The sequence below is a fragment of the Paraburkholderia sp. 22098 genome (assembly GCF_052045935.1).
Classification (GTDB): Bacteria; Pseudomonadota; Gammaproteobacteria; order Burkholderiales; family Burkholderiaceae; genus Paraburkholderia; species Paraburkholderia caledonica.
In genome coordinates this window covers 1-112,042 of sequence record NZ_JBQEPV010000009.1, presented here as the reverse complement: position 1 = coordinate 112,042, position 112,042 = coordinate 1, and the positions used below count along the sequence as shown (strand labels likewise).

General features: G+C 61.9%; 110 protein-coding genes and 3 tRNA genes (1 of these 113 cut by a window edge). 74 read left to right on the top strand and 39 right to left on the bottom strand.

The window, feature by feature from the left end:
- On the top strand, positions 1–278 hold the 3' portion of the coding sequence (locus ACTJLB_RS20100) for an acyl-CoA thioesterase (RefSeq protein ID WP_020069519.1). 166 nt of this gene lie to the left of the window's left edge; only the last 278 of its 444 coding nucleotides appear in the window; the start codon falls outside the window, past its left edge; its stop codon occupies positions 276–278.
- A 122-nt stretch (positions 279–400) separates the two neighbouring features.
- Here the strand turns inward: ACTJLB_RS20100 and ACTJLB_RS20095 are convergent, their stop codons facing one another.
- The gene (locus tag ACTJLB_RS20095) at positions 401–946 is read right to left on the bottom strand and encodes a LuxR C-terminal-related transcriptional regulator (protein ID WP_020069520.1); all 546 of its coding nucleotides are present in this window, start codon (positions 944–946) and stop codon (positions 401–403) included.
- Positions 947–1,186: 240 nt separating this feature from the next.
- Between ACTJLB_RS20095 and ACTJLB_RS20090 the strand changes: the two genes are divergently transcribed.
- From ACTJLB_RS20090 to ACTJLB_RS20020, 15 genes are all read left to right on the top strand, one after another.
- Entirely contained in the window at positions 1,187–1,891 is a 705-nt protein-coding gene (locus ACTJLB_RS20090; protein ID WP_128591947.1) for a CoA transferase subunit A, read from the top strand.
- A 2-nt stretch (positions 1,892–1,893) separates the two neighbouring features.
- Positions 1,894–2,535, top strand: coding sequence for a CoA transferase subunit B (locus ACTJLB_RS20085; protein ID WP_020069522.1), 642 nt, complete (start codon positions 1,894–1,896; stop codon positions 2,533–2,535).
- A gap of 277 nt (positions 2,536–2,812) precedes the next feature.
- Complete coding sequence (locus ACTJLB_RS20080; RefSeq protein ID WP_087754170.1) at positions 2,813–3,724, top strand: alpha/beta fold hydrolase; 912 nt, start codon at positions 2,813–2,815, stop codon at positions 3,722–3,724.
- 80 nt (positions 3,725–3,804) lie between these two features.
- Positions 3,805–4,158: a RidA family protein gene (locus ACTJLB_RS20075; RefSeq protein ID WP_020069524.1), complete on the top strand. Its 354-nt coding sequence runs from the start codon at positions 3,805–3,807 to the stop codon at positions 4,156–4,158.
- A gap of 69 nt (positions 4,159–4,227) precedes the next feature.
- Entirely contained in the window at positions 4,228–6,471 is a 2,244-nt protein-coding gene (locus ACTJLB_RS20070) for a RelA/SpoT family protein (RefSeq protein WP_087754169.1), read from the top strand.
- Positions 6,472–6,609: 138 nt separating this feature from the next.
- Positions 6,610–6,686: transfer RNA gene (locus tag ACTJLB_RS20065), tRNA-Val, on the top strand.
- Between the two features lie 251 nt (positions 6,687–6,937).
- A complete protein-coding gene (gene thrS, locus ACTJLB_RS20060) occupies positions 6,938–8,845 on the top strand; it encodes a threonine--tRNA ligase (protein ID WP_408162506.1) in 1,908 nt (635 codons plus the stop codon).
- 49 nt (positions 8,846–8,894) lie between these two features.
- Positions 8,895–9,419: a translation initiation factor IF-3 gene (gene infC, locus ACTJLB_RS20055; protein WP_074263967.1), complete on the top strand. Its 525-nt coding sequence runs from the start codon at positions 8,895–8,897 to the stop codon at positions 9,417–9,419.
- 246 nt (positions 9,420–9,665) lie between these two features.
- Entirely contained in the window at positions 9,666–9,863 is a 198-nt protein-coding gene (gene rpmI, locus ACTJLB_RS20050; protein WP_006052501.1) for a 50S ribosomal protein L35, read from the top strand.
- 29 nt (positions 9,864–9,892) lie between these two features.
- Positions 9,893–10,252 carry a 50S ribosomal protein L20 gene (gene rplT, locus ACTJLB_RS20045; RefSeq protein ID WP_006052502.1) on the top strand — a complete coding sequence of 120 codons (360 nt, stop codon included), beginning with the start codon at positions 9,893–9,895 and terminating at the stop codon, positions 10,250–10,252.
- A 158-nt stretch (positions 10,253–10,410) separates the two neighbouring features.
- A complete protein-coding gene (pheS, locus tag ACTJLB_RS20040) occupies positions 10,411–11,424 on the top strand; it encodes a phenylalanine--tRNA ligase subunit alpha (RefSeq protein WP_020069527.1) in 1,014 nt (337 codons plus the stop codon).
- 184 nt (positions 11,425–11,608) lie between these two features.
- Positions 11,609–14,044 (top strand): phenylalanine--tRNA ligase subunit beta, encoded by a 2,436-nt coding sequence (pheT, locus tag ACTJLB_RS20035; protein WP_440784273.1) that lies wholly within the window; start codon positions 11,609–11,611, stop codon positions 14,042–14,044.
- 69 nt (positions 14,045–14,113) lie between these two features.
- The gene (locus tag ACTJLB_RS20030; RefSeq protein ID WP_012433735.1) at positions 14,114–14,524 is read left to right on the top strand and encodes an integration host factor subunit alpha; all 411 of its coding nucleotides are present in this window, start codon (positions 14,114–14,116) and stop codon (positions 14,522–14,524) included.
- A 46-nt stretch (positions 14,525–14,570) separates the two neighbouring features.
- On the top strand, positions 14,571–14,984 hold the full coding sequence (locus ACTJLB_RS20025; RefSeq protein WP_027804876.1) for a MerR family transcriptional regulator: 414 nt from the start codon (positions 14,571–14,573) through the stop codon (positions 14,982–14,984).
- Positions 14,985–15,045: 61 nt separating this feature from the next.
- Positions 15,046–15,122, top strand: a tRNA-Pro gene (locus tag ACTJLB_RS20020).
- A 189-nt stretch (positions 15,123–15,311) separates the two neighbouring features.
- Here ACTJLB_RS20020 and ACTJLB_RS20015 read toward each other — a convergent pair.
- On the bottom strand, positions 15,312–16,220 hold the full coding sequence (locus tag ACTJLB_RS20015) for a LysR family transcriptional regulator (protein WP_440784272.1): 909 nt from the start codon (positions 16,218–16,220) through the stop codon (positions 15,312–15,314).
- A 111-nt stretch (positions 16,221–16,331) separates the two neighbouring features.
- On the opposite strand from ACTJLB_RS20015, the gene ACTJLB_RS20010 reads away from it, so the two are divergent.
- From ACTJLB_RS20010 to ACTJLB_RS20000, 3 genes are read left to right on the top strand one after another with little or no spacing between them, the layout of a single operon-like run.
- The gene (locus ACTJLB_RS20010; protein ID WP_440784271.1) at positions 16,332–17,681 is read left to right on the top strand and encodes an MFS transporter; all 1,350 of its coding nucleotides are present in this window, start codon (positions 16,332–16,334) and stop codon (positions 17,679–17,681) included.
- Positions 17,678–18,721, top strand: coding sequence for a hypothetical protein (locus ACTJLB_RS20005; RefSeq protein WP_440784270.1), 1,044 nt, complete (start codon positions 17,678–17,680; stop codon positions 18,719–18,721). The genes ACTJLB_RS20010 and ACTJLB_RS20005 overlap by 4 nt, the downstream gene beginning before the upstream one ends.
- A 59-nt stretch (positions 18,722–18,780) precedes the next feature.
- Entirely contained in the window at positions 18,781–20,436 is a 1,656-nt protein-coding gene (locus ACTJLB_RS20000; RefSeq protein ID WP_440784269.1) for a tannase/feruloyl esterase family alpha/beta hydrolase, read from the top strand.
- A gap of 99 nt (positions 20,437–20,535) precedes the next feature.
- Here ACTJLB_RS20000 and rng read toward each other — a convergent pair whose 3' ends face one another.
- The 9 genes from rng to upp form a co-directional block, all read right to left on the bottom strand.
- Positions 20,536–22,005 (bottom strand): ribonuclease G, encoded by a 1,470-nt coding sequence (rng, locus tag ACTJLB_RS19995; protein WP_020069534.1) that lies wholly within the window; start codon positions 22,003–22,005, stop codon positions 20,536–20,538.
- Between the two features lie 9 nt (positions 22,006–22,014).
- Positions 22,015–22,644 carry a Maf family protein gene (locus tag ACTJLB_RS19990; protein ID WP_440784268.1) on the bottom strand — a complete coding sequence of 210 codons (630 nt, stop codon included), beginning with the start codon at positions 22,642–22,644 and terminating at the stop codon, positions 22,015–22,017.
- A 189-nt stretch (positions 22,645–22,833) separates the two neighbouring features.
- Positions 22,834–23,304: a 23S rRNA (pseudouridine(1915)-N(3))-methyltransferase RlmH gene (gene rlmH, locus ACTJLB_RS19985; RefSeq protein ID WP_020069536.1), complete on the bottom strand. Its 471-nt coding sequence runs from the start codon at positions 23,302–23,304 to the stop codon at positions 22,834–22,836.
- A gap of 66 nt (positions 23,305–23,370) precedes the next feature.
- Complete coding sequence (gene rsfS / locus ACTJLB_RS19980; RefSeq protein WP_020069537.1) at positions 23,371–23,826, bottom strand: ribosome silencing factor; 456 nt, start codon at positions 23,824–23,826, stop codon at positions 23,371–23,373.
- A gap of 4 nt (positions 23,827–23,830) precedes the next feature.
- A complete protein-coding gene (locus tag ACTJLB_RS19975; protein WP_204522480.1) occupies positions 23,831–24,547 on the bottom strand; it encodes a nicotinate-nucleotide adenylyltransferase in 717 nt (238 codons plus the stop codon).
- A gap of 61 nt (positions 24,548–24,608) precedes the next feature.
- Complete coding sequence (hemF, locus tag ACTJLB_RS19970) at positions 24,609–25,532, bottom strand: oxygen-dependent coproporphyrinogen oxidase (RefSeq protein ID WP_440784267.1); 924 nt, start codon at positions 25,530–25,532, stop codon at positions 24,609–24,611.
- Positions 25,533–25,692: 160 nt separating this feature from the next.
- A complete protein-coding gene (purD, locus tag ACTJLB_RS19965) occupies positions 25,693–26,991 on the bottom strand; it encodes a phosphoribosylamine--glycine ligase (RefSeq protein ID WP_310352176.1) in 1,299 nt (432 codons plus the stop codon).
- Between the two features lie 336 nt (positions 26,992–27,327).
- On the bottom strand, positions 27,328–28,056 hold the full coding sequence (locus ACTJLB_RS19960; RefSeq protein ID WP_013339911.1) for a YebC/PmpR family DNA-binding transcriptional regulator: 729 nt from the start codon (positions 28,054–28,056) through the stop codon (positions 27,328–27,330).
- A gap of 466 nt (positions 28,057–28,522) precedes the next feature.
- Positions 28,523–29,173 (bottom strand): uracil phosphoribosyltransferase, encoded by a 651-nt coding sequence (gene upp, locus ACTJLB_RS19955; protein WP_027776630.1) that lies wholly within the window; start codon positions 29,171–29,173, stop codon positions 28,523–28,525.
- A 249-nt stretch (positions 29,174–29,422) separates the two neighbouring features.
- On the opposite strand from upp, the gene ACTJLB_RS19950 reads away from it, so the two are divergent.
- The 15 genes from ACTJLB_RS19950 to ACTJLB_RS19880 all read left to right on the top strand — a co-directional run bounded on the left by ACTJLB_RS19950 (position 29,423) and on the right by ACTJLB_RS19880 (position 45,612).
- Positions 29,423–30,202, top strand: coding sequence for an SDR family oxidoreductase (locus tag ACTJLB_RS19950; RefSeq protein WP_020069543.1), 780 nt, complete (start codon positions 29,423–29,425; stop codon positions 30,200–30,202).
- A 98-nt stretch (positions 30,203–30,300) separates the two neighbouring features.
- Positions 30,301–30,690 carry a methylglyoxal synthase gene (locus ACTJLB_RS19945; RefSeq protein ID WP_020069544.1) on the top strand — a complete coding sequence of 130 codons (390 nt, stop codon included), beginning with the start codon at positions 30,301–30,303 and terminating at the stop codon, positions 30,688–30,690.
- 63 nt (positions 30,691–30,753) lie between these two features.
- The gene (locus ACTJLB_RS19940; RefSeq protein WP_408486665.1) at positions 30,754–31,728 is read left to right on the top strand and encodes a quinone oxidoreductase family protein; all 975 of its coding nucleotides are present in this window, start codon (positions 30,754–30,756) and stop codon (positions 31,726–31,728) included.
- A gap of 213 nt (positions 31,729–31,941) precedes the next feature.
- The gene (locus ACTJLB_RS19935; RefSeq protein ID WP_020069546.1) at positions 31,942–32,055 is read left to right on the top strand and encodes a hypothetical protein; all 114 of its coding nucleotides are present in this window, start codon (positions 31,942–31,944) and stop codon (positions 32,053–32,055) included.
- On the top strand, positions 32,052–32,144 hold the full coding sequence (kdpF, locus tag ACTJLB_RS19930) for a K(+)-transporting ATPase subunit F (RefSeq protein ID WP_020069547.1): 93 nt from the start codon (positions 32,052–32,054) through the stop codon (positions 32,142–32,144). Before ACTJLB_RS19935 ends, kdpF begins: the two co-directional genes overlap by 4 nt.
- Positions 32,141–33,946, top strand: coding sequence for a potassium-transporting ATPase subunit KdpA (gene kdpA, locus ACTJLB_RS19925; protein ID WP_440784266.1), 1,806 nt, complete (start codon positions 32,141–32,143; stop codon positions 33,944–33,946). The genes kdpF and kdpA overlap by 4 nt, the downstream gene beginning before the upstream one ends.
- Before the next feature lie 82 nt (positions 33,947–34,028).
- Positions 34,029–36,125, top strand: a complete 2,097-nt coding sequence (kdpB, locus tag ACTJLB_RS19920) for a potassium-transporting ATPase subunit KdpB (RefSeq protein WP_027776635.1) — start codon at positions 34,029–34,031, stop codon at positions 36,123–36,125.
- A 43-nt stretch (positions 36,126–36,168) separates the two neighbouring features.
- Positions 36,169–36,747, top strand: a complete 579-nt coding sequence (gene kdpC / locus ACTJLB_RS19915; RefSeq protein ID WP_087754093.1) for a potassium-transporting ATPase subunit KdpC — start codon at positions 36,169–36,171, stop codon at positions 36,745–36,747.
- A 194-nt stretch (positions 36,748–36,941) separates the two neighbouring features.
- Complete coding sequence (locus ACTJLB_RS19910) at positions 36,942–39,860, top strand: DUF4118 domain-containing protein (RefSeq protein ID WP_440784265.1); 2,919 nt, start codon at positions 36,942–36,944, stop codon at positions 39,858–39,860.
- Entirely contained in the window at positions 39,853–40,551 is a 699-nt protein-coding gene (gene kdpE / locus ACTJLB_RS19905; protein ID WP_020069552.1) for a two-component system response regulator KdpE, read from the top strand. The genes ACTJLB_RS19910 and kdpE overlap by 8 nt, the downstream gene beginning before the upstream one ends.
- A 120-nt stretch (positions 40,552–40,671) precedes the next feature.
- On the top strand, positions 40,672–40,992 hold the full coding sequence (sugE, locus tag ACTJLB_RS19900; protein ID WP_440784264.1) for a quaternary ammonium compound efflux SMR transporter SugE: 321 nt from the start codon (positions 40,672–40,674) through the stop codon (positions 40,990–40,992).
- Positions 40,993–41,195: 203 nt separating this feature from the next.
- Positions 41,196–41,807, top strand: a complete 612-nt coding sequence (locus ACTJLB_RS19895) for a DUF4126 domain-containing protein (protein ID WP_440784263.1) — start codon at positions 41,196–41,198, stop codon at positions 41,805–41,807.
- A 143-nt stretch (positions 41,808–41,950) separates the two neighbouring features.
- On the top strand, positions 41,951–44,440 hold the full coding sequence (locus ACTJLB_RS19890) for an ABC transporter permease (protein ID WP_408130898.1): 2,490 nt from the start codon (positions 41,951–41,953) through the stop codon (positions 44,438–44,440).
- Between the two features lie 31 nt (positions 44,441–44,471).
- Positions 44,472–44,885, top strand: coding sequence for a group II truncated hemoglobin (locus ACTJLB_RS19885; RefSeq protein WP_020069556.1), 414 nt, complete (start codon positions 44,472–44,474; stop codon positions 44,883–44,885).
- Positions 44,878–45,612: a DUF924 family protein gene (locus tag ACTJLB_RS19880; protein WP_440784262.1), complete on the top strand. Its 735-nt coding sequence runs from the start codon at positions 44,878–44,880 to the stop codon at positions 45,610–45,612. The genes ACTJLB_RS19885 and ACTJLB_RS19880 overlap by 8 nt, the downstream gene beginning before the upstream one ends.
- 127 nt (positions 45,613–45,739) lie before the next feature.
- On the opposite strand, the gene ACTJLB_RS19875 is transcribed toward ACTJLB_RS19880, so the two are convergent.
- The 11 genes from ACTJLB_RS19875 to ACTJLB_RS19825 all read right to left on the bottom strand — a co-directional run bounded on the left by ACTJLB_RS19875 (position 45,740) and on the right by ACTJLB_RS19825 (position 55,364).
- Positions 45,740–47,563, bottom strand: a complete 1,824-nt coding sequence (locus ACTJLB_RS19875) for an ArnT family glycosyltransferase (protein WP_440784261.1) — start codon at positions 47,561–47,563, stop codon at positions 45,740–45,742.
- A gap of 256 nt (positions 47,564–47,819) precedes the next feature.
- Entirely contained in the window at positions 47,820–48,566 is a 747-nt protein-coding gene (locus ACTJLB_RS19870) for an SDR family oxidoreductase (protein ID WP_310068465.1), read from the bottom strand.
- Between the two features lie 67 nt (positions 48,567–48,633).
- On the bottom strand, positions 48,634–49,218 hold the full coding sequence (locus tag ACTJLB_RS19865; protein ID WP_440784260.1) for a TIGR00730 family Rossman fold protein: 585 nt from the start codon (positions 49,216–49,218) through the stop codon (positions 48,634–48,636).
- Between the two features lie 11 nt (positions 49,219–49,229).
- Complete coding sequence (locus ACTJLB_RS19860; protein WP_020069561.1) at positions 49,230–49,943, bottom strand: TetR/AcrR family transcriptional regulator; 714 nt, start codon at positions 49,941–49,943, stop codon at positions 49,230–49,232.
- Between the two features lie 235 nt (positions 49,944–50,178).
- Positions 50,179–50,826, bottom strand: coding sequence for a diacylglycerol kinase (locus tag ACTJLB_RS19855; protein ID WP_440784259.1), 648 nt, complete (start codon positions 50,824–50,826; stop codon positions 50,179–50,181).
- 20 nt (positions 50,827–50,846) lie between these two features.
- Positions 50,847–51,878 (bottom strand): glycosyltransferase family 4 protein, encoded by a 1,032-nt coding sequence (locus ACTJLB_RS19850; RefSeq protein WP_020069563.1) that lies wholly within the window; start codon positions 51,876–51,878, stop codon positions 50,847–50,849.
- Positions 51,879–51,921: 43 nt separating this feature from the next.
- The gene (locus tag ACTJLB_RS19845) at positions 51,922–52,863 is read right to left on the bottom strand and encodes a UDP-2,3-diacylglucosamine diphosphatase (RefSeq protein WP_020069564.1); all 942 of its coding nucleotides are present in this window, start codon (positions 52,861–52,863) and stop codon (positions 51,922–51,924) included.
- Between the two features lie 166 nt (positions 52,864–53,029).
- A complete protein-coding gene (locus ACTJLB_RS19840) occupies positions 53,030–53,530 on the bottom strand; it encodes an RDD family protein (RefSeq protein ID WP_440784343.1) in 501 nt (166 codons plus the stop codon).
- Positions 53,531–53,600: 70 nt separating this feature from the next.
- Positions 53,601–54,359 (bottom strand): DUF3106 domain-containing protein, encoded by a 759-nt coding sequence (locus ACTJLB_RS19835; protein ID WP_088173582.1) that lies wholly within the window; start codon positions 54,357–54,359, stop codon positions 53,601–53,603.
- A 16-nt stretch (positions 54,360–54,375) separates the two neighbouring features.
- The gene (locus ACTJLB_RS19830; RefSeq protein ID WP_020069567.1) at positions 54,376–54,804 is read right to left on the bottom strand and encodes a DUF3619 family protein; all 429 of its coding nucleotides are present in this window, start codon (positions 54,802–54,804) and stop codon (positions 54,376–54,378) included.
- Positions 54,801–55,364 (bottom strand): RNA polymerase sigma factor, encoded by a 564-nt coding sequence (locus ACTJLB_RS19825; protein WP_020069568.1) that lies wholly within the window; start codon positions 55,362–55,364, stop codon positions 54,801–54,803. The genes ACTJLB_RS19830 and ACTJLB_RS19825 overlap by 4 nt, the downstream gene beginning before the upstream one ends.
- 355 nt (positions 55,365–55,719) lie before the next feature.
- On the opposite strand from ACTJLB_RS19825, the gene ACTJLB_RS19820 reads away from it, so the two are divergent.
- The 6 genes from ACTJLB_RS19820 to ACTJLB_RS19795 all read left to right on the top strand — a co-directional run bounded on the left by ACTJLB_RS19820 (position 55,720) and on the right by ACTJLB_RS19795 (position 62,898).
- Positions 55,720–57,483: an acetolactate synthase 3 catalytic subunit gene (locus ACTJLB_RS19820; protein WP_020069569.1), complete on the top strand. Its 1,764-nt coding sequence runs from the start codon at positions 55,720–55,722 to the stop codon at positions 57,481–57,483.
- A gap of 111 nt (positions 57,484–57,594) precedes the next feature.
- A complete protein-coding gene (ilvN, locus tag ACTJLB_RS19815) occupies positions 57,595–58,086 on the top strand; it encodes an acetolactate synthase small subunit (RefSeq protein WP_020069570.1) in 492 nt (163 codons plus the stop codon).
- Positions 58,087–58,198: 112 nt separating this feature from the next.
- Complete coding sequence (ilvC, locus tag ACTJLB_RS19810; protein ID WP_020069571.1) at positions 58,199–59,215, top strand: ketol-acid reductoisomerase; 1,017 nt, start codon at positions 58,199–58,201, stop codon at positions 59,213–59,215.
- 134 nt (positions 59,216–59,349) lie between these two features.
- Entirely contained in the window at positions 59,350–59,988 is a 639-nt protein-coding gene (locus tag ACTJLB_RS19805) for a phosphatidylserine decarboxylase (RefSeq protein WP_020069572.1), read from the top strand.
- Positions 59,989–60,012: 24 nt separating this feature from the next.
- Positions 60,013–60,882, top strand: a complete 870-nt coding sequence (pssA, locus tag ACTJLB_RS19800; protein ID WP_204522156.1) for a CDP-diacylglycerol--serine O-phosphatidyltransferase — start codon at positions 60,013–60,015, stop codon at positions 60,880–60,882.
- Between the two features lie 468 nt (positions 60,883–61,350).
- Positions 61,351–62,898, top strand: coding sequence for a 2-isopropylmalate synthase (locus tag ACTJLB_RS19795; protein ID WP_087754085.1), 1,548 nt, complete (start codon positions 61,351–61,353; stop codon positions 62,896–62,898).
- A gap of 121 nt (positions 62,899–63,019) precedes the next feature.
- On the opposite strand, the gene ACTJLB_RS19790 is transcribed toward ACTJLB_RS19795, so the two are convergent.
- From ACTJLB_RS19790 to ACTJLB_RS19780, 3 genes are all read right to left on the bottom strand, one after another.
- Positions 63,020–64,600: a SulP family inorganic anion transporter gene (locus ACTJLB_RS19790; RefSeq protein ID WP_110404686.1), complete on the bottom strand. Its 1,581-nt coding sequence runs from the start codon at positions 64,598–64,600 to the stop codon at positions 63,020–63,022.
- 76 nt (positions 64,601–64,676) lie between these two features.
- The gene (locus ACTJLB_RS19785; protein WP_131320516.1) at positions 64,677–65,312 is read right to left on the bottom strand and encodes a carbonic anhydrase; all 636 of its coding nucleotides are present in this window, start codon (positions 65,310–65,312) and stop codon (positions 64,677–64,679) included.
- Between the two features lie 234 nt (positions 65,313–65,546).
- Complete coding sequence (locus ACTJLB_RS19780; protein ID WP_440784258.1) at positions 65,547–66,098, bottom strand: hypothetical protein; 552 nt, start codon at positions 66,096–66,098, stop codon at positions 65,547–65,549.
- A gap of 185 nt (positions 66,099–66,283) precedes the next feature.
- On the opposite strand from ACTJLB_RS19780, the gene ACTJLB_RS19775 reads away from it, so the two are divergent.
- The 16 genes from ACTJLB_RS19775 (at position 66,284) to nuoI (ending at position 82,424) form a co-directional block, all read left to right on the top strand.
- Positions 66,284–67,600, top strand: coding sequence for a branched-chain amino acid ABC transporter substrate-binding protein (locus ACTJLB_RS19775; protein ID WP_440784257.1), 1,317 nt, complete (start codon positions 66,284–66,286; stop codon positions 67,598–67,600).
- Between the two features lie 206 nt (positions 67,601–67,806).
- Entirely contained in the window at positions 67,807–68,079 is a 273-nt protein-coding gene (gene rpsO / locus ACTJLB_RS19770) for a 30S ribosomal protein S15 (RefSeq protein WP_006048211.1), read from the top strand.
- Between the two features lie 356 nt (positions 68,080–68,435).
- The gene (gene pnp, locus ACTJLB_RS19765; RefSeq protein ID WP_020069579.1) at positions 68,436–70,583 is read left to right on the top strand and encodes a polyribonucleotide nucleotidyltransferase; all 2,148 of its coding nucleotides are present in this window, start codon (positions 68,436–68,438) and stop codon (positions 70,581–70,583) included.
- Between the two features lie 235 nt (positions 70,584–70,818).
- Positions 70,819–71,835 carry an NAD(P)H-quinone oxidoreductase gene (locus ACTJLB_RS19760; protein WP_410803959.1) on the top strand — a complete coding sequence of 339 codons (1,017 nt, stop codon included), beginning with the start codon at positions 70,819–70,821 and terminating at the stop codon, positions 71,833–71,835.
- Positions 71,836–72,033: 198 nt separating this feature from the next.
- The gene (gene tpiA / locus ACTJLB_RS19755) at positions 72,034–72,813 is read left to right on the top strand and encodes a triose-phosphate isomerase (protein ID WP_440784256.1); all 780 of its coding nucleotides are present in this window, start codon (positions 72,034–72,036) and stop codon (positions 72,811–72,813) included.
- Between the two features lie 82 nt (positions 72,814–72,895).
- Complete coding sequence (gene secG / locus ACTJLB_RS19750; RefSeq protein WP_020069582.1) at positions 72,896–73,273, top strand: preprotein translocase subunit SecG; 378 nt, start codon at positions 72,896–72,898, stop codon at positions 73,271–73,273.
- A gap of 112 nt (positions 73,274–73,385) precedes the next feature.
- A tRNA-Leu gene (locus ACTJLB_RS19745) sits at positions 73,386–73,470 on the top strand.
- A gap of 160 nt (positions 73,471–73,630) precedes the next feature.
- On the top strand, positions 73,631–73,990 hold the full coding sequence (locus ACTJLB_RS19740; RefSeq protein WP_013339872.1) for an NADH-quinone oxidoreductase subunit A: 360 nt from the start codon (positions 73,631–73,633) through the stop codon (positions 73,988–73,990).
- 63 nt (positions 73,991–74,053) lie between these two features.
- The gene (locus ACTJLB_RS19735) at positions 74,054–74,533 is read left to right on the top strand and encodes a NuoB/complex I 20 kDa subunit family protein (protein ID WP_006052903.1); all 480 of its coding nucleotides are present in this window, start codon (positions 74,054–74,056) and stop codon (positions 74,531–74,533) included.
- 20 nt (positions 74,534–74,553) lie between these two features.
- Positions 74,554–75,156 (top strand): NADH-quinone oxidoreductase subunit C, encoded by a 603-nt coding sequence (locus ACTJLB_RS19730; protein WP_020069583.1) that lies wholly within the window; start codon positions 74,554–74,556, stop codon positions 75,154–75,156.
- Between the two features lie 9 nt (positions 75,157–75,165).
- Positions 75,166–76,419, top strand: coding sequence for an NADH-quinone oxidoreductase subunit D (locus ACTJLB_RS19725; protein ID WP_020069584.1), 1,254 nt, complete (start codon positions 75,166–75,168; stop codon positions 76,417–76,419).
- Between the two features lie 131 nt (positions 76,420–76,550).
- Entirely contained in the window at positions 76,551–77,036 is a 486-nt protein-coding gene (nuoE, locus tag ACTJLB_RS19720) for an NADH-quinone oxidoreductase subunit NuoE (protein ID WP_006052900.1), read from the top strand.
- A complete protein-coding gene (gene nuoF, locus ACTJLB_RS19715) occupies positions 77,033–78,361 on the top strand; it encodes an NADH-quinone oxidoreductase subunit NuoF (protein WP_020069585.1) in 1,329 nt (442 codons plus the stop codon). The genes nuoE and nuoF overlap by 4 nt, the downstream gene beginning before the upstream one ends.
- 160 nt (positions 78,362–78,521) lie before the next feature.
- Positions 78,522–80,855, top strand: coding sequence for an NADH-quinone oxidoreductase subunit NuoG (nuoG, locus tag ACTJLB_RS19710; RefSeq protein WP_440784255.1), 2,334 nt, complete (start codon positions 78,522–78,524; stop codon positions 80,853–80,855).
- On the top strand, positions 80,856–81,920 hold the full coding sequence (gene nuoH / locus ACTJLB_RS19705) for an NADH-quinone oxidoreductase subunit NuoH (protein ID WP_020069587.1): 1,065 nt from the start codon (positions 80,856–80,858) through the stop codon (positions 81,918–81,920).
- 15 nt (positions 81,921–81,935) lie between these two features.
- Entirely contained in the window at positions 81,936–82,424 is a 489-nt protein-coding gene (gene nuoI / locus ACTJLB_RS19700; RefSeq protein ID WP_020069588.1) for an NADH-quinone oxidoreductase subunit NuoI, read from the top strand.
- Here the strand turns inward: nuoI and ACTJLB_RS19695 are convergent.
- On the bottom strand, positions 82,421–82,645 hold the full coding sequence (locus tag ACTJLB_RS19695) for a hypothetical protein (protein WP_131320520.1): 225 nt from the start codon (positions 82,643–82,645) through the stop codon (positions 82,421–82,423). The genes nuoI and ACTJLB_RS19695 overlap by 4 nt on opposite strands.
- On the opposite strand from ACTJLB_RS19695, the gene ACTJLB_RS19690 reads away from it, so the two are divergent.
- The 14 genes from ACTJLB_RS19690 (at position 82,635) to ACTJLB_RS19625 (ending at position 94,852) form a co-directional block, all read left to right on the top strand.
- Positions 82,635–83,321 carry an NADH-quinone oxidoreductase subunit J gene (locus ACTJLB_RS19690; protein ID WP_020069589.1) on the top strand — a complete coding sequence of 229 codons (687 nt, stop codon included), beginning with the start codon at positions 82,635–82,637 and terminating at the stop codon, positions 83,319–83,321. The two genes, ACTJLB_RS19695 and ACTJLB_RS19690, sit on opposite strands and share 11 nt — an antisense overlap.
- 20 nt (positions 83,322–83,341) lie before the next feature.
- Positions 83,342–83,647: an NADH-quinone oxidoreductase subunit NuoK gene (gene nuoK, locus ACTJLB_RS19685; RefSeq protein ID WP_013339863.1), complete on the top strand. Its 306-nt coding sequence runs from the start codon at positions 83,342–83,344 to the stop codon at positions 83,645–83,647.
- Positions 83,648–83,664: 17 nt separating this feature from the next.
- Positions 83,665–85,740, top strand: a complete 2,076-nt coding sequence (nuoL, locus tag ACTJLB_RS19680; protein WP_440784254.1) for an NADH-quinone oxidoreductase subunit L — start codon at positions 83,665–83,667, stop codon at positions 85,738–85,740.
- 14 nt (positions 85,741–85,754) lie between these two features.
- Positions 85,755–87,245, top strand: coding sequence for an NADH-quinone oxidoreductase subunit M (locus ACTJLB_RS19675; RefSeq protein WP_440784253.1), 1,491 nt, complete (start codon positions 85,755–85,757; stop codon positions 87,243–87,245).
- A gap of 24 nt (positions 87,246–87,269) precedes the next feature.
- Complete coding sequence (gene nuoN, locus ACTJLB_RS19670) at positions 87,270–88,742, top strand: NADH-quinone oxidoreductase subunit NuoN (RefSeq protein ID WP_088173592.1); 1,473 nt, start codon at positions 87,270–87,272, stop codon at positions 88,740–88,742.
- On the top strand, positions 88,742–89,038 hold the full coding sequence (locus ACTJLB_RS19665; RefSeq protein ID WP_027776670.1) for a DUF2818 family protein: 297 nt from the start codon (positions 88,742–88,744) through the stop codon (positions 89,036–89,038). The genes nuoN and ACTJLB_RS19665 overlap by 1 nt, the downstream gene beginning before the upstream one ends.
- A 43-nt stretch (positions 89,039–89,081) precedes the next feature.
- A complete protein-coding gene (locus ACTJLB_RS19660; RefSeq protein WP_020069594.1) occupies positions 89,082–89,672 on the top strand; it encodes an NUDIX domain-containing protein in 591 nt (196 codons plus the stop codon).
- Positions 89,673–89,989: 317 nt separating this feature from the next.
- Positions 89,990–90,235, top strand: coding sequence for a hypothetical protein (locus tag ACTJLB_RS19655; RefSeq protein ID WP_251031432.1), 246 nt, complete (start codon positions 89,990–89,992; stop codon positions 90,233–90,235).
- A gap of 45 nt (positions 90,236–90,280) precedes the next feature.
- Positions 90,281–90,805 carry a helix-turn-helix transcriptional regulator gene (locus ACTJLB_RS19650; RefSeq protein WP_020069595.1) on the top strand — a complete coding sequence of 175 codons (525 nt, stop codon included), beginning with the start codon at positions 90,281–90,283 and terminating at the stop codon, positions 90,803–90,805.
- 261 nt (positions 90,806–91,066) lie between these two features.
- Positions 91,067–91,492 (top strand): DUF1178 family protein, encoded by a 426-nt coding sequence (locus tag ACTJLB_RS19645; protein WP_440784252.1) that lies wholly within the window; start codon positions 91,067–91,069, stop codon positions 91,490–91,492.
- Between the two features lie 48 nt (positions 91,493–91,540).
- The gene (locus tag ACTJLB_RS19640; protein WP_214877686.1) at positions 91,541–92,737 is read left to right on the top strand and encodes an acyl-CoA dehydrogenase family protein; all 1,197 of its coding nucleotides are present in this window, start codon (positions 91,541–91,543) and stop codon (positions 92,735–92,737) included.
- 10 nt (positions 92,738–92,747) lie between these two features.
- Complete coding sequence (locus tag ACTJLB_RS19635) at positions 92,748–93,875, top strand: acyl-CoA dehydrogenase family protein (protein ID WP_440784250.1); 1,128 nt, start codon at positions 92,748–92,750, stop codon at positions 93,873–93,875.
- Positions 93,876–93,911: 36 nt separating this feature from the next.
- The gene (locus ACTJLB_RS19630; protein ID WP_027776676.1) at positions 93,912–94,370 is read left to right on the top strand and encodes a MaoC family dehydratase; all 459 of its coding nucleotides are present in this window, start codon (positions 93,912–93,914) and stop codon (positions 94,368–94,370) included.
- 2 nt (positions 94,371–94,372) lie between these two features.
- Entirely contained in the window at positions 94,373–94,852 is a 480-nt protein-coding gene (locus tag ACTJLB_RS19625) for a MaoC family dehydratase (RefSeq protein WP_440784248.1), read from the top strand.
- An 88-nt stretch (positions 94,853–94,940) separates the two neighbouring features.
- Here ACTJLB_RS19625 and ACTJLB_RS19620 read toward each other — a convergent pair whose 3' ends face one another.
- The 6 genes from ACTJLB_RS19620 to ACTJLB_RS19595 form a co-directional block, all read right to left on the bottom strand.
- The gene (locus tag ACTJLB_RS19620) at positions 94,941–95,642 is read right to left on the bottom strand and encodes a glutathione binding-like protein (protein ID WP_087754072.1); all 702 of its coding nucleotides are present in this window, start codon (positions 95,640–95,642) and stop codon (positions 94,941–94,943) included.
- A gap of 144 nt (positions 95,643–95,786) precedes the next feature.
- The gene (locus ACTJLB_RS19615; RefSeq protein ID WP_204522143.1) at positions 95,787–97,043 is read right to left on the bottom strand and encodes an acyl-CoA dehydrogenase family protein; all 1,257 of its coding nucleotides are present in this window, start codon (positions 97,041–97,043) and stop codon (positions 95,787–95,789) included.
- 120 nt (positions 97,044–97,163) lie between these two features.
- Positions 97,164–98,270 (bottom strand): phosphotransferase, encoded by a 1,107-nt coding sequence (locus tag ACTJLB_RS19610; protein ID WP_440784247.1) that lies wholly within the window; start codon positions 98,268–98,270, stop codon positions 97,164–97,166.
- Positions 98,271–98,290: 20 nt separating this feature from the next.
- Positions 98,291–99,007 (bottom strand): histidine phosphatase family protein, encoded by a 717-nt coding sequence (locus tag ACTJLB_RS19605; protein WP_440784342.1) that lies wholly within the window; start codon positions 99,005–99,007, stop codon positions 98,291–98,293.
- 22 nt (positions 99,008–99,029) lie between these two features.
- On the bottom strand, positions 99,030–99,818 hold the full coding sequence (locus ACTJLB_RS19600; RefSeq protein WP_087754069.1) for an oxepin-CoA hydrolase, alternative type: 789 nt from the start codon (positions 99,816–99,818) through the stop codon (positions 99,030–99,032).
- On the bottom strand, positions 99,815–101,380 hold the full coding sequence (locus tag ACTJLB_RS19595) for a 3-hydroxyacyl-CoA dehydrogenase (protein ID WP_440784246.1): 1,566 nt from the start codon (positions 101,378–101,380) through the stop codon (positions 99,815–99,817). Before ACTJLB_RS19595 ends, ACTJLB_RS19600 begins: the two co-directional genes overlap by 4 nt.
- A gap of 122 nt (positions 101,381–101,502) precedes the next feature.
- Between ACTJLB_RS19595 and ACTJLB_RS19590 the strand changes: the two genes are divergently transcribed.
- Positions 101,503–102,150 (top strand): glutathione S-transferase family protein, encoded by a 648-nt coding sequence (locus ACTJLB_RS19590; RefSeq protein WP_310068538.1) that lies wholly within the window; start codon positions 101,503–101,505, stop codon positions 102,148–102,150.
- A 121-nt stretch (positions 102,151–102,271) separates the two neighbouring features.
- Here the strand turns inward: ACTJLB_RS19590 and ACTJLB_RS19585 are convergent, their stop codons facing one another.
- Positions 102,272–103,444 (bottom strand): pyridoxal phosphate-dependent aminotransferase, encoded by a 1,173-nt coding sequence (locus tag ACTJLB_RS19585; protein WP_020069608.1) that lies wholly within the window; start codon positions 103,442–103,444, stop codon positions 102,272–102,274.
- Between the two features lie 124 nt (positions 103,445–103,568).
- On the bottom strand, positions 103,569–104,084 hold the full coding sequence (locus ACTJLB_RS19580; RefSeq protein ID WP_440784245.1) for a putative toxin-antitoxin system toxin component, PIN family: 516 nt from the start codon (positions 104,082–104,084) through the stop codon (positions 103,569–103,571).
- Positions 104,085–104,141: 57 nt separating this feature from the next.
- Between ACTJLB_RS19580 and yaaA the strand changes: the two genes are divergently transcribed.
- Both yaaA and ACTJLB_RS19570 read left to right on the top strand, forming a co-directional pair.
- Positions 104,142–104,924, top strand: a complete 783-nt coding sequence (gene yaaA / locus ACTJLB_RS19575) for a peroxide stress protein YaaA (protein ID WP_020069610.1) — start codon at positions 104,142–104,144, stop codon at positions 104,922–104,924.
- A 50-nt stretch (positions 104,925–104,974) separates the two neighbouring features.
- Entirely contained in the window at positions 104,975–106,129 is a 1,155-nt protein-coding gene (locus ACTJLB_RS19570; RefSeq protein ID WP_310068548.1) for a M14 family metallopeptidase, read from the top strand.
- 190 nt (positions 106,130–106,319) lie between these two features.
- Here the strand turns inward: ACTJLB_RS19570 and ACTJLB_RS19565 are convergent, their stop codons facing one another.
- The 4 genes from ACTJLB_RS19565 to ACTJLB_RS19550 all read right to left on the bottom strand — a co-directional run bounded on the left by ACTJLB_RS19565 (position 106,320) and on the right by ACTJLB_RS19550 (position 110,226).
- Complete coding sequence (locus ACTJLB_RS19565) at positions 106,320–106,949, bottom strand: BspC domain-containing protein (protein WP_440784244.1); 630 nt, start codon at positions 106,947–106,949, stop codon at positions 106,320–106,322.
- A gap of 189 nt (positions 106,950–107,138) precedes the next feature.
- Positions 107,139–107,813 (bottom strand): energy-coupling factor ABC transporter permease, encoded by a 675-nt coding sequence (locus ACTJLB_RS19560; RefSeq protein WP_020069613.1) that lies wholly within the window; start codon positions 107,811–107,813, stop codon positions 107,139–107,141.
- Positions 107,814–107,922: 109 nt separating this feature from the next.
- Positions 107,923–108,801: a LuxR C-terminal-related transcriptional regulator gene (locus ACTJLB_RS19555; protein WP_440784243.1), complete on the bottom strand. Its 879-nt coding sequence runs from the start codon at positions 108,799–108,801 to the stop codon at positions 107,923–107,925.
- Between the two features lie 210 nt (positions 108,802–109,011).
- Positions 109,012–110,226 (bottom strand): DUF2863 family protein, encoded by a 1,215-nt coding sequence (locus tag ACTJLB_RS19550; RefSeq protein ID WP_440784242.1) that lies wholly within the window; start codon positions 110,224–110,226, stop codon positions 109,012–109,014.
- A gap of 269 nt (positions 110,227–110,495) precedes the next feature.
- Between ACTJLB_RS19550 and ACTJLB_RS19545 the strand changes: the two genes are divergently transcribed.
- Entirely contained in the window at positions 110,496–111,611 is a 1,116-nt protein-coding gene (locus ACTJLB_RS19545; RefSeq protein WP_020069616.1) for an AI-2E family transporter, read from the top strand.
- A 128-nt stretch (positions 111,612–111,739) separates the two neighbouring features.
- Here ACTJLB_RS19545 and ACTJLB_RS19540 read toward each other — a convergent pair.
- Positions 111,740–112,042: hypothetical protein (locus tag ACTJLB_RS19540; protein WP_440784241.1), on the bottom strand; the 303-nt coding region annotated here is incomplete at its 5' end.

The window sequence follows — 112,042 nt, the reverse complement described above, 5'->3', positions numbered from 1 at the left end:
GGCCGGTGATCGTGAACGCGTCGATGGAGTTTCTCAAGCAACTGCATTATCCCGGCGACGTGATCGGCCGCATGACCGTCGCGACGCCCGGCCGCAGCAGTTTCGACACGGGCTTCGAACTCGTGCGTGCAGACGATCCCAGCACCGTCTATGCACGCGGCGCCGCCCGCTGCGTATGGATCGACTACGCGGCCGGCAAGTCGGTGCCGGTTCCTGATTTGTTGCGCGAGACCATCGAGCGCGCCGCGCTCGTGAAAGCGGCTGAGCCGGCCGCATAAGTTCGCCGTTTATTTCTGCATGACCGCGCAGCGCGGGGCCTCAACTCTAAGGCCTCGCTTCATCGTTCCACTTCTTGCCTCGACTTCGCACAAAGCGGTGTCGCGCCCCCCGGCTGCGGCCGTCAATGCCCGAGCAGACGCTGCAACAGTTCGGTAGCGTTGCCCGTATCGTATTTGCGCATCAAGCGGGCGCGATAAACGTCGACGGTGCGCGGGCTGATTTCCAACGCCCGTCCAATCTGTTTGCTGGTTTTGCCGGTCACCAGTTGGGCGGCGATTTCCCGCTCGCGCGGCGTCAATTCGACCGCCACGCGCCGCGTCGCACTTAGATCCTCGAAAGTCCAGACGCCCGCCGCGTGCGGGTCGGTGCGCCGCTGCGCGCGGCCCGTCACATGGCACCAGAACAGTTCGCCGTTGGCGCGCTTCATGATGCGGTCGTCGGCATAGCTGCCTTGAGCGGTCATGATGGGCGGGATCCGTGCGCCGATCCGCTCGAATTCGTCCGCCGACGGATACAGAATCTGGAACGACTGCCCGAGCAGCGCCTCGCGCGGACAGCCGAAGATGGACGCCAGTTCGTCATTGCAGTCTTCGATAATGCGCTCACGCGACAGCACGAGCCCGATCGGCGCGAGATGAAAAGCGGTTTGGTAATCCAGTGCGGGCATGGGCTGGCGGCAAGTACTTATGTATTTTTGCGTATTGTGCCGTATGGCGCACGCAGCGTACTCTTTCGGGCACATGAGAACGCGGTGAGGCGTCCGTGGCGGCGTTTGCGCGAAGCGTGACACAGGCTTCGCGCACGGCACCCGCCGGATGACTAGAATGACGTGTCGGGCCGCGCCTGAGCGCGTCACACGAGCCGCAAGAAAACGGTTTCAGGTTTCCATAAAGGAAGGGACATACTGATGAACAAAGTCTATCCAGGCGCCGCTGAGGCGCTGAAAGACATCGTCAAGGACGGTCAGACGTTCGCCGTCGGCGGCTTCGGGTTGTGCGGCATTCCCGAAGCGCTGATCGCTGCGCTGCGCGACACCAAGGTGCAAAACATTACCTGCATCAGCAACAACGCGGGTGTCGACGGATTTGGCCTCGGTCTGCTGCTCGAAACGCGCCAGATCAAGAAGATGATCTCGTCGTATGTCGGGGAAAACAAGGAGTTCGAGCGCCAGTATCTGGCCGGCGAACTCGAACTCGAATTCACGCCGCAGGGCACGCTTGCCGAGAAACTGCGCGCGGGCGGCTCGGGCATCCCGGCGTTCTTCACGAATACCGGCTACGGCACGCTGATCGCCGAGGGCAAGGAAACCCGCCAGTTCGGCGAGAACCACTACGTGCTCGAACATTCGCTGACGGCGGATATCGCGCTCGTGAAGGCATGGAAAGCCGACAAGTCGGGCAACCTGATCTATCGCCGCACGGCCCGCAACTTCAATCCGATGTGCGCGATGGCCGGCAAGATCACCGTCGCGGAAGTCGAGGAAATCGTCGAGGTGGGCGAGCTCGATCCGGACGCGATTCATACGCCTGGCATCTTCGTTCAGCGCATCGTGCTCAATGCGCATCCGGAAAAACGCATCGAACAACGCGTCGTCCGCGCGAAAGGAGACTGATCATGGCATGGACTCGTGACGAAATGGCCGCGCGCGCGGCGAAGGAATTGCAGGACGGTTTTTATGTGAACCTCGGCATCGGCTTGCCGACGCTGGTGGCGAACCACGTGCCGCCGGGTGTCGAAGTGTGGCTGCAGTCGGAAAACGGCCTGCTCGGCATTGGCCCGTCGCCGACCGAAGACGAAGTGGACGCCGACCTCATCAACGCGGGCAAGCAAACGGTGACCACGTTGCCGGGCTCGTCGATTTTTTCGTCGGCGGATTCGTTCGCGATGATTCGCGGCGGCCACATCAACTTGGCCATTCTGGGCGCCATGCAGATCAGCAAGAAGGGCGACCTCGCGAACTGGATGATCCCCGGCAAGATGATCAAGGGCATGGGCGGCGCAATGGATCTGGTGGCCGGCGTCAAGCGCGTGGTCGTGCTGATGGAGCACGTCGCGAAGGGCGATCAGCACAAGATTCTCGAAGAATGCACGCTGCCGTTGACGGGCGTGGGCGTGGTGGATCAGATCATCACCGACCTCGGCGTGATCGAAGTCACCGACGACGGCCTGAAGGTGACAGAACTGGCGCCCGGCGTGAGCGTCGACGAGATCAAGGCGAAGACGGGCGCGCCGCTCGATGTGAGCGCGGTGAGCTGATCACGGTTGTCGGGTTTGATGCCGGGCTGACGCATGTGCGTTGGCCCAGGCGGCGGGAATGGTGGGCGGGGCGGGCGAGGCGGAAGTCTCGCCCGCTTTTCTTTTTGCGGCTCGCGGTTTTGCCGCTCCCGTCCTATGCCTTCTGGCCGATCCTTGTCACGCGGCAAAGCGGTTTACAATCGTTCGAAGCAATCACTTGACGATTCGTCGCCTGTTTCTTCGCGCCGCGTTACGGTGCACACGGGCCACATGCACAGCGCTTTTGCAAGGACCACAGATGACCGCAACGACAGCTTTCGCCGGCGAGCGGCTCGCGCCGCGCCAACGTTATGTGCAGTGCGCGAGCGCCGCGGGCTTGCATCGCATTGCCTACACCGAGTGGGGCCATCCGGACAATCCGCGGGTGCTGCTGTGCGTGCATGGCCTGACGCGCTCGGGGCGCGACTTCGACCGGTTAGCGGCGCAGTTCGCCGATACCTACCGTGTGGTCTGTCCTGATGTGGCGGGCCGGGGCTTGTCTTCGTGGCTCGCCAACCCAAACTTATACAGCGTGCCGCAATATGTCGCCGACATGGTGACGCTCATTGCGCGGCTGAATGTGGAAACGGTCGACTGGTTCGGCACGTCAATGGGCGGCCTGATCGGGCTCGGCCTCGCGGGACTCGCGGACACGCCTATCCGTAAGCTGTTGCTAAACGACGTCGGTCCGCATCTGGAGCCGGAGGCCGTCAAGCGTATCGGCGATTATCTCGGCAAGCCCGTGCGCTTCGACTCGCTGCGGCAAGGCATCGATCACGCGGCGTTCCTCGCGCGCAGCTTCGGTCCGCTCACGGCGGAAGAATGGCGCGAGATCAATACGCCGCTGATTCGCGAAGAGAACGGCACATGGCTGTTCCGCTACGATCCGCGCATTGCGCAGCCCTTTGCCGCGACGACGGAAGAAACCGCGAAACTAGGCGAGGCCGCGCTATGGCATTCGCTTGCGTCGTTCCAAGGGCCGGTGCTGGTGGTGAGAGGCGAGCTTTCCGATCTGCTGTCGCGTGAAACAGTCGCCAGGATGGTCGAGACGGGGCATGCGGTGTCGAGCGTCGAGATCAGCGGTGTGGGGCACGCGCCGGCGTTTCTTTCGGCGGATCAGATCGACATTGCGAAGCGGTTCTTTATCGGCAATGGCGGCGACGCGTCATAATATGCAGTTGCGCGTGGCGCTCTAACGCGTCATGCATAGCGCATCCAGTCAATCTTCTTCTATCTACTTCAGGATTCTTCATGGCAGTCATTCGTCACCATGTCGGCAAGCGTCTTTCTGAAATTGCCGTGCACAACGGCACGATCTACCTTGCCGGCCAGATCGCCGAAGACGCGGACCAGGACATCACGGGGCAAACGCGCGAAGTGCTCGGCCATATCGACCGCCTGCTAGCCGAGGCAAACAGCGATAAATCGCATTTGCTGTCCGTGCAGATCTATATCTCGGACATGGAGCATTTCGCCGGCATGAACGCGGTGTGGGACGAGTGGGTGGCGCAAGGCGCGACGCCGCCGCGCGCGACCGTCGAGGCGAAGCTCGCCAACCCGAAGTGCCTGGTTGAGATCGTCGTGGTCGCGGCGCAGCGGAGCTGAGCGAAGCAAAACCAGGCAGTTGCAGTTGAAATTCCGTTGATTTGCCAGGGCCCGGTGGGCCGCCGCACCATGAATACCGAAACCGCTACGAGCACGCCGAATCCTCTTCCGTCTTTCGACGAAGCAATGGCGTTCGTGCGTCGTCATGCGGGCGAGGTGCGGCTGTCGTCGGGCGAGTCTCTCGCGGATCATGCGGCGGGCACCGCGTCGATCATGCGCACGCTCAACGTCGATCCGCCGGCCGTGCTGGCGGCGGCGTTGTTTGCATTGACGCCGCATTTGCAAGACCCCGAGCGCGTGATCGCCGACAACTTCGGCGAGGAAGTCGCGCAACTCGTCGGCGACGTGCGCAAGTTGCTGCGCCTCGGCACAGTGAGCTTGCGCGCTGCACAGAACGCCATGCCCGAAGCGGGGCGTGATGCGCAGGCCGCGCGGCGCGCGCAGGTCGAGGCGCTGCGCAAGATGCTGCTCGCGTTCGCGCAAGATATTCGCGTGGTGCTGATACGGCTCGCGTCGCGGCTGCAGTCGCTGCGTTATTACGCGGCGGCGAAGCTCACGCCGTCGCCGGATGTGGCGCGCGAAACGCTCGATATTTATGCGCCACTCGCGAACCGCCTCGGCATCTGGCAATTGAAGTGGGAACTCGAAGACCTTGCGTTCCGCTTCGAAGAGCCGGTGACTTATAAGCGCATCGCGAAGTTGCTGGACGAGAAACGCGTTGAACGCGAAAGCTATGTTGCGCAGGCCATTGAACGGCTGCAGCAGGAACTTGCCGCCGCGAACATTCGCGCGGAAGTAAGCGGCAGGCCAAAGCATATCTATAGCATCTGGCGCAAGATGCGCGGCAAGGAACTCGACTTCGCCGAACTGTACGACGTGCGCGCGTTTCGCGTAATCGTGCCGGACATCAAGGATTGCTACACGGTGCTCGGCATCGTGCACAACCTGTGGCAACCGGTGCCGAGAGAGTTCGACGATTACATCTCGCGGCCGAAGCCGAATGGCTATAAGTCGCTGCATACGGTCGTGATCGGCGACGACGGCCGCGCGTTCGAAGTGCAGATCCGCACGCACGACATGCATCAGTTCGCCGAATACGGCGTGGCCGCGCATTGGCGCTACAAGGAAGCCGGCACGCGTGGGTACGGCGGCCAGTTTGCCGCCAATGAGAAGTACGACGAGAAGATCGCATGGTTGCGTCAATTGCTCGCGTGGAAAGACGACGTGTCCGAAGGCGAGCACGGCGAGAAGCGCGCGGCGCAGCCGTGGGAGCAATTGCGCCAGGCCACGCTCGACGACGACCACATCTACGTGCTCACGCCGCAGGCGCGCGTGATCGCGTTGCCGCATGGTGCGACGCCGGTGGATTTCGCGTATCACCTGCATAGCGAGTTGGGGCATCGGTGTCGCGGGGCGCGCGTCGACGGGGCGATGGTGCCGCTGAACACCCAGTTGCAGAACGGCCAGACGGTGGAAATTGTCGCGGTAAAAGAAGGTGGGCCGTCGCGCGACTGGCTCAATCCACAGCTCGGTTATCTGCATAGTCCGCGTGCGCGCCAGAAAGTGCGCGCCTGGTTTAATGCCGTCGAGTTACAGGAGCACATTGCGAGCGGCCGCGCAATGGTCGAAAAGACCCTGCAGCGCGAGGGCAAGACCTCGGTGAACCTGGATCAGCTCGCGGCCAAGCTCGGCTTCAAGACTACCGACGATCTGTTCTCGGTCGTCGGCAAGGAAGAGTTCAGTCTGCGGCTCGTCGAGCAGGCGCTGCACGATGCGCCGCCGCCGGAACCGGTGGTCGAAGTACCCGAGCAATTCGAAAAGCGCAGTAGTGGCGCGAGCGTGGCGCGCGGCGCGTCGACGGGCGTGCTGGTGGTCGGCGTCGACGCATTGCTCACGCAACTTGCTCGATGCTGCCGTCCGGCGCCGCCTGACGACATCTGCGGATTCGTGACGCGCGGCAAGGGCATGTCGATTCACCGCAGCGACTGCCCGACGTTTTTGCGCATGGCCGAACGCGCGCCGGAGCGTGTGTTGCAAACGGCGTGGTCAGCGGACGTAATGAGCGGTCGCGGGCAATCGGTGTATCCGGTCGACCTCTCGATCGAGGCGACGGACCGCCAGGGTTTGCTGCGCGATATCTCCGAAGTGTTCGCGCGAGAAAAAATGAATGTGATCGGTGTGAAGACGCAAACCCGCCGCAATGCGGCGTTCATGCAATTCACCGTCGAGGTGTCGAGTGCCGCGCAAATTCAACGCGCTTGCACGCTGCTCGGCGAAGTGACAGGTGTCGTGCGGGCGTCGCGCAAAGGCTGACGCAGTGACGCGATGTTGAGTCGAGGTGCTCACTTGCTCATGCGCAAGCGAGTGAATGATGTGGGTAAGCGCAATTTAAAGTCGATGCATAAAAGTACTTGCCAAGCAGTGTGGGGCTCCATATAATCTCGTTTCTTCAGGCTCGTAGCTCAGCTGGTTAGAGCACCACCTTGACATGGTGGGGGTCGTTGGTTCGAGTCCAATCGAGCCTACCAACGAAAGAGAAATTCCGGTTCTGCCGGGGTTTCGCAAACTGCAGTAAGCGCCTGTGGCGCAAAAGGCGAATACGGTTATGACACCGCGAACGTTGACCGAAACCACTTCGGAGCGACGCTAGTCGAGGACCACTTTCGCCAGTGTAGTTTGCAGGAAATGTGAATGCGGCCCCTCGAAAGCGGGGCCGCATTTTTTTTGGCTTGTTTGATTGATGTATATGCCGCCGCCGGTCGGCACCACGGAGAACGCAATGGTTTCGATACGTCTGCCTGACGGTTCTGTTCGACAGTACGAGCATCCGGTGACCGTCGCCGAAGTGGCCGCGTCGATCGGCCCTGGCCTCGCCAAGGCCGCGCTCGGCGGCAAGATCGACGGTGAACTGGTCGATACGTCCGCGCTGATCGACCACGACGCGGCGCTTGCCATCGTCACCGAAAAAGACGCAGACGGTCTGGATATCATTCGTCACTCTGCGGCGCACCTGCTTGCGTACGCAGTGAAGGATCTCTATCCGGAGGCGCAAGTCACGATCGGTCCGGTCATCGACAACGGCTTCTATTACGACTTCGCGTATAGCCGCCCCTTCACGCCGGAAGATCTCGAGAAGATCGAAAAGCGCATGCAGGAACTCGCGAAGAAAGACGAGCCTGTTTCGCGCCGCGTCGTGTCGCGCGACGAAGCGGTGGACTACTTCAAGAGCATCGGCGAAAAGTACAAGGCTGAGATCATCGAATCGATCCCGGCTACGGACGAAATCAAGCTGTACTCGCACGGCGGCTTCACCGACTTGTGCCGCGGTCCGCACGTGCCGTCCACCGGCAAGCTGAAGGTCTTCAAGCTGATGAAGGTGGCCGGCGCCTACTGGCGTGGCGATTCGAAGAACGAGCAATTGCAGCGTATCTACGGCACGGCCTGGACGAAGAAGGAAGATCAGGACGCGTATCTGCACATGCTCGAAGAGGCGGAGAAGCGCGATCACCGTAAGCTCGGCAAGCAACTCGACCTGTTTCACATGCAGGACGAGTCGCCGGGCATGGTGTTCTGGCATCCGCGCGGCTGGACGCTGTGGCAGCAGGTCGAGCAGTACATGCGCCGCCGTGTGAACGACGCGGGCTACCTCGAGATCAAGACGCCGATGATCATGGACCGGTCGTTGTGGGAAGCGTCGGGTCACTGGCAGAACTATCGTGAAAACATGTTCACGACCGAATCGGAAAAGCGCGATTACGCGATCAAGCCGATGAACTGCCCGGGTCACGTGCAGGTGTTCAATCACGGTCTGCGCTCGTACCGCGATCTGCCGCTGCGTTACGCGGAATTCGGCTCGTGCCACCGCAATGAATCGTCGGGCGCGCTGCATGGATTGATGCGCGTGCGTGGTTTTGTGCAGGACGACGCGCACATTTTCTGTACTGAAGGCCAGTTCATCAGCGAGTCGATTGCCTTCAACACGCTGGCCATGAGCGTGTACAAGGACTTCGGCTTTGATAACGTCGAAATCAAGCTTTCGTTGCGCCCCGACGCCCGTGCCGGCACCGACGAGACCTGGGACCGCGCGGAGCAGGGCTTGCGCGAAGCATTGACGGCTTGCGGCGTGACGTGGGAAGAACTGCCGGGCGAAGGGGCGTTCTACGGTCCCAAAGTGGAATATCACATCAAGGACGCTCTCGGCCGCTCGTGGCAGTGCGGCACCTTGCAGCTCGATATGGTGTTGCCGGAGCGGCTGGGCGCGGAGTACGTCGCGGAAGACAACAGCCGTCGCCGTCCGATCATGCTGCACCGGGCAATCGTCGGATCAATGGAGCGTTTTCTCGGTATTCTGATCGAGCACCATGCTGGTGCAATGCCCGCGTGGCTCGCCCCGATGCAGGTAGTGGTGATGAATATCGCCGAAAGTCAGGCGGAATACGCCCAGTCTCTGGCCCAATCGTTGCAAAAACAAGGGGTTAGAGTAGAGGCCGATTTGCGCAACGAGAAGATTAGCTATAAAATACGTGAGCACACGCTTGAGAAGGTGCCGTACCTGCTTGTGGTCGGCGACAAGGAGCGTGAAGCCCAAACGGTAGCCGTGCGTGCCCGTGGTGGTGTCGACCTAGGCGTGATGCCTGTCGATTCTTTCATTGAACGTCTGCGCCAGAACGTGCAGTCGTTCAACTGAGCCACTTGGCAGCGCGGCTCGTTTTTTTAATTTTTAGAGGAAACGTAACATCGCTACTGATAAGTCTGCGCACCGCATCAACGGTGAAATTACGGCACCCGAGGTGCGTCTGGTCGGAGTCGAGAACGAACCGCTCGGCATCGTGAAACTTGCTGATGCGTTCCGCATGTCGGAACAGCAAGACGTAGATCTGGTGGAAATCGCGCCGCAAGCGGTTCCGCCGGTCTGCCGATTGATGGACTACGGCAAGTTCAAGTACTCGGAAGCGAAGAAGCAGCACGAGGCCAAGCTCAAGCAGAAGATCGTTCAGGTCAAGGAAGTCAAATTCCGTCCGGGCACTGACGACGGTGACTACAACGTCAAACTGCGCAACCTCATTCGCTTTCTCGACGACGGCGACAAGACGAAAATCACGTTGCGTTTCCGTGGCCGCGAAATGGCTCACCAGGAAATCGGTATGCGCATGCTGGAACGCCTGCGCACGGACCTCGACGAAGTCGGTCAGGTCGAGCAAATGCCGAAAATGGAAGGGCGCCAGATGATCATGGTGCTCGCTCCGAAGAAAAAGAAGTAAGCGGTCAGAGCGGCGACGCGCCATGTGGCGCGTGTTCTGGTTGTGAAAAGTCGAACGATGCCGCACCGGGTGTCCGGTGCGGCATCAGCAAGTTTCGAGACGGCGCTTATGCAAATGCGCGCTGTCTCCGAAAAGCGGCTGCCGGCAGTATTGGCGGTCTGCATACCAAGTGGAATGGGTTTCGAAGGGCGGGTAATGGCCATCTGGCCGACCGCACACCCATATCCATCTAATAATGGAGTTGTCATGCCGAAGATGAAGACCAAGAAGAGTGCTGCGAAGCGCTTCGTGGTGCGTCCGGGCGGTACCGTCAAGCGCGGTCAAGCCTTCAAGCGCCACATTCTTACCAAGAAGACCACCAAGAACAAACGCCATCTGCGCGGTTCGACGGCAGTTCATGATTCCGATCTGAACTCCGTGCGCGCAATGCTGCCGTTCGCTTAACCCTTAACCGAAACTCATAGGAGCGAAACATGCCTCGAGTAAAACGTGGGGTTACCGCACGGGCCCGTCACAAGAAGATCATCAAGCTGGCCAAGGGTTACCGCGGCCGTCGCAATAACGTCTATCGCATCGCCAAGCAGGCGGTCATGCGCGCAGGCCAGTACGCCTATCGCGATCGCCGCAACAAGAAGCGTGTGTTCCGTGCATTGTGGATCACGCGTATCAACGCGGCGGTGCGTCAGCACGACATGACGTACAGCGTGTTCATCAACGGCCTGAAGAAGGCTTCGATCGAACTCGACCGCAAGGTGCTGGCCGACATGGCTGTGTTCGACAAGGCTGCTTTTGCTGCGATCGTTCAGCAGGTGAAAGCCGCCGTTGCAGCCTGATTGCGCTTCTGGCAATTAACACTGCGTGGTTCGTTGCAGCGAATATCCGGTAGTCTCGGTGACGCTGCAACAAAAACGGGGCTCCTCACCGAGCCCCGTTTTTGTTGGTAGAACCAGTTTTGCATCGATTGAACACTGACGTTGAAATGATGGGATCAATGGACCTGGACCAGATTGTCGCGGACGCGCAAAAAGCCTTCGCAGAAGCCTCCGACGTCACCACCCTCGAAAACGAGAAAGCACGCTTTCTCGGCAAGTCGGGCGTGCTGACTGAACTGTTGAAGGGCCTTGGCAAACTCGATCCCGAAACGCGCAAGACCGAAGGCGCACGGATCAACCTCGTCAAGCAACAGGTTGAAGCCGCGCTGACGGCTCGGCGCCAGGCGCTGGCCGACGCGTTGCTGAATCAGCGCCTCGCCGCCGAAGCCATCGATGTCACCCTGCCTGGCCGCGGCGCCAATACGGGCAGCCTTCACCCGGTCATGCGGACCTGGGAGCGCGTCGAACAGATTTTCGGCAGCATCGGATTCGACGTGGCCGATGGCCCCGAAATCGAAACCGATTGGTACAACTTCACCTCGTTGAACAGCCCGGAAAATCATCCGGCGCGCTCAATGCAGGACACTTTTTACGTCGACGGCAAAGATGCCGACGGCCGCCAACTGCTGCTGCGCACGCATACGAGCCCGATGCAGGTGCGTTACGCGCGTACCAACAAGCCGCCCATCAAGGTGATCGTGCCCGGTCGCACCTACCGTGTGGACAGCGACGCGACTCACTCGCCGATGTTCAATCAGGTCGAAGGCCTGTGGATCGACGAGAACATCAGCTTTGCCGATTTGAAGGGCGTCTATACGGACTTCCTCAAGAAATTCTTCGAACGCGACGATATTCTGGTGCGTTTCCGTCCGTCGTATTTCCCGTTCACCGAACCGTCGGCCGAGATCGACATGCTGTTCGAAACGGGCAAGAACGCGGGCAAGTGGCTCGAGATTTCAGGCTCAGGCCAGGTGCATCCCACCGTGATCCGCAACATGGGCCTCGACCCGGAGCGCTACATCGGCTTCGCGTTCGGCAGCGGCCTCGAACGGCTCACCATGTTGCGCTACGGCGTGCAAGACCTGCGTCTGTTCTTCGAAAACGACCTGCGTTTCCTGCGTCAATTCGCTTGAACGAACGCATTGCACGACAAGCATAGAGCGCGGTACTGCACCGAGTGCATGCCGCCACAGCGTCCCGGCAGTGACAGGCAGTGACTAGCTGTAACTCATGGCAACTGGCGATTGCGCCGCACGCCGAGTTGCGCGATGTATCTGCCTCACGCGGACCTAACCTGATCAGAACGTACAGAGAACCATGCAATTCCCGGAATCCTGGCTGAGAACCTTTGTCGATCCGCAACTGACGACGGACGAGCTGTCGCACGCATTGACGATGGCGGGTCTCGAAGTTGAAGACCTGCGACCGGCTGCGCCGCCGACCTCGAAGATCGTGGTCGGTCAGGTGCTGGAAGTCGTCAAGCACCCGGATGCGGACAAGCTGAACGTCTGCCAGGTTAACGCCGGCACAGGCGCCACGCTCAATATCGTCTGCGGTGCGCCAAACGTAGCGCCAGGCATCAAGGTGCCGGTTGCGCTGGTTGGCGCGCAACTGCCGCCGGCCGAAGAGGGCGGCGCGCCGTTCGAGATCAAACTCTCGAAGCTGCGTGGCGTGCAAAGTCAGGGCATGCTGTGCTCGGCGCGCGAACTGAAGCTCTCGGAAGATCATAGCGGCCTCCTGATCCTGCCGGAAGATACGCCGATTGGCCAGGACATCCGCGAAACGCTCAATCTCGACGACACCATTTTCGAGATCAAGCTGACGCCGAACAAGGCAGATTGCTTGTCGGTGTTCGGCGTGGCGCGCGAGACCTCCGCGATCACCGGTGCACCGTTGCGTCCGCTCGAGATCAAGCCGGTCCAGGTCAAGCTCGACGAGACGCTGCCCGTCAAGATCTCGGCGCCCGATCTTTGCGGCCGTTTCTCGGGCCGTGTCATCCGCGGTGTGAATGCGCGTGCGAAGTCGCCGCAATGGATGGTCGAACGTCTTGAGCGTTCAGGTCAGCGCAGCATCTCCGCGCTCGTGGATATTTCCAATTACGTGATGCTCGAGCTGGGCCGTCCGTCGCACGTGTTCGATCTGGACAAGATCCACGGCGGTATGGACGTGCGTTGGGGCCGCAAGGGCGAAACGCTCAAGCTGCTGAACGGCAACACCGTCGAAGTTGACGAAACGGTTGGCGTGATCGCCGACGAGCAACACATTGAAAGTCTCGCGGGCATCATGGGCGGCGACAGCACGGCCGTCACGCTCGACACGACCAACATCTACCTTGAAGCCGCATTCTGGTGGCCCGATAGCATCCGTGGCCGCTCGCGCAGGTACAACTTCTCGACCGATGCGGGCCATCGCTTCGAGCGTGGCGTCGATTACGCGACCACGGTCGAGCACATCGAGCGGATCACGCAACTGATCCTCGACATTTGCGGCGGCGAAGCGGGTCCCGTGGACGACCAGGTCGTCAATGTGCCGCAGCGCGAGCCCGTGAAGATGCGCGTGTCCGGCGCGAACCGCATCATCGGCATCGCGATTGGCGCCGAGGAAATCGCGCAGATCTTCACGCGTCTTGGCCTTACGTTCGAACACGACGGCGACACGTTCTCGGTCATGCCTCCGTCGTACCGTTTCGATATCGAGATCGAAGAAGACCTGATCGAAGAAGTCGCGCGTATCTACGGCTTCGAGAAGATAGTGGCGCGACCGCCGGTCGCTAAGAGCGAAATGCGCGCGACCAACGAAACGCGCCGCTCGATCCACACAATCCGGCACGCGCTTGCCGCTCGCGATTACGCTGAAACGGTCAACTTCAGTTTCGTGGATGCCGAATGGGAGCAGGACTTCGCCGGCAATGACAAGCCCGTGCGTCTGCTGAATCCGATTGCGAGCCAGTTGTCGGTCATGCGGACCACGCTGTTTGGCAGCCTGATTCACGTGCTGCGCACGAACCTGAACCGCCGTGCTGCCGACCGCGTACGCGTGTTCGAAGCTGGCCGCGTGTTCCTGCACGATCCGTCGATCAAGGCCGGAGAGCTCACGGTCGAAGGTTTCGCCCAGCCGAAGATGATCGGCGGGCTCGCGTACGGTCCCGCGCTGGAGGAGCAGTGGGGCGCGCCGTCGCGTACCGTCGACTACTTCGACGTGAAGGCCGACGTCGAGGCGTTGCTCTCGCCGGCAGTCGCGCGTTTCGTGAAAGCGGAGCATCCCGCGCTGCATCCGGGGCGCAGCGCGTGCATTGAACTGAATGGCCGCGCGATTGGCTGGATCGGCGAACTGCATCCGCGCTGGATGCAAAAATATGATTTACCGAATGCGCCGATTCTGTTTGAAGTCGAAGCGGACGCATTAATGCAACGCGTATTGCCCACACCGTCGGAAGTGTCTAAATTCCCGCCGGTGCGTCGCGATATCGCGGTAGTTGTCGATCAGAAAATCGAGGCGCAGGCGCTGCTGGACGAGCTCCAGAAGGCTCAGTCCGAGCCCGCCTGCAAGACCGTCCAGAAGGTTGTGCTTTTTGATGAATTCCGTCCAAAATCAAACACTTCCGGTGGCTTGGGGGCTCACGAGAAAAGCCTTGCGTTCCGTGTTACCTTGCAAGATACTGGCGGGACCCTTCAGGACGAAACGGTCGATCTGGCCATTCAGACTCTGGTGGAACGTCTGGCTCGAGTATATGGCGCACGGTTGCGCGGATAACCCGCATTTAACAATTGCGCGGCTGTTTCCGCATCCTTTGTTTTCTGCATGGCGCGCCATTTGATAGATATGAATGAAATGAACTCGAGTGATTTCGAAGCCCTTCTTACGGCGCAACGCAGCGCCATGATTCGAGAAATTCCGACATCACCCGCCGTCGTTTCAACTGAAACGCCGACGCTCACCAAAGCGGAACTTGCCGAGTTGCTGTTCGACAATGTCGGGCTCAACAAGCGGGAAGCGAAAGACATGGTTGAGGCGTTTTTCGAGGTGATCCGGGATGCGCTGGAGAGCGGCGACAGCGTGAAGCTGTCGGGCTTCGGCAACTTCCAGTTGCGCGACAAACCGCAGCGTCCCGGCAGAAACCCCAAAACCGGCGAGGCAATTCCCATTGCCGCGCGCCGCGTTGTGACGTTCCATGCAAGTCAAAAGCTGAAGGCTCTGGTCGAGAACGGCGCCGAAGCGAGCTTCACGCGCTGATCGACTGGCGCGTTCCTGCGCAACCCACCACGACGGCTAACTGACGATGACAGCGACGATGGAAAAAGTCGTCTTGCCTCCGATTCCGGCGAAACGCTACTTCACGATTGGTGAGGTCAGCGAACTATGCGGCGTCAAACCGCATGTGTTGCGCTATTGGGAGCAGGAGTTTACGCAGTTGCGGCCTGTCAAGCGACGCGGCAATCGCCGGTACTATCAGCATCACGAGGTGCTGTTGATCCGGCGGATTCGTGAGTTGCTGTACGAGCAGGGCTTCACGATCAACGGTGCACGCAACCGGCTGGATTCACATGGCGGCGGTGCGCACAATGCGCCGGCTGAAATGGGCGAGCAGGTCGAGGGCTTCGTTCCGCCGGAGGCACCAGCAACCGCGAACGCCGTCGACGTCGAGCAGTTGCGCAAAGAACTGCTGAACGTGATCGATCTGCTGAATCGCTAGTCGCTTTATTGGTGCGAACGGTTCTATTCGAATGAAGTGTCTGTTATAATTTTGTGCTGTTCGGGGCGTAGCGCAGCCTGGTAGCGTACCTGCATGGGGTGCAGGTGGTCGGAGGTTCAAATCCTCTCGCCCCGACCAAGAAATCAAGGCCTTATGGATATATGTCCATAAGGCCTTTTTCGTTTTGGGCCCATCTTAACCACACGTTTGCTCCACAGTACGGACTGCTCTAGCGGCAACAGAACAGGTTCTTATACATCACAGAACACGCCGCAAGAAACAGCGGCACTGCCCACACCTCCGCCCAAAACCACGCCGACCCAACACTCACTCGCGGCTCGGATGCTGATGCACGAAAGCGAGCAGCGTCTTGCGAAAGTGGGAAGCCGCCGGGCTGTGCGAATCATCTCGCGTAACGAGATGCAATGGTGCGCGAAAAGCATGGTCGCCCGCCACGCGGCAGTAGCGCACGCTTTCCTGGTGGTAGCGATGCATCGACGCAGGAACGAGCGAGATGCCGCCGCCTGCTGCCACGAGGTTGATGGCCGTTACCATGCGCGGCACTTCCTCGACCACGTGCGGCTCGAAACCCTTTGACTGACAGGCGCTAATAAAATCCGCGTACATACCGGGGGCGCCAGGCCGACGCACGAAAATAAACGACTCGTTGGCAAGCTTCTGAAGCGCTATGGCGCGGCTGCTTATAAGCCGATGTCCGACGGGCAGCACCAGCAACATCCGTTCTTCGGCCAGCAGTTCGAACCGCAGACCTGCGGGCGTGTGAACCGGCTTGCGCAGAATCGCCGCATCCGCACGGTCCTCTACCATCATTTCGATGATGTCCGCCGCGTTGACCTCCGTCATTTCGATGGCGACCTCAGGGTACAGCTCACGGAAATTGCGGATGGCCGTGGGCGTCAGAGGATGAAACGCAGCCGAACTCGTAAGCGCAACGCGCACGGTGCCGATGTGCCCTTGCGCAACGCGGCGCGCCTGAACGACCGCGTTGTCCAGTTCGAGCAGCACGGAGCGGGCGCGTGCTGCGAACGTTTCACCTGCCGCCGTCAACGAAACGCCGCGCGGCTGTCGCACGAAAAGCGCGAAGCTCAGTTCCTGTTCGAGTTCCTGAATCTGCTGCGATAACGGAGGCTGCTGAATGTGCAGCCGGGCGGCGGCGCGGGTGAACTGGCCTTCTTCGGCGACCGCGAGGAAGTAGCGCAAATGTCTCAGTTCCATGGTTGGCCTGCTATACGTGTTGGATATGGCAACCGCGCCTCATATGTATTTTACATTGGTGACTTCCGCACGTACTCTCTATTTGCAGGCAGCCGAATACAAAGGAGACACATGCAAACCGTTATGCAAGCGGTCACGCCCGCTGTGGCCGCGCCACCTCTGAGCCGTTCACAGATGCGCCGCGCGGTGCTTGCTTCAGTCATCGGCAATGGTCTTGAGTGGTTCGACTTTCTGATCTACGGGTATTTCGCTAAGGTCATTGCACAGGTGTTCTTTCCCGCGAACAACAGCTTTGTGTCGATCACATTGACGCTGGCCACGTTTGCAATTGGCTTCCTGGTGCGGCCGCTCGGCGGCATCGTTATCGGCGCGTGCGCCGATCGTTACGGGCGCCGCAAGACGCTGTCGCTGCTGATTCTTCTGATGGCGCTGAGTACGCTGATGATGGGCCTGACACCCGGCTACGCGACTATCGGCATTGCGGCGCCGCTCATTGTGATCGTCGCGCGCATTCTGCAGGGGCTGTCGGTGGGCGGAGAGTTCGCAACCGCAGCTGCAATGCTGACGGAATATGCGCCGCCTCGGCGCAAGATGTTCTTCGGCAGTTTTCAAATGACGTCGCAGGCTGTCGCGCTCCTGCTCTCGTCGTTCTGTGCGTTGCTCCTCACCACGCGGCTCTCGCACGAATCGCTCGTGTCGTGGGGCTGGCGCGTCCCGTTCCTGCTCGGCGCGCTCGTCGGTCCGGTGGGCTTTTATATCCGGCACAAAGTGGGCGAGTCGCCGGAGTTTCTTCAGCTGCGCGAGCGGCTCGGACACGCACCGCGTCAGTCGCTTCGCACGTTCATTCGTGAGCGCGGCGACGCGGCGCTGTGCGCGATGGGCGTCATCATCGTTGGGGCCGCAACGAATTACATGTGGCATTCGTACATGCCGCTATATGTCGAGCACCAGCTGCATTTGCCGCTGAAAAATGCGCTATTCGGCACGGCCATTTCTGGCCTGATCGGCATTGCCGGCTATCCGCTGGCGGGGCGTCTTGCCGACCGTTTCGGCGCATATCGTCTGTTTTTCCCGGTCACGATAGCGTGGGTGTGCGTTGCCTATCCGCTCTTTGCATGGGTGCTCGCAGCGCCGTCCGCTGAACGTGTGTTCACCGCGCAAATGATTGCGACTGTCGTGCTTAGCCTCATGTCCGGTGCGCACCCCGGCATGCTCACGCAGCTCTTTCCGACCTCGACGCGCTCCACAGGCGTTGCGCTCTCGTACAACGTGGCGGTTACGCTGTTCGGCGGTCTTGCACCCCTCACGGTTTCGACGTTAATCGACTTCACCGGCTCGCGGTTGGTCCCGGCGTGGTATCTGATCTGCGCAGGCGTCATTTCGCTGCTGCTTGTTGGACTGACGGCTTCCGGGCGGCGCCTGGTTCGCAAGCCCGATCTCTGGCTGGCCGACGGTCAATGAGCGGCGCGATGAATCTTGTGACGGACAGCGATGCAAGGCCACGCAACGAAGTGCCTGTGCAGGTGATAGCCAGCGAACGGTTGATCGTATCGAACGCGCGCGGTGAGGCAGCCGTGCCGCTTTTCAAGGGCGGCAGTACGCGGCCCACTCAAGCGACTCGCGTGGTCGTGATGCTGCACGGAAGACTTCGCGATGCGGATGCGTATCTGCAATCTACGCAGTGTGCGCTAGCGTCGTCGACTGTTGAGCCCGACAGCGCGATCCTCGCCGTACCCCAGTTTCTGGCGACGGCCGATGTCCAGCATCATTCGTTGCCGGCCGACTGTCTGCACTGGGAGTGGACCTCGTGGATGGGCGGTCTCGATGCGATCGGGCCGGCGCCGCTAAGCTCTTTCGACGTACTCGACGTGCTGATCGAACACTACGTGCGTGACGACGCTTACCCGAACGTGCGGGAGATCGTCGTTGCCGGGCACTCCGGCGGGGCGCAGGTCGCGCATCGTCACGCGATACTCAGCGACGCCGCCGCACGTTGCAGGGCGGCGGGAGTGAGCGTGCGTTATGTCATTGCGAATCCGTCGTCGTATGTGTACTTCGACGCGTGGCGTCCGCACCGTGCAGACGGATCGAGCGCAGACGCACGCGCCGCTTGCACCGGGTTCAACGCATGGAAGTACGGCACAGAAGGGTTGCCGCGCTATGCGAAGGAACTGGATGTCCAACAGCTTGAATACCGTTATGTCGATCGCGACGTCACTTATCTGCTCGGCACGCACGACAACGATCCGGCGCATCCGGCTCTCGACCGCTCATGCGAAGCCATGCTGCAGGGCCCGCATCGACTCGCAAGGGGCCGCGCCTATTTCGCGTATCTGCGCAGACGGCATCCGCAGTTGCGTCATCAACTGTTCGAGGTGGCGGACGCGGCGCACAGCGGTGACGCGATGTTCGTGTCGCAGGCAGGTGTGCAGGCGCTCTTCGGCACAACTGCACGGCTTATCGACACCGGCGTCGTGCACGAGGGCCGCGCGCTCGAATAGCGACAGCGGCGCGGACGCATAGCAACAACATAACCAGCCAATCGTTTCAGGAGACGAAGATGATCAGAAGATCGCTCGGGTGGGCGCTCGCCTTCACCTTTTGCATCAGCGGATGCGGCGGCAATGGACCGACCAGCGAGAATCCGGGCGGTTCGACGCCTGCGCCCACGGCGGCCACGCAATGCAGCGTGTTGAGCGGGCTGTCGATTCCGGCGTCCTCGATTGCTGTACCGACCAGCGGCGCGACGATTACCAGCGCGACGCTAGTGGAAACGAGCGGCGAATACTGCCAGGTGAACGGTGCAATCGCACCGGTCGACCCGGCTGCGCCTTCCATCAAATTCCAGGTCAATCTGCCGACCAGGTGGAATCACAAGGCGCTGCATTATGGCGGCGGCGGTTTCGACGGCACGCTGATCACCGGTGTCGATCCGCTCGACATGGCCCCGACCGGCACATCCACGCCGCTCGCAAACGGCTACGCGACCTTCGGCGACGACTCGGGGCATCAGAGTTCGAGCATTACGGACGGCAAGTTCGCCGCCAACGACGAGTCGCTTGCGAACTACGGCGGTTTGAGCCTCAAGAAGACACACGACGTCGCCATGGCGCTGATCAAAAAGCGCTACGCGAGCGCGCCCGACAAGGTCTATTTCTTCGGCAGTTCGACAGGCGGACGCGATGGTCTGAGCGAAGCGCAGCGCTGGCCGCAAGACTACGACGGCATCGTGGTGAACCGTCCCGCGCTCAACTATACGGGGCTTCGTCTGAGCAATGTCGTGCTCGGCAGGGCGCTGTATCTGAATAGCGGTGCGGGTTGGCTCGATGTGGCGAAAACGGTGTTGCTGCAGAACGCGGTCATGACCGCATGCGATGCGCTCGACGGCGTCGCCGACGGCGTCATCGCGAACGTGGCGGCGTGCAAGGCGCAGTCGGCCACGGTGCTGGCATCGCTGCGCTGCCCGAGCGGCGCGGACTCGGGCGATACCTGTCTGTCGGACGCGCAGATCGCGACCGTGCAGACCATTGCCGCACCGCTGCAGTTGCCTTATCCGCTCGCTAATGGCGTGACGCGTTACGCCGGCTACAACATTCTCGCCGGTTCAGTGTTCGCCGGGCCGAACACCACGCGCGATCTTGGCGAGTCCAGAGTCCCTGCGAATCCCGCCGGCAAGAAGGACGCTAACCAATGGGTAACGGGCGACCAGTGGGTCAAGTACTTCGTCACACGCGTGCCGACTTTCGATTCATTGACATTCGACCCGCTGAATCCCGGTACGTACCAGTCGCGAGTGCAAACCGTGTCGGCGCTCACGGACGCGACGAGCACCGACCTGAGCGCCTATGTCGCGAAAGGCGGCAAGCTCATCATGACGCACGGTCTTGCGGACGAGATAGTCAGCACTGATTCGAGCACGGATTACTACAACGGCCTTGTGCAGCGCTTCGGACAGAGCACGGTGGATGGGTTCGTACGCTTCTACCTGATGCCGGGCGTAGGCCACGGCACGGGACCGTTTCATCCGGCTGTCGATTCCCTTTCCGCACTCGATCAATGGGTAGAGACCGGCAAGGCGCCCGAAACGCTCTCGATGAGCGATCTGAACGCCGCAACGCTCGGTAGAACGCGGCCGCTTTGCCGTTATCCGCTATGGCCAAAGTACATTGGCGGAGATATCAATGTGGCCGCGAGCTTCCAGTGCGCTAGCTCCTAACGCGCAATCGCCTGACGCCGCCCGCAGGGCGGCGCCATGATCGGCGTGAGTCGAGTCTCTGAACGATGGGGAGCGCGGTTCCCGGTCCAACTGGTGGACCTACATCAGAACGATGTCGTACTGCTCCTGGCTCAGATTCGACTCCACCTGCAACGACACCGGCTTGCCGATGAAATCAATCAACATTGCCAGATGTTGGGACTCTTCTTCGAGAAACAGATCGATTACCTGTTGGGACGCAACCACGCGAAACTCACGCGGATTGAACTGTCGCGACTCGCGCAATATCTCGCGCAGCACGTCGTAGCAAACGGTACGCGGCGTTTTCACCTGACCCTTGCCCTGGCAAACCGGGCAGGGCTCGCACAGCACGTGCGCGAGCGATTCGCGCGTGCGCTTGCGCGTCATTTCAACCAGCCCCAGTTGCGAGAAACCGTTCACGGTCACGCGTGTGCGGTCGCGTGACAACGCCTTCTTCAACTCGCCCAGCACCTGATCGCGATGCTCGACGTTTTCCATATCGATGAAATCGATAATGATCACGCCGCCCAGGTTGCGCAACCGCAATTGACGCGCAATGGTATGCGCCGCTTCCAGGTTCGTCTTGAAGATGGTGTCGTCGAAATTACGCGCGCCGACGTAGCCGCCCGTATTCACGTCGATGGTGGTCATCGCTTCGGTCTGGTCGATCACCAGGTAGCCGCCCGACTTCAGATCCACGCGGCGCGACAACGCGCGCTGGATTTCGGCCTCGATGTTGTACAGATCGAAAAGCGGCCGCTCGCCTGTGTAGTGATGCAGTTTCGCGGACACCGCCGGCGTAAACTCCGCCGCGAAATCGGCAAGCATCTGATACGTCTCGCGCGAGTCGACCTGAATGCGCGATGTTTCATCGTTGACGAAATCGCGTAGCACGCGTTGCGCGAGATTCAGATCCTGATAAAGCAGACTCGTGGGCGGCATGCGCTGGCCTTGCGACAGGATCGTTGCCCATGTCTTGCGCAGATAGGCGACGTCGGCGGCCAGTTCTTCGCTCGTCGCATCTTCGGCGATGGTGCGCACGATGTAGCCGCCTTTCTCGTCGGCAGGCAATACGGCGGTCAAACGCGCGCGCACGGCTTCGCGCTCGGCTTCGCTTTCGATCTTCTGCGAGATGCCGATATGCGGCTCCTGCGGCAGATAGACGAGCGTGCGCCCGGCAATGCTCACTTGCGTGGAAAGCCGCGCGCCCTTGGTGCCGATCGGGTCCTTCACCACCTGGACCATCAGCGTCTGACCTTCGAACACGATCTTTTCAATCGGCTGATGCGGCGTCTGATGTTGCGGCTCGCCGGCAATGCGCGGGTGCCAGATATCGGCTACATGGAGAAACGCGGCGCGTTCCAGACCGATGTCGATAAAAGCGGATTGCATGCCCGGCAACACGCGCACGACCTTGCCGAGATAGACGTTGCCGACGCGGCCCCGCGACAGCGTTCGTTCGACGTGAAGTTCCTGGACGGCGCCTTGCTGGACGAGCGCGACGCGCGTTTCCTGCGGCGTGACATTGATCAGGATTTCTTCATTCATGGTGTTGTTCTAGAAGTCGATGCGCGCCGCACGCAGGAGGGCAGCGGTTTCAAAAAGCGGCAAACCCATGATACCTGAATAGGACCCGTCGATATGCTCGATAAACTCCGCGGCGCGCCCTTGCACGCCGTACGCTCCCGCCTTGCCGAACGGCTCGCCGCTCGCTACGTAGCGGCGAATCGCGTCTCGATGCAACGCAGCAAAGCGCACTGTGGATGTGGACAGCGCGGCGGGCAGCAGCTCGCCGTAAGCATCGACTACCGCCACGGCCGTCAGCACTTCGTGAGCGTGGCCAGACAGGCGCGCGAGCATCGCTTCGGCATCGTCGGCGTCGAGCGGCTTGCCGAGAATCGCGTCGTCGATCGTGACGGTTGTATCCGCAACCAGAACAGGTCGCGCGGCGTGGTTGCCGGCTACGAGCCGGGCATGCGCGGCCCGGGCTTTGGCCACGCACACGCGCTGCACGTAGTCGTGCGCACGCTCGCCGGGTAATTCCACTTCGAGCGCTTCGGCGTCTTCATCGGGGCGCGGCAGCAGCAGTTCGAAGCGCACGCCGATCTGTTGCAACAACTCCTGACGGCGCGGACTTTGCGACGCGAGATACACGAATGGATGCAGCGAAGCGGTGGACGTTGGCATGAAGTTGTCTCGAACAAACGGTTTATGTGGGCGTGCGATAACGGGCGCGCCCGGGCGTGGCTACGGGAGCGCGTCAGCAGCGTAACGAGGAACTAAGGCAATTGCCGGCGATTGCTGGCAACTGTGGTCGCAACGTCCCGCGTCAAAACCAGCGGGACTCGAAACGCCAGGCGTCCCGATCGATCTCACTCACGCGCGATGATAGGGATGATTCTGCGTGATGGTCCACGCGCGGTAAAGCTGTTCGGCGAGCAGCACACGTACCATTGCGTGCGGCAGCGTGAGGCTCGACACGCGCAGCATCATGTCGGCTCGTGCCTTGAGTTCGGGATCGAGCCCGTCTGCACCGCCGATCAGAAACGCGACGTCGCGACCGTCCTGCTGCCAGCCGGGCAGGGCGCCGGCAAGTTGCATGGTGGTCCAGTCTTTGCCGCGTTCGTCGAGCGCGACGATGCGCGCGTTTTTGGGCAACGCTGCTTCGATCTTCAGTCGCTCGGCGGCCATTACGCTCTCGGCCGGACGGCCCGACGACCGCTGCTCGGGCTTGATTTCGCGCAGCTCGATACGCAGCTCCGGCGGCATGCGCTTCGCGTATTCATCGAAGCCGACAGCGATCCAGTCGGGCATCTTGTGGCCGACAGCGAGGATGTGCAGTTTCATGATGCGTAGGAGCGCCGCTCGCGCAGCTCCGCTGGGACGCGGTTGCAGCGAGCGGTCAAAGCCCGCTCACTTGCGGCGCGCGGCCGTCTTGCGCGCGGGCTTCTTCACAGCCGGCGCCTCTTCGTCTTCTTCGTCCTCGTCGGGCTCGCTCGAACGCGCGCCGCCGAACGGATCAGGCGTAGACAGCTTGATGCGGACCGGCTTGTCGCCCCAGATTTCCTCGAGGTTGTAGTACTGGCGCAGCGCCGGTTGCAGGATGTGGACGATCGCGTCGCCGCAATCGACCAGCACCCATTCGCCGATGTCCTCGCCTTCGGTGCTGACGATGTCGCCGCCGGCTTCCTTCACGCCCTCGCGCACGCTCGAAGCCAGCGCCTTGGTCTGCCGGTTGGAGGTGCCGCTCGCGACGATCACGCGATCGAACAGCGCCGTCAGGTGGCTGGTGTTGAACACCTTGATGTCTTGCGCTTTGACGTCTTCGAGAGCGTCGACGATCACGCGTTGCAGTTTGCGAATATCCATGGATTTACCGGTGGTACAAATGATGTTGAAGAATGTAGTCCCACACCGCAGTGGGGACGTGGCTTGCGGCCTCACCCTGTTGTTCGCCGCCCACATGGGCAAGCCGCTGGCTCACCTGTTCACGCAGATGCGCGCGAATGTCGGTGGCCGAGACGTTGAACGCAAGCGTGGTGTCGATCAGCAAGTGGCCGCAAGGCGTGGCTCGCAGAACGTCGGCGCCGGCGCGGCGTGCGTCGATTTCACTCGCGACCGCGGGCGGGATCGACGCGAGATCGAAACCGGGCCGCGTGGCCGCGCAGATGTGCGCGAAGTCGAACAGGCGCCGCCAGTCGCGCCATGTATCGAGATGCACCAGTTGATCCGCGCCGATCAGCAATGCAATGGATACCTCGTCGCCTTCCCGTTCGCGCCAGCGTTGCAGCGTGTCGACAGTGTAGGTCGGGCCTTCGTGTTCGATTTCGTCGGTTGCGACTCGCACCGTCGCGCCCGGCAGCGCGAGTTGACCGGCCGCCGCGCGTGTCATGGCGAGGCGATGCACGGCCGGCGACACGTCCGCTTTCTGCCACGGCTGGCCGGCCGGCATCAGCACCAGTTCGGTCAGTTGCAGCACGTCGGCGAAACGCCGCGCGAGCGCAAGGTGGCCGTCGTGGATCGGATCGAAAGTGCCGCCTAACAAACCGATCCGGCGAGGCAGTGCAACAGGATGAGCGTTCGGCTTCAGGTGAAAGTCCTTTGTCGTAGCCAGGAGCGGGGCAGTGCGCGTCCGCGGGATTCCGGAGCGCTCACACCCAGTCGCGCGGCACGAGAAAATCGGTGTAAAGGCGCGCTTCCGGCGTGCCCGGTTCAGGATGCCAGTTGTAGCGCCAGTTCACCACAGGCGGCATCGACATCAGAATCGATTCGGTGCGTCCACCGCTCTGCAGCCCAAACAGTGTGCCACGGTCGAAGACCAGATTGAACTCGACGTAGCGCCCGCGCCGGTAAGCCTGGAAATCGCGCTCGGCCTCGCCGTACGGAATGCTGCGGCGCTTTTCGATAATCGGCAGGTACGCTTTGAGGAATCCTTCGCCCACGCTTCTCAGCATCGCGAACGATTGGTCGAAGCCCGGCGCCGAGTAATCGTCGAAAAAAATCCCGCCGATGCCGCGCGGCTCGTTCCTGTGCTTCAGGAAGAAATAGTCGTCGCACCAGCGCTTGAAGCTCGGGTAGAGGTCCGCGCCATAAGGCTCCAGCGCATCGCGGCACACGCGGTGAAAATGCCGCGCGTCTTCTTCGTAGCCGTAGTACGGCGTCAGATCCATGCCGCCGCCGAACCAGAACACGGGCTCTTCACCAGGCTTGGTGGCGACCAGCAGGCGCACGTTCATATGCACCGTCGGGCAATGCGGATTGTGCGGGTGCAGCACGAGAGAAACACCCATCGCCTCGAAGCCGCGCCCGGCCAGTTGTGGACGCGCCGCGCTCGCGGAGCCCGGCAACGCGTCGCCCGCGACGTCGGAAAAGCCAATGCCGGCACGTTCGAAGAAGTTGCCGCCTTCCAGAATGCGCGTGAAGCCGCCGCCGCGCAGCTTTTCGCCGGGCGTGCGCTGCCATGCGTCGGTGGCGAAGGGCTTGCCGTCGAACGCGCCCAGCGTGTCCGCGATTTGCGTTTGCAGGCTTTGCAGCCAGATGCGCACGGCTTGTGCGTCGTAGCTCGAATCGGTCATCAATGCAGGTGCTGAAGGCGGCACGTCGGTGCCGCGGGTTGCTCGTGAGGCGCCGCGCTGTGTTTCGAAGACGCCGTCGCGAAGGCGCGGCCGAACGTGCGCGCCCGCATACCCGCAGTGTAGCGCCGCTGGCGCCGCGAACCGGCGAGCGCCTCGCGCGTCAGTGCTTGCCTTCCGTCTTCGCGTCGTGCTTGCGGTTCAGCGCGCGATAACCGATGTCGCGGCGGTACTGCATGCCGTCGAACGAGATCTGGTTGATCGTTTCATACGCGACCGACTGCGCACTGCGCACCGAGTCGGCCAGGCCGACCACACACAGCACGCGGCCGCCCGACGTGAGGAGCTTGCCGTCGGTTAGCGTGGTGCCCGCATGGAAGGTGACCGAGTCCGCCGTCTCCGCAGGGATGTCGTTGATGCGGTCGCCCTTGCGCGGGGTATCCGGATAGTTGTGCGCGGCGAGCACCACGCCCAGCGCGGTGCGGCGGTCCCACTCCAGTTCGACTGTATCCAGCGTGCCCGCGATTGCCTGCTCGACCACCTTCGAATAGTCGCCCTTCAAACGCGCCATGATCGGCTGCGTTTCGGGGTCGCCCATGCGGCAGTTGAACTCGAGCGTTTTGGGATTGCCTTGCGCGTCGATCATCAGACCCGCGTACAGAAAGCCGGTGTAGCGGATGCCTTCTTTTTCCATGCCGCGCACGGTCGGCAGGATGATTTCGCGCATCACGCGTGCATGCAGTTGCGGCGTGACAATCGGCGCGGGCGAGTAGGCGCCCATGCCGCCGGTGTTCGGGCCCTGATCGCCGTCGAGCAGACGCTTGTGGTCCTGGCTCGACGCGAGCGGCAGCACATGCTTGCCGTCGACCATCACGATGAAGCTTGCCTCTTCGCCCGCGAGGAACTCCTCGATCACGACGCGCGCGCCGGCGTCGCCGAGCTTGTTGTCCGACAGCATCATGTCGACCGCGGCGTGCGCTTCTTCCAGCGTCTGCGCGACGACCACGCCCTTGCCGGCGGCGAGGCCGTCAGCCTTGATGACGATCGGTGCGCCCTTGGCGTCGAGGTACGCGTGCGCAGCGGCGACGTCGGCGAAGGTTTCGTATTCGGCCGTGGGGATCGCATGGCGTTTCATGAACGCCTTCGCGAAGTCTTTCGAGCTTTCGAGCTGCGCCGCTTCCTTCGTCGGTCCGAAAATCTTCAGGCCGCGGGAGCGGAACAGATTGACAATGCCTGCCGCGAGCGGCGCTTCCGGCCCGACCAGCGTGAAGGCGATCTGTTCCTGCTCGACGAAATCGGCGAGCGCGGCCGGCTCCGTAATGTCGACGTTGCGCAGACGCTCGTCCTGCGCGGTGCCGCCGTTGCCAGGAGCCACGTAGACGAGCTGGACCCGCGGCGATTGCGCGAGCTTCCATGCGAGCGCATGTTCGCGACCGCCGGAACCGACGACGAGTAACTTCATGTGAATCCCCGAGACTTTAAAAACGATAAACGGCTGAAGCAGCGAGCGCAGCCGTGCAATAAATAGCGAGATTCGCGCCGGGTCGGCCCGCGCCGGCGACTAAGCCTGCGCACCAAGCCCGGGACGAGCCCGAGCGGCGATGACGTGGCGGGCGCACAATCCTGCACCTCTGTCCAGAACGCCCGTTCAGCGCAACGATCTGCATAAAGCGGCGGTAAAGCAGCAAGCCGTAGCAAACCAGCAATCAAGCAGCAACGCGAAGGCGCGCCGGCAGCCCGTCGCGGGTTCGGGTTCGTCGATCAACGCGAGCCCAACCCGAACGGTGCCTGAGCCCACTCACTCGTCGGCGATCGCGGCGTTTGTATAGACTTCCTGCACGTCGTCCAGATTTTCCAGCGCGTCGAGCAGCTTCTGCATTTTCACCGCGTCGTCGCCGGTGAACTCGACTTCCGTCTGAGGTTTCATCGTCACCTCGGCCACTTCGGCCTTGAAGCCCGCGGCTTCGAGCGCGGCCTTCACCTTCGGGAAGTCGTTCGGCGGGCACAAAACTTCAATGCTGCCGTCTTCGTTCGTGACGACGTCGTCGGCGCCGGCTTCGAGCGCGGCTTCCATCAGCTTGTCTTCGGGCGTGCCCGGCGCAAACAGGAACTGGCCGACGTGATCGAACATGAACGAGACGGAGCCGTCGGTGCCCATGTTGCCGCCGTTCTTCGAGAACGCGTGACGCACTTCCGCCACCGTGCGGGTACGGTTGTCGGTCATGGTGTCGACGATCACCGCCGCACCGCCGATGCCGTAGCCTTCGTAGCGGATTTCTTCGTAGTTCGCGCCGTCCACACCGCCCACGCCGCGCTGAATTGCGCGGTTGACGTTGTCTTTCGGCATGTTGGCGTCGTACGCCTTTTCGACGGCGAGCCGCAGACGCGGATTCGAGTCGATGTCGCCGCCGCCCATGCGCGCCGCGACCTGAATTTCCTTGATGAGCCGCGTCCAGACCTTGCCGCGCTTGGCGTCGGCCGCTGCTTTCTTATGCTTGATGTTGGCCCATTTCGAATGACCCGCCATACCTTTCTCCGTCGCGCGCGCCAGCGGGGCGCACGCATTGTGCAATTGTCGTTGCGATTCCGGGCGCTCGTGCGTGTGCTTGCCGCTTTGCGCCTCGATGCTGAATTCGCGCCCTTGTCCGTTTAGCCGCCGTTACTCAAGTCCAAGTCGTGTCGCGTCGCGCCGTGTCTCGTCTCATCGCGCCTGGCGCGGCTGGCGGGTGCGAAGCACTGTGGCGCGGCCGGCAGGCGCCGTGCGGCTAACGCCGCGAATAACGGCTGGCTCGCCCGGTCAGCGTGCATTGCCCGCCAGGACACGCTGCGAGCCTCGAGGTGCCGGAAGCGGGGCTGCCCTTTAAGTGGACTCGAATTTTATCACGGCGGGACGGGCCGGCAGAGGCAGACGTCGACGTGAATTGCACAGAAAGTGCGCGTGCGCGGCGTTCAGCGGCGGCAATGAGATGCCGCCGGCCCCATTTTTCTATTCGTCAGTTCTTCGTTCCGAACAAGCGGTCGCCCGCATCGCCCAGGCCCGGCACGATGTACGCGTGCTCATTCAGATGCGAATCGAGCGATGCAACGAAAAGCTTCACGTCCGGATGCGCGTCCTGGAACACCTGCACGCCTTCGGGCGCGGCGACCAGCGCGAGGAACAGGATGTTCTCGCCAGCCACGTTGCGGCGCTTGAGCACGTCGACTGCATGCACCGCCGAATAGCCGGTCGCGACCATCGGATCGCACAGAATGAACACGCGGTCTTCGAGATCGGGCAGGCGCACCAGATATTCGACCGGCCGGTGATCTTCCGCGCGATACACGCCGATGTGACCCACGCGTGCCGACGGCACCAGTTCCAGCAGACCGTCCGACATGCCGATGCCCGCGCGCAGCACCGGAACGATCGCGAGCTTCTTGCCGGCGATCACCGGCGCGTCGATCTCGACGAGCGGCGTGCTGAGCCGGCGGGTGGTCATCGGCAGATTGCGGGTGATTTCGTAGCCCATCAGCAGCGTGATCTCGCGCAGCAGTTCGCGGAACGTGCGCGTCGAGGTGTCCCGGTCACGCATGTGCGACAGCTTGTGCTGGATCAGCGGGTGATCGAGGATGAAAAGGTTGGGAAAACGGCTGTCCTGAGTCATGGGCGGGGGCACGAGCGGCGGCAAAAAGGTCGATTCGGGGCCGATTCGGGGATCGGTTCGGCGCATTGCGCGGCGAGCGCAATCAACTTGCGACGGCCGGCGCACGCGCCACGGCGCAAGTTTACCGAAAGAGTGGCCCCGGAAGATACCGGAGATTGCAACAGCCCGGCGCAGTCCGGCACCGATTCTTCTAGAATCGGGGGAAACTTTGCAACCATTCAGCAAGACGCCAGCGAGGAGAACGCACACATGGACATGGGCATTGCAGGACGCACAGCGCTGGTTTGCGCGGCGAGCAAGGGTTTGGGGCGTGGTTGTGCCGAAGCGCTCGCGGCCGAAGGCGTCAACCTGACGATCGTCGCCCGCACTGCCGGCCCGCTCGAAGCGACAGCCGACGACATTCGCCGTCGAACTGGCGTCGAGGTGAAGACGGTCGCATGCGACATCACCACGCCCGAAGGCCGGGCAGCGGCGCTCGCGGCTTGTCCGCAGCCGGACATTCTGGTGAACAACGCGGGCGGGCCGCCGCCCGGCGACTTCCGCGAATTCACGCACGACGACTGGATCCGCGCGCTGGAAAGCAACATGCTCACGCCGATCGAGCTGATCCGGGCGACTATCGACTCGATGAGCGCGCGCGGCTACGGGCGCATCGTCAACATCACGAGTTCGTCCGTGAAGGCGCCGATCGACGTGCTGGGCCTGTCGAACGGCGCGCGCTCGGGCCTGACCGGTTTTGTCGCGGGTCTCGCGCGCAAGATGGCGCCCACAGGCGTGACGATCAACAACCTGCTGCCGGGCATGTTCGATACGGACCGGATCGCCGTCACCATGCAGGCGGCAGCGAAATCGAACAACATTTCCCTCGAAGAAGCCCGCGCGCAGCGCATGAAGGCGATTCCCGCCGGACGCTTCGGCAATCCCGACGAATTCGGCCGTGCCTGTGCCTTTCTGTGCAGCGTCCACGCGGGTTACATCACCGGACAGAACTGGCTGATCGACGGCGGCGCCTATCCCGGCACGTTCTAGACGCATACGTTCACGTAGGTGCGTGCCGTGGGTCCACGGCAGCACTTCGAGCAACATCACAACAACGACAATCACAACGGTTCCAGGAGTCTTACGTCATGACCACCCGCATTGCGCTGATCGCGCACGATCACAAGAAAGACGACATCGTCAAACTGGCCGGCGAATACGTCGACACGCTCAAGCGCTGCGATGTCGTCGCGACCGGCACGACCGGCGGGCGCATTAGCGAAGCGCACGGGCTGACCGTCGAGCGCATGCTGTCCGGCCCGCACGGCGGCGACCTGCAGATCGGCGCGCAACTCGCGGAAGGGCGCGTGGACATGGTGATTTTCCTGCGCGATCCGATGACGCCGCAACCGCACGAACCGGATATCAACGCGCTGGTACGCGCATGCGACGTACACAACATTCCGTGCGCGACCAACATCTCGACGGCACGCATGGTTCTCGACGTCCTCACGCTGCGTCTCACGCAACAAGTTTGACGCTGCATACGCGAGGCTCATCGGCCAGACAATCAGCCCGCATTCCAAATCAAGGAGACACGAATGGTCAAAGCAATCCGATTCGATAAAACCGGCGGCCCCGAGGTGATGAAATGGGTCGACGTCGAGGTGGGCGACCCCGGAGCCGGCGAAATTCGCATCCGTCAGACGGCGGTCGGGCTCAACTATATCGACGTGTACTTTCGTACCGGTCTGTATCCGCTGCCGCTGCCGGGCGGCCTCGGCATGGAAGCAGCCGGCGAGGTGATCGCGGTCGGCGCGGGCGTGAACGATCTGAAAGCGGGCGATCGCGTCGCCTACGTGGCAAGGCCGCCTGGCGCTTATGCGCAGGAGCGCGTGTTGCCGGCCGCACAGGTCATCAAGTTGCCGGACGCGGTAAGCGATGAACAGGCCGCCTCGGTGATGCTGCAAGGCCTGACCGCTCAGTACCTGCTGCGCCGCACGTATCGTGTCAAGGCCGGCGACACAATCCTGATTCAGGCGGCCGCGGGCGGGGTCGGCTTGCTCGTGTGCCAGTGGGCGAAGGCACTGGGCGCGACGGTGATCGGCACCGTCGGCTCGGACGAGAAAGCGGAGATCGCGAAGGCGCATGGCTGCGATCACGCGATCGTCTATACGCGCGAAAACTTCACGAAGCGCGTGCGCGAAATCACCAACGGCGCGGGCGTGCCGGTGGTGTACGACTCCATTGGTAAAGATACGTTTACGGGCTCGCTCGATTGCCTCGCACCACTCGGCATGTTCGTGAGCTTCGGCAATGCGTCGGGACCGTTGCCGCCTATCGACTCGTCCGAATTCGCCGGCCGCGGCTCGCTGTTCTTCACGCGCCCCACGCTGTTCACGTATATCGGCAAACGCAGCGACTACGAGGCGATGTCGGCCGAACTATTCGATGTGCTGATTTCAGGCAAGGTCAAGACGAGCATCAACCAGCGCTACGCGCTCGCCGATGTAGCTCAGGCGCATACGGATCTCGAATCACGCAAGACCACGGGGTCGACCATCCTGTTGCCGTAGTCCTCATGCGCGTTCGCGCGTCTTCCTGACAGCCCGGACCTGAGCATCTAACCAGGTCGAGCCATTGACCGCCACCAGGGCCGTTGCATCTCGCGATGCAACGGCCTTGTGCGTTTACGCGATTTTTATATCGCGAACCCCAGCTTTGATCAGCCCTTTACGCGCATGCGCATACCGTTGCGGCTATCCGAATTCCGTCAATGGAGAATAAAAATGGATGCGCTGTACGTCGTAGCCGTCGCGCTTTTCACCGCGCTGACGTTTGCACTGATTGCCGGCTGCGAGAAGCTGATGCTGTCCCGTCGCGGCCAGGGAGCACGCTCATGAACTGGATGTTGTGGCTCTCCGGCGCGGCAACCGCGCTGCTGTTTGCGTACCTCGTCTATGCGCTGTTGCGCGCGGAGGACATTGAATGAACGCGAATAATGTCTTGCAGGCGGCGCTCTTTATCGTCGTTCTGCTGGCCGCCGCGGTGCCTGTGTCGCGCTATCTGCACGGCGTGATGGAGGGCAGTTCGCGCGTGCTGCGCATTGGCGGACCGATCGAGCGGCTGTTGTACCGCGTCGCCGGCGTCGATCCGTCGACGGAAATGAGCTGGAAGCACTACGCGATCGCAACGATCGCGTTCAATGCGCTGGGCGTCGTGTTTCTTTATCTGCTGTTGCGCGTGCAGGGCTGGTTGCCCGGCAATCCGCAGCAGTTCGGCGCCATGACCGTCGACGGTGCGTTTAATACCGCGATCAGCTTCGTGAGCAATACGAACTGGCAGGACTACACGCCGGAACAAACGGTGGGCTATCTCACGCAGATGCTCGGCCTCACGGTGCAGAACTTTTTCTCCGCGGCGACCGGCATCGTCGTCGTGATCGCGCTGGTTCGCGGCTTCGCCCGCCATACGGCGCAAACCATCGGCAATTTCTGGGTCGATCTCACACGCGTGACGCTGTATGTGTTGCTGCCGATGTCGGTCATCGTCGCGACGCTGATGATGAGCCAGGGCGTGATCCAGAACTTCAACGCGTATAAAGACGTGCCGACATTGCAAACCACGACCTATGCCACGCCGAAGCTCGACGCGCAAGGCAATCCGGTCAAGGACGCGAAGGGTAATGCGGTGACAGTCGATACGCCGCTCAAAACGCAGACCATCGCGATGGGTCCGGTTGCGTCGCAGGAAGCGATCAAGATGATCGGCACCAACGGCGGCGGTTTCTTCAACGGTAACTCCGCGCATCCGTATGAGAACCCGACGCCGTTCTCCAACTTCCTGCAGCTCTTCTCGATACTGATCATCCCGGCCGCGCTCGCGCTCGTGTTCGGCCGCATGATCGCGGACCGCAAACAAGGTGTGGCCGTGCTCGCGGCAATGACGATTGCGTTCGGCGTGTGCGTGTTCGGCGAGATCGGAGCGGAGCAGGGCGGCAATCCGGCTTTCACCGCGCTGCATGTCGATCAGTCGGCGAGCGCGATGCAGTCTGGCGGCAACGCGGAAGGCAAGGAAACGCGCTTCGGCATCGCGCAATCCGGCATCTTCACTGTCGCGACGACGGCGGCTTCGTGCGGCGCGGTCGCCAACACGCATGATTCGCTGACGCCTATCGGCGGCCTCTATCCGCTGCTGCTGATGCAGCTTGGCGAAGTGATCTTCGGCGGTGTCGGTTCGGGCCTGTACGGCATGCTGGTGTTCGCGCTGCTCGCCGTGTTCGTGGCGGGTCTGATGATCGGCCGCACGCCGGAATATGTCGGCAAGAAGATCGAAGCGTACGAGATGAAGATGGTGTCCATCGTCGTTCTGCTCACGCCGTTGCTCGTGCTGGTCGGCACGTCGATCGCGGTGCTGAGCGACGCAGGCAAGGCGGGCATCGCCAATCCGGGCGCACACGGCTTCTCGGAGATCCTCTACGCGTTCAGCTCGGCCGCGAATAACAACGGCAGCGCGTTCGCGGGCCTGACCGTGGGCACGCCGTTCTATAACTGGCTCACTGCAATTGCGATGTGGTTCGGCCGCTTCGGCACCATCGTCCCCGTGCTCGCGATTGCCGGCTCGCTTGCTGCCAAGAAGCGCATCGGCGTGACCGGCGGCACGCTGCCGACGCACGGGCCGCTCTTCGTCGTTCTGCTACTCGGCACGGTGCTGCTGGTCGGTGCGCTCACTTACGTGCCGGCGCTCGCGCTCGGTCCGGGCGTCGAACATCTGATGATGATGGGCGCGAACTGATGCCAGCACTGATACGCAACGACGTGGCAAGACGCGTATCCGTACGCGTCGGCAAAAAAGCAACGCGAAATTCGAGGATGCAATGACTGAACACAATGCAACGAGGTCCATGTTCGATCCGGCGCTGCTGCGCCCGGCGATCGCGGACTCTTTCAGGAAGCTCACGCCGCGCACGCAGTTCCGTAACCCGGTGATGTTCTGCGTGTACGTCGGCAGTATTCTCACGACGATCCTGTGGATCGCCGCGCTCGCCGGTCAGGCGGAGGCGCCTGCGGGATTCATCCTCGCGGTCACGCTGTGGTTGTGGTTCACGGTGCTGTTCGCGAACTTCGCCGAAGCGCTCGCCGAGGGCCGCTCGAAAGCGCAGGCCGCATCGCTGCGCAGCGCGAAGAAAGACGTGATGGCGAAGAAGTTGAACGAGCCGCATCCGAAGTCGCCAATCCGGATCGTCACCGCGTCGGATCTGCGTCGTGGCGACGTGGTGCTGATCGAAACCGGCGACGTGATTCCGGCCGACGGCGAGGTAGTGGAGGGCGTCGCGTCCGTCGATGAATCCGCGATAACCGGCGAATCCGCGCCGGTGATTCGCGAGTCGGGCGGCGACTTTTCTTCGGTGACGGGCGGCACGCGCGTGCTGTCCGACTGGATCGTCGTGCGCGTCACCGCAAATCCCGGCGAAGCGTTCCTCGATCGCATGATCGCGATGGTCGAAGGCGCGAAGCGTCACAAGACGCCGAACGAGATCGCGCTGACCATTCTGCTGGTTGCACTGACCATCGTGATGCTGCTCGCGACGGCCACGCTGCTGCCTTTCTCGATGTTCTCCGTGGAAGCGGCGCATCTGGCCAATGCGGCGGGCCACGTCGTGACGATCACCGCTCTAGTCGCGCTACTGGTTTGCCTGATCCCGACCACGATCGGCGGCCTGTTGTCGGCCATCGGCGTGGCCGGCATGAGCCGCATGATGCAGGCGAACGTCATTGCAACGTCGGGTCGCGCGGTCGAGGCGGCCGGCGACGTCGACGTGCTGTTGCTCGACAAGACCGGCACGATCACGCTCGGCAATCGCCAGGCGTCGCTCTTCGTTCCGGCGCCGGGTCTCACCGAAGAAGCGCTTGCCGACGCAGCGCAGCTATCGTCGCTTGCCGACGAAACGCCAGAAGGACGCAGCATCGTCGTGCTCGCGAAGCAGCGTTTCAACATCCGTCAGCGCGATATGGCGTCGCTGCACGCGGTGTTCCTCGCGTTTACCGCGCAAACGCGGATGAGCGGCGTCGATCTGCCGAACCGAGAAATTCGCAAGGGCGCTGCGGATGCGGTGAAGCATTACGTCGAAGCGAACGGTGGCCGTTTTCCGCACGAAGTCAGCGACGCAGTCGCCGAAGTCGCGCGGCGCGGCAGCACGCCGCTCGTCGTCGCGGAGAAAGGCGAACACGGTGCGCGCGTGCTGGGCGTGATCGAGTTGAAGGATGTGGTGAAAGGCGGCATCAAGGAACGCTTTGCCGAGTTGCGCAAAATGGGCATCAAGACGGTGATGGTGACGGGCGACAACCGGCTGACGGCCGCGGCGATTGCGGCAGAAGCGGGTGTCGACGATTTTCTTGCAGAAGCGACGCCGGAAGCCAAGCTCGCGACGATCCGCGCGCACCAGGCCGAAGGACGCCTCGTGGCCATGACGGGCGACGGTACGAACGATGCCCCTGCGCTCGCACAGGCCGACGTCGCGGTTGCGATGAACACCGGCACGCAGGCCGCGAAAGAAGCCGGCAACATGGTCGACCTCGATTCGAATCCGACGAAGCTGATCGAGATCGTAGAAATCGGCAAGCAGATGCTGATGACGCGCGGCTCGCTCACCACATTCTCGATTGCCAACGACCTGGCCAAGTACTTCGCGATCATTCCGGCTGCGTTCGCAACCACCTATCCGGCACTGAATGCGCTGAACGTGATGCATCTGGCAACGCCGGCATCCGCGATCATGTCGGCGGTGATTTTCAACGCGCTGATCATCGTGCTGCTGATTCCGCTCGCGTTGAAAGGCGTGCGTTATCGGGCGCTCGGCGCTGCGGTTCTGCTGCGACGCAATCTGCTCGTGTACGGGCTGGGTGGAATCGTGGTGCCGTTCATCGGCATCAAGTTGATAGATATGGTGCTCGCCGCGTTTGGCTGGGTTTGAGTCCGGCTGTTGAAAATCGGCAGCCTACGAGGAAACAATCGTCATGAAAAATCTTTTGCGTCCGTTGATCGTTCTTTTCGCGGTGCTCAGCGCCGTTACCGGGCTCGCTTATCCGGCGTTGGTCACCGCCGTGGGCCAAACGCTGTTTCACGATGAGGCCAATGGCAGCCTCATCGAGCGGGACGGCAAGGTGGTCGGCTCGAAGCTGATCGGCCAGCAATTCGATGCGCCGCAGTACTTCTGGGGACGCTTATCGGCCACGAGCCCGATGCCCTATAACGCGCAGGCTTCGGGCGGCTCCAATCTCGGGCCGACCAATCCGGCGCTTCTGGACGAAGTGAAAGGCCGCATCGACGCGTTGAAGGCTGCCGGAACGGATATGTCGAAGCCCGTGCCGGTCGATCTGGTGACGTCGTCCGGAAGCGGACTGGACCCTGAGATCAGCCCCGCGGCGGCCGCTTATCAGATCGATCGAGTCGCGAAAGCGCGAGGGCTCGGAGAGAACGATGTGCGAGCGCTAGTGGACCGTTATACGAGTGGCCGTCAATTCGGCATTCTCGGTGAGCCGCGCGTGAACGTGCTGCAACTGAACCTCGCGCTCGACGAGATGAAGCGCGGGTGAGGGCGCCTGACCGGAGCCCGGCGCAACGCTAACCGGGGAGCGGCCGGACAACCGGCGGAACAGGCGGCGCGCGAGAGTGCGGTTTTTATCTTTTCACAGGTCATGGCCGCACATCGTTATGAACGATTTGCGGCCTGGCCGCCGCCGTGCCACCATGCACGCACCGCCAGGTGCCTACCATCGAACATGCAAGCATGAACCGCCCCGATCCCGATCAACTGCTCGACAAGCTGCAGCGCGACGAACAACAGCGTCAACGCGGCAGGCTGAAGATTTTTTTCGGCGCGTCGGCGGGCGTCGGCAAGACATACGCGATGTTGCAGGCGGCGCGCCGCCGCCGTGACGAAGGCGCGGACGTGGTGGTAGGCATCGCCGAAACGCATGGACGTGGCGAAACCGCTGCGCTGCTCGAAGGGCTCGACGTGCTGCCGCTCGCACAGTTCGACTACCGTGGGCGCAAGCTCGGCGAATTCGATCTCGACGCGGCGCTCGCGCGCAAGCCGCAACTCATTCTCGTCGATGAACTCGCGCATTCGAATGTGCAGGGCGCGCGGCATCTCAAGCGCTGGCAGGACGTGTATGAACTGCTCGACGCCGGCATCGACGTCTATACGACCGTCAACGTTCAACACCTGGAAAGCCTGAACGACGTGGTTGGACAGATCACGGGCATCCGCGTGTGGGAGACAGTCCCCGACCGCGTGTTCGATCGCGCCGACGAAGTCACGCTGGTCGATCTTCCAGCCGAGGAACTGCTCGACCGCATGCGCGACGGCAAGGTGTATTTGCCGCAACAGGCCGAGCGCGCCGTGCGCAATTTCTTTCGCAAGGGCAACCTGATCGCGTTGCGCGAGCTGGCATTGCGCCGTACCGCCGATCGGGTCGACGCGCAAATGCGGGAGTATCGTGCCGATCGTTCGATCGAACGGATCTGGCAGGCGCGGGAACGCTTGCTGGTATGCGTCGGTCCCGGCCCCGAAGCGCCGATGCTGGTGCGCGCGGCGGCGCGTCTCGCCACGAGTCTGAAGGCGGACTGGATCGCGGTGTATGTGGAGACGCCCGCGCTGCAGCGCTTACCCGATGCGCGGCGCGAACGCACGTTGAATGCATTGAAGCTCGCAGCTGAACTCGGCGCGGAAACGGCGACGCTAGCGGGCGTCGACGCGGCTTCGGCGCTGGCCGGTTACGCACAGGCTCGCAACGTGTCGAAACTGGTGGCGGGCGCGTCGACCCGCTCCGGTCTAACGCGCTGGCTGCGCCGCCCGCTTGGCGAACGCATCGCAGAAAAGGCGGGTCATGTCGATCTCACGCTGATTCGCCCGTCGTCGTCGGAAAGCGGCAGCGGCGAGCAGCACCGCCTGCTCAGCACGACTGCGAACGCGTGGCGCGATGCGTTGAGCGCCGCGCGCGAACGGCGCTCGCCGCCGCGCGCGTACGGCTTCGCACTGGCGATCTGCGCGGGCATCACCGCGTTGTCGAGCCAGTTGAGCGATCACATCGATCTGACGAACCTGGTCATGCTGTATCTGCTCGGCGTGGTCTTCACAGCAGCGAAACTCGGGCGCGGGCCCGGCGTGCTGCTGTCGTTCCTGAGCGTCGCCGCATTCGACTTTTTCTTCGTGCCGCCGCGCTTGTCGCTGTCGGTGTCGGATACGCAATATCTGTTGACGTTCTTCGGCATGTTGCTGACCTCGCTCGTGATCAGTCATCTAACGTCGAGCTTGCGACGCGAGGCGCGGGTCGCGCGGCGTCGCGAGCAGCGCACCGGCGCGATGTACTCGATGGCGCGCGAACTGGCCGCCGCGCTGACGACCGAACAGATCGTCGGCATTGGGAGCCGTCACGTGAGCGAAGTGTTCGGCGCGCGCGTTGCGGTTCTGTTGCCGGACAGCGCCGATCGGGTGAAGCAGAAAATCGAGGACCCGGACGCCGCAATCACGCTCGAAGGCGAACTGCTCGATACCGATGTCGGCCAATGGGTCTACGATCACCAGAAGCCGGCCGGACACGGTACCGACACGCTGCCCGCCGCGGCTGCCCTGTATCTGCCGCTAAAGGCGCCGATGCGTACGCGCGGCGTGCTTGCGGTGGTGATGCGCGACGAACGCGAACTGGACGTGCCTGAGCAGGAGCGCATGCTCGACGCGTTCGCCGCGCAGATCGCGCTCGCGCTTGAGCGCGTGCATTATGTGGACATCGCGCGCGACGCGCTGGTCAGTATGGAATCCGAACGTTTGCGCAACTCGCTGTTGTCGGCGATTTCGCACGATTTGCGCACTCCGCTTACAACGATCGTCGGCTTCTCGTCGATGCTCGCACAATCGCGGGGAACTCATGTCGACGTGGAGCGCGACGGTGAACTCGTCGAGGCGATCCATGAAGAAGCGCTGCGCATGACCGGGATCGTGACGAATCTGCTCGACATGGCGCGCTTGCAGGAGGGCAGCCTGCAGCTAAACCGGCAGTGGACGCCGCTCGAAGAAACCGTGGGCGCGGCGTTGCGCGCCTGCAAGCGTGCGCTGAACGGACACCCGGTGCAGGTCAATCTCGCGGCCGACCTGCCGTTGCTGCATCTGGACGCTGTACTGATGGAGCGGCTTTTTTCGAACCTGTTCGAGAATGCGGCGAAATACACGTCGCCCGGTACGCCGCTGACCATCGGCGCGCAACGCTTCGAGCTGGACGGCAAGCCGTTCGTGCGCGTCACGGTCGACGATAATGGGCCGGGCCTGCCAGCCGGCATGGAAACGCGAGTGTTCGAGAAGTTCACGCGCGGCGAGAAGGAATCGACCAAGCCCGGCGTGGGCCTGGGTCTCGCGATTTGCCGAGCGATCGTGGAAGCGCACGGCGGAAGCATCGGCGCGCTCAATCGCGTGGCCGCTGGGTCTGTAGGTTCGGCAGGTTCGGCAGAGGCGGTTGATGGCCGCATCGACGGTGCGCGCTTCTGGTTCACGCTGCCCGTCGACACGCCGCCGGACGCGCCGGATCCGATGGACGAAGAAGCCGACGACGATCTGGGACACAATCCGGGACAAGCAGACTCAACACCCGCGGATTTGGACTCGCATTCAAACCCGCACCTGGACCAGCTAGCGAAACCAACTCATGAGTGAGCCGAGCATCACCGTCGTTCTGATCGAAGACGAAAAGCAGATTCGCCGCTTTGTGCGCACGGCGCTGGAAGGCGAGGGCATCGCCGTGTATGACGCCGAGACCGGCAAGCAGGGCCTGGTAGAAGCCGCGACGCGCAAGCCCGATCTCGTGATCGTCGATCTCGGCCTGCCCGACACCGACGGTCTCGACGTGATCCGTGAATTGCGCGGCTGGAGCGAATTGCCGGTGATCGTGCTGTCCGCGCGCACGCAGGAGAGCGAGAAAGTCGCGGCGCTCGATGCCGGTGCGGACGATTACCTGACGAAGCCCTTCGGCGTGTCCGAACTGCTCGCGCGAATCCGCGCGCATCTGCGGCGTCGCAATCAGGGCGGCGCGAACGAGTCGCCGCAGGTGCGCTTTGGCGCGGTAAGCGTCGATCTGGCGTTGCGCCAGGTGACGCGAGAAGGCGCCGCGGTTCATCTGACGCCGATCGAGTATCGGCTGCTCGCAACGCTCGTGCGCCATGCAGGCCGCGTACTGACGCACCGGCAATTGCTACGCGACGTGTGGGGGCCGTCGCATGTCGAGAGCTATCACTATCTGCGAATCTATATGGCGCACTTGCGGGGCAAACTGGAGCGCGATCCGGCGCAACCCGAGCACATCGTCACGGAAACAGGTGTCGGATACCGGCTGGTCGGCGTGGCTTGAGCTTGGCGGCGTGCACCTCGCAGCGCGATGGCGAGCGGATCGTTATAATTACGAACCGTAAGGACGGCCTTACGCTTTTTACAAACGGGGACGGCCCCATCTGATCAATGGAGCTGTTCCATGTCCTGGATTCTTCTATGCGTCGCCGGTTTGCTCGAAGTCGCTTGGGCGGCCGGTCTCAAAAGCTCGGACGGTTTCACACGGCTGTGGCCTTCGGTGTTCACCATCGTGACGGCGGTCGGCAGCTTCGTGCTGCTGGCAATGGCTATGAGGCAGTTGCCGCTCGGCACCGCTTACGCGGTGTGGACCGGCATCGGCGCGGTCGGCGCGTTCATCTTCGGCATCGTGATGATGGGCGAGGCGCTGACGGTTGCGCGGATTGCGAGCGCGGCGCTGATTGTCGTCGGCCTGGTCGGGCTCAAGCTGTCGTCGGGACATTGAGTCCCTGCACATGCCGCCATTTTGCAAGCCACTCTGCGTTCTGCGAATTAACGTGGCTATAATGAGATTGAAACCAACCTGAAGTTGCCCGCGGCCTGCCCGGCGCGGCCGGCTTGGCGCGGGTCTGACGACTTCGGTGTGGCGACTCCTTCGTGATTGGCCTGCCGAAGCGCCCGGCACGCACCGCGCGCCTGGAGGCGGCCATGCTTGAATCACTTTCGCTTGCTGCGGGGCTCTCATGGGGCAGCGGCCTGCGCCTCTATCTGACGGTCCTGCTGGCCGGCGTGTTCGAGCGCCTCGGCCTCGTTCATCTTCCCGATACCTTGTCCGCGCTGTCCTCGCCTTGGGTGATCGGCGTGGCGGGCGCGCTGACCATCACTGAATTTCTTGCAGACAAGATTCCCGCGTTCGATTCCTTGTGGGACGCAATTCACACCTTTATCCGCATTCCGGCCGGCGCCGTGCTCGCAGCCGGTGCACTCGGCCATGCCGATCCCGCGCTGCTGACGGTAGCCGCGCTCGCGGGCGGCACGCTCGCAGGCACCGCGCATCTCACGAAAGCGGGTACGCGCGCGCTGATTAATCTGTCGCCGGAACCGGTGTCGAATATCGTCACGTCGACCGCCGAAGACGGCCTCGTATTCGGCGGCATCCTGCTCGCGCTCTTCCTGCCGCTGCTGTTTCTCGTGCTGATCGTCGGCTTCCTGGTGCTGGCCGGCTGGGTGTTGCCGCGGTTGTGGCGCGGCGTGCAGGGCGGCTTTCGCGGCATGGCCACGCATATGGTGTCGCGCCTCGCGAGGAGCCGGCACGATTGAGCGAAACCCGCGATACCAGCGAAACCCGCGAGACCAGCGGTACCGACGAAGCCAGCAACAAGGCCACACATTCCACGGCACGCGTCGGCGTGTCCGCGACGCGCCGCTTTAGCGGCGGCGATCTGCTGCGCCAGGCGATTCGCATGACCGCGCGCGACTGGCGCGCGGGCGAACTCACCATGCTGCTGCTCGCGCTGGTGCTGGCCGTCGCGGCGCTATCGAGCGTCGGCTTTCTCGCCGACCGTTTGCATCAAGGGCTCGAGCGCGACGCACGTCGCATGATCGCCGCCGACTTCATCGTGCGCGCGGATCATCCGGTCGATCCGCAGTTTGCGCAGCAGGCGTCGGCGCTCGGGCTGAGCACGGCGACCACGGCAATCTTTCCGAGCATGATCAACTCGACCGGCTCCCAGCCGGTGTCGCGACTCGCCGCAATCAAGGCGGTGTCGCCGGGCTATCCGCTGCGCGGCGCGTTGCGGATTGCGTCAACGCCCACGGCGGCGGATCATCCCGCGCAAACCATTCCCGCGCCTGGCACCGTCTGGGTCGATCAGCAACTGCTCGACGCGTTGAAGGTGCGCATAGGCGACACGGTGAAGGTCGGCAACCGCAGCTTCACCATCGGCGCGATGATCACGCGCGAACTCGACCGCGGCTTCTCGTTCGTCAACTTTTCGCCCCGATTGATGATGCGCGCGGACGAGGTTCAGTCCACCGGACTCATCACGTTCGGCAGCCGCGTGACGTACCGGCTTCTCGTCGCGGGAGCCGATGCGTCGGTCGCGCGCTTTGCCGAGTTCGCGCATGGCAAGGTGGACGGCGGCAAGATGCGCGGGGTCGCGCTCGAATCCTTGCAGGACGGCCAGCCGCAAGTGCGCCAGACACTCGACCGCGCAAGTCATTTCCTCACGCTCGTCTCGCTGCTGACCGCGCTGCTCGCGGCCGTGGCGATCGCGATGGCCGCGCATCGGTATATGCGCAGGCATCTCGACGGGTGCGCCGCAATGCGTTGTCTCGGCGTGAGTCAGCGCACGCTGCGGGCACTGTTCACGCTCGAATTCGTCGGCGTGGGCGTGCTGGGCGGCGCGCTCGGCGTCGCGCTGGGGTATCTCGGCCATCTGGCGTTGCTGACGTGGCTTGGCAGTCTCATCGACGTCGCGTTGCCGTACCCCACGGCATGGCCGGCGCTCGAAGGCATCGCAGCCGGTCTGGTGCTGCTGCTCGGCTTTGCGCTGCCGCCGCTGTTGCCGCTCACGCGTGTGCCGCCGGTTCGCGTGCTGCGTCGCGAGTGGGGCGAAGAAGGGCGCACGGCGTGGGCCGCGTATGCGCTCGGCATCGTGCTCTTCGCGGGACTGTTGATCGTCGCGGCGGGCGAGTTGAAGCTCGGCGGAATCGTCGCGGGCGGTTTCGCGGGCGGGCTGCTGGTGTTCGCGTGCGTCGCCCGCGTTGCGCTGTGGGGCGCGGCGCGCGTGGTGCGCAGCGAGCGTGTGAATGCGGGCATCGGCTGGCGTTATGCGCTCGCCTCGCTGGAGCGGCGCAGCAGTGCGAGCGCGTTGCAAATCACCGCGCTCGGCATTGGCCTCATGTGCCTGCTGTTGATCGCGATGACGCGCAACGATCTCGTGGCCGGCTGGCGCAAATCGACGCCGCCCGATGCGCCGAACGAATTCATCATCGACATTCAGCCCGATCAGCGCGACGCGGTCACGCATTATCTGGACACGCATGGCGTGCCGGACACGGTGCTCTCGCCGATGGTGCGCGGCCGGCTCACCGCCATCAACGGCAAAGCGGTGAATCCCGATTCGTTCAAGGGCGACGACGCGAAGCGGCTAGTGGACCGCGAATTCAATCTGTCGTACACGACGCAGTTGCCCGAGGACAATCGCCTTTCCGCCGGCACCTGGTATGGCGACGCAAAGACGCCGCAGATTTCGATCGAAGAAGGCCTCGCGAAGCTGATCAACGTGAAGCCGGGCGACGTGCTGCGCTTCGACGTCACCGGCCTGCAGATCGACGCCCCGGTCACGAGCGTTCGCAAGCTCGACTGGGGTTCGTTCAAGGTCAACTTTTTCGTATTGATGCCGCCGGCCGCGTTGCAGGACTTCCCGGCTACGTTCATTACCAGCTTCCATTTGCCGCCTGAAAAACGTTCGACAATCGACGGCCTGATCGCCGCGTACCCGAACCTGACGGCCATCGACACCGGTCCAATTCTCGCGCAGGTGCAGCGCGTGTTGCAGCAGGTGATCGGCGCGGTGCAATTCCTGTTCGCCTTCACGCTCGCGGCAGGCGTGCTCGTGCTGTACGCGGCGCTCGCCGGCACGCGCGACGAGCGTATGCGAGAATCCGCGCTGTTGCGCGCGCTGGGCGCGTCCCACGGTCAGGTTCGCACGGTGCAGATTGCCGAGTTCGTCGCGGTCGGCGCGCTCGCCGGATTCATGGCGGCGCTCGGGGCGCAGGTGATCGGCTGGGTGCTCGCGACTCGCGTGTTCCAGTTCTATCTCGAGTTCAATCCATGGCTGCTGCCCGCCGGAATCGCGGCGGGCGTCGCGTGTGCGGCGGTCGGCGGCTGGCTGAGCTTGCGGCATGTGCTGTCGCGGCCCGCGTTGCAGTCTTTGCGGGACGCCTGATTTTTCCCTCGGTTTCTGTTGATGAGTTGTTATGAGTGAGCTTGATGACGAAGTGTCGGCGGCGCAGCCTACGGCCTTCGAACTGGTTGGCGGAGAAGCGCGTGTGCGTGAACTCGTCGACCGTTTTTACGACCTGATGGATCTCGAAGCGGAGTTTGCCGGCATTCGCGCGTTGCATCCCGAGTCGATGGATGGCTCGCGCGACAAGCTGTTCTGGTTCCTCTGCGGATGGCTGGGCGGGCCCGATCATTACATCAGCCGGTTCGGGCATCCGCGCCTGCGTGCGCGGCATTTGCCGTTCGCGATCGCGTCGAGCGAACGGGACCAGTGGCTTCGCTGCATGGCTTGGGCGATGGAAGACATAGGGCTTGCCGAGCCGCTGAGAGAACGGCTGCTCGGCTCGTTTTTCGAAACGGCTGACTGGATGCGCAACCGCAATGGCTGACCTCGGCACCGACACCGACGGCGCGGCGCCGGCGCCGGTGCCGGTGGCGAATGCGCTGACCGATGCGCTTGCAGGCGAGGTGGCCGACCGCCGGTCGGCTGACTACGCCGCGCTCGATCCGCAGGCGCGCGCCGTGCTCGACTGCTGGTTCGGTGCGCCGTACTCGCCGGACTTCGGCGAGCCGCGCAAGCTCTGGTTCACCGCCGACGATTCGTTCGATGCGAGCTTGCGCGAACGTTTCGCAACGCTGATCGATGCCGCCCGCGAGTCCCAACTCGACAGTTGGGCCGCAACGCCGTTAGGAGCACTGTCGCTCGTTATCGTGCTGGATCAGTTTTCGCGCAATTGCCACCGCGACACGGCTACGGCATTCGCGGCCGACCGGAAAGCGCTGGCTATTGCAGAGCAGATGGTTGCGAGTCGAGCGGACCGGCTGTTGCCGGGCGTGCATCATCGCGCGTTCGCTTATCTGCCGTTCGAACACGACGAATCGCTTGCAAGCCAGCATGAATCGCTGCGTCTTTTCAAGGCCCTTGCCGCCGAGCCGGGCGGTGCGTCTTATTATTCGTTCGCGGTGAGGCACGCAAAGATCATCGAGCGCTTTGGACGCTTTCCGCATCGGAATGCGGTGCTCGGTCGCCAGTCCACAGCCGATGAAATCGCCTTTCTGCGCGAGCCGGGCTCGTCGTTCCAATCGCGCGCGAAAAAGCCGTCCGCCGGTAGTTGACGTGCGTTCTGGCCGCCTGACGCACCGCGTTGCGGGCTAATGCGCGTACGGCGGGTCTTCTTGAATGGGCGCATTGCCCGGATTCTCTCTTAGGCGAACGCCGCTTTATCAACGCACGATTCTCGCGTTATCGCGTCCCTGCACCGACAGCCGGGGTACGCACGAAGACGCGCAACAACTCGTCGGTATCGCCCGGACGCGCGCCCGACCAGAAGAGACGCCAGTCGCCAGCCGGTGTGGACGGGTTGTCCCGCCGGCCTCCGACAATCAGCCACGTACACCCGGTCGTGCGGGCGTCGACGGTCGGCTGGTGCTCGATGCCCGCAAAATATTCGAGCATCGGCGCTTCGGACTCGCCTAAGCCGATGCTCGCCATGCAATCGCCGTCATTCCATTCCACGTTCAACGCCTCGCCGAGGTTTTCGAACACCGAGCGGTAGCTCTTCGCGTAATCGAGCCAGGGCAGCAGCAGCGTGCTCACCAAGCCCCATGCGACGACAGCGCCCGCGCACCAGCTGAGCGGGCCGCGCCACTTGCCCGTGTATTTGAAGGCGGGCAGCAGCCACAGCCAGCCGATAGTCATCAATAGCGCGGCGGCGATCAGCCCGGGGCGGACGGGTAAGACGAAGTCGAGCGGCAACCATCGGCCGAGCCGGTGCAGCGATGCATGCGTGTTCACCGGGCTGCTCGCGATGGACCAGACAATCCAGGCGAGCGCCGCCGTGCTGCCGAACAACACGCGGCTCGTCATGTCCCACGCCGTATGGAAACGCTGCGGCAACCGCTCGGCGCCTTGCATCGCGAGCAACGCCAGCGGCGCAATGAAAGGCAGAATGTAGAGTTCGCGGATCGTCGCGGAGCTTTGCAGCACGGCGAAACCAGTGCCCGCGAAAATCGCCGGCAACGCGACGCGCGGGTCGCGCCAGCGCCGCCATGCGCCGCCCGCAAGCGCGGCCACTGCCAGCGGCACGACAGGAAAACCGACGGTCAGCACGGTGCGCAGCACGAATAGCCGGTTCTCGCTTTCCGAGCCGAGTTCGGCCACCGAAAAACCAAAAAACCGGCCGACGTTGTTATCCCACAGCCACACCTTGAAGAGCGCTTCAGAACGTAGATAGAAGCAGAGCGGCCAGATCAGTGCGAACGGCGCGCACACCAGCGCGGCCACGCCGAGCGCACCGGCGAAGCTGCGGCTGCGGCAGGCCGGATAAAGCACGAGCACCGCGCAGACCGTCGCGCCGAACACGAGTGGCACGAACAGGCCTTTAGCGAGAAACGACAGGCCGACGCCCGCGCCGAACATCGCGGCGCCGCTTAGTATCGCGTGGCGACGCTGCGCGGCGTCGTTGTTTCGTTCTCCGTCATAACGAAGATGCGCGAGCACGAGTTCGAACAGCCCGCAGAAGCCGATCGCCGCACCGGCCATCAGCGCGACGTCGGTCATCATGTCGTGCACGTGTTTGACGACGACGAGGGTGCCGCCAAACAACGCCAGCGTGCTGACCACGCGCAAGTCGCGCCAGTTCGAGGCATTCACGGCGCGGCGCGCGACCCGGGCCGTGTAGTACACGGTCAGCCCGGCGAACAGCGCGCTCGCGAGACGCGCCGCGTCATGCAGTGGCATGTAGCGGCCGAACATCCATGCGAGGCCGGCGGCCACCCAGTCGTACACAGGCGGTTTTTCGACGAACGGCTGGCCCGCATTGGTCGGCACTACGAGATCGCCGGTGTCGAGCATGTGCTGGACGATGCCGAATGTATAAGTCTCGTCCTGTTTCCAGGGATCGTGACCCAAGGTGCCGGGCAAAAGCCACGCGCAGACGATCGCCATCGCCACGAGCCAAAGCAGCGAACGCACGTTGCCGAGCGCACGCCAACGCTCGAGGTAAGGCGCGCGATCGGCGGCTTGCGAGCCGGCGGCCGGAGATGGTGCGACTGGCTTTTCTTGCATAAGACGATCTCTTGTCGCGGCAAGCGGCAACTCAGGCGCGCGTACCGGTTCTTTATTCGGCGTCGCGGGCATGGCGCGCGATCGGCCGCGATTGTAATCTCCTATTCTTACGAACGATTACACGCGTTGCGGCGCACAGACGCAGCAGTTGAACGTGCCGGGGCAATGCCTATGCGTGATGGGCGGCAAGCGGGAACAGGAAGGAGGCGCGGCGTGACATCGGCCGCCGCGTAAATAGACGGTGAAGAAAGGGCGCCTAGCGGCCGCCCGCAACGTCGATGAGAGCGCCGGTCACATACGACGCGGCGTCGCTCAGCAGCCAGACGATGGTTTCTGCAACTTCGTCGGCGCGGCCGGGGCGGCCGAGCGGGGTTGTCGAACCCAGTTGCGCGGCGCGATCCGGCTTGCCGCCGCTCGCGTGAATTTCAGTGTCGATGAGACCCGGCCGTACTGCGTTCACACGCACGCCTCGCGGGCCGAGTTCCTTCGCGAGCCCGAGCGTCATGGTGTCGACCGCGCCTTTGGCGCCTGCGTAGTCGACGTATTCGTTCGGCGAACCCAGCCGCGCCGCCGCCGATGACACATTGACGATCACGCCGCCCGCGCCACCGCGATCCGTCGACATGCGCCGCGCGGCTTCGCGCGCGCACAGATACGCGCCCAGCACGTTGACGTCGAAGATACGCGTGAGGCGCGCCAGATCCATGTCGGCGAGTTGCATCGACGGTGCAACGATACCCGCGTTGTTGACGAGCGCATCGAGGCGGCCAAAGGTCTGCTCCGTTTGGTCGAACATCGCAATCACGTCGGCTTCGTTTGCGACGTCGCCGGCAACCGGCAATGCGCGCCCGCCGGCCCGCTCGACTTCGGCGACGGTCTCCTGCGCGGCGGCCAGATTCTGCGTGTAATTCACGCCGACGGACCAGCCGCGCGCGCCCAGCAAGCGCGCCGTCGCGCGGCCTATACCGCGGCTGCCGCCGGTGATCAGAACGGTTTGCGTCATCGCAACCTCAACGTGCAGGGAGAGTGGGCGCCAGGCAAACGCGGCGGCCTTTCAATCGCGGCCGAAGTCAGACGGCGTCGCGGTTGATCGCCCACTTGTCGGCGGCGGGCGGTTGATAGCGTTGCAGCTTGCCGATCAATGCGCCAGGCTCGGCGTCGATCTGCAGGATGTCGAGATACGCTTTGCGCATGAAGCCTTCGTCGACAGTGTGCTGCAAGAGATTGATCAATGGATCGTAAAAGCCGTCGATATTGAGCAGTGCCACCGGTTTCTGGTGATAGCCGAGCTGCGCCCAGGTGTAGACCTCGAAGAGCTCCTCCAGCGTGCCTGCGCCGCCCGGCATTGCAACGAACGCATCGGACAGATCGGCCATCATCTTCTTGCGATGATGCATGTCGGGCACCACGTGCAATTCGGTCAGCCCGTTATGGCCCACTTCCTTGTTGACGAGCAACTCGGGAATCACGCCGATCGCGCGGCCGCCTTCGGCCATGACCGTGTCGGCGATCACGCCCATCAGGCCGACCTTGCCGCCGCCGTACACCAGCGCGAGATCGGCTTCTACGAGCGTGCGGCCGAACGCGCGCGCCGCTTCTGCATACAACGGTTTGGCTCCGTTCGCGGAGCCGCAATACACACACACCGACTTCATGGAGAAACGTCCTATTCGTTGCGAGGCGCGGCGCCTTCTTTCGGCGGCAGATAATCGTAGAACTCGCGCTTGGGCAGCTTGCCCGACACCAGGTCGTCGAAAATCTGCCGCGAGCGGCCGCGCAGATAAGGCGCCATCAACGACACGATCTGTACGCTCACCTGGTGGAGTTCCGCGCGAATCGCTTCCTGCTCGTTGTATTTGCGCGGGTTCATCACGAACTGATACGACAGCCAATACGTTGCGATCACGCCGATGTTGGTCGCGATCACTTGCAGTTCGTCCGGCGTGGCGACCATCTCGCCGTCAGCCACGAGTTGATCGCAGAACTGGCTGGCAAAACGCACCTTGTGACTGATGATCTGCTTGAAGTGCGTTTCCAGCGTGCGGTTGCGCGCGAGCAGATCGTTCAGATCGCGATACAGGAAACGGTAGCGCCATGTGAAATCGACCATGTATTGCAGATACGACCACATTTCGTCGATGGTCGCACGGTGGTCGTCGGGAAAACGCAGACGCTTTTCGATCTCCTGCTCGAACTGGCTGAAGATGCTGTTGATGATGTCGTCTTTGTTGCGGAAGTGGTAGTACAGGTTGCCTGGACTGATCTCCATTTCCTCGGCGATAGTCGTCGTCGTGACGTTCGGCTCGCCGATTTCGTTGAACAGTTTCAACGACAGTTCGAGTATCCGTTCGCGCGTGCGGCGGGGAGGTTTGGCTTCCATGTCGTCCGGCCCTGGTTACGCCGGGTCGGACGCGCGGCGGTGTGCCGCTGCTGCGTATTCCACCCGGACGCGGTTGCTATTTTGAGACTGCCGGACGATTATAAACCGAGCGTTCTAATATCAAACGGATACCGAGGGTTTTCATTTTTGCGGCGGACGCAGGTCATCTGAAAGCTGCGTTTTTTATCGCTTCGCTCGCGCCGCCCGGCGTCGTTGGGTTGTCGTTGCGTTGGCGTCATAACCACGCCTTAACCCAGCGCACGACGAGCGGGCCCACGATCAGCACCCACGTCATCAGGCACATGCCGAGCGCGACCATTACCGCCGCGCTGCCCAGGTCTTTCGCGCGGCGCGACAGTTCGTGCCGTTCCAGCGAAATACGGTCAATGGCCGCTTCCACGCTCGAATTCAGCAACTCGACGATCAGCACCAGCAGCACTGAGCCAAGCAGCAACACGCGCGATACCGGTTCGACCGGGACCAGCACGCCGCACGGAAGCAGAATCGCAGCAAGTGTCAGCTCCTGGCGAAACGCGCTTTCCTCGCGGATAGCGACACGAAAGCCCGCGAGCGAGTTTTTCATCGCGTGCCAGGCGCGGGTCAGGCCGCGGTTGCCCTTGTATGGATTGAAGGGCAGAGGCGCGAGCGGGTCGTCGGGACCGAGCGGTTCGTGCTGGGTGTCGCTGTTCGCGGATGTGCCGTGGTGGGCGTGCTCCGCGATTTGGCCGTTCCGGCGATGCCCGTCGATTCGATCCGGCACGGTGGATTCGCTGACGTCGTCGAACGGCTCGACGCCCGCGGTGTCGTGCTCGTTGGGGGCGTGAACGGCGCGCAGCGCGCCGTTCGCGGACGCGCGGCTTGCGGGAGAGTATCTGCTTCGCATGGGCAGCCAGGCGCGCCGCGTCACGCGGCCGCGCTCTCCTCGCGATACGACGCGCGCGGCAACGGCTTCAGATGCGCGGCGAACTGCTCGGAGGCCGCCGCCCACGAAAAGCGCTCGGCCCACGCGCGTGCGTGCGCGCGGTCGATCTTGAGTGCTTCCAGGCACGCGTCGCGCAGGTCTTCGTTCATCGCGCCGGCGCCGCCGTTGCCGAGCACGTCGATCGGGCCGGTAACCGGATAGGCGGCGACCGGCGTGCCACAGGCGAGCGCCTCGAGCAGCACGAGCCCGAACGTGTCCGTTCGGCTCGGAAAGACGAACACGTCTGCTGCAGCGTAGACCCGGGCGAGTTCGGCCTGTGTCAGCACGCCCAGATAGTTGGCGGTCGGATAGCGCGATTTCAGCTCGGCCAGCGCGGGCCCTTCGCCCGCAACCCATTTCGAGCCGGGCAAATCGAGCTTCAGGAATGCCTCGACGTTTTTCTCGACGGCCACGCGCCCTACGTACAGAAAGATCGGCCGCGCGGTATTCAGAACCTTCGAATCCATCGGGTGAAAAATGTCGAGATCGACGCCGCGCGTCCACAACACGACATTCGTGAAACCGTATTTTTCGAGGTCGCTTTTGACGACCGGCGTCGGCGCCATCACGGCAAGCGACGGCTTATGAAACCAGTGCAGGAACTTGTAAGTCGCGGCGAGCGGAATGCCGAAACGCGCCTGCACATATTCGGGAAAGCGCGTGTGATACGCGGTCGTGAACGGTAGCTTGTGCTGGATCGCGTAAGCGCGCGCGGCCATGCCGAGCGGGCCTTCTGTCGCGATGTGCAGCGCGTCGGGCGCAAATTCGTCGATACGCTGGCGCAGCTTGCGGCGCGGCAGCAGCGACAGGCGAATCTCGGGATACGTCGGGCAGGGAATCGTCCGGAATTCGAGCGGCGTCAGCAAGTCGACGTTGTGGCCGAGCTCAGTCAGCTCGCGCGTGGTGTTCTTCAGCGTGCGCACGACGCCGTTGACCTGCGGTTCCCATGCGTCGGTGACGATCATGATCTTCATCGATTGGTTTTCCTCGATTCGAGCCAGCAGAGGTTAAGAGGGATTACGCCGTCGCCCGGGCCTTTTGCACGCCCGCTTCCGGGGCTCGCATCACGGTCCAGTAGATCACCTTGAGTTCGCCTTCGTACGTCTCGACGAGCGCCGACAGGCTTTCGACCCAGTCGCCGTCATTGCAGTACAGCACGCCGTCGATGTCGCGTATCTCGGCCTTGTGGATGTGCCCGCAGACCACGCCGTCGCAGCCGCGGCGGCGGGCTTCGTCGGTCATCACGCGTTCGAACGACGAGATGAAGTTCACCGCGTTCTTGACCTGATGCTTCAGGTATTGGGAAAGCGACCAGTACGGAAAGCCGAGCCGGCTGCGGATCCGGTTGAACCAGCGGTTCAGGATCAGGATCATCGTGTAGAGCGTGTCGCCGAGGTAGGCGAGCCATTTCGCGTGCTGGATCACGCCGTCGAACAGATCGCCGTGCACGATCCACAGGCGCTTGCCGGCGAGCGTGGTATGGAACGCTTCGCCGCGCACGTGGATGTCGCCGAACGCGAGGTCGCAGAACTGGCGCGCCGCTTCGTCGTGATTGCCGGGCACATAGACTACCTGCGTGCCTTTACGCGCCTTGCGCAGCACTTTCTGCACGACGTCGTTGTGGGCCTGCGGCCAGTACCAGCCTTTTTTCAACTGCCAGCCGTCGATGATGTCGCCGACGAGATACAGATACTCCGACTCGTTGTAGCGCAGGAAATCGAGCAGATAAGGCGCCTGGCAGCCGCTCGATCCGAGGTGGATGTCCGACAGCCAGATCGTGCGGTAACGCTGTGGCTCTGCGTGCTCGTCGTCGTGCTGGGGCGCGTGTGTGTCGAGCGGCAGCGGTGCGACGGGAAGCGGCAAGCCGTGGCTATGGGTGGATTCAGGGCGGAACGCGACGGAGTCGACGCTCGGGCCAGTCTGGCGGAACAGGGAAGTCGCGGACGTTTTGGAGTCCATGGCTCACGCGTCGAGTTGCGGTGCCTGTATTGGGCCTACGGCGCGTGACTGTGCCGTGACAGTCATGAGAAGTTCTTATTACTGCGGCGGGCGGAGAAGGGACAAAGAGAGGCGAGCGGGGACTGCGGGAGAACGCGGGAGAACGCGGGGAGTTGGGTCGAGCCGCTCAGCGCGCGACGTCGATGACGCGCGTTCCGGCCAGGCGGTCATGCAGAAACTGACGGCTTGCGCCGAAGCGGCCGGTGGCCGCCCACAACACGAACCAGATAGCGGCGATCACGAGGGTTTGGGGCAAGCGCAGGCCGAGCAGCGGATGCAATGCGAGCGGCGGCAGAAACCATAGCCAGGCGAGCACGTAGCGTGCAATCGCCCGCCACGCGGAGAGCGGCGCGCCGCTGGCCGCGACCACGCGCAGACGCCAGGTTTTCATCGGCAGCGTCTGGCCGCTGTGGGTCCAGAACCACACGAAATACAGACCGACGACGAGGCCGATCCACGCCGCCAGCAGATTGTGATGCGTGAGTCCGTTGCGCTGCTGCGTGAGCGTGCTGAACAGATAACCGGCGACGAAAACGACGCCGAACAGCAGCAACGCTTCGTAAAGCAGCGCGGCGAGACGGCGACGCACGGTCGGCGGGGTGTCCGTTGAACCGGGCGGCTTGGCCAGAGACGGACTCGTGCTGGAGTTCGAGCTGGATCCGGAAGTCACGCGCGGTTCTGACACGGGCGGGAGCGGCTCACGAACCGTTGAAAATCGACGGCGCTTCCGCCGGGGAGACCGGCAGCGGCGTGGCCGGCACGAAGCTGCCGGCGGCCGGGATGCCTGGCAGCGAAGCCGGGCTCGGTAATGACACGGCCGCCGCCGCGCTCGCCGACGACGTGCCGCTCGCGGCACGCTCGCGTGCATTGACGAGCCGGTCGAGGCCCTTGATCTCGCTGCGGCCCGACGGCGGCGCGCTGACCACGCTCGGACGCCGCTTGTGCTCGCTCGCGGCAAGCCGCTGCTTAAGTTCTTCCGGCAATTCCTGATAGGCCTTCCACGCGTTCTGGCGCGCTTCACGGGGCAATTGCTTCGAAACCTGGTAATTTTCACGCGCGACGCGGCGCTGATCGGGCGTCATGCGCACCCATTCGGTCATCCGCTCATGCAGGCGTTTTTGTGCATCAGGTGACAACTTTGAGTAACGCGACGCGATCTTCAGCCATTTTCGTTTGCGTTCGTCGCTGAACGAATCCCACTGCGCCTCGAATGGCGCCAGCGCCACATGCTCCGCGGCGCTCAGCCGCGACCACGCCAGCGGACTTTTGCTGCCGGGCAGGCCAGGCAATTCGACGCCGAGTGCGGGCGCGGGCGGGCGCGCCGCGCCGTTACCGGTCGCGGCGGGCGCGCCGGCGGAAGAAGGGTTCGGGTAAAAGCGCGGATACGTCGCGGCAAACGACACAAGAGCCGCAATCGCACATCCGAAAACAACGGCAAGACCGCGCTTGTAGCTCACCCGAACACTCTCCCGCTCAGTGGGCGCGCGAAAGATACGCGTTGAAACCGTGGTCGAGATAGGCATTGAGCGGCAGGTCGTCGCTTAACATGGCGGCATCGATATCGGCCAGTTCAGCCGTGCGCTGCTGGTCTTCCCAGTAGGCAATGCCGACGAGGCTCACGACGAGCGCAGCGAGCGGCCACGCGAGAGCGAAGCGGCGCAGCGGCGAACGGCGGCGTTGTGGCAGTTCGCCATGCGACATACCGCCCGGCATACCCGCTCCGGCGAGAGCGGGCGCGAACACCGGCGCGCTCACGGTTTCGGGCTTCTTGCGGGCGAGCGCGGCGCGGCGCGCCGCGGCGAGTCGATCGACGGTGGCGGGCGGAATGCTGGCGGCGTTTTCGTCGAGCGCGCGGCGCACCTGGCGCGCGAACTCGAGTTCTTTTGTTTCTTGGGAGCTCATAGCGTGATTCCTTTGGCCTTGAGCGCTTGCGCCAGCGTGTGGGTGGCCCGCGAGCAGTGCGTCTTCACACTGCCTTCGGAGCAGCCCATTGCGGCGGCAGTCTCGGCGACATCCATATCTTCCCAATAACGCATGAGAAACGCCTCCCGTTGACGTGCCGGTAACTTTCGGATCTCGTCGTCGATCATCTGCAAGACCTGTTCGCGTTCGAGCTTCTGTTCGTTGCTCTCGGCGCCCGCCGAGCCCTGCTGGGCCTCGAACGTTTCCAGCGGATCGAATTCGTCGTCGTCGGCATTGCCTAGCGACGAGAAGAGACTGACCCACGTATTGCGTACTTTCGCACGACGGAAATGGTCGTGCATCGCATTCTGCAGAATACGCTGAAACAGCAGCGGAAGCTCGGCCGCCGGACGGTCGCCATATTTTTCGGCGAGCTTGATCATCGCGTCCTGCACGATATCCAGCGAGGCGTCGTCGTCCCGCACGGCGTAGACCGTCTGCTTGAATGCGCGCCTTTCGACGCCCGCCAGAAAATCGGCGAGTTCCTTGTCTGATGCCATCCGTTTGGGGGTCGGCGCAGCGAGCGTGCGCGTAATCGGTCGAAAAATGTCGTAAAACTCGCGGATGCTAACAAACTTTTGCGAAAGCAGGGGCGAAAGCTGGACCGGTCGACATCGTCATGACGTTGGTCGCCGGTCAGAAGAGCGCGCCGGGGACGGGGGTTCGGGCAATATTTGCTTGACCGCGCGGGCGTCTGCCGCTATCGTCGCTGGTTCGCAACATAAGTGACTTGTCTCATTGAGGTGTGGCCCAAGAAGCTCACCTGTCAACTGGACGCGCCGCTTGAACCCGAGCCACAAGCCCGGCAGAGAGCACCCGATCAATTTTTTGCCGAAAATTCGAAAGGTGAATTGAATGAATATGCCCAGCGCGGAATTCTCCACGTCGGATACCACTCCACAACACGAAGCTGATTCTATCGGCGCCACCGTGCTCATGAAGGCACTGGCCGACGAAGACGTCGAATTTGTTTGGGGCTATCCCGGCGGCTCGGTACTCTACATTTACGACGAGCTGTACAAGCAGGACAAGTTTCAGCACATCCTCGTGCGTCACGAGCAGGCCGCGGTTCACGCCGCCGACGCTTATTCGCGTTCCACCGGCAAGGTCGGTGTGTGCCTCGTGACCTCCGGCCCCGGCGTCACCAATGCGGTGACCGGTATCGCCACCGCCTACATGGATTCGATCCCGATGGTCGTGATCAGCGGCCAGGTGCCGACTGCCGCGATCGGCCAGGACGCGTTCCAGGAGTGCGATACGGTCGGCATCACGCGTCCCTGTGTGAAGCACAACTTTCTCGTGAAAGACGTGCGCGATCTCGCCGCGACCGTCAAGAAAGCGTTCTACATTGCCCGTACCGGCCGGCCCGGCCCGGTGCTGATCGACATTCCGAAAGACGTGTCGAAGGCGCCTTGCCAGTACGAGCCGATCAAGACGGTTTCGCTGCGCTCGTATAACCCCGTCACGAAGGGCCACTCCGGTCAGATCCGCAAGGCGGTTTCGCTGCTGCTGTCGGCGAAGCGTCCGTACATCTACACCGGCGGCGGCATCATCCTGGCCGATGCATCGCGCGAGCTGAACCAGTTCGCGGATCTGCTCGGCTACCCCATCACGAATACGCTGATGGGTCTGGGCGGCTACCGCGCGAGCGACAAGAAATTTCTCGGCATGCTCGGCATGCATGGCACGTACGAAGCCAACATGGCGATGCAGCACTGCGACGTGCTGATCGCAATCGGCGCGCGCTTCGACGACCGCGTGATCGGCGACCCGGCGCACTTCGCGTCGCGTCCGCGCAAGATCATTCATATCGACATCGATCCGTCTTCCATTTCCAAGCGCGTCAAGGTCGACATTCCGATCGTCGGCGACGTGAAGGAAGTGCTGAAGGAGCTGATCGAACAGCTGCAAACGGCCGAGCATGGCCCGGACACCGCGGCGCTCGCCGACTGGTGGAAGGACATCGAAGCCTGGCGCGCGAAAGACTGCCTGAAGTTCGACCGCAAGAGCGACGTCATCAAGCCGCAGTACGTGGTGGAAAAGGCGTGGGAATTGACCGACGGCAATGCGTTCGTCTGTTCCGACGTCGGCCAGCATCAGATGTGGGCTGCGCAGTTCTATCGCTTCAACAAGCCGCGCCGCTGGATCAATTCGGGCGGCCTCGGCACGATGGGCTTCGGCCTGCCCGCGGCGATGGGCGTAAAGATGGCGCACCCTGACGACGACGTGCTGTGCATCACGGGCGAAGGCTCGATCCAGATGTGCATCCAGGAACTCTCGACCTGCAAGCAGTACGAGACGCCTGTGAAGATCATTTCGCTGAACAACCGCTATCTGGGCATGGTGCGCCAGTGGCAGCAGATCGAATACAGCAAGCGCTATTCGCATTCGTATATGGACGCCTTGCCGGATTTCGTGAAGCTCGCTGAAGCCTACGGCCACGTCGGCATGCGCATCGAGCGCACGGCCGACGTCGAGCCGGCGCTCAAGGAAGCGCTGCGCCTGAAAGATCGCACGGTGTTTCTCGACTTCCAGACCGATCCCACCGAAAACGTCTGGCCAATGGTACAGGCCGGCAAGGGCATCACCGAGATGCTCATGGGTTCGGAAGATCTATAACGACCGTTTCTGACGCCGGCTTCGTTACGCACGCCTTCACGAAGGGCGAGCGCGGACGAAGCGGCGCGAAGCCGCTCGCGTACATCGACAAACATCTGGAAGAAGCGAAACATGAGACACATTATTTCCGTCCTGCTGGAAAACGAACCGGGCGCGCTGTCACGCGTGGTGGGTCTCTTCTCGGCACGCGGCTACAACATCGAAACCTTGACGGTGGCTCCGACCGAAGACCGTTCGCTGTCGCGCATGACCATCGTCTCCATTGGCTCGGACGACGTGATCGAACAGATCACGAAGCATCTGAACCGCCTGATCGAGGTGGTGAAAGTGGTCGACCTTACCGAGGGCGCCCACATCGAGCGCGAGCTGATGCTGATCAAGGTGAGGGCGGTCGGCAAGGAACGTGAGGAGATGAAACGGATGTCGGATATTTTCCGCGGCCGCATCATCGACGTCACCGAAAAGACCTACACGATCGAACTGACGGGCGCAGCCGACAAGCTCGACGCCTTCATCGAAGGGCTCGACGCCACAGCGATTCTCGAAACGGTCCGCACGGGCAGTTCGGGCATTGGGCGCGGCGAGCGCATTCTGAAGGTGTGACCCGCACCGCTTCGATCCGGCCGGGTGGCGTTCATCACCATCCGGCCTTGCAACACAACATTCGCAGTATCTGAATCTCTCTGAATCATCCGAATTTAGCCAAGGAACCGACATGAAAGTTTTCTACGACAAGGACGCCGATCTCTCCCTCATCAAGGGCAAGCAGGTCACCATCATCGGCTATGGCTCGCAAGGCCATGCGCACGCGCTGAACCTGAAGGAAAGCGGCGTGAACATCACGGTCGGTCTGCGCAAGGGCGGCGCATCGTGGAGCAAGGCTGAGAACGCCGGCCTGCAGGTCAAGGAAGTGGCGGAAGCCGTGAAGGGCGCGGATGTCGTCATGATGCTGCTGCCGGACGAGCAGATCGCCGAAGTCTATGCCAAGGAAGTGCACGGCAACGCCAAGCAAGGCGCGGCACTCGCATTCGCGCACGGCTTCAACGTTCACTACGGTCAGGTGATCCCGCGTGCGGATCTGGACGTGATCATGATCGCGCCCAAGGCGCCCGGCCACACGGTTCGCGGCACCTACACGCAAGGCGGCGGCGTGCCCCACCTGATCGCTGTCGCGCAGGACAAGTCGGGCGCGGCACGTGACATCGCTCTGTCGTACGCGGCAGCGAACGGCGGCGGCCGTGCGGGCATCATCGAAACGAACTTCCGCGAAGAAACCGAAACCGACCTGTTCGGCGAACAGGCAGTGCTGTGCGGCGGTACCGTCGACCTCATCAAGGCCGGTTTCGAAACGCTGGTTGAAGCCGGCTATGCGCCGGAAATGGCGTACTTCGAATGCCTGCACGAACTGAAGCTGATCGTCGACCTGATCTACGAAGGCGGCATCGCGAACATGAACTACTCGATCTCGAACAACGCCGAATACGGCGAGTACGTGACGGGTCCGCGCATCGTGACGGCTGAAACGAAGAAGGCGATGAAGGCCGTGCTGACCGACATTCAGACGGGCGAGTACGCAAAGAGCTTCATCATCGAGAACAAGGCCGGCGCACCGACGCTGCAATCGCGCCGCCGTCTGACAGCCGAGCACCAGATCGAGCAGGTCGGCTCGAAGCTTCGCGCCATGATGCCGTGGATCGCGAAGAACAAGCTGGTCGACCAGTCGAAGAACTAAGAAGTCCGTTTTATCGCCTTATACCGGCGCGGCGCACCGCCGCATGCGCCGGTAATGCAAAAAGCCGCCCGAGGGTGCTGAACCCCGGGCGGCTTTTGCTATCCTACGGTTTTACAAAAATACTGAAGCCACCCATGAATTACCCACATCCGATCATCGCGCGAGAAGGCTGGCCGTTCATCGCCATCGCGGCCGTCGTTGCATTACTGGTTCACGCCTTCGCGGGATTCGGCTTTGCGTGGCTGTTCTGGCTGATCCTGATCTTTATCGTGCAGTTCTTCCGCGATCCGGCGCGCCCGATTCCGACTCAGGCGAATGCCGTGCTATGCCCGGCCGACGGCCGCATCGTCGCAGTGGAAACCGCGCATGATCCGTACGCCAATCGCGAAGCGCTGAAAATCAGCGTCTTCATGAACGTGTTCAATGTCCATTCGCAGCGCTCGCCTGTCGACGGTGCGATCTCGAAGGTCGAATATTTCCCTGGCGCTTATCTGAATGCCGCAGTGGAGAAGGCTTCGCTCGAAAACGAACGCAATGCAATCGTGATCGAAATGGCCGGCGGGCAAACGGTTACGTCGGTGCAGATCGCCGGTCTGATCGCGCGGCGCATTCTTTGCTATGTACGTGCTGGCGAGCCGCTTTCGCGCGGCCAGCGCTATGGCTTTATCCGCTTCGGTTCGCGCGTCGATGTGTACCTGCCCGTGGGTAGCCGTCCGCGAGTGTCTATCGGCGAGAAGGTGTCGGCGTCGTCCACGATCCTCGCTGAACTGTAAAGCGGCACAAAGGAGATTGTCCGAATGGCCGCATTCAAACCGCGCCGACCGCGCACCAGTGGACCGTTACCGCGTCCGTTTCGCCGCAACAAGCCGCTCGTTACGGATTCACCAGTGGTGGAGAGTCGCCGCGCGCAGCGTCAGCAATTTCTGAGAAAGCGCGGCATCTATTTGCTGCCGAACGCGTTCACCACGGCGGCGCTCTTCTGCGGCTTCTTTGCAGTCGTCCAGGCAATGAACGTGCGTTTCGAAGTCGCGGCAATCGCGATTTTCGTGGCCATGGTGCTCGACGGCATGGACGGCCGCGTCGCCCGTATGACGCATACGCAAAGCGCATTCGGCGAGCAGTTCGACAGTCTGTCCGACATGGTGTCGTTCGGCGTTGCGCCGGCTCTCGTCATGTATGAGTGGATCCTCAAAGACCTGGGCCGGTGGGGCTGGCTTGCGGCATTCGTCTACTGTTCGGGCGCGGCGTTGCGGCTTGCGCGCTTCAATACCAACATCGGCGTGGTCGACAAGCGTTTCTTCCAGGGCATGCCGAGCCCGGCAGCCGCAGCGCTCATCGCGGGCTTCGTGTGGCTTGCCACCGACAACCGCGTGCCGCTCAAGCTCGTCTGGCTGCCGTGGGTCGCTTTTGTGCTGACGATCTACGCGGGCGTGACGATGGTGTCCAACGCCCCGTTCTATAGCGGCAAGGCGCTCGACGTGCGGCATCGCGTGCCGTTCGGCGTGATTCTGCTGGTGGTGGTGGCATTCGTGCTGGTGTCGTCCGATCCGCCTCTGATGCTGTTCGGCCTGTTCGTGTTGTACGGTCTGTCCGGCTATGTGTTCTGGGGCTACCAGGCGATCCGCGGCAGAGCAAATCCTGCTCGTTCGGTCGCGCACGACAGGTAGTCCGGTGTGCATGCACGCTATGCACGTGCGGTCTGAGAGCTTGCGAAATATCGAAACGGCGACCTTTGGGTCGCCGTTTTCATTTCCGGACGCCGCTCTCAATCTCGCTCCAACGCGCGCTGCACGGAGGTTTGACGTCAATTGCACGGCGAAGGGAATGCCGCTATAGTCGTTGGATGACTGCGTCCGCGTTGGCTTTCCAGTCGCAGTAAATGCGGCAGGGACGGGGCGGCGCTACGAGCCACGATCGAGCCGCCACGAATCATCAAGAGCCACCAAGAGCCACGATCCGGCCGCGCCGCGAACCTCGGCAAGCCGGCGCATCGATTGCGCTGACCGTCGCACTGACCCGGCTGGTGCCCGTTGCGCTTCATCCATGGTCGAGCGTTGCTTGCGGCGCTCACGGCGGCGGCATCCACATTCCAATATCCGATTCCCACAATTGAACGACTCCGCAGGAGACTCGACATGTCCGACAAACTGATTATTTTCGACACTACGCTGCGTGACGGCGAACAATCGCCCGGCGCGTCGATGACGAAAGAAGAAAAAATCCGTATCGCGAAGCAACTCGAACGGATGAAGGTCGACGTGATCGAAGCAGGCTTTGCGGCGAGTTCGAATGGCGACTTCGACTCGATCCAGACAATCGCGGGTCTGATCAAAGAGAGCACGGTGTGCTCGCTCGCCCGGGCGAACGACAAAGATATCCAGCGTGCCGCCGACGCGCTCAAGCCCGCTGAGCGTTTCCGCATTCACACGTTTATCGCCACGTCGCCGCTGCACATGGAAAAGAAGCTGCGCATGACGCCGGACCAGGTGTTCGAGCAGGCGAAGCTCGCGGTTCGTTTCGCGCGCAAATTCACCGACGACGTCGAGTTCTCGCCAGAAGACGGCAGCCGCTCGGACATGGACTTCCTGTGCCGCGTGCTGGAGGCGGTGATCGCAGAAGGCGCGACCACCATCAACATCGCGGACACCGTTGGTTACGGCGTGCCCGAACTCTACGGCAACCTCGTGAAGACGCTGCGCGAGCGCATTCCGAACTCGCACAAGGCGGTGTTTTCCGTGCATTGCCATAACGACCTCGGCATGGCCGTGGCGAATTCGCTGGCCGGCGTGCAGATCGGCGGCGCACGTCAGGTCGAGTGCACGATCAACGGTCTCGGCGAGCGTGCGGGCAATACGTCGCTCGAAGAAATCGTGATGGCTGTGAAGACTCGCAAAGACTATTTCGGCCTCGAACTCGGTCTTGACACGACGCAAATCGTCCCGGCTTCGAAGCTCGTATCGCAAATCACCGGTTTTGTCGTACAGCCGAATAAGGCGGTGGTGGGCGCGAACGCATTCGCGCACGCGTCGGGCATTCACCAGGATGGCGTGCTGAAGGCGCGCGACACTTACGAGATCATGCGCGCGGAAGACGTGGGCTGGAGCGCAAACAAGATCGTGCTCGGCAAATTGTCGGGGCGCAATGCGTTCAAGCAGCGTCTGCAGGAGTTGGGCATCGCGCTCGACAGCGAGGCCGAACTGAACACGGCGTTTGCCCGCTTCAAGGAACTAGCCGATCGCAAGGCGGAGATTTTCGACGAGGACATCATTGCGATCGTCACCGAAGAATCGGCTGAGGCGCAGCAAAAAGAGCACTACAAGTTCCTGTCGCTCTCGCAGCATTCCGAGACCGGCGAGCAACCGCATGCAAAGATCGTATTCGCGATGGACGGCAAGGAGATCACCGGCGAGGCGCGCGGCAACGGTCCCGTGGATGCCACGCTCAACGCAATCGAAACGGAAGTCGGCAGCGGCTCCGAGTTGCTGCTTTACTCGGTGAACGCGATCACGACCGGCACTCAGGCGCAGGGCGAAGTGACCGTGCGGCTTTCGAAGAGCGGACGCATCGTCAACGGCGTGGGCACCGATCCGGATATCGTCGCGGCTTCCGCGAAGGCTTATATCTCTGCGCTCAACAAGCTCTATTCGAACGTCGACAAAGTGAATCCGCAGCGTTCCGAATAAGTTCGCGGCAGCGGCTCATGCGCTGCCGTCGCTAGAAAACGATGCCCCGCGCCTTAAGTGGCGCGGGGCATTTTTTTATTGCGGCATGCTGGTCTCGCTCGTTCGCCGCAGTCTCCCCACGTTACTCGGTCGCTGTACGTCGCATCGACCAGCCGCGCGCCGCGCGTGCCTGGCCTCGCGCCTGATGCCGCACTTCGACTGCAATGCCGCGGCGCGGCGCATCCTCCACAAAGGTATCGAGCAGTTCACGCACATCGTGGTCGACGAAATCGGCGCGCGTCGCATCGACTATCAGTGTCGCGCCGTCGGGAATCTGCTGCAGGTAGTGCTTGAGCGGCACCTTGCCGAGAAACGACACGTCCTTGCGGAACGACAGCAGGTAATGATCGCCGTGTTGCGCTAGCACGATCGGACTGCGCAGATTCGCATACAGCGCAAGCATCACGCTGCACAGAATGCCGAGCACGATGCCGATCAACAGATCGGTCGCGAGCACGCCGACGAGCGTGACGATGAACGGCGCGAAGGGCGCAAAACCCTGCTTCGCGACCGCGACGAACAGTGACGGCTTGGCGAGCTTGAGTCCCGTGAAAATCAGAATCGCTGCAAGACAGGCGAGCGGAATCAGGTTGATGACGCTCGTCAACGCAAACACGCTGACTAACAGCAGCACGCCGTGAATGATCGCCGACAAACGGCTTTGTGCGCCTGCATGCACGTTCGCAGAACTGCGCACGATCACCGCCGTGATCGGCAGGCCGCCTATCGCGCCCGCAATCAGATTGCCGACGCCTTGGGCCTTCAGTTCACGATCGGGCGGCGCGGGGCGTCGTTCGGGATCGATCTGCTCGACCGCTTCGAGGCTCAGCAAGGTTTCGAGACTTGCGACGATCGCCAGCGTGATCGCGACGCGCCACACGTCCGGGTTCGCGAGTTGCGCGAAATGCGGCCCGAAGTCGGCCCACTCGAGTGCGACGCTCAACGCCGCGAACGATTCCAGCGACGGTAACGCAACGCGATGCTCGGCGGGCGGCGCGAGCGAAGGCGCGAGCACGTGCAGCAGCAACGTGGCGCCGATACCCAGCAAGACGACCGCGAGCGGCGCTGGGACGATGCGCACCAGCGCAAAGCGGCGCATCGGGCGAGTTTCCCAGCCGATCAGGATCGCCAGAGACAGCAGCGTGATCACGCAGGCCACGAGCGACACCGAGCCGAACGGCGCGACTATCGTGCCGGCAGCTTGCGCGGCGGCGGGCGCGTCGTTTGCCGCTTGTCCGGCGACCAGCCCGAGCGCAAGCGGAAACTGTTTAACGATCAGCAGGACGCCGATCGCGGCCAGCATGCCTTTGATGACCGGCGACGGCACATAGGCGGCGAATCGGCCCGCCTTGAGCATACCGAAGCCGAACTGGATCGCGCCGGACAGCAGCACGGCTGCGAGGAACGCCGAAAAGCTTCCGAGTTGCGCGATTCCGTCGACGACGATCACGACGAGACCCGCCGCCGGTCCGCTGACGCTCAGGCGCGAGCCGCTGAGAACCGCGACCACGAGGCCGCCGACGATGCCCGACACGAGTCCGGCAAACGGCTCGACGCCCGACGCATTGGCGATGCCGAGGCAGAGCGGCAGAGCCACGAGGAAAACGACAGTGCCCGCAAGCACGTCGCGCTGAAATGTCGAAAAGAAAGCTCGAAGGTTCATGGTGTCGGTGCAGGAATGAGTGATGCCTGATCGCAGGCGAAGGCTGAACCGGATAGGCCCTGAACGATGCCGCGTATCAGGCGGCGCTATGGGCGGCGGTCTCGCAGGTCATTGCGTCGTCGGCTTCGTAGCCGGACGCGAGCACCTTGATGCGCCCGTCTTCGAGCGCAAAGATCCAGCCGTGCACGAGCGGCGCAGTCTCGGCGTCGCGCACGATCGGATTCGCACGAAGCTGGCTGACCTGTTCGAGCACGTTGAGTTCGGCGAGGCGGTCGACGCGCTCGCGCTCGCTTGCGTGTGCGTCGAGCTCATCGCGATGAATTCTCGCGAGTGAACAGAGCGGCGCGATACGGCGATTTACGTGCGGCAGGCTCGGGTCGGGCGGCAACAACGAGGCACGCACGCCGCCGCAACCATAATGTCCGCAGACGATCACATGACCGACCTTGAGCACGCGCACTGCATATTCGAGGACGCTCGCGGAGTTGTCGTCGTCGGGACGGAACAGGTTGGCGATATTGCGGTGTACGAACAGGTCGCCAGGCTCGCAGTGCGTGATGGTTTCGGCCGGCACGCGGCTATCGGAGCAGCCGATCCACAGTACGTGCGGATTCTGTCCGCGTACCAGATCGCGGAAAAACTCGGGGTTGCGCTCGGCGGTTTCGTGCGCCCATGCGACGTTGGCGACGAGAAGGCGTTTGGGACGATTCATCGATAGCGGCTCCATAAAGGGCGCATCGTCCGATGCAGCAATCACGGCTGTGCCGTGTGGTCGCGCTCGTTGTTCCGCAGTCGGACCTGCACCGGATCAATGCTTACAAAAGCCTTTCTATCAAAAAATTAATGGCCTGTGTGTGAAATAAAATTCGTTGCTATGCGAAATAAATAAAAAAAACCGCTCCAGGGAGCGGCTTTGGGAGATGCGCGGGTAGGACTCGCGGCAGGGCTAGAACAAGTTGCGGCGGTCGGGATCATGCAGCGGGTCCGGCGTTTTCTGCGTGAGACGCAGCACACCCTGATCGTCGAAATAGAAGCTGAACATCATGTACCAGTAGTTGTCCTCGAGGTAACGATAGCTCCAGACTTCGCGCTTCATCAGCGGGAAGTAGGACGTCTCCACCGGGCGGCCAAAATTCACCAGCACGTCGCTTCTCGTCCACTTGCCGATCTCCGCGCGATAAAACTCGTTCGGCTGCAGTACCTGGCGGACGTTCTGGATCTTGCCGGAGGCGTCGACGTCCGCGGCGGTGGTCGTTTCGCCCATTGGCTGAGTCGGCCACATCAGCCGCTTGCCGCCGTTTGGTAAATCGTAGCTTTCGCGCGGCGGGCCGAGGCGCGCGACGATGGTCGATTCGTCCGCGCCCGCCTGGTATTGCTGCCAGGGCTGCGCGCAGCCGGCAAGGGCGAGCGCGCTCAGGCACACGAGCGCCGCGCGGCGCACGCGCCCGGCATGCGGCGCCACGATCAGGGCCGCCTGACGGCGATGGCGGTTCAACATGATTCCTCCGATGGCTTTCAATTAGCGTTTTTATCATCAAGACGGATTATTTTGACACGCGCCGCCGCAAAAGAATTGCGCTGCGCGCGCGTTTGCCGGTCTGCACGATAACGGTTGCGGCGGCTTGCTTATTCCGTTGTCGGCGCCCTATGATCCGCGCTTCGACGAATCAGACGGAACGGACGATGGCGAAGTGGCAATGGAAGACGGCCGTAGCATTGGCGGCACTCTCGGTAACGGTTGCGGCGGCCTGCGCGGCTGCGGCGCAGACGCCGCAACCGACCCAGACACAGGAAGCGGCGCCGGGCCCGACCGGCGCGCCGATCCAGCTGGCGCTGATCGAGGGCATGTCAGGTCCGTTCGCGAACGCCGGCGCGGCAGTGGAGCGCAACTTGCGCTACGGCGTCGAACAGGTGAATGCGCACGGCGGTGTGAAGCTTGCAGACGGCGCTCATCCGCTCGAGCTGGTCGTGCTGGACAGCAAGGGCGGCACCGAAGAGGCGCTGACGCAACTGCGTAGCGCAGCGGACCGTCACATCGGCTATATCCTGCAGGGCAACAGTTCGGCGGTCGCGGCGGCGCTCATCGGCGCGATTGAAAAGCAGAACAGCCGCGAGCCGGGCAACCGCGAGCTATTTCTCAACTATTCCGCCGACGACCCGGCGCTGACCAACGCCAATTGCAGTTTCTGGCACTTTCGCTTCGACGCGCATGCGGGTATGCGCATGGACGCGCTTGCCGACGTGATCCAGCGCGACCGGGCAGTGAAGAAGGTGTATCTGCTGAACCAGGATTACAGCTTCGGCCACGACGTGAGCCGTCTTGCGCGTTCGGCGCTGTCGGCGAAGCGCCCGGACATTGCCGTGGTCGGCGACGAGTTCCATCCGATTGGCCGTGTAAAGGATTTTTCGCCGTACGTCGCGAAAATCCGTGCGAGCGGCGCGAACGCCGTTATCACCGGCAATTGGGGTAACGACCTGACGCTGCTCGTCAAGGCGGCGCGTGAGCAGGTGCTCGACACGAAGTTCTACACGTTCTACGGCAACAGTCTCGGCGCGCCTGCCGCGCTGGGCGACGCGGGCGTCGGGCGGGTGATTGCCGTCGCCGAATGGCACCCCAATGCGGGCGGCGCGGCCTCCGACGCCTGGTACGAGGCATTTCGCGCCCGCTTCCCGGCCGCGCAGGACGACTACCCGGTATTGCGCATGCCGCTGATGATTGAAACCCTCGCCGCGGCGATGAATCGCGCGAAAAGCGCCGATCCCGCGGCGGTCGCGCGGGCGCTCGAAGGCATCCGGTTCGACAACGGCTTCCACCCATCGTGGATGCGGGCGGACGATCATCAACTGATCCAGCCGCTCTACGTGATGGAAATGGACAAGGTCGGCACGCGCGGCGTGCGCTTCGACAACGAGGGCTCCGGCTTCGGTTTCCGCACGGTGCTGGCGTTGCCGGCGGAGCGCACCGTGCCGGCGAGCGTGTGCAAGATGAAGCGACCCTGACCGGTCGATGCCTGCGCGCGGCGTCCTCGTGGCCGCTGTCCGGCGCGGCGGGACAGGGTTCGCGGCGGGATCGCGCTGTGCTACAATACGCGTCCCGTTGCGGTACCGGCTGTCATGCATGGTGTCTGGCAGCGCTAGTTCGCACGGGTAACCCACGGCACGGCCTTTCTTCCGTGACCGCCTGTCTAGTTCTCAAGGAAATCGACATGTCCGCAGTTGATACAAGCAAGAAGTCCGAAGTCGTTGCGCAATTCGCACGCGCAGCTAACGACACCGGCTCCCCCGAAGTTCAGGTCGCGCTGCTCACGACCCGCATCAACGAACTGACCGTTCACTTCAAGGCACACGCGAAAGATCACCACAGCCGCCGCGGTCTGCTGCGCATGGTGAGCCGCCGCCGTAAGCTGCTCGACTACCTGAAGGGTAAGGACGCGGATCGTTACCGCGCACTGATCGAGAAGCTGGGTCTGCGTAAGTAATCGGCCAGTCGTTCAGCAAGATGCCTGTGTCAGTTCCACTGATACAGGCATTTTGTTTTTGCGCGGTGCGCTTCATGTGGGGCGCACAGCCTGTAGTCCGCCGCGGCGTGCCGGTTGATGCGGCGGGGCAGTAAGCAGTAAAAGCAGTAGAAAGGCAGCAAATACAGAAACATGGCCGGGCTTCAGGGCGGAGCTTTGTGTCATTCCAGCGATTCGCGCGCTTAGTCGACGTAGCAATGCAGACGGCGCAGAGCGTGGCTCTCTGGAATGGCATAACACTACTCTTCCCGTGCGGCGCCGGTCCTGGCGTTGCCGCGCCGCTTCTGGTCCGCGCGGCATAACGATGAGGAAAAGCAATGACTATGTTCAGCAAGATCGTCAAAGAATTTAAGTGGGGACAACATAACGTTCGCCTCGAAACCGGCGAGATTGCTCGCCAGGCGAGCGGTGCGGTAATCGTCGACGTCGAAGACACCGTGGTTCTGGCGACTGTCGTTGGCGCCAAGACGGCCAAGCCGGGCCAGGACTTTTTCCCGCTGACCGTCGACTATCTCGAGAAGACCTACGCCGCCGGCAAGATTCCGGGCGGTTTCTTCCGCCGCGAAGGCCGTCCGTCTGAGGGCGAAACGCTGATCTCGCGCCTGATCGACCGCCCGTTGCGTCCGCTTTTCCCGGAAGGCTTCTACAACGAAGTTCAGGTCGTGATCCACGTCCTGTCGCTGAACCCGGAAATCCCCGCTGACATTCCCGCGCTGATCGGCGCGTCGGCGGCGCTCGCCGTGTCCGGTTTGCCATTCAACGGCCCGGTCGGCGCTGCACGCGTGGCCTACATCAACAACGAATATGTGTTGAACCCGACGCGTCCGCAAATGAAGGAATCGGCGCTCGACCTGATCGTCGCCGGCACGGAACGCGCGGTGTTGATGGTGGAATCGGAAGCGCAGCAACTGAGCGAAGAAGTGATGCTCGGCGGCGTGGTGTTCGGCCATGAGCAGATGCAAATCGCGATCGACGCGATCCACGATCTGGTCCGCGAAGGCGGCAAGCCGGAATGGGATTGGCAACCGGCCGCGAAAAACGAGCCGCTGATCGCGCGCGTGACGGAACTGGCGCAAGCCGAACTGCTCGCCGCTTACCAGATCCGCGACAAGCAGGCGCGTTCGACCAAGCTGAAAGAAATCTACGCAGCAGTTTCCGCGAAGCTGGAGCAAGACGCGTCGGCAAACGGCACCGTGGCGGCCGACAAGGCAACCGTCGGCAACGTGCTGTTCGACATCGAAGCGAAGATCGTCCGTACGCAGATCCTGAACGGCGAGCCGCGTATCGACGGCCGCGACACGCGCACCGTGCGCCCGATCGAAATCCGTACCGGCGTGCTGCCGCGTACGCACGGCTCGGCACTGTTCACGCGCGGCGAAACGCAGGCGCTGGTGGTGGCGACGCTCGGCACGAAGGGTGACGAGCAGAACATCGACGCGCTCGAAGGCGAGTATCGCGAACGTTTCATGCTTCACTACAACATGCCTCCGTTCGCGACCGGCGAAACGGGCCGCGTCGGTTCGCCGAAGCGCCGTGAAATCGGTCACGGCCGTCTCGCCAAGCGCGCGCTGGCCGCGTGCCTGCCGAGCGCCGACGAGTTCGGCTACTCGATCCGCGTCGTGTCGGAAATCACGGAATCGAACGGCTCTTCGTCGATGGCTTCGGTGTGCGGCGGCTGCCTCGCGCTGATGGACGCCGGCGTGCCGATGAAGGCGCACGTCGCCGGCATCGCCATGGGCCTGATTCTCGAAGGCAACAAGTTTGCCGTGCTGACCGACATCCTCGGCGACGAAGATCACCTCGGCGACATGGACTTCAAGGTGGCGGGCACCGAACACGGCGTGACCGCACTGCAGATGGACATCAAGATCCAGGGCATCACGAAGGAAATCATGCAGGTCGCCCTCGCGCAAGCGAAGGAAGGCCGTATGCATATCCTGAGCAAGATGACTTCGGCGGTGTCGGGCGCGAACACGCAATTGTCGGAGTTCGCACCGCGCATGATCACCATCAAGATCAATCCGGAAAAGATCCGCGACGTGATCGGAAAGGGCGGTTCGGTGATCCGCGCGCTGACGGAAGAAACCGGCACGACGATCGATATTTCCGACGACGGCGTCGTGACCATCGCGAGCACCAGCAGCGAAGGCATGGCCGAAGCGAAGAAGCGTATCGAGAACATCACGCTTGAAGTCGAAGTGGGTCAGGTGTACGAAGGCACCGTGCTCAAGTTGCTCGATTTCGGCGCGATCGTGAACATCCTGCCGGGCAAGGACGGTCTGCTGCACATCTCCGAAATCGCCAACGAGCGTATCAAGGACATCAACGACTACCTGAAGGATGGCCAGCAAGTGAAGGTCAAGGTCATCCAGACGGACGAAAAGGGTCGTGTGCGTCTGTCGGCAAAGGCGTTGCTGAACGACGGCGCGCCGAGCGCGCCGCAAGGCGAGCCGACGCCGCAGTAAAGCGGTAGCAGCACAACGGCCGGCAGCGCGCATGCGCGCCGGCCGTTTTTCATGATGGACGCAGGGTGGATTGCCTTGCAGACAGATCCCATTCGACAGGCGAATAAACGGGTCGAAGCGGCGGCTTTTTCGGCGGCTTACGCGGCTCGTGCCTGATTGCCGTGATCCGGCGACAATGCAGGGAACGCGGACGAACGCGGGTACGCAACGCAATCCAATCTTGGAGTTGACGCAGATGAAAGCGATCGAAATCACGGAATTCGGAGCGCCGGAAGTTCTCAAGCTCGCGGAGCGGCCCACGCCGCAGCCGAAAGCGGGCGAGGTGCTGATCAAGGTGGCGGCTTTTGGCATCAACCGTCCGGACGTGTTTCAACGCAAGGGCGCCTATGCGCCGCCTCCGGGCGCCTCCGACCTGCCGGGGCTCGAAGTGGCGGGCGAGATCGTCGGCGGCGACATCGACGCGAAGAACAATCCGTTCGGCCTGAAAATCGGCGATCGCGTATGTGCGTTGCTAGCGGGCGGCGGCTACGCCGAGTATGCGACCGCGCCGCTATTGCAATGCTTGCCGGTGCCCAACGGCCTGTCCGATGTCGAAGCAGCTTCGCTTCCGGAGACTTTTTTTACGGTCTGGAGCAATGTGTTCGATCGCGCCCAGCTCGGCAAGGGCGAGGGCGGCCCGAACGAAACGTTGCTGGTGCAGGGCGGCTCGAGCGGTATCGGCGTCACCGCGATCCAGATTGCCCATGCGTTGGGTTTTCGCGTGTTCGCAACCGCCGGCTCGGACGAAAAGTGCCGTGCGTGCGAGGCATTGGGCGCGGAGCGTGCCATTAACTACAAGACGGAAGACTTCGTCGAAGTCATCAAGTCGCTGACTAACGACCGCGGCGTGGACGTGGTCCTCGACATGGTGGCGGGCAGCTACGTGTCGCGCGAACTTACGGCACTCGCCGACGGCGGGCGCATTGTGCTAATCGCGCTGCTGGGCGGCGCGAAGGCGGAATTGAATTTGAACGAGGTGCTGCGCCGCCGGTTGACGGTGACCGGTTCGACGCTGCGTCCTCGGCCAATCGAATTTAAGGCGAAAATTGCCGCACAACTCAAGGCGCAGGTGTGGCCGCATCTGGAAGACGGTCGGATCAAGCCGGTGGTGCATCGCGTGTTTCCTGCCGCGCAGGCTGCTGAAGCGCATGCGCTGATGGAAAGCAGCACGCACGTCGGCAAAATCGTGCTGACTTGGGGTCAGGACGCTTGATGCTGGCTTACGGGCGGGATTCGGTGCGCACAGGCTTGTTTGACCCGATCCCGCCCACGCAGTAAAATTGCGCGTTTTGCGCACGCTGCATGAATTCAAAAGGCGGGTTGCGAGGTACGCAAACGGTGCGCACAGAGAGTGCACACGAAGCCCGCCCCCAAGGCACCGCAAGCAGACGACAAGGGGCAAGACGAGACGATGTCCACGCAACGAGCGAAACTGGTAGTTGGTAACTGGAAGATGCACGGGTGTCTCGCCGACAACGCGGGGCTGTTGCAGGCGGTGGCGAAGGGTGCCGCAGAACTCCCGGCCGACGTGCGCGTGGGTGTTTGCGTGCCGAGCCCGTACCTCGCGCAAGCGCAGTCGTTGCTGGAAGGCAGCCGGGTGGTGTGGGGCGTGCAGGACATTTCCGCTTTCACGCACGGTGCTTATACCGGTGAGGTGGCTGCGCAAATGGTGGCGGATTTCAGCGCCGCGTTTGCCATCGTCGGGCATTCGGAGCGCCGCGCCTATCATCGCGAAAGCGCCGAGCTGGTCGCCGTAAAGACACAGCGCGCGCTCGAGGCGGGATTGACGCCGATCGTATGCGTCGGCGAAACGCTCGAGGAGCGCGAAGCCGGATCGACCGAGCAGGTAGTCGGCGCGCAGCTCGACGAGGTGCTGGCCAAGCTGTCGGCCGAGGAAGCGGCGCGTATCGTGGTTGCGTACGAGCCCGTTTGGGCGATCGGCACCGGCAAGAGCGCGACGTCCGAGCAGGCGCAGGCGGTGCACGCTTTCTTGCGCTCGCGTCTTGCGGCCAAGGACGCCGGCGTCGCAAACGTGACGCTGCTGTATGGCGGCAGTGTGAAGCCGGACAACGCGGAAGAGTTGTTCAGCCAGCGGGATATCGACGGTGGCCTGATCGGCGGCGCGTCGTTGAAGGACAAGGATTTTCTGGCGATCTGCAAGGCGGCGGCTGCAACGACAGCCGCGACTTAAGTGGATTGCCGTAGTCGAGGATGACCCATTCCGGGGTCTCGCAGCCTGCGGGGCCCGGCTAATAAAGACTCAGGTGAGTGTAATGCTGTATTTGAAAACATTGATTATCGTCGTTCAGCTGTTGTCGGCGCTCGGGGTCATCGGCCTCGTGTTGCTGCAGCACGGCAAAGGCGCCGATATGGGCGCGGCTTTTGGTAGTGGAGCGTCGGGCAGCCTGTTCGGTGCCACCGGGTCGGCAAACTTTTTGTCGCGGACAACTGCAGTGCTCGCCGCAGTGTTTTTTGTAACTACGTTGACGCTGACCTATCTCGGTGCGTATCGCGCAAAGCCTTCTGCAGGCGTGCTCGGTGCCACGGCTACGGCACCTGTTGTGGCTTCTGCCGCTTCCGCGCCGGCTGGTGGTTCGGGTGCGTTGGCGGCATCGGCTGCGTCCGTGCCTGCTACCGACGTGCCGAAATAAATTTTCGTAGAAAGTGGTTTTGTGCGTTGAACAAACTGTTTAGAGCAGTTACAATCTAAGTCTTGAAGCGATTCGCGGGTTTTATAAGTTGTTTTCCCGGATTGCATACAGTGCCGACGTGGTGAAATTGGTAGACACGCTATCTTGAGGGGGTAGTGGCGAAAGCTGTGCGAGTTCGAGTCTCGCCGTCGGCACCAAATGTTATCTAATGCCAGCCGCTTGCTTCGCTTCGGCTGGCATTTTCACTTCTGGCGCACGGATTGCGCTCAATCCGTGACATGTACGTCTCAGAAGTGATTTCGCGTCAGGGGTGCTATGCTCCTGACGGCACTCAGAACCAACCGATTGAGGATAGTCTTGAACCTCGCAGCCTATTTCCCCGTCTTGTTGTTCCTCGTTGTGGGCACCGGTTTAGGCGTAGCACTGGTCAGTATTGGCAAGATCCTCGGTCCCAACAAGCCCGACACCGAGAAGAACGCACCGTACGAGTGCGGCTTCGAAGCATTCGAAGATGCGCGCATGAAGTTCGACGTGCGCTATTACCTCGTCGCCATTCTCTTCATCATTTTCGACCTTGAAACCGCGTTCCTGTTCCCGTGGGGCGTCGCCCTGCGCGACATCGGCTGGCCCGGTTTCATGGCGATGATGATTTTCCTGCTCGAATTCCTGCTGGGCTTCGCCTATATCTGGAAGAAGGGCGGCCTCGACTGGGAATGATGGTTTAATCGCCGGTTTGCGTGGGTGGCCAAGGCTTGCCGCCCCGTCTGGAGTGGAAAGCAAATGAGTATCGAAGGGGTCTTGAAGGAAGGGTTTGTCACCACAACGGCTGACAAACTGATCAACTGGACGCGTACCGGCTCCCTGTGGCCGATGACGTTCGGTCTTGCATGCTGCGCGGTCGAGATGATGCATGCGGGCGCTGCCCGTTATGACCTCGACCGCTTTGGCGTGGTGTTTCGTCCGAGTCCGCGTCAGTCGGACGTGATGATCGTCGCCGGCACGCTTTGCAACAAAATGGCGCCGGCTCTGCGCAAGGTGTACGACCAGATGGCCGAGCCGCGTTGGGTGATTTCGATGGGCTCGTGCGCGAACGGCGGCGGCTATTACCACTACTCGTATTCGGTAGTGCGTGGCTGCGACCGCATCGTGCCGGTCGACGTCTACGTACCGGGCTGCCCGCCAACAGCGGAAGCGCTGGTGTACGGCGTGATCCAGTTGCAGGCCAAGATTCGCCGCACTAACACAATCGCCCGTCAATAAGGCAACGCCTCCCCCACAATATGGCAAGCAAACTCGAGACCCTGAAAGCGAACCTCGAGGCGGCATTTGGCGGCCTCCTGCTGAGCACCACCGAGGCAATCGGTGAGTTGACGATCGTCGTGAAAGCAAGCGACTACCTCAACGTGGCAACGCGTCTGCGCGACGACCGCTCGCTCGGTTTCGAGCAGATGATGGACCTGTGCGGCGTCGACTATCAAACCTATGCCGACGGCGCTTACGACGGTCCGCGTTTCGCGGCCGTTCTGCAGTTGTTGTCGGTGCAGAACAACTGGCGCGTGCGGCTTCGTGTGTTCGCGCCCGACGACGAAATGCCCATCCTGCCATCGGTGGTCGACGTCTGGAATTCGGCTAACTGGTACGAGCGCGAAGCATTCGACCTGTACGGCATCGTCTTCGAAGGCCATCCGGATCTGCGCCGCATTCTGACCGACTACGGTTTCATTGGTCACCCATTCCGCAAAGATTTCCCTGTCTCCGGGTACGTCGAAATGCGTTACGACCCGGAAGAAAAGCGCGTCGTCTATCAGCCTGTGACGATCGAGCCGCGGGAAATCACGCCACGCGTGATCCGCGAAGATCGCTATGGCGGTCTGAAACACTAAGAGAACGCCATGGCAGAGATCAAGAACTACACGCTCAATTTCGGTCCTCAGCACCCGGCAGCGCACGGCGTGCTGCGTCTCGTGCTGGAACTCGACGGCGAAGTCATCCAGCGCGCCGATCCGCACATCGGCCTGCTGCATCGCGCGACTGAAAAGCTCGCCGAAACGAAAACGTTCATTCAGTCGGTGCCGTACATGGACCGTCTCGACTATGTGTCGATGATGGTCAACGAGCACGGCTATGTAATGGCAATCGAAAAGCTGCTCGGCATCGACGTGCCGGTACGTGCCCAATACATCCGCGTGATGTTCGATGAGGTCACGCGCGTGTTGAACCACCTTATGTGGATCGGCGCGCACGCGCTCGACGTCGGCGCAATGGCAGTGTTTCTGTATGCGTTCCGCGAGCGTGAAGATCTGATGGACGTGTACGAAGCAGTGTCCGGCGCGCGGATGCACGCGGCTTACTATCGTCCGGGCGGTGTCTATCGCGATCTGCCGGACGCCATGCCGCAGTACAAGGCGTCGAAGATTCGCAATGCGAAGGCATTGTCTAAGATGAACGAGAACCGTCAAGGTTCGTTGCTCGACTTCATCGACGATTTCTTCACGCGTTTTCCGAAGTGCGTCGACGAATACGAAACGCTGCTCACCGACAACCGGATCTGGAAACAGCGTCTGGTCGGCATTGGCGTGGTCAGCCCGGAGCGCGCCCTGCAAATGGGTATGTCCGGTGCAATGCTGCGCGGTTCCGGGATCGAATGGGATTTGCGCAAGAAGCAGCCGTACGAAGTCTATGAAAAGCTCGATTTCGACATTCCCGTCGGCGTGAACGGCGACTGCTACGACCGCTATCTGGTTCGCGTCGAAGAAATGCGCCAGTCCACGCGAATTGTGAAACAGTGCATTGAGTGGCTACGCAAGAATCCGGGCCCTGTGATGATCGACAATCACAAGGTTGCTCCGCCGTCGCGCGTGGGCATGAAGTCGAACATGGAAGAACTGATTCACCACTTCAAGCTGTTTACGGAAGGCTTCCACGTACCGGAAGGCGAGGCTTACGCCGCCGTCGAACACCCGAAGGGCGAGTTCGGTATCTACCTTGTGTCGGACGGCGCGAACAAGCCGTATCGCCTGAAGATCCGCGCACCCGGCTACGCGCATCTGTCCGCGCTCGACGAAATGGCGCGCGGTCACATGATCGCCGACGCCGTAACGATCATCGGCACGCAGGATATCGTGTTCGGCGAAGTAGATCGCTAGGACGTAATCATCGGTGCGCGCCTTCAGGAAGTTCCGAAGGCGCGCGTCAAGCAAGGAACGCCGGGTCTGTCGCAGCACGAAGTGAGCGACAGGTTTTCGTTCGGTAGGAATTGAAAGAGTCGTGTCTGAAAATGATCTCAGCTGAAGGCCTGAAAGAAATCGATCGTGCGATCGCGAAGTATCCCGCCGATCAGAAACAGTCCGCCGTGATGTCGGCGTTGGCCACTGCTCAGGAAGAGCATGGCTGGCTGTCGCCCGAACTCATGCAGTTCGTCGCGGACTATCTCGGCATGCCGGCAGTCGCCGTGCAGGAGGTGGCAACCTTCTACACGATGTACGAGACGTCGCCGGTCGGCAAGCACAAGATCACGCTCTGCACGAACCTGCCGTGTCAACTCGGCCCGGACGGCGGCTCCGACAGCGCCGCTGAATATCTGAAGCAGAAGCTCGGCATCGACTTCGGCGAAACCACGGCTGACGGCAAATTTACCTTGAAAGAAGGTGAATGCATGGGGTCGTGCGGCGACGCGCCGGTGATGCTGGTGAACAACCATCGCATGTGCAGCTTCATGAGCCGCGAGAAGATCGACCAGCTGCTCGAGGAACTTTCGAAATGACGTCTTTACACGATCGTCACATCAAACCGCTGATTCTCGCTGGCCTGAACGGCGACAACTGGCATCTCGAAGACTATGTGGCGCGCGGCGGTTACGCCCAGCTGCGTCGCATTCTGGAAGAAAAGATTCCGCCCGAGCAGGTGATCGCCGACGTCAAGGCGTCGGGTCTGCGTGGCCGTGGAGGTGCGGGTTTCCCCACCGGCCTGAAGTGGAGCTTCATGCCGCGTCAGTTTCCGGGCCAGAAGTACCTGGTCTGCAATTCGGACGAAGGCGAGCCGGGTACGTTCAAAGACCGTGACATCCTGCGCTTCAATCCGCATTCGCTGATCGAAGGCATGGCCATCGGCGCATACGCGATGGGCATCACGGTCGGCTATAACTATATCCACGGCGAAATCTGGGAAGTCTACAAACGCTTCGAAGAAGCGCTGGACGAAGCTCGCCGCGCCGGTTTCCTCGGCGAGAACATCATGGGTTCGGGCTTCTCGTTCGAACTGCATGCGCACCACGGTTACGGCGCCTACATCTGCGGCGAAGAAACCGCGTTGCTCGAGTCGCTGGAAGGTAAGAAAGGCCAGCCGCGTTTCAAGCCGCCGTTCCCGGCGAGCTTTGGCGTGTACGGCAAGCCGACCACGATCAACAACACCGAGACGTTCGCGGCTGTGCCGTTCCTGCTCGCGATTGGCCCGCAGAATTATCTGGAAATCGGCAAGCCGAACAACGGCGGCACGAAGATCTTCTCGATCTCGGGCGACGTCGAGCGTCCGGGCAACTACGAGGTTCCGCTCGGCACGCCGTTCGCGACGCTCATGGAGCTCGCTGGTGGCATGCGCGGCGGCAGGAAGATCAAGGCTGTGATTCCTGGCGGTTCGTCGGCGCCGGTGATCCCGGGCGACGTCATGATGCAGACCGACCTGGACTACGATTCCATCGCCAAGGCCGGCTCGATGCTCGGCTCGGGCGCGGTCATCGTGATGGACGAGACGCGCTGCATGGTGCGTTCGCTGCTGCGTTTGTCGTACTTCTACTACGAAGAGTCGTGTGGTCAATGCACGCCTTGCCGTGAGGGCACGGGCTGGCTGTACCGCGTCGTGCATCGTATCGAGCACGGCCTCGGCCGTCCGGAAGATCTGGATCTGCTGAACTCGGTTGCGGAAAACATCATGGGCCGCACGATTTGTGCGCTCGGCGATGCAGCGGCCATGCCGGTGCGCGGCATGCTCAAGCACTACTGGGACGAATTCGAATATCACGTCGCTCACAAGCATTGCCTCGTCGGCGGTCATGCGGGCGCCGCGGCGGCTGCGGAAACAGTGGCTGCCTGAGCGGGCGCTAAGCGACCCCGGTCAGCGACCGGACAAGCGGTCCATAAGAACGCTGCACAGGTACGTACCAGAACACGTCAACCACGGGATTTCATTGCCTGAAAGGGCGATGAACGGGGCGAACGATTGAGCGGTAACAGGTTAAGGAAGATTGACCATCATGGTTGAACTTGAAATAGACGGCAAGAAAGTAGAAGTGCCTGAAGGCAGCATGGTGATCCAGGCTGCGCATAAGGTCGACACGTACATTCCTCACTTCTGCTATCACAAGAAGCTGTCGATTGCGGCCAACTGCCGGATGTGTCTCGTCGATGTCGAGAAAATGCCGAAGGCCGTGCCCGCATGCGCGACGCCGGTGTCGGCCGGCATGATCGTGCGCACCAAGTCGGACAAGGCGGTGAAGGGCCAGCAAGCCGTGATGGAATTCCTGCTGATCAACCACCCGCTGGATTGCCCGATCTGCGATCAGGGCGGCGAGTGCCAGTTGCAGGATCTCGCGGTGGGCTACGGCAAGTCGTCGTCGCGTTATAGCGAAGAAAAGCGTGTCGTGTTCCACAAGAACGTCGGCCCGCTGATCTCGATGGAAGAAATGTCGCGTTGCATTCACTGCACGCGCTGCGTGCGCTTCGGCCAGGAAGTGGCCGGCGTGATGGAGCTCGGCATGCTGGGCCGCGGCGAACATTCGGAAATTACGTCGTTCGTCGGCAAGACGGTCGACTCCGAACTGTCGGGCAACATGATCGACCTGTGCCCGGTCGGCGCGCTGACCAGCAAGCCGTTCCGCTACAGTGCACGTACGTGGGAACTGTCGCGCCGCAGGTCGGTGAGCCCGCATGATTCGGTCGGCGCGAACCTCGTGGTGCAAGTGAAGAACAACCGCGTGATGCGCGTTCTGCCGTTCGAAAACGAAGCAATCAACGAATGCTGGATTTCGGACAAGGACCGCTTCTCGTACGAAGGCCTGAATAGCCCGGAGCGTCTGACGCAGCCTATGCTGAAGCAGGGCGGCAAGTGGGTCGAAACCGACTGGCAGACCGCGCTCGATTACGTGGTGAAGGGTCTGAGGGGCATCAAGGGCGACCACGGCGCGAACGCGCTGGCCGCGCTCGGCAGCGCCCACAGCACGGTCGAAGAACTGTTCCTGCTGAAGCAGCTGGCTCAAGCGATCGGCACGTCTAACGTCGACTTCCGTCTGCGTCAGTCGGATTTCTCGGCTCCGGTCAACGGCACGCCGTGGCTCGGCACCGCGATTGCGGATCTGTCGAACATCGACTCGGCTCTGGTGATCGGCTCCGATCTGCGTCGCGATCATCCTCTGTTCGCCGCACGCCTGCGTCAGGCCGCAAAGGGCGGCGCGAAGCTCACGCTGGTTCAGGCAACGGGCGACGACGCGCTGATTCCGCAAGGTCAACGTCTGGCCGCAGCGCCGTCGGCGTGGCTCGATACGCTGGCTGGCATTGCATCGGCGGTGTCGCAAGCGAACGGTACAGCGCTGCCTGAAGCTTTCTCGAGCGCACAAGCTACGGACTCGGACAAGGAAGTCGCGAAATCGCTCGCAACCGGCGAACGCCGTCTCGTGCTGCTCGGCAACGGCGCGGTGCGTCATCCGGATTTCGCGGTCATTCATGCTGCCGCCCAATGGATCGCGGACGCAACCGGCGCAACGCTCGGTTTCATGACGGAAGCGGCCAACACGGTCGGTGCGCATCTGGTGAACGCATTGCCGGGCGAGGGCGGTCTGAACGCTCGCGAAGTGTTCGAGCAGCCGCGCAAGGGCTATCTGCTGCTGAACGTCGAACCGGAATTCGATACAGCGAATCCGGCTCAGGCTTTGGCGGCGCTCAAGCAAGCTGAAATGGTTGTCGTGATGTCGCCGTTCCAGACCGGCGCAGAATACGCCGACGTGCTGCTGCCGATCGCGCCGTTCACGGAAACGGCCGGCACGTTCGTCAACGCCGAAGGTACGGTGCAGTCGTTCAACGGCGTAGTGCGTCCGCTTGGCGATACGCGCCCGGCATGGAAGGTGTTGCGCGTGTTGGGCAGCCTGCTGGGTGTGCCCGGTTTCGAGTACGACACGGCGGAAGAAGTCCGCCAGGCCGCTCTCGGCGACGGCGAACTGCAGTCGCGTCTGTCGAACAGAACCGGCGTGGCAGTTGCGCGCGGCAAGACGGCTAAGGCGGCGGAAGGCAAGTTCGAGCGAATCGCCGACGTGCCGATCTATCACGCCGACGCGCTCGTCCGTCGCGCGGAGTCGCTGCATCTGACCGCCGCGGCGCGTGCCGCGAACAACGTCGGCCTGCCGGCTGCGCTGTTCGACAAACTGGGTTTGAAAGAAGGCGACGCGGTTCGCGTGCGCCAGGGCGAGCAATCGGTGCAGTTGCCGGCCGTGCGCGACGCGAATCTTGCGGAGACGGTCGTCCGCGTATCGGCGGCTACGCCTGCCGGTGCGGCGCTGGGCAGCCTGTTCGGTGAACTGGTGGTGGAGAAGGCGTAAATGAGCTTGTTCGATACGATCAACTCGGGCGGCACCCAGCTTCTCGGTGTGGCATGGCCCACGGTGTGGGCACTGGTGCGCATCCTTGTGGTGGCCGTCGTGATCCTGCTGTGCGTGGCTTACCTGATTCTGTGGGAGCGTAAGCTGATCGGCTGGATGCACGTGCGTCTCGGCCCGAACCGCGTCGGCCCGGCGGGTCTCCTGCAGCCTATCGCCGACGTGCTGAAGCTGTTGCTGAAAGAAGTGATTCAGCCTGCTCAGGCAAGCCGCTGGATTTACCTCATCGCGCCGATCATGGTGGTGGTGCCGGCCTTCGCGGTCTGGGCGGTCATTCCGTTCCAGGCGGGCGCGGTGCTCGGCGACATCAACGCGGGTCTGCTGTATGCGATCGCGATTTCGTCGATCGGCGTGTACGGCGTGATTCTGGCGGGCTGGGCGTCGAATTCGAAGTACGCGTTCCTCGGCGCGATGCGTGCCGCGGCGCAAATGGTCTCCTACGAAATTTCAATGGGCTTCGCGTTGGTCGTCGTCCTGATGACGGCGGGCACGCTGAACCTGTCGGGCATCGTCAATTCGCAGGAGCAGGGCTTCTTTGCATCGCACGGGCTGAACTTCCTGTCGTGGAACTGGCTGCCGCTGCTGCCCATGTTCGTGGTGTACTTCATCTCGGGCATCGCCGAAACGAACCGTCACCCGTTCGACGTGGTGGAAGGGGAGTCGGAAATCGTCGCGGGCCACATGATCGATTACTCGGGGATGGCGTTTGCGCTGTTCTTCCTCGCCGAGTACATCAACATGATCGTGATCTCGGCCTTGGCGTCGACACTGTTCCTCGGGGGCTGGAGCGCACCGTTCGGGTTCCTGTCGTTTATCCCCGGCATCTTCTGGCTCGTCCTCAAGGTCTTCCTGTTGTTGTCGGTGTTCATCTGGGCGCGTGCCACATTCCCGCGTTACCGCTATGACCAGATCATGCGTCTCGGCTGGAAGATTTTCATTCCAGTTTGCGTGGTATGGCTGGTGGTGGTCGGCTTCTGGATTATGTCGCCGTGGAATATCTGGAAATAAAGGGCGGATGAACTCATGACCGCAATCCAAAATTTTTTCAAGACCTTCTTTTTGACGGAGCTCCTCAAGGGCCTCGCGCTGACCGGACGTTATACGTTCCAGCGCAAGGTCACGGTGCAGTTCCCCGAAGAGAAGACGCCGATGTCGCCGCGTTTTCGTGGCCTGCACGCGTTGCGCCGTTATGAAAATGGCGAAGAGCGCTGCATCGCATGCAAGCTGTGTGAAGCCGTGTGTCCCGCGCTCGCCATCACGATCGAGTCGGAAACGCGCGAGGACAACACGCGCCGCACGACCCGTTACGACATCGACCTGACCAAGTGCATCTTCTGCGGTTTTTGCGAAGAGAGCTGCCCGGTCGACTCGATTGTCGAGACGCACATTCTCGAATATCACGGCGAGAAGCGCGGCGATCTGTACTTCACCAAGGAAATGCTGCTGGCCGTGGGCGATCGCTACGAAGCGGAGATCGCCGTGAACAAGGCTGCCGACGCACCGTATCGTTAAACGTTCGAGTTGTCGAAGCGGTAGATGCGGCAGTTGCGCATCGATATCAGTAAATGCAGCAGTAACACGGCCTGTTGTCGGGCCGAGCGCCGCGGCCCGAGTGCCGTGGCACGGCGCACCTGTGCGGCTGTTCTGGCGGTTTTTGCGCTGTTGCCAGACACACGTGCCAAAGAAAATGCCTGACGATGGCCTAACGATGAACCGGTAATCATGGAATTCACGACCGTACTGTTCTACATCTTCGCGCTGCTCCTGGTGGTTTCAGGGCTGAAGGTGATCACCTCGCGCAACCCGGTGTCGTCCGCACTGTTTCTCGTGCTGGCGTTCTTCAACGCAGCCGCGATCTGGATGCTTCTGCAAGCCGAGTTCCTCGCAATCCTGCTGGTGCTGGTCTATGTGGGCGCCGTGATGGTGCTGTTCCTGTTCGTCGTGATGATGCTCGACATCAACATCGACGTGCTGCGCAAGGACTTCAAACGCTTCGTGCCAATGGCCACCGTGGTGGGCGCGATCATCGTGCTCGAAACCGCGTTGATCCTGTGGCACGGCTACGGCGCGACCAGCACCGTGGTGCGTGACACGACCGCTGCCGCGAACGGCATGGGCGACTGGTCGAACACCCGCCTGATCGGCAAGGTGATCTACACCGACTACATCTTTGCGTTCGAAGTCGCCGGCCTCGTGCTGCTGGTGGCGATCATTGCGGCAATCGCGCTGACCACGAGCCACAAGAAAGACAGCAAACGCCAGAACGTCAGCCAGCAGGTGAAGGTGCGTGCCCAGGACCGTGTGCGCGTCGTCAAGATGCCGTCGGAAAAGAGCGCGGCAACCGTCGCGGCGGAAGAAGCCGCAGCAGCGGCGGCAGCTGCCGAATCGGCATCTGCCAAGAACAGCTGAGCGGACAGGAGATAGAAACCATGTTGACCCTTGCTCATTACCTTGTGCTCGGCGCGATTCTCTTTGCGATAAGCGTCGTTGGCATTTTCCTGAACCGTCGCAACGTCATCATCATCCTGATGGCGATCGAATTGATGCTGCTCGCGGTGAACACCAACTTCGTCGCTTTCTCGCATTACCTCGGCGACGTGCATGGCCAGATTTTCGTCTTCTTTGTGCTGACGGTTGCGGCAGCGGAAGCGGCGATCGGCCTCGCAATTCTGGTGACCCTGTTCCGTAGCCTCGACACGATCAATGTCGAAGATCTCGATCAGCTCAAAGGTTAATTTCAGGAAAAGCGGTTATGTCCACGATACTCAATGAAAACCTGCTGCTGGCGATTCCGCTGGCACCGCTGGCCGGTTCCCTGATTGCTGGGCTGTTCGGCAAGGCGGTAGGGCGCGCGGGTGCGCACTCGGTCACCATTCTCGGCGTTGCGATTTCGTTCGTGCTGTCGATGATGGTGTTCTTCCAGGTGCTGGACGGCGCGAGCTTCAACGCGACCGTCTACGAATGGATGACGATCGGCAAGACGAAGTTCGAAGTCGGCTTCCTCGTCGATTCGCTGACGGCAATGATGATGAGCGTCGTGACCTTCGTGTCGCTGATGGTGCACATCTACACGATCGGCTACATGGCCGACGACGACGGTTATCAGCGCTTCTTCTCGTACATCTCGCTCTTCACGTTCTCGATGCTGATGCTCGTAATGAGCAACAATTTCCTGCAGCTGTTCTTCGGCTGGGAAGCAGTGGGTCTCGTGTCGTATCTGCTGATCGGCTTCTACTTCACGCGTCAGTCCGCGGTGTACGCGAACATGAAGGCGTTTATCGTGAACCGCATCGGCGACTTTGGCTTTCTGCTGGGTATCGGCCTGCTGTTCGCGTTCGCCGGTTCGATGAACTACGGCGACGTGTTTGCAAAGCGCACCGAACTCGCGGCATTGAGCTTTCCGGGTACCGATTGGGGCCTGCTGACGGTGGCCTGCATCTGTCTCTTCATCGGCGCAATGGGTAAGTCGGCGCAGTTTCCGCTGCACGTGTGGCTGCCCGATTCGATGGAAGGCCCCACGCCGATTTCCGCGCTGATTCACGCGGCAACCATGGTGACGGCCGGCATCTTCATGGTCACGCGCATGTCGCCGCTGTTCGAACTGTCGGATTCGGCGCTGTCGTTTGTGATGGTGATCGGTGCGATTACCGCGCTGTTCATGGGCTTCCTCGGGATCGTCCAGAACGACATCAAGCGTGTGGTGGCGTATTCCACGTTGTCGCAACTCGGCTACATGACGGTCGCGCTCGGCGCGTCGGCTTACCCGGTCGCCGTGTTCCACCTGATGACGCACGCGTTCTTCAAGGCACTGCTGTTCCTTGGCGCCGGTTCGGTGATCATCGGTATGCACCACGATCAGGACATGCGCAACATGGGCGGCCTGCGCAAGTACATGCCCATTACGTGGATCACGTCGCTCGTCGGTTCGCTCGCGCTGATCGGCACGCCGTTTTTCTCAGGCTTCTATTCGAAAGACTCGATCATCGACGCGGTGAAGCTGTCGCATCTGCCGGGTTCGGGCTTTGCATACTTCGCCGTGGTGGCCAGCGTTTTTGTTACCGCGCTGTATTCGTTCCGTATGTACTTCATGGTGTTCCACGGCAAGGAGCGCTTCCGCGATCCGAAGCATCCGGAATCGCCGATGGGCGCGGAAGCCGCGGCACACGGTCATGGCAATGGGCACGACGACCACGGGCACGGTCATGGTCACGACGACCACGGTCACGCTCACGAGCCGCATGAAACGCCTTGGGTGGTGTGGCTGCCGCTCGTGCTGCTGGCGATTCCTTCTGTCGTGATCGGTGCAATCGCAATCGGTCCGATGCTTTTCGGCGACTTCTTCCAGCACGGTGTGGCGTTCGACAAGGTGATCTTCATCGGCGAAAACCATCCCGCATTGCATGAAATGGCGGAAGAGTTCCACGGCTGGGCGGCAATGGGCCTGCACTCGGTGGCGGGTCTGCCGGTCTGGCTGGCGCTCGCAGGTGTGGTCGTCGCGTGGTTCCTGTATCTCGTTCGTCCCGAATTGCCGGCTACCATCAAACGCGCATTCGGACCGATCTACACGCTGCTCGACAACAAGTACTACATGGACAAGATCAACGAAGTCGTGTTCGCGCGGGGCGCCGTGGCAATTGGCCGTGGTCTCTGGAAGGAAGGCGACGTCGTCGTGATCGACGGTATCGTCAATGGCAGCGCACGCTTCATCGGCTGGTTCGCCGGCGTGATCCGCTTCCTCCAATCCGGCTACATCTATCACTACGCGTTCGCCATGATTATCGGCATGTTGGGGCTCCTGACCCTGTTTGTAACGCTCGGCGGCAAATAAGGCGAGGGACACTAATGCACGCTTATCCGATTCTTAGTATCGCCATCTGGTTGCCGGTCCTTTTTGGCCTGCTGGTTCTGGCCATCGGTTCTGACCGGAACCCGGGCCCCGCGCGCTGGGTCGCGCTGATCGGCTCGGTCGCCAGCTTCATCGTGACGATCCCGCTGATCACCGGTTTTGATTCGAGCAGCGCGGATCTACAGTTCGTCGAAAAGGCGAACTGGATCGAACGATTCAATATTACTTATCACCTGGGTGTCGACGGCATCTCGATGTGGTTTGTCGTGTTGACCGCATTGATCACCGTGATCGTCGTGATCGCCGCGTGGGAAGTGATCACGAAGAACGTGGGCCAGTACCTCGCGTCGTTCCTGATTCTGTCGGGCATCATGGTCGGCGTGTTCAGCGCGGCCGACGGCATGCTGTTCTACGTGTTCTTCGAAGCGACGCTGATCCCGATGTACATCATCATCGGCGTGTGGGGCGGGGCGAACCGCGTGTATGCGGCGTTCAAGTTCTTCCTGTACACGTTGATGGGTTCGCTGCTGATGCTGGTCGCGCTGCTCTATCTGTACGTCCAGACCGGCACGTTCGACCTGGCGACCTGGCAGCACGCGCAGATCGCGATGACACCCCAGGTGTTGCTATTCATAGCGTTCTTCATGGCGTTCGCCGTGAAGGTGCCGATGTGGCCGGTTCACACGTGGTTGCCTGACGCCCACGTGGAAGCGCCGACGGGCGGCTCGGTGGTGCTGGCGGCGATCATGCTGAAGCTCGGCGCCTACGGTTTCCTGCGCTTCTCGATGCCGATCGCGCCGGACGCCAGCCACTTCCTCGCGCCGGTTGTGATTACGCTGTCGCTGATCGCGGTGATCTACATTGGTCTGGTCGCGATGGTGCAGGCCGACATGAAGAAGCTGGTCGCGTATTCGTCGATTGCACACATGGGCTTCGTCACGCTCGGCTTTTTCATCTTCAATCAGCTCGGCGTTGAAGGCGCGATCGTCCAGATGATCTCGCACGGCTTCGTGTCGGGCGCAATGTTCCTGAGCATCGGCGTGCTGTACGACCGCATGCACTCGCGTCAGATTGCGGATTACGGCGGCGTCGTCAATGTCATGCCGAAGTTTGCGGCCTTCGTGATGCTGTTCTCCATGGCAAATTGCGGCTTGCCGGGCACCTCCGGTTTTGTCGGCGAATTCATGGTGATTCTGGCTGCCGTCCAGTACAACTTCTGGATCGCGTGCGGCGCGGCTGTCACCCTGATTCTCGGCGCGGCCTATACGTTGTGGATGTACAAGCGCGTGTACTTCGGCGCTGTCGCCAACGACCACGTGAAGAGCCTTGTCGACATCAGCCGCCGCGAGTTTTTCATGCTGGCAGTGCTTGCCGCACTGACACTGTTCATGGGCCTGTATCCGAAGCCCTTTACCGATGTGATGCACGTATCCGTGGAAAACCTCCTCTCCCACGTTGCGCAGTCCAAGCTGCCGTTGTCTCAGTAACGCAGAGCGGAGGAATTAAAGACCATGCAAAACGCCCCTATGACTGCCCTGTTGCCCGACGCGCTGGTGATGCTCGCCGTTGTCGTCGCGTGGCTCAACGACACGTTCGTCGGCCAGGCCGGTCGCCGTACCACGTACCTGATCGCGGTCCTGTCGACGCTCGTCGCCGGCATCTGGTTCGCGGTCAATGCGTTCGACCCGTCAGTGCACTACTTCTTTAGCCGTATGTATGTGGTCGACTCGTTCGCGAGTCTGATGAAAGCGGTGGTGACGCTTGGCTACACGGTCTCGATCGTGTATTCGCGCCGCTACCTCGAAGATCGCAGCCTGTTCCGCGGCGAGTTCTTCCTGCTGGGCATGTTCTCGTTGCTCGGACAGCTCGTCATGATCTCGGGCAACAATTTCCTGACGCTGTACCTCGGTCTGGAACTGATGTCCCTGTCGCTGTATGGCGTGATCGCGCTGCGCCGCGAAGCTGCGCCGTCGAACGAAGCTGCCATGAAGTACTACGTGCTCGGCGCGCTGGCTTCCGGCTTCCTGCTTTACGGCATTTCGATGCTGTACGGCGCGACCGGCTCGCTCGACCTGAACGAGGTTTTCAAGGCAATCGGCCAGAGCCATTACGACCCGAGCGTGCTGCTGTTCGGCGTGATCTTCATCGTGGCGGGTGTTGCGTTCAAGATGGGTGCGGTGCCGTTCCACATGTGGGTGCCTGACGTGTACCAAGGCGCGCCGACGGCCATGACGCTGCTGGTTGGCGGTGGTCCGAAAGTCGCGGCATTTGCCTGGGGTCTGCGCTTCCTCGTCATGGGACTGTTGCCGCTCGCCGTCGAATGGCAGCAAATGCTGGTGATCCTGGCGGCGCTTTCGCTGATCGTCGGCAATATCACCGGTATCGTGCAGCGCAACGTCAAGCGTATGCTCGCGTACTCGGCGATCTCGAACATGGGCTTCGTGCTGCTCGGTCTGCTGGCCGGCGTGGTCGATCACAAGACCACGGGCGCTGCCAGCGCGTACGGCTCGGCGATGTACTACAGCATCGTCTATCTGATCACGACAATGGGGACGTTCGGCGTCATCATGCTGCTCGCACGCCGCGAATTCGAAGCCGACACGCTGGAAGACTTCAAGGGTCTGAATCAGCGCAGCCCGGTGTTCGCGTTCGTCATGATGGTCATGATGTTCTCGCTCGCCGGCATTCCGCCCGCGGTCGGTTTCTACGCGAAGCTCGCAGTGCTGCAGGCCACCATGAACGCCGGCCTGACCTGGCTGACGGTGCTGGCCGTGATCACGTCGCTGTTCGGCGCGTTCTATTACCTGCGTATCGTCAAGCTGATGTATTTCGACGAGCCGCAAGACAAGTCGGCGATCGTGGCAGACACGGGTACGCGCGCGTTGCTCGCGCTCAATGGCGTTGCCGTGCTGGTGCTCGGTATCGTGCCCGACCCGCTGTTGAAGGCTTGCCTGCAGGCTATTCAGCACACCCTGTCGTTCTGATGTCCGCAGCGGGTTGGTTTATCGTGCTGTTGGCACTGGTCGGTGCCAACCTGCCGTTCCTGAATCAGCGACTCTTCGCCGCCGTGCCGCTCAAGGCGGCGAAGAAAAGCGCATGGATCCGGATTGCCGAACTGATCGTGCTGTACTTCGTGGTCGGCGCGTTGGGTTTTCTGCTTGAAGCGCGTGCGGGCAATCGCTTCGATCAGGGCTGGCAGTTCTACGCAATCACATTCGCGCTATTCGTTGTGTTCGCGTTTCCCGGCTTCACCTTCCAGTATCTCGTCAAACGCCGCTGACGGCGTCCCGCCGTCGCGCACCACGCTGTTCCGAGGTCCGCATATGGCTGAACTTCCCGATCACGACGCCGCGCTCACCGAGACGTGTGTCGAGAGCAAAACGGTTCATCAAGGGCCGTTTCTGACGCTCAAGTGCGACACGGTCCGCCTGCCGGACGGCAAGCATGCCACCCGCGAATACGTGCAGCATCCGGGCGCCGTGATGGTGATTCCCATGTTCGACGACGGTCGTGTGCTGCTGGAGAGCCAGTATCGCTATCCGATGGGCAAGGTCATGGTCGAATATCCGGCCGGCAAGCTCGATCCGAACGAAGGCGCACTAACTTGCGCGGTGCGCGAGTTACGTGAAGAAACCGGGTATACGGCGCGTGAGTACGTGTATCTGACGCGCGTTCACCCGATCATTTCGTATTCCACTGAATTCATCGACATCTATCTTGCGCGCGGCCTCACGGCCGGCGAGCGCAAGCTGGACGACGGCGAGTTCCTGGAGCTCTTCACTGCGACGGTTCCCGAAGTGTCGGAGTGGGTACGGACCGGCAAGATCACCGACGTGAAAACAATAATCGGCACGTTCTGGCTGGAAAAGGTGTTGTCGGGCGCCTGGCCGCTCGCGCAGCCGCAGTCGCAATAATCCCGCCGTCGGGCGCCGAGCGGCGCTTGCATCGCGTGCATACAGCCCCTGTCGGTCGAGGACCGGCGGGGGCTTTTTCATGGCGATGCGCCGCCGGGCCACAGCATCTGCCGCCTTGTCTGAATAAGCGCGCCTTTGTCTTATGCCATCAGGCAGTCTCGCTTCGTTGCCGTGGTAACTCTAGTATGGATCTCTCAAGACGTCTTCATCGCTCATGTGTTTCGGATAACGAAACATCTGAAGCGCTTGAGTCGGATGAGACAGACATAAGTTGTCACTTGACAACCTGTGTCGCGAGTACTACATTGGAGGTCCGGATGGTTCGTCGAACCCATGCAAAGAAAGAGATAGAGGCCGCGTTGACCTATGCCGAGCGGCGCGGCTGGCGCATACAAAGCGGCGGAACGGGCCACGCCTGGGGAAAGATGTATTGCCCTTATAAAGAGGCGGAATGTCGCTGCGGCGAGTTCTGCATTTCGAGCGTATGGAGCACGCCGAAAAACGCCGTGAATCACGCCAGACACTTGCGGCGCGTTGTCGATAATTGCACGGCGCACCGTTAGCAAACGCTGAGTGGCAAGCCTTGAATGAACAAGCAGGAGTAGCACATGGAATATACATTTACGTTGAAGTACAAGCTTGCCGCGCAAGACTGCGATCTTGACGCGATCGTCGAGAGGTTGGGTGAAGCGGGTTGCGACGACGCCACGATCGGCGTGGGGCAGCCGGGGCGGCTCGCGCTGGTGTTCTCGCGTGAAGGGACGTCCGCGCTAGAGGCGTTGGTCAGCGCGCTCGGTGACATTAAAGAGGCGGTGCCGTCGGCGCGACTGGTCGAGGCAGGCCCGGATTTTGTGGGCCTGACCGACGTAGCGGAGATTGCCGGCGTGTCGCGGCAGAACATGCGCAAGCTGATGCTGAGTCATGCGGTCGAATTCCCGCCGCCGGTGCATGAGGGAAGTGCGTCAGTCTGGCATTTGTCCGACGTGCTTGACTGGCTGAACTCGCGCGGCGGGTACGATATCAACGCAGAGGTATTCGACGTTGCCAGATCGGCCAAACAGATCAACCTGGCCAAAGAGGCACGAGGACTTGAGCCGCGGCTTAATCGGCGGCTGGAATGCCTCGTGGCTTGAATCCGGCAATCAGCAGAGACAGCAATGCGGCTTCGTCGGCAGACCGATCGCGGCTCGTACCGGCGCTTACGTTCTAAGGTTGACCTCGCGCTTTGCGGTATCCGGCCTTCGGCAGCGGTTTGCCCAACGCGTTAAAATCGCCCACCACGTCTGAACTTCTGAGCAGCGCGTTATCGCGACTCGCCCCGCATGAAGTTTTTACGAACGACCGTTCACAAATTTTGTATTTGCGCTAAACTGGCACGCAAGCCCTGATTCCACATGAAGGTCCTCGATTTACAGTGTCCGCACGGCCATCGGTTCGAAGGCTGGTTTGCTTCGGCTGATGACTTCGAATCGCAGCAGTCTCGCAAGCTGGTCGAATGTCCACTTTGCGGCGCGAAAGAGGTGAGCCGTTTGCCGTCAGCCCCACGCCTCAATCTGTCGGGTGCGACGGAAACAAAGGCGCCGTCGGCGCCCGGCGAATTGCAGGCGCGTGTCATGCGTGCGTTGCGCGAGGTACTGGAAAAGACCGAGAACGTGGGCGACCGCTTCGCTGAGGAAGCGCGGCGCACTCACTACAACGAAGCGCCCGCACGCAATATTCGCGGTGTCACAACACCAGAAGACGCGCGAGCTTTGGTCGAAGAAGGCATCGAAGTGATGCCGTTGCCGGTCCCGGCTGCTTTGAAGGAACCTCTGCAGTAACGCAGTGGCTCTCTGGCGGCGGGCGGTGGCGGCCAGGAGACACTACGTATGAATCTGGACTATTCCCCCACTGAAACGGCGTTTCGCGCCGAGATCCGCGTTTGGCTCGAAGCCAATCTGCCTCGCGAGCTGAGCGAGAAAGTACTCAACCACAAGCGTTTGAATCGCGAAGACTTCGCAAGCTGGCACAAGCTGCTAGGTACGCGAGGCTGGTCGGCTGTGGCTTGGCCCAAAGAGTATGGCGGCCCCGGTTGGGACGCGACCCAGCGGCATATCTGGGACGAAGAGTGCGCACGTGTCGGTGCGCCTACCGTATTGCCGTTCGGCGTGTCGATGGTCGCGCCCGTTCTCATGAAGTACGGTAGCGAAGCCCAGAAACGCTATTACTTGCCGCGTATTCTCGACGGCACCGACTGGTGGTGCCAGGGTTACTCGGAGCCCGGTTCAGGCTCCGACCTCGCGTCGCTGCGAACACGCGCCGAACGTGTCGGCGACCATTACGTCGTCAATGGCCAGAAGACCTGGACCACGCTGGGGCAGCACGCAGACATGATGTTCTGCCTCGTGCGCACGGACAGCGGCGCGAAAAAGCAGGAGGGCATTTCATTCCTGCTCATCGACATGAAAACGCCGGGTATTACGGTACGGCCCATCATCACGCTCGACGAAGACCATGAGGTCAACGAAGTCTTCTTTGAAGATGTCAAGGTGCCCGTCGAAAATCTGGTCGGCGAAGAAAATCGCGGCTGGACTTACGCGAAGTATCTGTTGGGACATGAGCGCACCGGCATCGCGCGCGTCGGTCAATCCAAGCGCGAACTGGTTTTTCTCAAGCGCCTTGCGCTCGACACAAACAAGAACGGCAAGCCGCTACTCCATGACCCGGTATTCGCTGCAAAAGTCGCGAATCTCGAAATCGAACTGATGGCGCTGGAAGTCACCGTGCAACGCGTCGTCGCGAATGAAGCGGGCGGACGCGGACCGGGACCGGAGGCGTCGATGCTGAAGATCAAAGGCACGGAAGTGCAGCAAGCGTTGACTGAGCTCATGTTTGAAGCGGTCGGACCTGCCGCCGCGCCGTTTGACGTACCGTTCCTCGAAGGCGAGCGCGAGCACAGCATCGCCGGAGACGACGACGCTGCGCCGTTGGCTGCGTATTACTTCAACTTCCGCAAGACGTCGATTTACGGCGGCTCGAACGAAATTCAAAAGAACATCATCGCGCAGATGATTCTCGGACTTTGAGGAGCGGCGCATGGACTTCACTTTCAACGACGAGCAACAGCAACTTGCCGACGCGCTGCGCCGCTATCTGGACAGGAACTACGGCTTCGAAGCGCGCCAGGCGATCGTGAGATCGGATGCCGGGATCTCGGAAACGCATTGGGCCGCTTTCACTGAACTGGGCTTGCCGGCATTGCCTGTGCCCGAGGCGCAAGGCGGCTTCAATGGCGGAGCCGTCGATATGCTGGTCGTCATGCAGGAGCTCGGTCGCGCGTTGGTGGTCGAGCCTTACTGGGCCACCGCGGTTGGCATCGAAGCGCTGCGTATTGCAGGCACGGGGCAGGGCGAGGACGCATCGTTACTGGAGCGCGCGGCGCAAGGCGAGATCAAGCTCGCCGTGGCGTTTCACGAGCCGAAGGCTCGCTACGATGTGTTTGAGATCGCGACAGTCGCGACCTCGCAAGGCGAACAGCACACGCTGACCGGTACGAAGTCAGTCGTGCTGCACGGCGCGCAGGCGAATTACTGGATCGTGCCTGCGCGTTCGAACGGCGAGATCGCGCTCTTTGTCGTGCCGCGCGACGCGGCAGGCGTCAAGATCACCGATTACCGAACCATCGACGGCCAACGCGCAGCGACGCTCGAATTCAACGGCACGCCCGCGCGCCAATTGCGCGGCCAGCACTCAGGTGCGGCGGCGTTGGAGCACATCGCCGACTACGGCACGCTGCTGCTCTGTGCTGAAGCGGTTGGCGCGCTGGACGCATTGAACACCGCGACCGTCGACTACACAAAAACTCGACAGCAGTTCGGCCAGCCGATTGCGCGCTTTCAGGCATTGCAGCACCGCATGGTCGAGATGCTGATTCACGCCGAGCAGGCCCGCTCGGTCACGTACCTTGCCGCCATGCGCTATTCGAGCGAAGACGCCGATCAGCGTCGCCGCTCGATCTCCGCCGCGAAAGTACGTGTGGGGCAAGCGGCGCGTTTTGTCGGCCAGCAAGCGGTTCAATTGCATGGCGGCATGGGCGTGACGAACGAGGTCGCGGCCGCGCATCTGTTCAAACGTCTCGCTATTATTGAGACCACACTGGGCGATGTCGATCATCATCTTGCGCGGTTCGCCGCGCTGCCCGGTTTTGCCAGCATCGAAGTTTAAGTGGCCGATTGAATCGACCCGCAAGGAGATAGCGCAATGGCTTTGAGTTACGAGGACATGACGGTCGGATCAACGACCGAGATCGGCAAGCATACTTTCACGCGCGACGAGATCGTCGAATTCGCTGAGAAGTTCGATCCGCAGCCGTTCCACCTGAACGAGGCCGCGGCCGAGAAGTCGCCGTTCCGCGGATTGGTGGCGAGCGGCTGGCATACGTGTTCGGTCATGATGGGCATGCTGGTGCGTAACGCGCTGGCGGACTCCACGTCGATGGGGTCGCCCGGCATCGACGAGATACGCTGGCTCAAACCGGTACGCGTCGGCGATACGATCACCATGACGAATTCCGTGCTCGACAAGCGCATCTCCGAAAGCAAACCGGATCGCGGCATCGTATCCACGCAATGGGCGGGCATCAACCAGCATGGCGAGACGGTCGTTACGGTGCGCTCGAAAGGAATGTTCGGACTGCGCAATCCGGGCGCGGCGTCGTGACAATGGCGAGCACGCCACCGGCTGCCGCGTTCCGGAATGCCGCGGCGTTGCGTGCGCTTGTCGGAGCGGCGCCCCTCACTAGCGACTGGGTGACGATCGACCAGCAGAGCGTCGATCGCTTCGCGCAAGCCACCGGCGACCATCAATGGATTCACGTCGATCCGGAGCGGGCGCTGCGCGAGTCGCCCTTCGGCGGCGCAATCGCGCACGGCTTCATGACTCTCTCATTGATCCCCGCGCTGCTCGAAAAAACAGTACGGCTCGAGCAGCGGATGGGCGTGAACTACGGGTTGAACCGTGTGCGGTTTACGTCGCCGGTACTCGTCGGCAAGCGATTGCGCGCACAGTTCGTCGTAGCGTCCGTGGCCGACGTCGATGCCAGCAATGCCGGCGTGCAAGTAGTGTGGAACGTCACGTTGGAGCGCGAGGGCAGCGAACGGCCCGTGTGTGTCGCCGAGTTCATCACTCGCCACTATTTCTGACGCCCCGCGGCCGATACGGAGACGGCGTAGACAGCAAGCTCTTCGGCTCACGCTTGCTTGCCATCTTGCCGCCCCACACCTCGATCTTTTAATGCTTCGCGTATTGCGTCGCGCCGAACAGCACTTCTTTCGCCTTGTCGTCCATCAGAGGCTTGCGAGCGGACGCCAGCACTTCGACGCCGCGTACAACCGCCGGGCGCGCCGCGATTTCCTCGTGCCATCGCTTCACATTCGGAAACGCATCAAGTTCGATGCCCTGGTTCTGCCACGAGCGGGTCCACGGGAACGATGCGATGTCCGCGATCGTATAGTCGTTTCCGGCGAGGTACTGGGTTTTGCCAAGCTGCTTGTCCATGACGCCATACAGGCGCCGCGTTTCGTTCGTATAACGGTTGATCGCGTACTCGATCGGCTCGGGCGCATAGACACGGAAGTGGTGTGTCTGCCCCAGCATCGGACCGAGACCGCCCATCTGGAACATCAGCCATTGCAGAACGGAATAACGCTCAGCCGGATCGGTCGGCAGGAAGCGGCCCGCTTTCTCAGCGAGATAAATCAGGATCGCGCCGGACTCGAACAACGCGAACGGTTTGCCGTCCGCGCTCTTTGGACCTTCGGAATCCACAATGGCGGGAATTTTGTTGTTTGGACTGATATCGAGAAATTCGGCCTTGAACTGATCGCCAGCGCCGATGTTCACTGCATGCACCGCGTACTCGAGTCCCGTCTCCTCGAGCATGATATGAACCTTGTGGCCGTTCGGGGTCGCCCAGCTATAGACGTCGATCATCCTCGCTCCTTTCGTTCTGTAAAGCGGCGCTCCGAGGAGCGCCGCGCTTGACGAAAATTAGAGCATAGATCGCACGATGATGCTGGCGGCGCCCACAGATGCGCGCCTGGCCAGCAGTGCTCGAAACGAAGTTCGAGCAGGACGTCAAACGCGCGCAGCCGGCGTCTCCACACTAGCCGCCGCAGGTTCGATGTAACGTGCAAGCTCCAGTTTCGCGATTGCATTGCGATGCACTTCGTCCGGACCGTCCGCAAAGCGCAAGGTCCGCGCGGAGGCGTAAGCGTAAGCCAGCGGGAAGTCGTCGCTGACGCCGCCGCCGCCGTGCGCCTGAATGGCCCAGTCGATTACCTGACACGCCATGTTCGGCGCCACGACCTTGATCATCGCGATCTCGCCGCGCGCGCCCTTGTTGCCGACGGTGTCCATCATGTACGCGGTTTTGAGCGTGAGCAGCCGTGCCTGTTCGATCATGCAGCGCGCCTCGGCGATACGTTCCTGCGTGACGCCTTGCGTAGCAACAGGCTTGCCGAACGCGACGCGTTGCATCGAGCGTTTGCACATCAATTCGAGCGCACGCTCCGCAAGTCCGATCAGACGCATGCAGTGGTGGATGCGTCCCGGTCCAAGACGCCCTTGTGCAATCTCGAAGCCGCGGCCTTCGCCGAGCAGCATGTTCGTTGCAGGCACGCGTACATTGTCGAGCGTGATTTCCATATGGCCATGCGGCGCGTCGTCGTAGCCGAAAACGGAAAGAGGGCGGTGCACAGTAACGCCTGTCGCGTCGGCGGGCACGAGGATCATTGACTGCTGCTGATGGCGCGGCGCATCGGCATCCGTCTTGCCCATCACGATATAAATTTTGCAGCGCGGATCGCCCGCGCCCGAAGACCACCACTTGTGACCATTGATCACGTAGTAGTCACCATCGCGCACGATGCTGGTCTGGATATTGGTCGCATCAGACGACGCCACTTCCGGCTCCGTCATCAGAAAGGCAGAACGAATCTGCCCTTGCAGAAGAGGTTCGAGCCATTCGCGTTTGTTCTCTTCGCTGCCGTATCGCTCGATCGTTTCCATGTTGCCGGTGTCGGGCGCATTGCAATTGAACACCTCCGGCGCCCATGGCACCCGGCCCATGATCTCGCACAGCGGCGCGTATTCGAGGTTGGTCAAGCCGGCGCCGCGCACCGAGTCGGGCAGGAATAGGTTCCACAAGCCCGCGTCGCGCGCATTCTGCTTGAGTCGCTCAATCAGTTCGGTCGGCTGCCATGCGTTGCCGTTCAGCCGGTTTTGCGCAATCTCCGCGTAGAACGCTTGTTCGTTCGGATAAATGTGCTCGTCGAAGAAGGCGAGCAGTTTTTCGCGCAATGCCTGAACTTTCGGCGTGTAATCGAAATTCATCTATGGACCTCGCGGATAACGGACGAAATTTAATGTGGGCGCTGCTTGCTGTGCTGTTTGCCATTCGCTTTTTGCTGCGCGCAGGCGTGTTCAGCAGTCTCCAGGCGCATTCAAGCGCGGTCAACGCACTTTCTGCGCATATTGCCAGGCGAGGTCGGCCATCGGCTTTGCCCGCCGGCCGGCGTCGAGCGCCTGCGCACTGGCCGCAGTGCCGTCGACCACACGCTTCATGATGCCCTGCAGAATCGCGGCGATACGGAACATGTTGTAGGCGAGGTAGAAATTCCAGTCGCCCTGAATTTCAAAGCCCGTGCGCTTGCAATAGCGCGCGACGTACTGCTGTTCGTCGGGAATGCCGAGCGCCGACCAATCGAGACCGGCGATGCCGCGAAACTGTGCGGGATCGACATGCCACGACATGCAGTGATAGGCGAAGTCGGCGAGCGGGTCGCCTAACGTAGACAGTTCCCAATCAAGCACCGCAAGCACTTTCGGTACCTCGCGATCGAAGACGAGGTTATCGAGCCGGTAGTCGCCATGCACGATCGAGGCGCGCTCGCCGGATTGCGTCGGCATGTGCTGCGGCAGCCATTCGATCAGGCGCTGCATTGCGTCGATAGGCTCGGTCTCGGACGCAAGGTACTGCTTGCTCCAACGGCCGATCTGACGCGCAAAATAGTTGCCAGGCTTGCCGTAGTCCGACAGTCCCACGCTCGTGGCATCGACGCTGTGCAGCGCTGCAATCACGCGGTTCATCTCGTCATAGATTGCGCTTCGTTCACTGGCAGTCATGCCTGGCAGCGACTGGTCCCACAACACGCGGCCATCGACGAAACCCATGACATAGAACGCACGGCCTATCACGCTTTCGTCCTCGCACAGGGCGAGCATTTGCGCGACAGGCACGTCGGTGTCTGCGAGCGCATGCATTACGCGGTATTCACGTTCGATAGCATGCGCAGACGGCAGCAACTTTGCCGCCGGCCCAGGCTTCGCGCGCATCACGTAGGCTCGCGACGGCGTGACCAGTTTGAATGTCGGATTCGACTGGCCGCCGGCGAACTGCTCGACCGTAAGCGGTCCGGAGAACCCATCGACATGCTGTGTCAGCCAGGCGGCAAGCGCTTCGTCGTTGAAGCGCTGCCGATCATTGACCGGGCGCGTGCCCTCGAAGGCAGAGTAGTCCGCTTGCTGTTCCGGCTCGCCGCTTTGTGTGGCTTGCACCATGTGTCTCCTCCGGTTTGGGTTCAGCTACGCGTGTATTGGATGAATTGTGCGTAGAGGATTTCCATCGTCGTATTGCGGATGTCGCGATGCAGCGGCGACGGCGGCGAATAATTGATCGCGCGCAGCACCCAGTCGCGCGGTGCTGCGCCGACGTCGAGCGCGTTAATGCAGCCGGTCGCCTGCGCGAGATGGCCGAAAAATGTGCGTCCGCCAGCGGTAAGCGCATGCGAAAGGATTGCGCGATTCACGCCGCCATGCAGCACTAGCAGAACCGTGTCCCACGAAGTGTCCTCGCGCAGAGCCGCCACGGCGGGCAGCACGCGATCGAACAACTCGCCGATCGTTTCACCGTCGAGAAAGCGCGTGCTCTCCGGCACGATGCCGTCGAACACACCGAGAAACGCGGCCTCGATATCTCCCAACGGAATATGGCGTAGCTTGCCGCCGCGAATTTCCTGCCATGCAGGCTCGATCTCCAGTGTGATCTGCTGACCCGTCTCGGCCAGCACGCGCTGCGCGGTTTCGACAGTGCGCGGCAAGCCGCTCACGATCACGCGATCGAATCGAACCTGCTGCTCTGCAAACACCCGGCCCGCCGCGCTCGCCTGCTCGCGGCCATTGGCGTTGAGCGGCACCGTTTCGGGATCGATCGTGCGGCCTGAGTCGTCAAAGTAAGTCACGTCGCCGTGACGCATTAAAAAAATGCGGCGGCGTTTAGGTAACTGATAAGTGGGCATGGAAGTGGGCATGGCTTCGCGCTCACTTATAAACGGGCGCGCGTTTTTCGAGGAACGCGGAAATGCCTTCAAGGCCCTCCCGATGATGCAGCGACGCGACGAAGTTATCGCGCTCTGCGATCAGGTGTTCGGAAAGCGGCTGCGTGCCGGCCGCACAGACGAGGGTCTTGATGCGCGCCACCGAGTTCGGCGATATCTTGCCGAGTTCGTCGGCCCATGCGATGGCGGCGTCGCGCGCGGTGCCCGGCTTCGTCAGTTTGTTGACGACGCCTAGTTCGTGCAAACGTGCCGCACCGATCGGCTTGCCTTCGATCAGCACTTCGGTCGCGAGCTGGCGAGGCAAGGCCTGCGCGAGAAACCACGAGCCGCCGCCGTCGGGCGTGAGGCCGACCCGGGCATACGACATCACGAACTTGGCGTCGTCGGCCGCGACGATCAGGTCGCACGCGAGCGCAAGCGAAAATCCCGCGCCGGCTGCCGCGCCGTCGACGGCGGCAATCACGGGTTTCGAGGACAGCCGCAACGCCGAGATCCACTCGGCTAGCAAATCGATACTCTGCGCCTGGACCGACGGATCCTTCGCGCGGTTCTCGAGCAGTCGGTTCAGGTTGCCGCCTGCACAGAAAAAATTGTCTGCGCCCGTGATTACCACGGCGCGGATCGACGGATCACGTTCCACTGAATCGAGCGCCTCGATGCCGGCCGCGTACATGTCGGGATGCAGTGCGTTGCGTGCGCCCGGGTTGGACAGCGTGAGTACCAGCGTCGATTCGCTTTCGGTAGGGCGCGAGGTCAGCAGTTCGGCGCTCATTGTTGGGTCTCCGGATTCTCTGTTTGAGTGTCGGCGGCGTCGCTCTGGGTCAGCGACATGCCGAGTTGTGCGCGGCGCGCGAGCCACGGCGAGGGGCGGTAGCGTGGATCGCCGAGCACGTCGAACATATTGCGCAGGATGGTGAGGATGGTTTTCGCACCGAGCGCGTCGCCGAGCGCGAGCGGCCCGCGTGGATAGCCGAGGCCGAGCATGACAGCGAGGTCAATGTCCTCTGGCGTCGCAATCTGCTTTTGCGCGATATCGCAGCCGATGTTGACGATCGTAGCGACCACGCGTTGCGCGACGAAGCCGGTCGAATCGCGGATCACGGTGACGGGCACGCCGTCGGCCGAAAAAAGCGCATGTCCTGCGTCACGCGCGGCACGGGTTGTCGCGGGCGTGGTCATCAACGTACGGCGCTGCGTGCCGACGAGCGGAAAGAGTGCGTCGATAGCGACGACGCGGCTCGCGTCCAGCGCTTCGTCGACCGCAGCCGTGGTCGCGTCGTGACCGAACGGCGTGACGACGATCAGCGAGTCCGCCGCGGGCGAGGCGCCGTCGTCGAGCTTCACGCCCGCTTTGCCGACGAGTTCCACGACGGCCTGATAAGCCTCGCGATAGCGCTTGCTGACCCACACGCTGGTCGGCAGCGCGGCCGGCGCCGGGCTTTCGGCAGGCGCCTGCTGCTTGCCGTCTTCATACCGATAAAAACCTTCGCCCGTCTTGCGACCAAGCAGTCCACCCGCGAGCCGTGTGCCGGTGATAGGCGAGGGCGTGAAGCGCGGCTCTTCATAGAACTGATGGTAGATCGACTCCATGACCGGATGCGATACGTCGAGTGCGGTCAGATCGAGCAGTTCGAACGGGCCGAGACGAAAACCCGCCTGCTCGCGCATGATCCTGTCGATATCCACGAAGCTCGCCACGCCTTCGCCCGCCACGCGCAGGCCCTCGGTGTTCATGCCGCGGCCCGCGTGATTGACGATGAAGCCAGGCATGTCTTTCGCACGCACCGGCGTGTGACCCATGCGGCGCGCGAGGTCCATTAATGCGTCGCCTGCCTGACGGTCGCTGCGCAGGCCGTCGATCACTTCGACGACTTTCATCAGCGGGACCGGATTGAAGAAGTGATATCCGACCACGCGCGAGGGATCCGTGCAGCCGGCCGCGATTGCCGTGATGGATAGCGAAGACGTGTTCGACGCGAGCACGCAACGTCCACTCACCACGGTCTCGAGTTCGCGAAATAGTGCCTGCTTGACTTCCAGCTTCTCGACGATCGCCTCGATGACCAGATCGCAATCCGCCAGATCGTTGATCGCGTGCGCGGCCGTGACGTTGGCGAGCGCCGCAAGCGAGCGCGCCTGCTCGAGCTTGCCTTTGGCGGTCAGTTTGGCGAAAGTTTCGGCGAGATAGTCTCGTGCGGCGCCGATCGCAGCGGGGTTGGCGTCGTATAGACGCACGGCGAGGCCCGCGAGTGCAGCGATCTGTGCAATGCCGCGGCCCATTGCTCCGGTTCCGACAATGCCGATTGTCTCTATGCTGAAGTTGCGAGAGGTCATTGTGTTGCTCGACTCCATGGTTATTTTAGAATAGCACGCTCGTACAATTCATTTGACGATCGCCCGAAGGTCGCCTTTCTTCGATGCGGCGGTCTCACACACCAACAAGGAAGGAGACAACGATGATCAAGCTCTGCGGGTTCGCGCTCTCTAACTACTACAACAAGGTGAAGTTCGTTCTGCTCGAACACGGTATCGAGTTCGAAGAGGTGCTCGTACAGCCGAGCCAGGACGAGGCCATGCTCGCACACTCGCCGCTTGGCAAAGTGCCTTATCTGCAAACCGAAGAGGGCGATCTGTCGGAATCGCAATGTATTGTCGAGTACCTGGCCGCGCGCTTTCCCGACAAGCCGATTTTCTCCGCCGATCCATGGGAGGCGGCCAAGGAGCGCGAGCTGATCACCTTCGTGGACGTGCACCTGGAACTGACGGCACGCAACCTGTACAAGGAAGCATTTTTCGGCGGCACGTTGACCGACGCGACCAAGGGCCGGGTCGAGAAGCTGCTCACGCATCATATTGCGGGATTCAGGCGGATCGCCCGATTCACACCGTATTTGCGCGGTGAACGGTTCAGTGTCGCAGACGCAGCGGGCTACGTGAGTTTGCCGCTCGTCGGCATGGCCACGCAGGCAATCTACGGCCGCGATTTCCTGCTCGACGCGGGTCTCGACTGGAAGAGCTACGTGAAGACCATCAACAGCCGGCCGGCTGCGCAGCGTGTGACTGAGGACCGGAAGGCGTACATTGCGGCGTCGCGTCCGGCCTGACGCATAGCCCTGTGAGATCCGAGGCGAACCGCGACGCGAACTTCGACGCGTAACGCACGCGTTGACGATTGCGCGCGATGGCGAGGAACGTGGGTTCGTTCGCAGCATCGCGCGTGACATGCTAGAGACGCGCGAGCCGTTCGAGCGCGGTGGCGAGCGTGCTTTCCTGCTTGGCGAAACAGAAGCGCACGACGCCCGACTCATGCGCTTCGTGATAGAAGGCCGACACCGGAATGGCCGCGACGCCGATTTCGCCCGTCAGCCACTGTGCGAATTCTGCTTCGGGCAGATCGCTGATTGCCGAATAATCGACACACTGGAAGTACGTGCCGGTACAGGGCAATAGTTTGAAGCGCGAATTGGCGAGGCCGGCGCGGAAGAAGTCGCGCTTGCTCTGATAGAACGCCGGCAGTTCGAGATAAGGCGCCGGGTCCTTCATGTATTCGGCCAGTCCGATCTGCATTGGCGTGTTCACTGTGAACACGTTGAACTGATGCACTTTGCGAAATTCAGCGGTGAGCGCGGCCGGCGCCGCGACATAGCCGACTTTCCAGCCAGTGACGTGATACGTCTTACCGAAGCTCGATACGACGAAACTGCGCTGCGCCAGTTCTGGGTAACGGGCCACGCTCTCGTGCGGCGCTCCGTCGTAGACCATGTGTTCATATACTTCGTCCGACAGGATGAGCACGTTGGTGCCGCGCACGATTTCTTCGAGCTTGCGCATGTCTTCGGCGCGCCAGACGGTGCCGGTCGGATTGTGCGGCGTGTTGATCAGCAGGAGCCGGGTTTTCGGCGTGATCGCGGCGGCGAGCTTGTCGAAGGGGATTGCGTAGTCGGGCGCGTCGAGCGTGACGAATACCGGCTTGCCGCCCGCCAGTTCGATTGACGGTAAGTAGCTGTCGTATGTCGGCTCGATCACGACCACTTCGTCGCCGGGGTGGACCGCGCAGAGAATCGCCGTGAGCAGTGCCTGCGTTGCTCCAGCCGTGACCGTTATTTCGGTGGTGGCGTCGTAGCGGCGGCCATACACGTTTGCGATCTTGTCCGAGATCGCTTCGCGCAGCGGCGCGGCGCCGGCCATCGGCGGATACTGGTTGTGGCCGTCGCGCATTGCGTTCGCAACCGCATCCACGATCCGGGGATCGCAACCGAAGTCGGGAAAGCCCTGACCAAGATTGACTGCGCCTTTTTCGGCGGCGAGCGCGCTCATAACGGTAAAGATCGTCGTGCCCACATTCGGCAGACGCGATGGAAACGAGGGACTCATGGGCGTGTCGTGCGGTGCATTCATGGCGCTGTTCGGGCGTGACGAGTGAGTGGGCGAAGGCATCGTTTTCAAACCGGCGAAGCCTGATTGTAGGGAATAGCGGCAGGGCGTGCGCGCCTGCCGTGTGCCGGTAGCCGTTCGGCCAGGGTTATACCGGACTTTCCGCTGGTGCAGCGGCCCCGCTGGTTGAACCGCTGACCAGGCCAGTCAGCAGAGCGGCGAACGGCGCCGGCTGTGCAATTTGAAACCCGAAATCCCGTGCGACCCGCTTCGCAAGTTTCAGCACCGCGCGATCTTTCGACACGAGCCAGTCTGCGCGGGCGGCGTGAGCGAGTTCGAGAAATTTCTGATCGTCGCGGTCTTTGCATTTCGGCAGCGGACGCGAGCCTTCCGGCTCGGCGGCAAGTTCGACCATTTGTGCGAGCCGAGCGACGACGGCGAGCGCGGCGGACTTATCCACATTGCGACCGGCGAATTGCGGATAGTCCAGCACGTAGGTCAGTTCGGCGAGGCAGCGGGCGTCGATCACTGCGGCGAGCGTGCCGTTTTCCAGCGCGGCGCGAATTGGGCGCGTGTGCGGGTCGTCGAACACGAGAATATCGATCCACACATTGGAATCGAGAACGACGCGCAAAGCGTCGTGTGAGGCATGGGAACCGGGCATTCGTTACAATCTGGCTTTCGTCTTTGACCGCCAGGCACGGCGTGCCTGCAAGCCTCTATGATAATCGTTCTGTCGCCGGCGAAATCGCTCGACTACGAAACTCCACCGCACGTCAAGAAACACACAATCCCCGATTTCGTCGACGATGCCGCCGAATTGATTGGCGGTTTGCGTCGTTTGTCGCCGCAGCAGATCGCTTCGCTAATGAGCATTTCGGACCAGTTGGCGCACCTCAATTTCGAGCGCTACGCGCAGTGGTCGCCGCGCTTCGGCACGGACAACGCGAAGCAGGCCGTGCTTGCGTTCAATGGCGACGTGTACGAGGGCTTCAACGCGAAGACGCTGTCCTCGGCAGATCTGGATTTTGCGCAGAATCATGTGCGCGTGTTGTCAGGTCTCTATGGCTTGCTGCGCCCGCTCGACCTGCTGCAGCCGTACCGGCTGGAAATGGGTACACGACTGCCCAATCCGCGCGGCAAAGATCTATATGCCTTCTGGGGCGAGCGGATCACGCAGGCGTTGAACGCCCAGTTGAAAAAGCGCGCTGCAAAATCCCGTGTGCTGGTGAATTGCGCGTCGGGCGAGTATTTCAAGTCGGTCAAGCCGAAGCTGCTCGAAGCACCGGTCGTCACGCCCGTGTTCGAGGACTGGAAGGGCGGCCGCTATAAGATCATCAGCTTTCATGCGAAGCGGGCTCGCGGTTTGATGGCGCGCTACGCGGTAGAAAATCGCCTCGACGAGCCCGAGCAGCTGAAGGGGTTCGATTCCGAAGGCTATGCGTTCGACGCCGAAGCCTCGAACGATTCCACGTACGTATTTCGCCGCCGCGTCGCTGAATGAGCGCGGTGCCGCCCAGCGGATTGCCGCCCACATATGCAGGAAATGACATCATGAGTTTATCGATTACGAGCAACTTCGACGGCGGCGCAATCGAGGTGCTGTCTTGCGCCGAGGCCGGCAATATCCGTTTGCGCGTGCGTTCCGACAGCCACGCGGAGTTTGCGCAGTGGTTTTACTTCCGCCTCTCCGGCGCGGCGGGCGAGCGCTGCGTGATGACCTTCGAGAACGCGGCGGCGTGCGCGTTCGCGGAAGGCTGGCGCGACTACCAGGCTGTCGCCAGCTACGACCGCGTGAACTGGTTTCGCGTGCCTACTTCGTACGACGGCCGTGTGCTGACCATCGATCACACGCCGGAATTCGATCGCATTTATTACGCGTACTTCGAACCGTATAGCGAGGAACGCCACTCCGAGTTTCTCGGCGCAGTTCAACAGATGCCGCAAGCCACGCTTACCGAGTTGGGCACGACCGTCGAAGGCCGGCCGGTGTCGCTGCTCACGCTCGGCACACCGCAAACCGGCGACGTCGCAAAGAAAAAGATCTGGCTGATCGCGCGTCAGCATCCGGGCGAGACCATGGCCGAATGGTTCATCGAAGGACTCGTGAAGCGGCTGGTCGGCTGGGGCGATTGGGCGGGCGATCCGGTGGCGCGCAAACTGTACGACCACGCGGTGTTCTACATTGTGCCGAACATGAATCCGGATGGCAGCGTGCGCGGCAACCTGCGCACCAATGCAGCCGGCGCCAACCTGAACCGTGAGTGGATGGAACCGGACGCCGCGCGCAGTCCCGAGGTGCTCGTAGTGCGTGACGCGATTCACGCAACCGGCTGCGACCTCTTTTTCGATATTCACGGCGATGAGGCGCTGCCTTACGTCTTCGTGGCCGGCTCGGAGATGCTGCCGGGATTCACCGAGCGGCAAGGCGAGGAACAAAGGGCGTTCATCGAAGCGTTCAAACAGGCAAGCCCCGATTTCCAGAACGAGTACGGCTACGCCGCGAGCAAGTATCGCGAAGACGCGCTCAAGCTCGCTTCGAAATATATCGGCAACGAGTTTGGCTGCCTTTCATTGACGCTCGAGATGCCCTTCAAGGACAACGCCAACTTGCCGGACGAAAGAGTGGGCTGGAACGGCGAGCGCAGCGCGTCGCTCGGTGCGGCGATGCTGCAAGCCATCTTGCGGCATGTAGAGACGTTCGCCTGAGTTCGCCGCATTGACGAAGGCACACATGCATTGCGTGTGTGCCTTTTTTTGTTGGCTGGTCGGAACGGCCGGCGCGTTTATGCGCCTTCCCGGTTTGCTGACAAGGGGCACGAATTCGCCTGATCGTCGAATTCAGGAACGCTGCGAATCGTGCTTTGGTGCTTGCACGATTCGCAGCGTTAGCTTCGTCTTAGTGCTTTTTCTTTGCAGGCGTAGTCTTGCTGGACGACTTGCCCGAAGTGCTTTTCGACGACTTCGCGGAACTCTTCTTCGCGCCTTTGCCGCTTGCCGCCTGCTTGCCCTTCGCCCCGCGATGCTTACCCGATACTGCGCGCGACGATGAGGGCTCCGAGCTGCGCGCCCGCGCCGGGGGCACCGGATCGTTCCAGCTGAACGCCAGCATCTGCGCGCCGACATAGCCGCAGCGGAACTTCAGGTCGGCAGCGTCGCCCCCGCCGCTTTGACGAATACCGAGCCCTTCGACTGTGACGATGTTGTCGACCTTGACGCGTTGCTTGCCTTCGTCGAACGAATCGTTCCACGGCGTGATTGAGGCGTGCGCGCTGTCGAACGAACTAGGTGGAAACTCGACATGATCGAACGCGGTCGAGGTGCTCGCGACGAAGTTGCCATGTGCGGCGCAATCCGCGACGAGCGGATCGGCGTGCAATTCATTGACAAATCTGTTGACGAGGTCGTTGTGCTGTTCGAGTTGATCGGCGAATGCGGGCGCATTGCATGCGAGGGAGAAGCTCGCTGCGAGTGTTGCCAACCGGCCGACCAGCCGCAGTAATCGGCGCGGTACGTTGGTGCAATCCATCTAGTTCGTTAAGCGCTATCGAGACGTGAGGCACGTAAGATGCCTGGCGGCAGGGTTGAGTTCAATCGTGCCGCAACTATTTTTCGGCCGCGGTTTTCACCGCGCTTTGCGATGCTGGGCGCGCGACTGAACGCATTGACGCGGCAAGCTCAGCAGCACGTTGATCATGCGTTGAGCTTTGCGCGCGTCTCACGTGCGCGGCCCGCCGAGCCGGTATCGCCGCACATCATAAGTGGTGACCCAGGCAGGGCGGTAGACGGCGATCAGCGCCGTGGACATTCCCGTGAACCATGCCTCGCCGGTAGCGAGAAGAAGTACGCTGAGCGCGTAGCCTGCGGGCACGACGGTCACTGAGCCGTCGGCAAGCGCCACGTGAACGCCGAGCGCCGCAGCCGCGGTGAGCGACACTGTGATAGCCGGCGACACGAAGCCTTGGCCGAAGATGAACATGAAAAGATTGCGCGGCAACCACGCAATGCTCGCTCGTTGAAGCAATGTCGAGATGCCGACGGGCAGCGCGCCGAACACGAGGAAGGTGAGTGCGATGCCTTGCCACGGAGCGTCGAAGATCAGGCCGGCAAGGCCGGTGACCACAGCCATTGCAATCAATGCCAGCGCCCAGTCGAATAGCGTCACGACGAGGGTCGCGCCGAGCAGGTGCATGACCGTGCCGTCGTCGAGCCAGGCGTTGCTGGCCCACAGTACCGACAGGGCGACGATGATCGCCAGCCAGACATGCTGCAATGTGCCGTCTTGAAGTCGTTTGAAAGGATTTTTCCACAGCGCGAGCGCGACCGCTATCGCAGTGACGATCCAGCCACCGACAGCAACCCAGAACGGAAGCGGTGTGTAGAGGAAACCCATGAGTCTCATATTACTCGTTGGACGAGAAAAGGTGTGAGCGGATTCCATGCCAGCCGATGCGAGCACTGGCACAAATCGCGCATCACGCCCGTGACGCGCAGGCGTCAGCTCACGTAGAGCCTTCTGTGACCGGCCCGGAAGAGGGCGCCGCCGCGGACGCGTCGTCATAGGACGTGCCCGGCTCGGCCACCATCGGCAACGGAGCAGTTGAATCGTTAGCGGACAGGGGATATTGGAAGCGCCGCCCTGTGGCGCGCCGCAGCGGTACGGCGCCGGGCTCGCCCATGACTGGCCGGAGCAAGCCTTCTGCGTTACTGCGCAGTACTTGCAAATGATTTGTCAGCCAACCGTTGTAGAGCGCCACAGCGGCGGCGCGATTGGGCGCGCCCAGCTGCTGGAATATGCTGGTCAAATGGATTTTGACCGTGCCCTCGCTTATGCCCAATGTGCGCGCAATCATCTTATTGGTACTTCCCATATGGACGCAGCGCATGATCTGCTCCTGGCGAGGCGAGAGTCCATTCGACAATCTGGGTCGGCGCGGTGGCGGGCTCTTCTCGTCAAACGGGCGGATAGCGGTATCCGCGGGGAGCGGAGGGTTGAGCGCCAGCGCGCCGGAAGGCACGTAGTGACCGCCTAGCATCACCATTTCGAAGGCGCGCACGATCAGGCACGGATCGGTTTCGCGCGGCACGACGCCGAGCACACCCTCGTCCATGAGTTCGCTCACCACCTTCGGCGAAATTTTGTCCGTCAGCACTGCAATGCGCAGATCCGGGTAGTGGCTCAGCAGGTTGCGGAGGTCGGTGACCGACATCCAGTCCTGCCAGTCGACCACGAGCAGATCGGGCCACTGACGTTTGAGCGTGCGCTCGACCTGGCGCCAGTCTTGTGCTTCGTTAAAACGCGCTAGCCGGTTGATTTGCCGTAACAGCGCCTTGAGGCCGTCGCGTCGTTCCGCGTCAGAGTTGAGAATCGAGAATCGCATGCATGTCTCCAGATGAATCGGGCGAAATGGCGCGATGCATTCGCCAGGCGTTGGGCCGGGCGGGTGTGCGATGCGTCGCCGTTCCTATGATGACAAATTCCCTGGGATTTGACGGCCTGTCCAAAAGGCATAGGAGAAATGACGTACAAAAAACCCCGCACGCGGCGGGGTTCCTCAATGAATTGCGATACGCCAAAGGCGCGCGGCGTCCTAGTGGAAGTGCGGTTGCGCGGGTTCCGCGTCTTCGGGCATTTCCGCGTGGACGATTTCGCCGAGCGGATCGGCGTACAACGGGACGCCGCAGTCATCGCAATATTCAGGCTCGAAGCGGCCGGCGTGGCGGCGCACGTCCGTCACGCCGGTTTCCTTGAGGAGCGCGACGATTTCTTCGAGGGGAGCGTCCGGCGGTGCGCTTTCCTGCGGCTCTTCGTCAATGCCGGCCTCGCCATTTTCACGGCCATACAGCGGCCATACGACGCCGTAGATCACTTCATTGCTGCCGCGGCGCGTAAAGCCGACGCGGTATTCGTCGATGCGGCGCTCGCCGAAGCCCGCAACCACCGCGCGCAGGTCCTGCGGAGCGGCACCAATTGTGTCGAACAGATAACGCACGGCAGTGCGCACCGTGTGAGGACGCACGCGTTCGTCGGCGTCGCGGCATGCCGAGTAGTAGGCATCCGGCAACAGACACTCGAACTCACAACCAGGCAGCACGAGCGACAGGTTCGCGCCGCCTTGCGTCGCCCATTGCTCGAGGCACTGTCCTCGTTCGATCCGGGTTCCGTGCTCCTCTTCTTGCCAGCGGAACGTGGGCTCGCCGACGGGCGCCGCGACCACGGCGAGCAGGAAGCGCGGGTCGGCAAGAATCGGCGAGGTTTCCGGCAGTTCGCCGAAGTTGAGCTTGAGGCTGCCGCCAGCCATGGCTGCTTGTGCAAGCTGCTGGGCAATGCGCCATGTTTCGACTTGATGGCGCGGCAGCTGGTCGATGCTGTAGAGGAACGGCGCCATGGCGACACGCGTGTTCGCGGCGAGCACGTGAGCCTGCAGGTGCGCGCGCAAAGCGTCGGCGGCATCGGCTTTGAGCGGCCCGGATGGAATCATGTAGCGAGTCCACGCGAGGATGGGCGCCGCAATCAGCAATGCTTCATAGGCCACGCCTTCGTGCTCGACGACGAACGATTCGCTGTGCGTTTCCGCCATGTCGGCCAGCGCCCCATATGCATCGGGATGATTCTGCTGCAGATGGTCGAGGGCTGCGTCGAGCGTAGTCTGATTGGCGTTGCGCACGATCTTGGCCAGCAGCGCGTCGAGCTTCGCTTCCCAGAAGCGGTCCTCGGTGCGGCTGCCCGACGCGAAAAGCGCGAGCGAGAGACCGACAAGCTTGTCGGCATCGGGGGGGAGACGTTTGGCGATTCGCGAGCGCATAAATCCGGAAGTTGGGTGCACAGAACCTTTTATTGTAGTCGTTTCCGTGGCGCCATATTATTTGGCGCGCGGTGCCGCAACGATTCGGACGTTTCTGCGCGAAAAATCAGACCGTCGGCGTATGTTTGATCGTGCTTCGGTCGTTAATTCGTCAAATAATGTAAGCGGGTCAGCTAGCGAAAGTGGCTTTTGTATACTGGCCGATTTGACGGGCGCCGAACGCGGCGTTCGTACTTGTCGCCTCGGTCTGGCGTAACGGGAGATTCATTGTGAAATCGGACCAACTGATTGAACGCCTCGCCGCGGTGTTCGCGCTGATCGTCCTGGTGGGCGGCTCGTTACTGGTCCTCGCGCCATTCACGACTGCTTTACTGTGGGGCGCAATTCTCAGCTACAGCTCCTGGGGGCTATACCGGAAGCTGACCGCGGCACTTGGCGGCAGGCGCAAGTCGGCTGCCACGTTGATTGTGTTCATTATTCTAATCGTGGTGCTGGGGCCGTTCGTCTACGCGGGGTTTGCGTTTGGTGCGCACGTTCACGACATCGTCGCTCTGGTTCAAAGATTGTTCGAAGCAGGTTTGCCGGATTTGCCACCCTGGGTGGCGAGGGTTCCGGTGATCGGGTCGAGCATCCAAAGTTTCTGGGAGCGTCTGACAAGCAGCAATTCCGAACTAATCGCTCAGTTGCGTACGCTTGCTGCGCCGGCCGGCAAGTGGATCCTTGCGGCAGCCATTGCCGTCACGCACGGTCTTGGGCTATTGGCGCTAAGCATTGTGCTGGCTTTCTTTTTTTATACCGGGGGAGAGGGTGCGGGCGCGTGGTTGAACGCGGGCATGCGGCGTATCGCCGGTGATCGTGCCGATTACCTGCTGGCGCTTGCGGGCAGTACGGTCAAGGGCGTCGTCTATGGAATTCTGGGCACTGCGCTTGTTCAGGGCATTCTTGCTGGGTTCGGCTGCTGGATAGCTGGCGTGCCGGCTCCTGCATTGCTTGGTCTGGCGACGTTTTTCCTGTCCGTAATCCCGGGAGGCCCCGTGATCGTATGGTTGCCGGCGGCAATCTGGCTCTACCACGGCGGTGCGACAGGATGGGCGCTCTTTCTGGTGGTGTGGGGTGTGCTCGTCGTGGGCATGTCCGACAACGTTATTAAGCCGATCCTGATCGGCAAGAGCAGCGACATGCCGTTGATTCTCGTCATGCTAGGTATCCTGGGCGGCGCGTTCGCTTTTGGCTTCCTCGGAGTCTTCATTGGACCGACTTTGCTCGCAGTCGCGTACACGGTGCTGCACGACTGGACTATCGGAGCGACCGCTGGCGGTGCGTTGGCGTCGGGTGCCAAACCTGCCGTTGCGGAAGAAGTTGGCCGGATAGAAAAGACGCCTTGAATAAGAGCAAATAACGCTTGCAAGGTGCTGGCCGGCTCGCTAGAATCTCGCTCTTTCGTGCTCCGGACGCCGGGGCACGGGAAGCGGGAAAGCCAGTAGTGGCAAGGCTTCGAGCGGTGGCAGCAGGTTCAGGCAGTAACAGAAACCTGTTGACGGCGCAGCCGGAGTTCTTCATAATCTCGTTTCTCTGCTGCAGATGCAGCGACGCAGAACGAAGCGGTGCCGGGTAGGTGTGGTAGGGCAGCGCGGAGTGAGGCGGATCGATCTTTAAAAACTAACAGCCGATAAGTGTGGGCGCTTGATGCGCGACGCGGTGGATCTCCGGATTCACATAAAGCGAAAGTATCAAGTCTCACACAGTAATGAAAGGAAGGTTTGGTCATCGAGAGATGGTTGAACACTTCGTCAGTACGTTGAGTGAGCGACCGGTT

What these genes read in the sequence shown, in the direction of transcription:
- ACTJLB_RS19790 (WP_110404686.1), bottom strand. Translation starts at nt 64,600, where the DNA reads ATGAACCTTCGAGCTTTCTTTTCGACATTTCAGCGCGACGTGCTTGCG.
- ACTJLB_RS19795 (WP_087754085.1), top strand. Translation starts at nt 61,351, where the DNA reads ATGTCCGACAAACTGATTATTTTCGACACTACGCTGCGTGACGGCGAA.
- ACTJLB_RS19600 (WP_087754069.1), bottom strand. Translation starts at nt 99,818, where the DNA reads ATGAGCGCCGAACTGCTGACCTCGCGCCCTACCGAAAGCGAATCGACG.
- ACTJLB_RS19990 (WP_440784268.1), bottom strand. Translation starts at nt 22,644, where the DNA reads ATGCCAACGTCCACCGCTTCGCTGCATCCATTCGTGTATCTCGCGTCG.
- ACTJLB_RS20095 (WP_020069520.1), bottom strand. Translation starts at nt 946, where the DNA reads ATGCCCGCACTGGATTACCAAACCGCTTTTCATCTCGCGCCGATCGGG.
- ACTJLB_RS19610 (WP_440784247.1), bottom strand. Translation starts at nt 98,270, where the DNA reads ATGGTGCAAGCCACACAAAGCGGCGAGCCGGAACAGCAAGCGGACTAC.
- rng (WP_020069534.1), bottom strand. Translation starts at nt 22,005, where the DNA reads ATGAATGAAGAAATCCTGATCAATGTCACGCCGCAGGAAACGCGCGTC.
- ACTJLB_RS19895 (WP_440784263.1), top strand. Translation starts at nt 41,196, where the DNA reads ATGCTTGAATCACTTTCGCTTGCTGCGGGGCTCTCATGGGGCAGCGGC.
- ACTJLB_RS19645 (WP_440784252.1), top strand. Translation starts at nt 91,067, where the DNA reads ATGAAGGTCCTCGATTTACAGTGTCCGCACGGCCATCGGTTCGAAGGC.
- ACTJLB_RS20075 (WP_020069524.1), top strand. Translation starts at nt 3,805, where the DNA reads ATGGCAGTCATTCGTCACCATGTCGGCAAGCGTCTTTCTGAAATTGCC.
- thrS (WP_408162506.1), top strand. Translation starts at nt 6,938, where the DNA reads ATGGTTTCGATACGTCTGCCTGACGGTTCTGTTCGACAGTACGAGCAT.
- ACTJLB_RS19730 (WP_020069583.1), top strand. Translation starts at nt 74,554, where the DNA reads ATGGCAAGCAAACTCGAGACCCTGAAAGCGAACCTCGAGGCGGCATTT.
- tpiA (WP_440784256.1), top strand. Translation starts at nt 72,034, where the DNA reads ATGTCCACGCAACGAGCGAAACTGGTAGTTGGTAACTGGAAGATGCAC.
- ACTJLB_RS19590 (WP_310068538.1), top strand. Translation starts at nt 101,503, where the DNA reads ATGATCAAGCTCTGCGGGTTCGCGCTCTCTAACTACTACAACAAGGTG.
- ACTJLB_RS19830 (WP_020069567.1), bottom strand. Translation starts at nt 54,804, where the DNA reads ATGAGCTCCCAAGAAACAAAAGAACTCGAGTTCGCGCGCCAGGTGCGC.
- rlmH (WP_020069536.1), bottom strand. Translation starts at nt 23,304, where the DNA reads ATGAAACTGCACATCCTCGCTGTCGGCCACAAGATGCCCGACTGGATC.
- ACTJLB_RS19860 (WP_020069561.1), bottom strand. Translation starts at nt 49,943, where the DNA reads ATGGAAGCCAAACCTCCCCGCCGCACGCGCGAACGGATACTCGAACTG.
- rpmI (WP_006052501.1), top strand. Translation starts at nt 9,666, where the DNA reads ATGCCGAAGATGAAGACCAAGAAGAGTGCTGCGAAGCGCTTCGTGGTG.
- sugE (WP_440784264.1), top strand. Translation starts at nt 40,672, where the DNA reads ATGTCCTGGATTCTTCTATGCGTCGCCGGTTTGCTCGAAGTCGCTTGG.
- ACTJLB_RS19650 (WP_020069595.1), top strand. Translation starts at nt 90,281, where the DNA reads ATGGAATATACATTTACGTTGAAGTACAAGCTTGCCGCGCAAGACTGC.
- ACTJLB_RS19665 (WP_027776670.1), top strand. Translation starts at nt 88,742, where the DNA reads ATGTCCGCAGCGGGTTGGTTTATCGTGCTGTTGGCACTGGTCGGTGCC.
- nuoN (WP_088173592.1), top strand. Translation starts at nt 87,270, where the DNA reads ATGCAAAACGCCCCTATGACTGCCCTGTTGCCCGACGCGCTGGTGATG.
- ACTJLB_RS20005 (WP_440784270.1), top strand. Translation starts at nt 17,678, where the DNA reads ATGAGCGGCGCGATGAATCTTGTGACGGACAGCGATGCAAGGCCACGC.
- ACTJLB_RS19655 (WP_251031432.1), top strand. Translation starts at nt 89,990, where the DNA reads ATGGTTCGTCGAACCCATGCAAAGAAAGAGATAGAGGCCGCGTTGACC.
- nuoL (WP_440784254.1), top strand. Translation starts at nt 83,665, where the DNA reads ATGTCCACGATACTCAATGAAAACCTGCTGCTGGCGATTCCGCTGGCA.
- ACTJLB_RS20010 (WP_440784271.1), top strand. Translation starts at nt 16,332, where the DNA reads ATGCAAACCGTTATGCAAGCGGTCACGCCCGCTGTGGCCGCGCCACCT.
- ACTJLB_RS20090 (WP_128591947.1), top strand. Translation starts at nt 1,187, where the DNA reads ATGAACAAAGTCTATCCAGGCGCCGCTGAGGCGCTGAAAGACATCGTC.
- ACTJLB_RS20015 (WP_440784272.1), bottom strand. Translation starts at nt 16,220, where the DNA reads ATGGAACTGAGACATTTGCGCTACTTCCTCGCGGTCGCCGAAGAAGGC.
- ACTJLB_RS19910 (WP_440784265.1), top strand. Translation starts at nt 36,942, where the DNA reads ATGAACCGCCCCGATCCCGATCAACTGCTCGACAAGCTGCAGCGCGAC.
- ACTJLB_RS19880 (WP_440784262.1), top strand. Translation starts at nt 44,878, where the DNA reads ATGGCTGACCTCGGCACCGACACCGACGGCGCGGCGCCGGCGCCGGTG.
- ACTJLB_RS19620 (WP_087754072.1), bottom strand. Translation starts at nt 95,642, where the DNA reads ATGATCGACGTCTATAGCTGGGCGACCCCGAACGGCCACAAGGTTCAT.
- ilvC (WP_020069571.1), top strand. Translation starts at nt 58,199, where the DNA reads ATGAAAGTTTTCTACGACAAGGACGCCGATCTCTCCCTCATCAAGGGC.
- purD (WP_310352176.1), bottom strand. Translation starts at nt 26,991, where the DNA reads ATGAAGTTACTCGTCGTCGGTTCCGGCGGTCGCGAACATGCGCTCGCA.
- ACTJLB_RS19870 (WP_310068465.1), bottom strand. Translation starts at nt 48,566, where the DNA reads ATGACGCAAACCGTTCTGATCACCGGCGGCAGCCGCGGTATAGGCCGC.
- ACTJLB_RS20030 (WP_012433735.1), top strand. Translation starts at nt 14,114, where the DNA reads ATGAATGAAATGAACTCGAGTGATTTCGAAGCCCTTCTTACGGCGCAA.
- kdpB (WP_027776635.1), top strand. Translation starts at nt 34,029, where the DNA reads ATGACTGAACACAATGCAACGAGGTCCATGTTCGATCCGGCGCTGCTG.
- kdpF (WP_020069547.1), top strand. Translation starts at nt 32,052, where the DNA reads ATGAACTGGATGTTGTGGCTCTCCGGCGCGGCAACCGCGCTGCTGTTT.
- ACTJLB_RS19640 (WP_214877686.1), top strand. Translation starts at nt 91,541, where the DNA reads ATGAATCTGGACTATTCCCCCACTGAAACGGCGTTTCGCGCCGAGATC.
- ACTJLB_RS19555 (WP_440784243.1), bottom strand. Translation starts at nt 108,801, where the DNA reads ATGCGATTCTCGATTCTCAACTCTGACGCGGAACGACGCGACGGCCTC.
- ACTJLB_RS19865 (WP_440784260.1), bottom strand. Translation starts at nt 49,218, where the DNA reads ATGAAGTCGGTGTGTGTGTATTGCGGCTCCGCGAACGGAGCCAAACCG.
- nuoG (WP_440784255.1), top strand. Translation starts at nt 78,522, where the DNA reads ATGGTTGAACTTGAAATAGACGGCAAGAAAGTAGAAGTGCCTGAAGGC.
- ACTJLB_RS19675 (WP_440784253.1), top strand. Translation starts at nt 85,755, where the DNA reads ATGCACGCTTATCCGATTCTTAGTATCGCCATCTGGTTGCCGGTCCTT.
- ACTJLB_RS19690 (WP_020069589.1), top strand. Translation starts at nt 82,635, where the DNA reads ATGGAATTCACGACCGTACTGTTCTACATCTTCGCGCTGCTCCTGGTG.
- ACTJLB_RS19760 (WP_410803959.1), top strand. Translation starts at nt 70,819, where the DNA reads ATGAAAGCGATCGAAATCACGGAATTCGGAGCGCCGGAAGTTCTCAAG.
- ACTJLB_RS19885 (WP_020069556.1), top strand. Translation starts at nt 44,472, where the DNA reads ATGAGTGAGCTTGATGACGAAGTGTCGGCGGCGCAGCCTACGGCCTTC.
- ACTJLB_RS19805 (WP_020069572.1), top strand. Translation starts at nt 59,350, where the DNA reads ATGAATTACCCACATCCGATCATCGCGCGAGAAGGCTGGCCGTTCATC.
- ACTJLB_RS20025 (WP_027804876.1), top strand. Translation starts at nt 14,571, where the DNA reads ATGACAGCGACGATGGAAAAAGTCGTCTTGCCTCCGATTCCGGCGAAA.
- ACTJLB_RS19625 (WP_440784248.1), top strand. Translation starts at nt 94,373, where the DNA reads ATGGCGAGCACGCCACCGGCTGCCGCGTTCCGGAATGCCGCGGCGTTG.
- rplT (WP_006052502.1), top strand. Translation starts at nt 9,893, where the DNA reads ATGCCTCGAGTAAAACGTGGGGTTACCGCACGGGCCCGTCACAAGAAG.
- pheT (WP_440784273.1), top strand. Translation starts at nt 11,609, where the DNA reads ATGCAATTCCCGGAATCCTGGCTGAGAACCTTTGTCGATCCGCAACTG.
- ACTJLB_RS19580 (WP_440784245.1), bottom strand. Translation starts at nt 104,084, where the DNA reads ATGCCCGGTTCCCATGCCTCACACGACGCTTTGCGCGTCGTTCTCGAT.
- nuoE (WP_006052900.1), top strand. Translation starts at nt 76,551, where the DNA reads ATGATCTCAGCTGAAGGCCTGAAAGAAATCGATCGTGCGATCGCGAAG.
- ACTJLB_RS19890 (WP_408130898.1), top strand. Translation starts at nt 41,951, where the DNA reads ATGACCGCGCGCGACTGGCGCGCGGGCGAACTCACCATGCTGCTGCTC.
- ACTJLB_RS19960 (WP_013339911.1), bottom strand. Translation starts at nt 28,056, where the DNA reads ATGGCGGGTCATTCGAAATGGGCCAACATCAAGCATAAGAAAGCAGCG.
- ACTJLB_RS19595 (WP_440784246.1), bottom strand. Translation starts at nt 101,380, where the DNA reads ATGACCTCTCGCAACTTCAGCATAGAGACAATCGGCATTGTCGGAACC.
- pnp (WP_020069579.1), top strand. Translation starts at nt 68,436, where the DNA reads ATGACTATGTTCAGCAAGATCGTCAAAGAATTTAAGTGGGGACAACAT.
- pheS (WP_020069527.1), top strand. Translation starts at nt 10,411, where the DNA reads ATGGACCTGGACCAGATTGTCGCGGACGCGCAAAAAGCCTTCGCAGAA.
- hemF (WP_440784267.1), bottom strand. Translation starts at nt 25,532, where the DNA reads ATGACCGATTCGAGCTACGACGCACAAGCCGTGCGCATCTGGCTGCAA.
- ACTJLB_RS19635 (WP_440784250.1), top strand. Translation starts at nt 92,748, where the DNA reads ATGGACTTCACTTTCAACGACGAGCAACAGCAACTTGCCGACGCGCTG.
- kdpA (WP_440784266.1), top strand. Translation starts at nt 32,141, where the DNA reads ATGAACGCGAATAATGTCTTGCAGGCGGCGCTCTTTATCGTCGTTCTG.
- nuoH (WP_020069587.1), top strand. Translation starts at nt 80,856, where the DNA reads ATGAGCTTGTTCGATACGATCAACTCGGGCGGCACCCAGCTTCTCGGT.
- yaaA (WP_020069610.1), top strand. Translation starts at nt 104,142, where the DNA reads ATGATAATCGTTCTGTCGCCGGCGAAATCGCTCGACTACGAAACTCCA.
- kdpE (WP_020069552.1), top strand. Translation starts at nt 39,853, where the DNA reads ATGAGTGAGCCGAGCATCACCGTCGTTCTGATCGAAGACGAAAAGCAG.
- ACTJLB_RS19725 (WP_020069584.1), top strand. Translation starts at nt 75,166, where the DNA reads ATGGCAGAGATCAAGAACTACACGCTCAATTTCGGTCCTCAGCACCCG.
- ACTJLB_RS19820 (WP_020069569.1), top strand. Translation starts at nt 55,720, where the DNA reads ATGAATATGCCCAGCGCGGAATTCTCCACGTCGGATACCACTCCACAA.
- ACTJLB_RS19945 (WP_020069544.1), top strand. Translation starts at nt 30,301, where the DNA reads ATGACCACCCGCATTGCGCTGATCGCGCACGATCACAAGAAAGACGAC.
- ACTJLB_RS19560 (WP_020069613.1), bottom strand. Translation starts at nt 107,813, where the DNA reads ATGGGTTTCCTCTACACACCGCTTCCGTTCTGGGTTGCTGTCGGTGGC.
- ilvN (WP_020069570.1), top strand. Translation starts at nt 57,595, where the DNA reads ATGAGACACATTATTTCCGTCCTGCTGGAAAACGAACCGGGCGCGCTG.
- ACTJLB_RS19570 (WP_310068548.1), top strand. Translation starts at nt 104,975, where the DNA reads ATGAGTTTATCGATTACGAGCAACTTCGACGGCGGCGCAATCGAGGTG.
- secG (WP_020069582.1), top strand. Translation starts at nt 72,896, where the DNA reads ATGCTGTATTTGAAAACATTGATTATCGTCGTTCAGCTGTTGTCGGCG.
- pssA (WP_204522156.1), top strand. Translation starts at nt 60,013, where the DNA reads ATGGCCGCATTCAAACCGCGCCGACCGCGCACCAGTGGACCGTTACCG.
- ACTJLB_RS19950 (WP_020069543.1), top strand. Translation starts at nt 29,423, where the DNA reads ATGGACATGGGCATTGCAGGACGCACAGCGCTGGTTTGCGCGGCGAGC.
- rsfS (WP_020069537.1), bottom strand. Translation starts at nt 23,826, where the DNA reads ATGGATATTCGCAAACTGCAACGCGTGATCGTCGACGCTCTCGAAGAC.
- nuoI (WP_020069588.1), top strand. Translation starts at nt 81,936, where the DNA reads ATGACCGCAATCCAAAATTTTTTCAAGACCTTCTTTTTGACGGAGCTC.
- ACTJLB_RS19850 (WP_020069563.1), bottom strand. Translation starts at nt 51,878, where the DNA reads ATGAAGATCATGATCGTCACCGACGCATGGGAACCGCAGGTCAACGGC.
- upp (WP_027776630.1), bottom strand. Translation starts at nt 29,173, where the DNA reads ATGACTCAGGACAGCCGTTTTCCCAACCTTTTCATCCTCGATCACCCG.
- ACTJLB_RS19875 (WP_440784261.1), bottom strand. Translation starts at nt 47,563, where the DNA reads ATGCAAGAAAAGCCAGTCGCACCATCTCCGGCCGCCGGCTCGCAAGCC.
- ACTJLB_RS19825 (WP_020069568.1), bottom strand. Translation starts at nt 55,364, where the DNA reads ATGGCATCAGACAAGGAACTCGCCGATTTTCTGGCGGGCGTCGAAAGG.
- ACTJLB_RS19550 (WP_440784242.1), bottom strand. Translation starts at nt 110,226, where the DNA reads ATGCGCTCGCGAATCGCCAAACGTCTCCCCCCCGATGCCGACAAGCTT.
- ACTJLB_RS19785 (WP_131320516.1), bottom strand. Translation starts at nt 65,312, where the DNA reads ATGAATCGTCCCAAACGCCTTCTCGTCGCCAACGTCGCATGGGCGCAC.
- ACTJLB_RS19780 (WP_440784258.1), bottom strand. Translation starts at nt 66,098, where the DNA reads ATGTTGAACCGCCATCGCCGTCAGGCGGCCCTGATCGTGGCGCCGCAT.
- ACTJLB_RS20080 (WP_087754170.1), top strand. Translation starts at nt 2,813, where the DNA reads ATGACCGCAACGACAGCTTTCGCCGGCGAGCGGCTCGCGCCGCGCCAA.
- ACTJLB_RS19775 (WP_440784257.1), top strand. Translation starts at nt 66,284, where the DNA reads ATGGCGAAGTGGCAATGGAAGACGGCCGTAGCATTGGCGGCACTCTCG.
- ACTJLB_RS19630 (WP_027776676.1), top strand. Translation starts at nt 93,912, where the DNA reads ATGGCTTTGAGTTACGAGGACATGACGGTCGGATCAACGACCGAGATC.
- ACTJLB_RS20085 (WP_020069522.1), top strand. Translation starts at nt 1,894, where the DNA reads ATGGCATGGACTCGTGACGAAATGGCCGCGCGCGCGGCGAAGGAATTG.
- ACTJLB_RS19940 (WP_408486665.1), top strand. Translation starts at nt 30,754, where the DNA reads ATGGTCAAAGCAATCCGATTCGATAAAACCGGCGGCCCCGAGGTGATG.
- ACTJLB_RS19855 (WP_440784259.1), bottom strand. Translation starts at nt 50,826, where the DNA reads ATGCGAAGCAGATACTCTCCCGCAAGCCGCGCGTCCGCGAACGGCGCG.
- ACTJLB_RS19565 (WP_440784244.1), bottom strand. Translation starts at nt 106,949, where the DNA reads ATGGATTGCACCAACGTACCGCGCCGATTACTGCGGCTGGTCGGCCGG.
- ACTJLB_RS19845 (WP_020069564.1), bottom strand. Translation starts at nt 52,863, where the DNA reads ATGGACTCCAAAACGTCCGCGACTTCCCTGTTCCGCCAGACTGGCCCG.
- rpsO (WP_006048211.1), top strand. Translation starts at nt 67,807, where the DNA reads ATGTCCGCAGTTGATACAAGCAAGAAGTCCGAAGTCGTTGCGCAATTC.
- nuoK (WP_013339863.1), top strand. Translation starts at nt 83,342, where the DNA reads ATGTTGACCCTTGCTCATTACCTTGTGCTCGGCGCGATTCTCTTTGCG.
- nuoF (WP_020069585.1), top strand. Translation starts at nt 77,033, where the DNA reads ATGACGTCTTTACACGATCGTCACATCAAACCGCTGATTCTCGCTGGC.
- ACTJLB_RS19935 (WP_020069546.1), top strand. Translation starts at nt 31,942, where the DNA reads ATGGATGCGCTGTACGTCGTAGCCGTCGCGCTTTTCACCGCGCTGACG.
- ACTJLB_RS19605 (WP_440784342.1), bottom strand. Translation starts at nt 99,007, where the DNA reads ATGCCCACTTATCAGTTACCTAAACGCCGCCGCATTTTTTTAATGCGT.
- ACTJLB_RS20000 (WP_440784269.1), top strand. Translation starts at nt 18,781, where the DNA reads ATGATCAGAAGATCGCTCGGGTGGGCGCTCGCCTTCACCTTTTGCATC.
- ACTJLB_RS20070 (WP_087754169.1), top strand. Translation starts at nt 4,228, where the DNA reads ATGAATACCGAAACCGCTACGAGCACGCCGAATCCTCTTCCGTCTTTC.
- ACTJLB_RS19615 (WP_204522143.1), bottom strand. Translation starts at nt 97,043, where the DNA reads ATGAATTTCGATTACACGCCGAAAGTTCAGGCATTGCGCGAAAAACTG.
- ACTJLB_RS19660 (WP_020069594.1), top strand. Translation starts at nt 89,082, where the DNA reads ATGGCTGAACTTCCCGATCACGACGCCGCGCTCACCGAGACGTGTGTC.
- ACTJLB_RS19585 (WP_020069608.1), bottom strand. Translation starts at nt 103,444, where the DNA reads ATGAATGCACCGCACGACACGCCCATGAGTCCCTCGTTTCCATCGCGT.
- ACTJLB_RS19735 (WP_006052903.1), top strand. Translation starts at nt 74,054, where the DNA reads ATGAGTATCGAAGGGGTCTTGAAGGAAGGGTTTGTCACCACAACGGCT.
- kdpC (WP_087754093.1), top strand. Translation starts at nt 36,169, where the DNA reads ATGAAAAATCTTTTGCGTCCGTTGATCGTTCTTTTCGCGGTGCTCAGC.